We start from the raw sequence: 115,343 nt of genomic DNA, 5'->3' as shown, positions 1-115,343 counted from the left end.
CGCCGAACGGATCGAGGAGCCCGCTTCTTCCGAGGAGGGGAAGTCCGCCGAGCCAGCCACCTACAATACCGCCATGGACCGGCTGGTGGCGCGCGGACGCGCACTGTCGTTGCGTTTATGCCAGGGCATCGGCAGCGGACTGGTGCACATGCAGTAGCGCTGCGCTGGCCTGCTTTCCGACGCTTCATCTATGCGACACTCGCCGCCTCAACATCGAGGCCGTAGGGGGCGACGCGATGCAATTTCTAGCACTCGAGCATTTTGCGGGTCACGTCGGCGAGACGTTCACCGTGGCGCTGGAGCATGATGGAAATGCGCCATTCGCGCTGGTGGAGGCGCGGCCGCTGCCGGTACGCGAGTTCCAGGGTATGGTGCGCGCGCCGTTCTCGCTGTTGTTCCGTCACGAGGCGGCGATCGTATTCCCGCAGAAGATCTATCAGATGAAGCATGCGTCGATGGGCGAATTCGGCATTTTTCTGGTTCCGATCGCGCGGGACCAGAGCGGTTTCATCTACCAGGCGCTGTTCAACTGAGTTCAGCCGCTGCGATGAGCCAGCGCATGCGCAGATGGCTGCCGATGTCTTCCTCGACGGTGAATCCCATGCGCTCATAGAGCCGGCGCGCGCCGGCGTTGCGCTGTTCGACGTGCAGCATGACGCTTTGCAGACCATCGCGTAGCGCGGTTCGCTGCACCAGCCGCAGTAGTGACGAACCATGGCCGCGTCCGCGTACAGCGTCGAGCAGCGCGATGTCGATCACGTTGGCTTCGACAGCGTTGCGATACAGGTACAGACGGCCAATGGGGCTCCCTGCATCCTCGATCACCAGATAATCCGCCGGCTGGTAGCGCGTGGTGTAGTGCTGGTGCTGCAGTGTGAACTGGCTGTCCAGAAAGGCCTGACGCACGGCGTCCGGCCAGGGTATCGCGGCGAGTTCGGTAGCGCGGACGTCGGCGTAGAGTCGACGGAAGAATGGTAGGTCTTCGTTTCGCGCGTCGCGCCAGCTCAAACCTGGCGGAAGGTCTTTCCCTTCTGCGGGCAGCCAGGCTGCCCGCAGAAGGGGAAAGGTCAATGCTTCAACGGTACTCACGGACGCTGAGGGAAGGTACCCGACAGAGAGATGCAGAAATTCAGCGTGAGGTACGGCTGCTGGTTCTCGTGCGGCAGAGAGTTGCCCGTGATGCCGATGGTCTGGACCGGAAAGGTCGTGTTCGTCGTGGTAGTGGTGGCAAGTATCGTCACCGACTCTGGTGTGATGATGGCGTCGCCGCTAGCCGGAATGCCGCTGCGATTAGCCGTGGTCGGCTGGTTGTAGATACGGGCTCCGTGGGTGTGCGCCGGCATCTGGTTGAGCAGCAGGGTGATGTTGTCAGAGCCGAAGGTTTCGCCCACCGTGCGCGTCGTCACCCCAGGCCCCGCGCCTTGGCCGCAGGCGGCATTGCCGGTGTAGTTTGGCAGCTGGAAATTGGATGTGCCGTTGCCGCCGAACTGGGTGCCCAGCAGCGAGAACAGCGCCGTGTTCTGCTGGATCGGCATCAACTGTCCTTGGCACATGGCCCAGTTGTAGGGCGCGAAGTTGAAGCCGTAGATCTGGATCTCGCCAATGAAGGGATCGCTCATGGTGTTAGTCCTCGTAATCGATCGATGACCGTCAACCCTGCGACGGGTAGACGCCGGCCCACGCGATGCAGAAGCGCGCGACCAGCGAGGGCATGGTGTTGTCGTGAGGCAGGTTGCCCCCGGTGGAACTGACAGCCGACGGCGCCAGGTTGCCGCTGGCGATCCCGGTGGTGCTGTTCGTGTACAGCGTGTCCCCGCTGACCGAGCCTAATTGGAGATTGGCGGCCGGACTGGGCGAGCTTGCTGCCGAATCCGCGGCGTAGAAGGAGTGGGTGTGGGCTGGCAGCTGATTGGTGATTAGCGTGACCTGCTCTGCACCATCCATTTGCCCCAGCACGTAGGTTCCCAGACCCGGTCCCCTGCCCTGATGGATCGGCACGCGGCCGCACAGATTGGGCAGGCCAAACGTGTTCACGCCGTCACCACCATAGGTGGTGCCAATCAGGTTGAACAGCACGTCGTAATCGGAAATGGAAAGCAGGCGACCATCGCAGTCGAACCAACCGTTCGGCGCGAAGTTGTAGGGAAACAGACGGATTTCGCCAACATAAGGTTGCGTCATGGCAGGAGCTCCGGTCAGCTGCGCGAGGGAAAGACGCCATTGAGCGCGATGCAGAAATTCAGCACCGTGTATGGCTGCAGGTTCGGGTGCGGCAAGGTCTGTCCCGCGTTGTCGAGCACGTTGAGTGGAATCTGCGTGCCGCCGGAGCTGCCGTAAACCTTTTGCGCGCCGGTCGTGCCCAGCAGGACGTTGCCAGCAGGAATACGCGTGTTGCCCGCATCCGTGGTCGCGCTGAAAGTGTGGTTATGCCCGGGAATCTGCGAGGTCTGCAACGTGACATTCTCGACACCACCGGTCTGGGCGATATCCGTGCCGTTGTTGGATCCCACCGGTGTGCGGCTCTGCAGGTTGGGCAATTGGAAATTCGTCGTACCGTTGCCGCCGTAGTACGTGCCCAGCAGCGCGAACAGCGCCTGATACTGGTTGATGGGCATCAACTGGCCGTTGCAAAAAGCGAAGCCTTTTGGCGCGAAATTGAACGCCACGGGCATCACCTGCCCGAGAAAGGGTTGCGACATAAGTTTTCCCCCTGGTTGTGCCGGCGAAAAGAGCCCCTTGCCGGATCGCGTAACTCTGGCTCACCTTCTGGCATCTTGACAAGTCACCCATACGGCGGATCAATGGTGCGTTGATCGCTTCGCGGGAAGCGATCACGTGAAGGAAAGGTGGAGGACCGCTGGCGCAAGAAGTTGCAAGCCAGTGGAGGGGGCCGGCACCGCGACTGCTCACTACGAGTTACGGCAGCTTTCACACATGCGCCGCTAGGCGCCGTCCGTTGGGAAGCGGACACAGGGGACAATCATGTGGCATACGGAGTCGAAGCATCGCGACGCGATGCGCCATGGGCTCGGCCGTAGCGTATTCGGCCGTTGGATAGTGTTCTTGTTGCTAAGCGGCATGCTGGCAATGCCGGGCCTGTCGCGCGCAGTCTGTACGGCCTATACGCCGCCCAATGCCTCCGCCGGATCGCCCATGGCTTCCGGCGCCACGATCAGCATGAATGTCACGGCGTGCAGCTCCGGCTTCGGCATAGGCAATATCACGACGACAGCCCAGCATGGCACGGCGAGCGTGACTAACCACGCGAGCGCGGATATCAGTTACAGCAACAGTGGTGACGGCGCGACGACGGATACGTTCCAGTACGACGATGGCTCGGGCACCAATTTCGTTACCGTGACGGTGCACATCGCCCCGGCGACTTCGCCGATCGTCATTACACCGTCGAGCATGCCTGCGGGCACCGTGGCCATTGCGTATCCCTCAACCACGCTGAGCGCATCCGGCGGCACATCGCCCTACACATTCACCGTCTCCAGTGGCACTCCACCTCCCGGCCTGACGCTGAGCGGCAACACCATCTCCGGTACGCCCACTACGCAGGGCACTTATTCGTTCTCGATCACGGCGACCGACAGCGCCGGCACCCCGGTCACCGGCACGGCGAGCTACTCGATCACCATCGGGGCGCCGAACATCAACATCACGAATACGCCCACGAACGCGGTCATCGGCTCGCCCTACAGTTTCACGCTGGCCGCATCCGGTGGCACAGCGCCATACACCTATACGCTCGACGGCGGCACCACGCTTCCGAACGGTCTGGTGCTGGCGAGCAACGGCACGATCACCGGCACCGCCACCGCAACGGGCACAACGAACTTCACCGTACGCGCCACAGACAGCAGCCTGCCGACCCACTTCTTCTCGGCCAACAACTTGTCCATCACCGTGGTGAACCTGCCACCCCCGGTCGTCAGCCCGGTAGGCGCCACGGTCGCCTACGGCAGCACCAACAACCCGATCACTCTCAACATCACCGGCGGCGCGCCGGCCTCGGTTGCCGTCGGTACCCAGGCAACGCACGGCACGGCCACCGCCAGCGGCACGTCGATTATCTACACGCCCACAGCGGGCTATGCCGGTCCGGACAGCTTCACGTATACCGCCACCAACAGCGGCGGTACGTCGGCGCCAGCCACGGCGACGATCACCGTGTCGCCGCCAACCATCAGCTACACGCCGTCCAGTCCGGCGGCAGGCACTGTCGGCGTGGCGTATAGCCAGTCGGTCGCCGGTGCCAGTGGCGGCGCGGCGCCGTACACCTACGCTGTCGTTTCCGGCAGCCTGCCTGCGGGCGTCACGTTGGCCAGCAACGGCACGTTGTCAGGTACGCCTACGGCGAGCGGCACCTTCAACTTCACCGTGAAGGCCACCGATAGCAGCACCGGCACCGGTCCGTTCAACGCCACCAGTGGCACGCTGACGCTGACCATCAACGCGCCGACCATCACTTACGCGCCGGCCAATCCGTCGGCGGCCACGGTGGGCATCGCCTACAGCCAGTCAGTGGGGAGTGCCAGCGGTGGCACGGCGCCCTATACCTACGCCATCGCATCCGGCAGCCTGCCCACGGGTATCACGCTGGCGAGCAATGGCACGTTGTCGGGCACGCCGACAGCGGGCGGCACGTTCAATTTCACGGTGAAGGCCACCGACAGCAGTACCGGCACCGGTCCGTTCAATGCCACCAGCGGCACGCTGACGCTGACCGTCAACGCACCGACCATCTCGCTTGCGCCGACGTCGTTGACGAACCCGAGCGTGGGTGTGTCGTACTCACAGAGCGTAGCGGCCTCCGGTGGTACCGGCCCTTATACCTACGCCATCACCGCTGGCGCGCTGCCGGCTGGTTTGAGCATGAGCGGCACCGGCGCGTTTTCCGGTACGCCCACCAGCGCCGGCACGTACAACTTCACCGTCACGGCGACCGACAGCAGCAGCGGCGCCGGCCCCTATACGGGTAGCCGCGCCTACAGCATCGCTGTGGGCGCGCCGGCACTGACCATCACGCCTTCGTCGGGCACGACCTTCAACGGCTCAGTGGGTAACGTAGTAAACCTCACGTTCGCGGCGGGTAATGGCACGTCGCCGTACAGCTACTCACTGACGGTCAACTCCGGCACGCTGCCCACCGGCGTGAGTTTCAACAGCAACGGCACGCTCAGCGGCACACCAACGACGGCCGGCACGGTCAACTTCAGTGTAACGGCGACGGACAGTACGACCGGTACCGGCGCGCCGTTCTCCATCACGGGCACCTACACGCTCACCGTGGCCGCTCCTACCATCACGGTGTCGCCGGCCACGTTGGCGGCGCCTACCGTTGGCACTGCTTACAGCCAGACAGTCACTGCGTCCGAAGGCATGCCGACCACGTTCACCTACGCGGTAACCGCCGGTGCGTTGCCGGCGGGTCTGTCGCTGAGCGGATCCTCGGGCGTACTCAGCGGCACGCCGACGGCGGCAGGAACCTTCAACTTCACCGTCACGGCGACCGACAGCGGCAGTTTCACCGGCAGCCGCGCCTACAGCGTCACCGTGAACGCCGGTACGGTGGTGCTCAGCCCGGGCACGCTGAGCAACGCGACGGCGGAAGTGGCCTATACCCATACCTTCACCGCGAGCGGCGGCACGTCGCCCTACAGCTACTCGTTGACCGCTGGTGCGTTGCCTCCGGGCCTGGCGCTGTCGTCCGCGGGCGTGCTGTCCGGTACGCCGACGGCGGCGGGCACTTTCAACTTCACGCTGAAGGCCACCGACAGCAGCACCGGCACCGGCGCGCCATTCTCGGCTACCCAGCCCTTCACGCTGACCGTGGCGACGCCGACCATCACGGTCACGCCGACTACGCTGCCGGCCGGTAGCGGCGGTGCCCCCTACAGCCAAGCGCTGAGCGCGAGCGGCGGCAACGGCAGCTACACCTTTAGCCTCGCTGCGGGGGCACTGCCACCAGGCATTGCATTGACCAGCGCTGGTGGCCTGTCCGGCACGCCGACGGCGGCGGGCACTTTCAACTTCACCGTCACGGCGACCGATGGCCTTGGCTTCACTGGCAGCCAGGCGTACACGTTCACGGTGAACGCGCCGTCCATTGCCGTTTCGCCGGCCACACTACCGGCAGGTACTGGCGGCGTTGCCTACAGCCAGACGCTGAGCGCGAGCGGCGGTAGCGGCGGGTACACCTACAGCCTCACCTCGGGTGCGCTGCCGCCGGGTATCGCGTTGAGCAGTACCGGCAGTCTGTCCGGCACGCCGACGACGGCCGGTAGCTTCAGCGTCACCGTAAAAGTGACCGACGGTTTCGGCTTCACCGGCAACCAGGCATACACGTTCACCGTGAATGCGCCGACGATCACCATCACGCCGGCCGCACTGGCGGGTGGCCAGGTCAGTGTTGCCTACAGCCAGACGCTGAGTGCGAGCGGCGGCAGCGGCGGCTACACCTACAGCCTCACATCGGGTGCGCTGCCGCCGGGTATCGCGTTGAGCAGCACGGGTGCGCTGTCAGGCACGCCGACCACGGCTGGCAACTACAACTTCACCGTCAAGGCGACCGATGGCCTCAGCTTCAGCGGCAGTCACTCTTACACACTGGGCATTAATCAGCCTGCGCCGATCGCGGTGAACGATACCGCCACAACCGTGGCCAACGCACCGGTCACCATCGCCGTCACCGCCAACGACACCGGTCCCATCACCAGCATCGCCATCGCGCAGGCACCCGCGCATGGAAGTACGAGCGTGAGCGGACTCAACGTGATCTACACGCCGTCCTCCAACTTCTACGGCAACGACAGCTTCACCTATACCGCGACCGGCCCGGGCGGTACCTCCGCGCCGGCAACGGTGAGCGTTACGGTGACGCCGCTGGCGGTACCGGTGGCAGCGGCACAAGCGGTCACGGTGCTGGCCGGCAAGTCGGTGACTGTGCATGCGACGGCGGGTGCCACTGGCGCGCCGTTCACGGCGGCGGCGATCACTACGCCGCCTGCCTCGGGCACGGCGACGGTGAGCAGCACCGACATCGTGTACACGGCGCCGATCGACGCATCGGGTGCGATGAGTCTGGACTACACGCTGTCCAATCCGTTCGGTACCTCGCAGCCCGCGCACGTCACCATCACGGTGAACCCGGTGCCGTTGCCTGCGGCGCTGAGTGCGAACGTGGTGGCCGGACGCACGGTGCAGGTCGATCTCACCAGCGCGGCTCGTGGCGGCCCGTTCACCGCCGCCACGCTGGTCGCGGTCTCGCCGTCCACCGCGGGCAACGCTGTGATCCACAGCTCGGGATCGGGCTACTCGCTCAACTTCACCGCGAGCGGTACGTACAACGGCCAGGCGCAGGTCAGCTACACGTTGAGCAACGCTTACGCCACATCGGCCACTGCCACGGTAACGATCACCGTGACCGGCCGCAGCGATCCGTCGAAAGATGCCGAAGTGCTGGGCATCCTGCAGGCGCAGGCCGATTCGGCGCGGCGCTTGGCGGTCGGTCAGATCAACAACTTCCAGCGTCGCCTGGAGATGCTGCACACCGGTGCCGGCGGTGGCGGCTTCAGTAATGGCATCAGCTTCAATTCGGCCAGTGCGCGGCAGAACCGCGATCCACTGGCAGGCCTGCACGGACGCGACGACGACTGGAGCAAGCGTTTCCTGGTCCAGCCGGACGAGCCATCGCCGGGCCAGGGCCAGCGCGACGGATCGGCGGGAGGGCAGCCGGGTACGTGGTCGGTGTGGACCGGCGGCGCGGTGAACTTCGGCAAGACGCAGCCGGGTAGCAGCGACAACGGCATCGACTTCACCACGTCCGGTATCAGCGTGGGTGCGGATCGCGCCTTCGGTGACAAGTTCGCGCTCGGTGCGGGCGTGGGTTACGGCCACGATACTTCCGACATCGGACGCCACAACAGTCGCAGCACCGTCGACAGTTACAGCGCGGCCGTGTACGGCAGCTACCGTCCGGTACCGCTGGTGTATGTGGATGCGCTGGTCGGCTACCAGAGTCTGTCGTTCGATGCGCGCCGCTACGTCACCGACAACGGCAATACGGTGAACGGCAGCCGCGATGGCAAGCAGCTGTTCGCCTCGCTATCGGTCGGCTACGAACACCGCACGGAAGACGGCATGTTGATGTCGCCGTACGGCCGCTTCGACTTCGCCCGCGCCAGCCTGGACGCCTACACCGAGCATGGCGACAACGTTTATGCACTGCGCTACGAGCGGCAGACGGTAAAGACCAGCACCGGCGTGCTCGGCCTGCGCGCGCAATGGACCGCCAAGCGCGACTACGGGGTATGGATGCCGCAGCTGCGCGTGGAATTCCGCCACGACTTCCAGGGCGCGAGCGTAGCGGCGATGCGCTACGCGGATCTGCTGGGCGGCCCGCTGTACGAGGCGATACTGCCGAGCCAGAACCGCAACCACACACTGGTCGGCGCGGGCGTGATGCTGCAGACCCTGCATGGGTTGTCGCTGCGGGTGGAGTACCAGAACCTGCTGGACAACGGCACGAAGGACAACCAGTCGATCCAGCTCGGCATAGAGAAGAAGTTCGATCCGTAGTCGTTCGCTACCGTGGGGCGCATCAGGCGCCCCGCGGTTGGCGGGCGGGCTGAAAGGCCCATGTTGCGGCGCGGCCTATCGATAGCTTTGCTATCGTTTGAATATGCGTGCGCTGTGCGATTCGTGCGCTGGCGCTGAAGCACACTACGGCGCATGACGATCGAGCTGCCCGTAGCCCATGCGTAGCAAACTGTTCGTGCCCGGCGCACGGCCGGAGCTGTTCGCGAAGGCATTGGCGGGTGACGCCGATGCCCTGTCGTTCGATCTCGAAGATGCGGTGCCCCTGCACCTGAAAGGTGCCGCCCGCACGGCGATAGCCAGCTTTCTCGCCACGGAGGCCGCGCTGCAATCACCCAAGGTGATGATCGTGCGCACCAACGCACCGTCCACGCCGTACTTCGCCGACGATGTGAACGAGGTAATAAGCGAAGGCGTGGCGCTGCTCAATCTGCCCAAAGTGGAATCAGCGGCGGAAGTACGCGCGGCGGTGGATGTGATTGCACTGGCCGAAGCGACGCACGGCTTACAGCGGCGCACGCGCCTTTTGGTGAATATCGAAACCCCGCGCGCCCTGGCGCATGCCGCCGCTATTGCCGGCGCGCATCCGCGCGTGGCGGGTTTGCAGCTGGGGCTGGCCGACATGTTCGAACCGCATGGCATCGACCGTCGCGACCGCGCCAATCTGCATGCCATTCTGTTCGCAGTGCGTATGGCGGCAGCGCAGGCCGATGTGTTCGCGCTCGATGGTGCCTATGCGGACATTGCCGATGAAGAAGGCTTTCGCGATGAGGCGGCGATGGCGCGCCGGCTGGGTTATCTCGGCAAGAGCTGTGTGCATCCCAGGCAGGTGGCGCTGGCCAACGCGGCTTTCGCGGTGTCGGAATATGAGCTCGCTGCCGCGCAGCGTATCGTCGAGGCTGCGCAGGCACCGGCCAATCAGGGTCGCGGTGCCTTCATGGTCGATGGCAAGATGATCGACTTGCCGTTCCTGAAACGCGCGCAGGCATTGCTTGCGGCGGCGCACAAGTCGTGACGCCGCCGCAGCGTTCCGTACAGGAGCGAGTTCCGCTACAGCATCGAGAGGTTTGGCCGCGCGTGTTTCGCCTGTATCTGTTCTGCCTCGCCTGGCTTGCGCTTCCTCTGCATGCCGAGAGCCTTACTCCGTTGCGCAGCGTGAGCCTGCCGCCGCTGGAAAGCGCGCAGCCGGTGGCGGGGCTGGCGGTGATCGATGGGCAGACCGTGGCGGTCGCGCCAGGCCACGCGTGGCGGCTGGATAACGCAGGCAAGGTATGGGCCGCACTGGCCTGGCCTACGGCAGTGCCGGCAGAAAACGTCGCTGTGATCCAGGACGGCACGCGCGCCTATCTGCTGTGGTCCATCGAAGGGCATAGCGCATTGGCGGAACTGCACCTGCGCGACGATCGCCTCGATGCGAACACGCTGCCGCCGTTACCCGAACCCATCTCCGATGCACGCGGCGCCATTTCCACCGATGCGCTGTTCGTCGCCGGCATGGCCGCCGACGGCAAGCCGCGCGCTTGGCAGGCGAATCCCGCCGACCCGCGCGCGAGCTGGAAGGCAGTGCCGGCATGGCCCGGCAACGCACCGGCTCGGACCTTGGTTGCCCGCAGTCAGGACCTGTTCGTCTCGGTTGAAGCGAATGGCGCGGAACATTTGCTGCGCTGGTCCGCGGCCAAGGGTTGGAGCGAGGCAGGCGCGGTGCCCGGTGAGATCGTGCCCGGCAGTGGTCGCGCGTTGGGGCAGGCGCATCTGCTCTATCTGGTGCGCAGCGCCGAAGGCGTGCGGCCGATGACGTATCACAGCATCACCGGCTCTTGGGCGGTGCTGCCCGGTACCAGCATCGCCGGTAACGCGCTGATGGCCGCATGGCCGGATGGCCTGCTGTGGGCGCAGCCCGATGGCACGCACTACACGGTGAGCGCGGCGCAGCTGCAAACCGGCAAGCTATTGCTGAAGTGGCTGGACTGGATCGTGATCCTGGTCTACCTGGCCGGCATGTTCGGCATCGGCCTGTACTTCTATATCCGCGAGAAGCGCAACTCCACCGCGAACTTCTTCGTCGGTGGCCGCAGCATTCCGTTCTGGGCCGCGGGCGTCAGTCTGTACGCGGCCAATACCAGCTCGATCAGCTTCATCGCGATTCCGGCCAAGGCATTCGAGAGCAACTGGCAGTACCTCACCAACAATCTGATTGCAGTGCTCGGCCTAGCCTTTGTCGCAGTATGGATCGTGCCGCTGCTGCGCCGGCTCGATCTGATGTCGGTGTTCTCGTATCTGGAAACACGCTTCCACCCGGCGATCCGCATGCTGGCGAGCGCGCTGTGCATCGTCACCCAGATCGGCAGCCGCATGAGCGTGATCCTGTTTCTGCCCGCGCTGGCCATCGCCACCATCACCGGCATCAGCGTGACCGTGAGCGTGGTGCTGATGGGCGTGTTCACCATCATCTACACCGCCATGGGCGGCATGAAGGCGGTGATCTGGACCGACTTCGTGCAGGTAATCGTGAAGATGGGCGGCGCGCTGTTCGTGATCGGCTTCATCGTGTGGCATCTGCATGGCGGCCTCGGCGAGTTCATGCATACCGCCACCGTCAACCACAAGATGCACCTGCTTGATTTCAGCTTCGATATGACCAAGGCCACGGTATGGGGCTTTGTGTTCCTGGTGCTGTTCGATGTGGTGCTGACCTTTCCCAAGGATCAGGTGCTGATGCAGCGCACACTGTCCACCGAATCCGACAAGGAGGCCGGCCGCTCGATCTGGATGTTCGCGGCGATCATGATTCCCGGCGGCTTTGTGTTCTATCTGATCGGCACCGCGCTGTTCGTGTTCTACAAAGCGAACCCAGAGCGCATGAATCCCTTGCTGCCGATCGATGCGACGTTCCCGCTGTTTATCGCGGCGGAGCTGCCGATGGGGGTCACGGGATTGATCATCGCCGGCATCTTCGCGGCGGCGATGGCGACGCTGTCCGGCATCATGAACAGTGTGGCCACGCTGATCTCGGTGGACTTCTACGAGAAGCTGGCGAAGCACTCGTCGCCCAAGAAGAGCGTGTTGATGGCGGAGATCATGACGGTGGTGGTGGGGCTGGTAGGAATTTGCACCGCGCTGCTGCTATCGCGCTTCGATATTCATTCGTTGTTTGATGTGTCGATTGAGTTGGCGGGGTTGCTGGGTGGCGGGTTTGCCGGGGCGTATACGTTGGGGATGTTTACGCGGCGGGCGAATTCGCCGGGGGTGGCGATCGGGATTGGGTCCAGCATTGTGTTGACGTTGATTGCGTGGTCGTTTCATTTGGTGCATCCATATTTTTATCTGGCGATTTCGATTTTGCTCTGCATTGTTATTGGGTATTTGGCTAGTTTGTTGTTTCCGGCGCCTACACGGTCGCTGGAGGGGCTCACTATCTATTCGAGATCTCCGTCGAAGTGAGCTGCTCTCCCTCTCCCCTCGGGAGAGGGTCGGGGTGAGGGTTCGGTCTTAAGCCAATCCCTCCTACTTCGTCATTCCGGCGTAGGCCGGAGGCGCTTCACAACAGCGAAGCTGGTCATCCAGTGCCTTATCGCTCGGTTTTCGCGTCTGCGTGCTCTGGCTCGCCTGCCGCGGGCTTTCGAACCGTTGCCGCGGTCCGGGTCACTTTCTCTTTGCTGGCCCAAAGAGAAAGTAACCAAAGAGAAATGGCCTGAGAGCAGGCGGTGGGCTCTGTAGCTGCTCCTTTTTCAGTGTCAGACGTCGGGAAAGGTTTTCCCTTGGCCTGATCGTCTATCCGTCTCGAAGCGCCACATCTCCCTCTCCCCTCCGGGGAGAGGGTTGGGGTGAGGGGCGGGTGCTCGAGATCGCGCTGCTATGAAGCGCCTCTAGGAGCGCACCCTGTGCGCGACCCGCTTCGAATACGACGCACACATACTCGCTCCTCAGCCTTCCGGCCCTTGACGCACCATCCACCCCTCTCCCATGTTGCTCTAGCCGTCTAACCGAGTGAGCTGTCGTGGAAACCCAATTCCTGAATACCTTTGTCACCGTGGTCGATCAGGGGTCGATGGCGGCCGCTGCGCGGGTGTTGAATGTGACACCGGCGGCGGTGGCGCAGCAGTTGCGGACGCTGGAGCGGGAGTTGGGGGCGACGTTGATTGCGCGGGTGGGGCGCACGGTGAGTGTGACGGAGCAAGGGTCGCGGATTCTGGAGCGGGCGCGGGAGATGCTGCGGGCGGTGGCGGATTTGCGCAGTGTCGCTAACGACAGTGCGGTGTCGGGGGAGTTGCGGCTGGGGGCGTGTCCGACGGCGCTGGCGGGGATGTTGCCGGATGTGCTGGCGCGGATGGTGGATGCGTTTCCGCAGATCAATGTATTTATCAAACCGGGGTATTCGGTGGATCTGTACCGCGCGGTGGAGGCGGGGGATCTGGATGCGGCGGTGGTGTTGCAGGCGCCGTTCCCGCTGCCGAAGACCTGTGAGTGGTTGTTGCTGCGCGAGGAGCCGCTGATTGTGCTGGCGCCGAAGAGCATGGCGGGACGCGATCCGCATGAGTTGCTGGCGACGCAGCCGCTGATCCGCTACGACCGCAATCAGTGGGGCGGGCGGCAGGCGGACGATTATCTGCGTGCGAACGGTATCGTTCCGCGCGAGCGCTTCGAACTCAATGCGCTCAATGCGATCGCGGTGATGGTGGATCGCGGGCTGGGCGTGTCGCTGGTGCCGGATTGGGCGCAGCCGTGGCCGGAGGGTTTGCAGCTCACGCGGATTCCGCTGCCGCAACCCGCGGTGCCGCGTTGCATTGGCATTGTGTGGTCGCGGTCGAGTGTGCGTGTGCGCCTGGTCACCGTGTTGCTGCAGGAGAGCAAGAAGGCGATGCAGGCGAAGTCGCGCTGACGCGATGCTGCAACGCCGCACACTTTTGCTTCCTTCGTAAGCAACAAAAACTAGCCTCTGAACATAGTCCGCATCGGTTCTATGCCGAGAGCGAAGCGCATAGGCTCGCTCACACATTAGGGCCGTCGGGACGCCGGGGGAGGCGTCGCCAGTCCAAGACGCCGCATACCGTCCCTGGTGCATCGCATGCGATGCACGGTCCAGTCGGGCGCTGGACCGAAGCGATCAGCAGAACAATGAGAAGCGACATGATCAAACCACTTTCCGCAGCGATCAGCAGCATCCTGCTGCTCTCCGTGATCGGCAGCCACGCGCAGGCGCAGGACGCCACGCCTGCCAGCAACACCGATACCAGCAAGGACGCGAAGAAGACGGATAAGGAAAAGAGCGCCGTCAATCTGCAACAGGTGATCGTTACCGGCACGCGCAGCCCGAAGTCGGTGGATGAGATTCCGGGTGCGATCACGGTGGTGTCGAAGGAGGAAATCCAGCACACCCTGTTGGTGACCGAAGACGCGACGGCAGTGCTGGCACGTTCGGTGCCGGGCTATGCAGAATCCTCGCAAGCCATGAGCAACACCGGCGAAACGCTGCGCGGCCGCATTCCGCTGCGCCTGTTCGACGGTGTGCCGCAGGGTTCGCCGCTGCGCGAAGGTACGCGCAACGGCACCTTCACCGACATGGGCATCGTCGGCCGCGTGGAGGTGATCAACGGTCCCTCCGCGTCGGAAGGCATCGGTGCGGCGGGCGGCATCATCAACTACATCTCCAAGGTGCCGACCAAGGAGGGCAACGAAACCACGCTGACCACGCGCTACCAGACCCAGGGTTACAGCGACAGCGGCAGCTGGAAGGTCGGTGCCACTTTTGCGCGTAAACAGGACAACTACGACGTGCTGCTGGCGGGCTCGTATATCGACCGCGGCATCACCTACGACGGCAACGGCCGTCGCATCGGCTTGAACACCAGCGGCTCGCTGTCCGATTCCACATCGAAGAACGTGTTCGTCAAGGCCGGCGTCAATTTCGGCGAGAACAACGAGCAGCGCCTGCAGTTCTCCTTTAGCAAGTTCCGCATCGAGGGCAAGGGCGAGTACATCCAGGTGCTCGGCTGCCGCGGACCAACCGATAATCCGCCGTGCGCCGTGCCGCGCACCAACACGTCGGAGAAGGGCCACATCTTTGGTTCGAAGGATGCCTTCAACGACTTCAAGCAGTACAACCTGCAGTACACCAATGAGAAGTTCTTCGGCGGCTTTCTGGACATCAATGCCTATAAGGCGGACCAGGCCATGCGCTACTTGCCGGAGAACACCGAGGACAAGCAGGATCCGCTGATCGCACCGCTGAATACCTTGTTCGACCAGTCGGAAATCCTGGCGCACAAGAAAGGTATTCGCACCTCGTGGACGCGCCCGGACATCTTCAACATCACGGGCCTGGAACTGCATACCGGCATCGACATCGCCAAGGATCAGGCCCAGCAGCGACTGGCGCTGACCAACCGCCTGTGGGTGCCGCCGATGAACTACAAGAGCGTGGCGCCTTACGCGCAGCTCTCATGGGATATCGGTCCAATCACCGTGAGCGGCGGCTATCGCAGAGAAGACGACAAGCTCGACGTCAACAGCTACACCACCACCTACTACCGCAACCGCGTGTTCGTGCAGGGTGGCAGCTTGAACTACAAGGAAGGGCTGAAGAATCTCGGCGCGATCTGGCGCGTCAATGACGAGTGGTCGGTGTTCACCTCGTACAGCGAGGGCTTCACCCTGCCCAACATCGGTATTCCGTTGCGCAACATCAATGTGCCGGGGCAGTCGGTATCGCGCATCCGCGATCTCAACGCGATTATCTTCAAGAACTACGAAGCCGGCTTCAATTGGCGCGGCGAGAGCGGCGCGTTCGGTGCGACGCACTATGTTTCCAAATCGCCGTTCGGTTCGTCGCTGGCGATCGATCCGCACACCAGCGACTTCATCCTGTCGCGTGCCCCGGTGCGCATCGAAGGTACCGAGGTGACCGGTGAGTGGCGCTTCAATCCAGCGTGGAAGGTCACCGGCCTGTACTCGCACATCACCGGCAAGACCTCGTTCTGGTCGGCCGACCCGGCCGGCCGTTACGGCTCGGGCGGCTTGAACAAGCCGCTGGGCGTGCTCGACATCAACCCGGACAAACTGGCCGGCGCGCTCACCTGGAAATTCCTGCCGCAGGCCGATGCCACGCTGGGCTTCACCTCGCTGTTCGGCCGCCATGTGTCCGGTAGCGATACGCGCGCCTACGACGGTGCCACGTTCAGCTACAGCGAGCAGACCCACGGCTACACCTTGTGGGACCTGGGCGTGAACTACGACTTGCAGCGCTACGGCAAGCTCTCGCTCGGCGTGGAGAACCTGACCGACAAGCAGTACATCCTCAGCTGGTCGCAGCTCGCGGGTTACCAAAACTACTGGGCCGGCCGTGGCCGCGTGACCTCGCTGACCTACACCATCACCTTCTGATCATCCGCTTTTGAACTGGCGCGCTGTACCGGCGGCCGTGACACCGGAGTCGCGGCCGCCCGCAGGAAAACTTTGATGAGCGAAGTCCGCAGAAAGGCGCATTGGGCCATGACATGGGCGGCCTTGCTACTATGCGCCGCCCTTCCATGCGCCGCCACGGCGGCGTTGCCGGAAATCAGTCCCGCCTCGCAGAGCATCTCGGCCGAACGCCTGCAGCAGCTGCACGACTACATGCGGAAATCGACAGACGCCAACGGCTATCTCGGCGGTGTCACCCTGCTGATGCGCAACGGCAAGGTCGTCGATTGGCAGGCCTACGGCTATAGCGACCTCGCGCGCCGCGTGCCAATGCGCAAGGACGCCATCTTCCGCATCTACTCCATGACTAAGACCATCACCTCGGTGGCGGTGATGATGCTGGTGGAGGACGGCAAGCTGTCGTTGGACGATCCGTTGTCGCGCCACTTGCCCGGCTTTGCGGCACCACAGGTGCTGACCGGTGGCACGGCCGATGAGCCCAAGTTTCGTGAAGCTACCAACGTGCCGACCCTGCATGCATTACTGACCCACACCGCGGGCTATCCGGCCGGCCTGAAGGGTGACGAGCAGGCGGTGAAGCTGATGGAGCGCGTCGATCCGCACGGCGCATCCGATCTGCGCGACTTCGCGGCGCGCATGAGCCGCGTGCCGCTGGCCGCCGATCCGGATACGCGTTTCGGCTACGACGGTGCGTCGCTGGAATTGCTGGCGCGCGTGGTGGAGGTCGCTTCCGGACAATCCTTCGAGAGCTTCCTGCAGCAACGCATCTTCACGCCTCTGCATATGCGCGACACCGGCTTCAGTGTGCCAACCGCGGAGCGCGGGCACGTGGCGGATCTCACGGTGATGGGCAAGGACGGCAAGCTGGCGCTCGCGCCCACGGAAAGCGCACACCATCCCGGCGTGCCGCTCAACGCCTACACCAGTGGCGCCGGTGGGCTGTATTCCACAGCCAGCGATTACGCGCGCTTCGCGCAGATGCTGCTCGACGGCGGCACGCTGGATGGCCAGACCTTGCTAAGCCGCAAGACTGTCGAGCTGATGATGCGAAACCACCTCACCATGCTGTATCCGCCCGTGACGCAATTCAGCGACGCGGAAGGCTTCGGTATCGGCGGCTATGTGGTGCTGGACCCGGTCCAACGCGGCCAGCTCGGTTCGGTGGGGCAATACGGCTGGAGCGGTGCGGCGTCGACCACGTACACCATCGATCCGAAGCAACATCTGGTGGCGATCCTGTTGTTGCAGCATCTGCCGCGCGAGGATGGCGGCAGGGATCTGCCGCGCCTCAGCCGCCCCTTCTACAACCTTGTGTATCAGGCCTTGCAACCATGACGGTGGAATCCAGGGGCAGCGTGCTGGTGGCTGGCTCGGCCAATCTCGATTTCGTGGTGCGCGCGGCGCATGTACCTGCGCCTGGCGAAACCGTGCTGGGGCGTGATTTCGATACCTTTCCTGGTGGCAAGGGCGCGAACCAGGCGGTAGCCTGCGCGCGCGCCGGCGGTGCGGCCACACGCATGTTGCTGGCGCTCGGCAACGATGCTTTCGCCGCACCGCTTGAAGCCTCCTTGCGCAATGCCGGTGTGGCGCTCGACATCGTGCGCACGGAACAAGCTACCGGCGTGGCCTTTGTCTGCCTCTCCGACAGCGCGGAAAACGCAATTACCGTCGCACCGGGCGCCAACAGCGCGTTGCGACCGGAGCATCTGTCTTCGCTGGTTGGCGTCACGCATCTGCTGCTGCAACTGGAAACGCCGCTGCCCAGCGTGGAAGCCTGGGCCTGCGCAGCGCGTGCCGCGCGTGTCGCTGTGGTGCTCAATGCGGCGCCTGCGCAAGCACTGCCCGCCAGCTTGCTGGCGCACTGCGATCTGCTGATCGTCAATGAAGGCGAACTCGCCGCGCTGACCGGCATCGCGGGCGATGTCTCCGCCGCGCTGGATGCGCTCGACGTCCCTCGCGTGGTGGTGACGCTCGGCGCGCGCGGCTGCTGCGCCCGCATCGACGGGCAGCGGCTGTTGCAGCCCGCGTTCGCCGTACCGGCACTGGATACCACCGGCGCCGGTGACACCTTCTGCGGCACCCTGGTGGCTGCGCTAAGCCGCGGCCTGCCGTTCGCGTCGGCCCTGCGCCGCGCCAGCGCCGCATCTGCGCTAGCCTGCACCCGGCTGGGTGCGCAGACCGGCGTGCCCGGCTATGACGAGGTGGAGCGACTGCTCGCCGAACGCGCGGACGCATCCACCCGAGAGCTCGCCGTCTATGGCGGCTTCGCCTGATTCCGATGTTTCAAGAGTCCAACGCATGATCCAGCGCAACGATCCGCCCGACGACGAGCAGGCCAGCAACGACCAGGCTGACAACCTCGGGCCGCCGGTGAAGACCGAGTACAAGTTCTCCCACGTCACCACCGGTCGCTACCTGCCTACGCCGGGCAAGGCACCGGGCTGGCCGTTCGCCGAAATCGGCCACTGGAAGATGGACGTGGACGGCACTTTCGACGACTGGATCGCCGAGCTGATCGACTGGCGCCGCGAACACCTCACTCGCATCGGCTACGACGACGCCAACTATCGGCGGCCCGAGTTGCAATGGGCGCAGCGCAACTTTGTGCACGCGCAGATGATGGTGGAGGACCGCTACTTCTACGACCCGCAGGCGGGTCGCTACACCGTGGACCGTTATCTGGACGATCTGGAACAACGCTACGGTGGCATCGACAGCGTGCTGCTGTGGTACGTGTACCCGAACATCGGCATCGACGACCGCAACCAGTTCGATCTCGCCCGCGACCTGCCCGGCGGTATCGAGGGTCTGCGAGGCGCGGTGGCGGATTTCCATCGCCGCGGCGTGCGCGTGTTCCTGCCCACCATGCCGTGGGACAACGGCACGCGCGAACAGGGCCAGAGCGACTGGCAGGCCATCGCCGAACTGGTCAAGGCGGTGGGTGCGGACGGCATCAACGGCGATACCTACAACGGCGTGCCGCGCGCCTTCATCGACGCTTGCGATGCGCTGGGCAGTCCGGTGGTGTTGCAGCCCGAATCCACCATCAGCGCGGAAGAGGCACTGATCTGGAACGTGCAGAGCTGGGGCAAGAAAGCGCCGAACGAACCGGTGCCGCCCGTGGCGAAGTTCAAGTGGCTGGAGCCGCGCCACATGATCAACTACGAGAATCGCTGGGGCCGCGACCGCAACCACGATCTGCAATACATCTTCTTCAACGGCATCGGTTACAACGCCTGGGAAAACGTGTGGGGCATCTGGAACCAGCTCACCTCGCGCGACGCCGAAAGCCTGCGCCGCATCGCGTCGATCGAGCGCATGTTCGCGCCATGCATGGTCAGCCGCGACTGGCGTCCTTACTTGCACACCTTGCAGGCCGGCGTGTTCGCCAGCCGCTTCCCGCACGACGGCATCACGCTAGTGACCATGGTGAATCGCAACGAGTACGAGGTGACCGGGGAGCAGATCGCCTTGCCTCATGTGGAAGGCACGCGTTATTTCGATGTGTGGAACGGCACGGGGATCGAGCCTCGTTTGTCACTCGGGAAAGCACATTTCGATTTCACGATGGAAGGCAGTGGTTTCGGCGCCTTGCTTGCGCTGGCCCCCGGCGCGTTGTGTGATGGGCTGGATGCGTTCCTCACCCGCATGCGCGCCTTGGCGGCCACGCCGCTGCGCAGCCTGTCGCGTCAGTGGAAAGCGATTCCACAGCAATTAGTGGCGATTGCAGCCACCCAGCCAGCCATCAGCGCGCTGGAAGGCATGGTGACGATTCCGGCCGGTGATTTCGATTTCGTGGTCGGTGGCGCGGCGATCGAAGGCCAGACCTGGGAAGGCGTGGATGTGCAGTACCCGTGGGAGAGCAGCGCGCGCCGCAACCATCGCCATCACATGCGCATGGCCGCCTTTCATATCGACCGTACACCGGTCACCAATGCGCAGTACCTTCAATTTGTCGAAGCCAGCAGCTACCGTCCGCGCGACACGCACAACTATCTGCGCCATTGGCAGAACGGTGCGCCACCGAAGGGCTGGGACAACAAGCCGGTGACCTGGGTTGCGCTGGAAGACGCGCGCGCCTACGCGCAGTGGGCCGGCAAGCGCCTGCCGCGCGAATGGGAATGGCAGTACGCCGCGCAGGGAACCGATGGCAGGCGCTATCCCTGGGGCGATGCCTGGTGCGAGGACGCGGTGCCTGCAACGAACCGTGGCCGCCGCCTGTGCGCGCCGGATGATGTGGATGCACATCCGTCCGGTGCCAGCCCGTTCGGCGTGCTCGATCTGGTCGGCAATGTGTGGCAGTGGACCGACGAGTATCTCGACGAGCACACGCGCGCGGCGATCCTGCGCGGTGGCAGCGCGTATCAGCCGCAGACCTCGCATTGGTATTTCCCGCAGGCCTACCGATTGGACCAGCACGGCAAGCTGCTGCTGATGGCACCATGCAAGGACCGCTCCGGCAGCGTGGGCTTCCGTTGCGTAGTCGATGCGGATTGAGCGCATGAGCATCGCCAACGACACACCCGCTGCGTCCAAAGTGCGACTCGGCGGCCTGCTGGGCGAAGCGCTGGACGCGAACGCGCGCGGCCGTCTCTCGCATTTCATCGTCGACGAACACAGCCCCGCCATCGTGATCTTTGGGCCCGAGCAGCGCGCTACCAATGCGGAGGGCGACTGGTATGGCGAACACGCGGGCAAATGGCTGTACGCCGCGGCAAAAGCCGCTGCGCGCACGGCGGATGCGGATCTGCTTGCACGCCTGCGTCGTGTGGCGGATTTTCTGGTCAGCGTGCAAGAAGCCGATGGCTATCTCGGCACCTACGCACCCGAGCGCCGCTTCATGCGCAGGCAGCGGCCCAAACCGGTGAGCTGGAACGGCGAGCCCAGCGTGCGCACCTGGGATATCTGGAACCACGCCTATCTGGTGCTCGGCTTGTTGGAAGTGCATCGGCATTTTCCCGAGCCGCGTTATCTCGACGCGGCCCGTCGCATCGGCGATCTGTGCTGGCACACGCTGATCGATGAAGGCATCGACATCACCGAGCTCGGCAATCACCACGGCATGTCCGCCACTGTGTTGATGGACCCGATGGCAGAGCTGCATCTCGCCACCGGCGAACAGCGCTACCTGGATCTCGCATTGCACGTCCTAGGGCAGGCTGATCGCAATCCCGCGCTTGCGCTGCTGCAACGCGTGGAGGCGGGTGCCGATGCGTCGGAGATCGCTACAGGCAAGGCCTATCAGCTCGCCTGGAATCTGGTTGGTCTCGCCAAGCTCTATCGCATCACGGGTGACGCCACCTACCGACGCGTGCTGGACCGCATGTGGCACAGCATCCGCGATCATCATCTGACGCTGGGCGGCGGCCCGTGGGGTGGCGTGGCGCATCGCTCGCGCGAAGTGTTCAATCCGGCCGGCGTGTTCAGTCCCTACGGTTATGTGGAAACCTGTTCCAGCCTGGCGTGGATCCAACTCAACCGCGAACTGCTGGCCATCAGTGGTGAAGCGAAGTACGCCGAGGAGATTGAACGCACCGCCTATAACGACCTGCTCGGTGCGCAGGCGCCGAACGGCGAGGACTGGTGCTACTACGTGTTTCCCAACGGGCGCCGTGTGCACACGACCTATTGGCGTTGCTGCAAGTCGAGCGGCGCCATGGCGCTGGAGGAACTGCCCGGCGTCGCCTACGCGCGCACGGAGGATGGCATCGCGGTGCATCTGTATGGCGCGGGTGCGGCGGAGTTGGTGTTGCCGGTGGCGGGCAAGGTGGTGGTGGAACAGCGCACGGCGTATCCGTTCGAGGGTGAGGTGCGCCTGAAGCTCGCGGTTGAACACGAGGCGCGCTTCGCCGTGCGTTTGCGTGTGCCGTCGTGGGCTGCTGGTGCTGTCATCGAGGTAGATGGCGATGTTGTGGAGGCGGCGCCCGGCGCTTATGCGGTGATCGAGCGGGCGTGGCGCGATGGTGACGAGGTGGTGCTGCGCTTGCCGATGGCGATCCGTACGCATCGTGCGATGAATCGCAATGTGCAGGAGTCGCGGGCGCCGGATGGCGAGGCGGTGCGGCAGCAGGTGTTGCGCTTTGATTATCTGGCGGTGACACGGGGGCCGTTGGTGTACGCCACTGGGTTGATTGATGGGTTCAAGGTGGAGGAGACGGTGCGGGTGCCGGATGGGCCGGAGTCTGAGTGGTTGGAGAGTGTGTCGGGGGATGTGCCGAGGGTTGTGTTGAGGTTGGGGTATCGGGAGCCGTTGGTGTTTGAGCCTTATTTTTGCGCTGGGGGGCGGGTGGATGGGGTGTGGCGATTGACGTGGATGTCGCTGGCGCCTGATGACGCTTCGGCTCCCTTCTGAGAGAGGGTTGGGGTGAGGATTCTGCCCTTGCGACATTCCCCCCTACTTCGTCATTCCGGCGAAGGCCGGAGGCGCTTCACAACAGCGAAGCTGGTCATCCAGTGGCGTTGTCGCTCGGTTTTGGCGTCTGCGTGCTCTGGCTCGCCTGCCGCGGGCTTCCGAACCGCTGCCGCGGCTCGGGTCACTTTCTCTTTGCTGGCCCAAAGAGAAAGTAACCAAAGAGAAATGGCCTGAGAGCAGGCGGTGCGCTCTGTAGCTACGCATCTTCCAGTGTCAGGCGTCGCGATGGTTTTCTCCGCCGTGGGGCATTGCTGCTTTGCTCCCTCTCCCCTCCGTGGAGAGGGTTGGGTGCTCGCGATGACGCAAGGGTTTGTGTCGGGTGAACATATGAAGTCCGGCTGTTTCTTTACGGGGTCTCGGCGCAAAGTTGTCTAGGCTTTGGGTTTTGGAGTTCTGCGGAAGCACGGCGTATGGAAAGCATTCCACCTGATGCGGCGGTTTCGCCGGTTTCGCGGGGGCCGCTGGATGGCATCCGTGTGCTTGATTTAAGTGCCTATATCGCGGGGCCTTATGGGTGCACCTTGCTCGCGGATCAGGGTGCGGATGTGGTCAAGATCGAGCCGCCGGGCGGGGATAATCTGCGACAGTATCCGTCGACCTTGCCTAGCGAGAGCCGAGCGTTTCTCGGGGTGAATCGCAGTAAGCGCGGGATGGTGCTGGATCTGAAGAACGCCAACGATCACGCGACGCTGCTCAAGCTGGTGCGTGAAGCGGATGTGTTGGTGCATAACTTCCGCCCGAATGTGCCGAAGCGGCTGGGGATCGATTTCGAATCGCTGAGCGTGATCAATCCGCGGTTGATTTATTGCGCGGTGACGGGTTATGGCGAGAGCGGGCCGATGAAGGACAAGGCCGGCTATGACCAGGTGCTGCAGACCATGACCGGCATGTGCGCGCTGCAAGGCAAGCGCGGTGGTCCACCGGAAATCATCTACGGCTCGGTGGTGGATTACTACACCGCGGCCCTGCTCGCGGCGGGTGTGTCGTCTGCGCTCTTCGAGCGTGAGCGCAGCGGGTTGGGGCAGTTTGTGGGAGTGTCGTTGTTGCGCAGCGCGCTAACCATGCAGTCAGCGCGGTTGATCTGGGCGGATGGCGAATCGCTGGATATCGGGCGCGATATGCGCTCCGGCGGCGTCACCGGTATCCATCCGACATCAGACGGCTACATCTATATCTCCGCCAACACGCCGCATTTCTGGCGCGCGTTATGCGAGAAGACCGGTTTGCAGGCGCTGGCCGCCAATGAGCGCTATGACAGCGTGCGCAAGCGCGCTGAGCATGCGGCGGAGATTCTGCCGAAGCTCCACGACGCGCTCGCCGCGCACAGTGCGATGGCATGGGAAAGCCTGTTCGGTGACGAGGTGCCTTGCGCCGCCGCGCGCCGTATCGAGGATATGTTCGAGCATCCGCAAGTGGTGGCCGAAGGCATCGTCGGCACGCTGGAGCATCCCACTGTGGGCCAATATCACGGCGTGGCGCAGTCTATTAAATTCGGCCGGACGCCGGGGCCGAAGCCGTTTGCGGCGCCGATGCTGGGGCAGCATACGGATGCCGTGAAGGCCGAAGTGGTCAGCGCTGGAAAAGAGCACGGCAAGACGCGTGGATAAATGGCCATACCCGGTCGCCGGGAGCGAGCGTCAGCACATCCATGCGGGTATTGATACTTCGCGGGCTTATTTCTTGCCGTAGTGAAAGCGAGCCTGAGCGATCTGGATCACCGTGATCTTCCCGGGCTTCGCTTGCCCCTTGCCTGGCTTATCCATGTCGAACAATCGGTAGACCAGGCGATGCTCGATGGTGATGCGGCGTGACCACCATCCTGCCCAATTGGCTTTGAGCGGCTCTGGCTTGCCCAAGCCAGCCCACGGATTCCGCCGGATATCTGTAATCAGGTCATTGATGGCTTCGACCTTCTTGGGATCGTTGGCCTGCCAGTAGAGGTAGTCTTCCCAGCCTTGGCCCATCCACCAAAGGTCATCCCTTTCCTTTTGGATCGCCATTTACGCGCCTTTCTTCCCGCGCGGCTTGGCGGTTGCCTTCTTGGGTGGGCGAGGAACCTTGTAACTATCCACGCGGCTCTTGCTCTCCTGCACCATCATCACTTTGCGTGGACCGTTTTTCTTGGCGGTCTTCACGGTGGGCATGCTTGCGTTGCCCTTCGGCCCCAGTATTCGCGCACCAGCCGGAAGCGATGCTTCGGCTTCCGCCATAGCGGTATGTAGGCGCTCCGCGTTGGCAGGGTTGCCAAACAGATACAGGGTTTCCTGGATGGAGTTGTAGTCGCTCACGGACATCACCACGGCATCCTCGGCGTCACGACGCTTGATGAGGGTGATGGCGTGATCCGATGCAACGTTGTCGAGCACCTCTTTGAGGTTGCCCCGGGCATCGCTGAAATTGATGGTGCGCATGGCCTGCTTTCCTACTTGTACGTGTTTTTGTACAAGTGAAGTGTAATCCATGCCTCAGGCCTCCAACAAGCAAGCCCTCATGAGGAGCCGTCCAGCGAACTCCAGAAGCCTGTGAACAGGCTTCTGGAACCGTTTCCGATTCGCTCAGCGCCCGATTTCACGCAGTCGCTTACCCGCCATCAACTTGCTCTCGATCTGTTCGAGGGTGACGCCCTTGGTCTCCGGCACCAGCCAGAAGGTCAGCACGATAAACACCAGGTTGAGGCCGGCGTAGAGCCAGAAGGTGGCGGCGTTACCGATGCCGTGTAGCAGGCTGAGGAAGGTGGCGCCGACGATCATGTTGGCGATCCAGTTGGTGAAGGTGGAGCAGCCGATGCCGAAGTCGCGGCCTTTCAGCGGCTGCACTTCCGAGCACAGCGTCCACACAAGCGGGCCGGCGGACATGGCGAAGCCGACGATGAAGACCAGCAGCATGCCGACGGTGAACAACTGCTCGACGTGCGAGGTGATGCCCAGGTGCATCATCGCGCCGACAACGCCCAGGCCCAGCGCCATCACCACGAAACCGATGTACAGGATCGGCTTGCGGCCCAGGCGATCGACCAGGCCGATAGCGATAAAGGTGGCCAGCACATTGGTAAGGCCCACGATAGCGGTAAACCACAGCTGCGCGTGGGGGTCATAGCCCATGTTCTCGAAGATGCGCGGCGCGTAGTACATCACCACGTTCATGCCGGTGAACTGCTGCATCAGCTGCAGCAGCACGCCAAGGCCGACCGAGCGGCGGAAGTTCGCGTTCTCCAGGAACAAGTGCCAGCCGCGCTGCGGCGTCTTCAGTTGTTCGGCGATGTCGGTCATTTCGCGATGCGCCACGCTTTCATCGCCGCGCAGGCGGATCAGCACGTCGTGCGCGTCGCGCTGGCGGCCGCGCATCATCAACCAGCGCGGGCTGTCGGGCAGAAAGAACACGCCGAATAGGAACAGCGCGCCGGGAATCGCGATCACGCCAAGCATCCAGCGCCAGTTGCCGGTGTAGCTGAAGGCGGTGTCGGAAAGGAAGGCGACCAGGATGCCAATGGTGATCATCAGCTGGTACAGCGAGATCATTGCGCCGCGAATATGTTCCGGCGCCACTTCGGCCAGATACAGCGGGGCGGTGAACGTGGCGATGCCGATGGCCAGGCCCAGAATCAGGCGCGCGGCAATCAGTGCTTCCGGCGACCAGGCCCAGCCGCACAGCAGCGAGCCGGTGACGAACAATACGGCGCCAAGAATCAGCGAGCGCTTGCGGCCGAGTGCGGCTGACATCCAGCTGGCACCGAGCGCGCCCAGCGCCGCGCCCAGCATCATGCTGCTCACGATCCACTCGATCATGTGATCGGAGATCTGAAATTCCTTCTGGATAAATTGGCTGGCGCCGGAAATCACGCCGATATCCAGACCGAACATCAGGCCGGCGAGCGCGGCGAGGATGCAGGTGAATACAGCAGTAGCACGCGAGGCCGCCGCTGGAACCGGTGCGGCGGAGGATGAAGCGGCAGTCGTCGGAGTAACAGTATTCATGGATGGATTCCTGCGTTCGCTGGAGACGGATCGGCCATGTGGCCTTCCGTGTTCGACTATCCGTGGTGAGGCGGTGAACCGGTGAAGCGCGGTTCGCGCAGGCCCGCCACGGGGGCGGCCAGGGCGAACAGCGCGCCGGCATGAGGGTCGTCGGCAAGTTGGGTCGCGGTAAGGCCGTCACGTGCGCTGGTGACGTAGAGCGTTTTCAAATCGGGTCCACCGAACGCCGGACGCGTCGGCTGGCGCGCCGGCAGATCGAGCACCAGGTCTTCCGTTCCGTCGGGTAGGTAACGCACTACGCGGTGCATACCCCATTGCGCATTCCATAGCGCACCCTCCGCATCGACCGCCGAGCCATCGGGCTCACCTGCGATCCCATCGAGATCGACGAACACGCGCGGCGCACCGAGCCGGTCGCCGTAGTCGCAGCAGAGAATCTTGCGGGTCAGCGAATCGCAGAAATACATGCGATCGCCGGCCGGACTGAAAGCGATGCTGTTGCTGATGGCCACGCTGGGCAGCGGTAGTTTCTCCAGCCGCAGGTCGGTATGCAGCCGATAGAAACCCCCGACGGGTTGCTTCGCACCCGCGGCAGGTTCGTGCAGCGTGCCAAACACGAAGCGGCCCTGGCGATCGCAGGCACCGTCGTTGGCGCGCGTGGACAAGCCGTGCTCGATGGCGTGCAGCGGAATCAGCAGTTGTTGTTCGAGATGGAAGAACGCGAGCTGCGACGCCAGCGCGAGCAGCAGCCATCCCTCGGCCTCGCACAACGCGAACGATGCCAGCCGTTCGGGCATGCGCCAATGCGTGATATGGCCATCGGCCGGATGCAGCCTCCACAGCGTGCTGCCAGCAATATCGGTCCAGTAAACGGCCTGTTCGCGCTCTTCCCACAGCACGCCCTCGCCGAGGATGTGCGGATGCGCATGGGCAACGCGAACCGCGAGACTCATACCCAGCCACCATCAACGATAAAATCCTGCCCCGTGCACATGCGGCTGTCGTCTGCGGCAAGGAACAGGGCGGCGCGCGCCAGATCCGCTGCGTCGAGATAGCCGGGCATGCACTGCATGCGTTTGATCGAGGCCTCGCCTTCGGCATCCAGCCACAGTCGCCGCTGCTTTTCGGTGATCACCCAGCCCGGCACCAGGCAATTGATGCGGATGCGATGAGCGCCAAGTTCGCGCGCCATGCCGTTGACGAAACCGTGGATGCCCGCCTTCGCCATGGCGTACAGCGGATAGCCGGCATTCTTCTGCATCCAGCCGACGGAGCCCAGGCAGATGATCGAGCCGCCGCCGAGCGAACGCATATCGGGGATCACCGCCTTGGTGGCGAAAACCTGGTGACGCAGGTTCACCGCTATGTTTTGTTCGAACAGCGCTTCATCGGCATCGGCTAGCGAGTGGCGCACATCGTTGGCCGCGTTATTGACCAGCACCGAGAACGGACCGGTCGCTTCGCGCAGCGTTTTGATCGTGGCCTGCAAAGCATCGAGGTCGGTGATGTCGCAATGCTGGTACACCGGTGCATGCGCGACGCCGCCAAGCTGCGCCATCAAGGCATGCGCGGAAGCATCGTCGCGGTCCATAAAGCCGACCCGCGCGCCCTGCTTCGCGAAATGTTCGACGAAGGACGCGCCGATGCCGCTGGCGCCACCGGTGATCAGCACATTGCGGCCGGCAAGGCTGGGATAGCTGGCAAAGGCCGTCATCGCCTCACCACTCCGCCACGCTGCCGTCGGCATGGCGCCAGAGCGGATTGCGCCAGCGATGGCCAACGGCGGCGCGTTCGGCGACGTACGCTTCGTTGACCTCTACGCCAAGACCCGGGCCGCCCGGGATTGTCACGTAACCGTCCTTATAGGCAAACACGCTGCGGTCGGTGACGTAGTCGAGCAGATCGTTGGCGGCGTTGTAGTGGATACCGAGGCTTTGCTCCTGGATGAACGCGTTGTGGCAGATCGCATCCAGCTGCAGGTTCGCGGCCAGTGCAATCGGTCCCAGCGGGCAATGCAGCGCCAGCGCCACGTCATAGGCTTCGGCCATCGCCGCGATCTTGCGCGTTTCAGTAATGCCGCCAGAGTGCGAGGGATCGGGCTGAATGATGTCGACGCCGCCGGTCTGCAGCAGGCGCTTGAAGTCGTAGCGCGAGTACATGCGCTCGCCGAGCGCGATGGGTGCGGGCGAAATGGCTGCCAGTTCCGGAATCGCTTCGAGATGCTCGGACAGCACCGGCTCCTCGATAAACATCAGCTTGTACGGCGCCAGTTCGCGCATCAGCACCTTGGCCATTGGCTTGTGCACGCGGCCGTGGAAATCCACGCCAAGGCCGATATGCGGGCCAACTGCATCACGCACTGCCTGCACGTTTTCCAGCACGCGCTCGACCTTGTCGTAGGAGTCGACGAAGTGCATCTCCTCCGTGCCATTCATCTTGACCGCGGTGAAGCCGCGCGCCACAGCGTCGCGCGCGGCCTTGGCGGTATCCGCCGGACGGTCGCCGCCGATCCACGAGTACACGCGGATGCGATCGCGCACCGGGCCGCCGAACAGCACGTGCGTGGGCACGCCCAAATGCTTGCCCTTGATGTCCCACAGCGCCTGGTCGATGCCGGCGATGGCACTCATCAGGATCGGGCCACCGCGATAAAAACCGCCGCGGTACATCACGCTCCACAAATCCTCGATGGGACTCGGGTCCTTGCCGATCAGGTAGTCGGACAGCTCGTCGACCGCCGCCGCCACCGTCTGCGCGCGTCCTTCGACGACGGGTTCGCCCCAGCCGACGATGCCGCTGTCGGTCTCGATGCGCACGAAACACCAGCGCGGCGGTACCAGAAAGGTTTTGATACTTGTGATCTTCATGCACTCGTCCCTAGATGTGCGAGTTCTTGCCAAGAGGTTGCGAAAGCGAGTGCACGCGTAGCCGTTTCGGCCGCGCTTCGCCCTGGCGCAAAGAGCGCCGAGCCGATGCCGAAGCCGCGCGCGCCGGCAGCGATATACGGGCGCATGTTGTCCGGCGTAATGCCGCCGACCGGGAGCAGCGCGAGATCCGGTGGCAACACCGCGCGCCAGGCTTTGACCACGGCCGGCGGAATGGCTTCGGCGGGGAAAATCTTCAGCGCGTCCGCACCTGCATGCAGTGCGGCGAAAGCTTCGGTGGGTGTGGACACGCCCGGGACGCAGTACAAGCCGGCGCGCTTGGCTTCGGCGATCACCGCGGTGTCCGCATGCGGCATCACGATCAGTCGGCCGCCAGCCTCGGCGACCTCGTGCACCTTCGCGGTCGATAACACTGTGCCCGCGCCGACCAGACAGCGATCGCCAAAGGCATCGGCCAGTAGGCGGATGCTTTCCAGCGGCCGCGGCGAATTCAGCGGCACTTCGAGTACGCGGAAGCCGGCGTCGACAATCGCGGTGCCGATCTCCAGCGCCTGATCGGGATGCAGGCCGCGCAGGATGGCGACCAGCGGAAGGGGTTGCAGCCACTGATTCATGGCGTGGGAACTCTTGTGGATGCGTGATCAATCAGGCCGGCCGCCGCGGCGACCCGCCACAAGCCTTGCGCGGTAATGTTCTCCGGTGCTTGACGTAGACGCAGGCCGAACACGCCTGCGGCATCGGCATAGCGTTGGCACAGTGCCATCGAACCCACCATCTGCACCGGCAAGGCCGCATCGGCCCAGCCGGCGGCGATGGCGGCGCGCAATTCGTCGCCAATCAGCAGACCGGAAAGATAGGAAGGCACGGCGTCGGAGGTCAGCGCACCGTCGAGCATCAATGCGCGTGCTGAGAACAGGATGGAAAGAGCGCCCGCAGCGCCGCTGTCGCGCGCGGCACGGACGCCTTGCTGGAAAGCGGCATCGTCATGCGCGGCATCCGCCGGTGCCCCGCCCAGAATGGAGTGGCGGCTCAACAAGCCGTACAGCTCGCCGGTCATCATGGTGGCGAAACCGGTAACGACGCTTTCGGTGATGCGCACCCACTTGCTATGCGTGCCGGGCAGCAACAAGGTGCCGCTCCACGGAACATCGGTGTGCTGCGCCAGCACGCCAAGGATTTGAGTCTCTTCGCCGCGCATCACGTCCGGCCGTTCGGGATCGCGCAGGCCGGAGACCAGATGCAGCGTGCGTCCATCAGGCAGGGACAACAAGGTCAACGCATGCGCCAGCCGGGATACATCGGCTGGCGTGTCTATATAAGGCGTCTCGCACCAGCCGTTGCGGCTTCCGACCATGCCGCAAGCGATCACCGGCGCCTCAGGCCAACTGGCGGTGGCTTCCTCGAAAGCCTGGGTGAAACCGCCCGATGGCAGTTGGCGGATACCGTACGACAAGGCCCGGCTTTCGAGCACGGTGCCCGCGTCGCCATAGCGATAGGCGCGCAGATGCGTGGTGCCCCAGTCCAGGCCGATAAGGCCAGGGCGACGCTGATGAAGTATCGCGTTCGTCATGATGCCAGGAAGGCTCGCAGGCTGTGTCGTGTGGCGCAGGGAAGACTGGCCGTCTTGGCAAGCCACGCGGCGCAGCCTGCGAGCCTTCCTGGCATCACCCCATCATTTGAATTTTCATGCGTTGGGGCCAGCCCTGTCTGTCCGCATGCCTTCGGTCCGCCGTCTCGACAGACGGCCAGTCTGCCTTCGCCGACGATCCTGCGGCCTGCGAACAGACAGGGCTGGTGACGATCGCGATACTTCATCAGCGTCGCCCTAGTCACGCACTCGCCTTCTTGCGTGCGCGGCCGCGGTTACGCTGCAGGTTGGCCTGGGAGTCCGCGATCATCGCCAGCATCGCCTTGCGCGCCACTTCCGGTTGTTTACGGCGAATCGCTTCCAGCACCTTCTGATGGTGCGGCAGCGAATACTTGAAGTTGCTCACGGTGCGCGCGGACAGCACAAAGAAGGTGCCCAGCGCGGTCTCGACCACGGAGAACAGCGACGACAGCAATTCGTTGCCGGTCGCCTGCAGCACCGCATCGTGGAATTGCAGATCGGCTTCGGCCCAGGCATCGAGCGTCTGTGCCGCATCCATCGCTTTGAATGCGGTTTCGATGTCCGCCAGTTGCTCCGCCGTGCGACGGCGCGCAGCGGCTGCCGCGGCCGCCGGCTCGATGATTTCGCGCATCTCTACCAGCTTGTCGACGAAATCGTCGGTGGGCATCGAGGCGCAGCGCCACGCCAGCACGTCGGCGTCGAGCTGGTTCCAGAAGCGTTCTTCCAGCACGCGCGCGCCTACGCCGGCGCGCGATTCGATCAGGCCTTTGGCGGACAGCACCTTCAAGGCTTCGCGCAGCGCTGTGCGGCTGACCAGCAAGCTTTCGGCCAGCGTCTCTTCGCGCGGCAGCACATCGCCCGGCTGTACCTTGCCGCTCACGATGCGCAGGCCGAGCTCGTGCATCACGTGGCCATAAAGGTTGCGAACGGCGTTCGGCTTCCTCATGAAGTCTGCTTCCTCTGGTGCTGCCGGCGGAGACTGATGCATCGGGGCGCCCGATCTGCGGCGCCGAGGCATTTGTCATACAAAAGGACTATAAGCACTTTCTCTTGATCCTGCCAAGCCTCGCCAGCAGCAGTTTTTTTACTGCTCGCGAGGCTTTCGTTTTCGTGGTGCCCGAAAGCTCCGTTGTCGCGTCGCGACATGTCGCGGACTCTAGTGAGCTTGTCCGACAGTCGCATTTACGAAAATTCTCAGAAACCATCACATTTCTTGCCAACCATGACCTTTCCGTCGGACCGTGACGCACCGCACCACAAAAAATCCTTCCCGGTCCGTCACTTGCAAGTTCATCATACAATATGTTTGCATGACCTTTATCTCGTCAGCGTGACGAAGGGGTAAGAAGCTCATGACACGGGTAGGTCTCTGGGGAGTAGCACTTGGCATGGCGGTTATTTCCATGACGACGGGCGCAGCCGAAGCGCGACGCGAAACCTTTGGAACGTTGGCCGACGGCACCAAAGTCGACGCCGTGACGTTGAGCAATAGCCACGGCATGAGCGCGCGCATCATCGCGCTTGGTGCCAGCTTGCAGTCGCTGATGGCGCCGGACCGCCACGGCAAGTTCGCCAACATCACGCTGGGCTACGCCAAGCTGGACAGCTATGTGCAGAAGCCGCAGTACTTCGGCGCCACGGTAGGCCGCTACGCCAATCGCATCGCCAAGGGACATTTCGTGCTGGACGGCCACGGCTACGACGTGCCGATCAACGACAAGCCCAACTCGCTGCACGGTGGCACGCGCGGCTTCGACAAAGTGGTGTGGGCCATCGGCGACGTGAAGCACGACGCCGGCAAGGCCAGCGTCAGCCTGAGCTATGTCAGCCCCGACGGCGACATGGGCTATCCCGGCAAACTCACGATAACCGCGACCTATACGCTCGACGACAGCAATCGCCTGAGCATCGAATACCGCGCCACCACCGACAAGCCGACCATCGTCAACCTGAGCAACCACGCCTACTGGAATCTGGCAGGTGAAGGCTCGGGCAGCGTGATGGAGCAGCGCCTCACCATTTCCGCGGATGCCTATCTGCCAGTAAGTGATTCGCTGATTCCCACCGGCGAGATCCGCAACGTTGCGGGCACGGTGTTCGATTTCAGAAAGGCCAAGCCGATTGGCGCCGATGTTCGCCACGGCGACGAACCGCAGTTGCTGTTCGGTCATGGCTACGACCACAACTGGGTGATCAGCCGCAGCGCCGCGAGCACGCCGCGCATGGTCGCCAAAGTGGAAGACCCGGTATCCGGCCGCGTGCTGACCTTGTCGTCGACGCAGCCGGGCCTGCAGTTCTACTCGGGCAATTTCCTGGACGGCACCACCGTCGGCACCGGCGGCCGCGTGTATCGCCAGGGCGATGCGTTTGCGCTCGAGCCACAGCTTTATCCGGACACGCCGAATCAACCGGCGTTTGGATCGGCGCGGCTGGCGCCAGGGCAGGAATATCGCAACCTGATCGTCTACGAGTTCACCACGCAGAAGCTCTAAGCCGGGCTCTACACGCTTGCACGTCCATGACGGGCGGCCCCACGGGTCGCCCAAGGGAGCGCTTTGCCCGACGCCGGGCCCGCTCAGGTCAATCAAAGGCGACACGCAAGGTCGCCCGTGTCACCGATGGGAGAGGTCATGAAGTACGTATTACTGGCGACGGCACTGAGTCTGGCTGCCACATTCCACGCACCGGCCGCAACCGCGCAGGATGCCGCGCGCTGGCCGGCCGGCAAGGCCAAGACCTGGTACGCGCAGCAACGCTGGCTGGCCGGCAGCAATTACTTGCCGGCGAACGCGATCAACCAGCTGGAAATGTGGCAAAGCGACACCTTCGATGCCGAGCGCATCGATCGCGAACTGGGTTGGGCGCAGCAGCTGGGCATGAACACCATGCGTGTATTCCTGCACGACATGCTGTGGCAGCAGGATGCGGAAGGTTTCAAGCAGCGCATCGACCGCTTCCTCGCTATCGCTGACAAGCATGGCATCAAGCCGATCTTTGTGCTGTTCGACTCGTGCTGGGATCCGGAGCCCAAACTCGGCCCGCAACACCCGCCGATTCCCGGCGTGCACAACTCCGGCTGGGTGCAGAACCCCGGCGTGGCACTGGCCGATCCCACCCAGTACCCGCGGCTCGAGCGCTACGTGAAAGACATCGTCGGCCATTTCGCCAACGACAAGCGCGTGCTGGCCTGGGATGTGTGGAACGAACCGGACAACCCCGGCGGCGGCAACTACGACGCGCGCGAACCCAAGGGCAAGATCGAACTGGTCGCCAAGTTGCTGCCGCAGGTCTTCAGCTGGGCACGTAGCGCTTCACCCACGCAGCCGCTGACCAGTGGCCTGTGGCATGACGACGACTGGTCCGCGCCGGCCAAGCTCAACGCGGTGGAACGCACGCAGATCGAGCAGTCGGACGTGATCAGCTTCCACAGCTACGACTGGCCGGAGGCGTTCGCCAAACGCGTGGAGCAGCTGCGCGGCTACGGACGTCCGCTGATCTGCACCGAATACATGGCGCGCGGTGCCGGCTCCACCATCGACGGCGTGTTGCCGCTGGCCAAGAAGCTGGATGTGGGCATGGTGCAGTGGGGCTTCGTCGATGGCCGCTCGCAGACCATCTACCCGTGGGACTCCTGGCAGAAGCCGTACACCTTGCAGCCGCCGGTGTTGTGGTTCCACGACCTGCTGCATGGCGACGGCACACCGTACCGCCAGCGCGAGACCGACATCCTGCGTTCGCTCACCCACGCGCCGCGCGGCGTGGTGCCAGCCGACGCGCAACTGTTTCCAGTACCCGCCGCCGCGACGGCCCGCTGATCCGTATCTCTGAGGGGATATCCCATGAACCGCATTCACATCACTTTGCTCGCCGCGGCCATCGCCGCCGTGCTGACGCCCGTATACGCCGCCGATACGCCCGCCAAGACCACCGGCGCGGCTGCCGACCAGGCGGCGGCCGATCCGCAGGACGCGACGGCCACCCAAGACACCACCGCCAAGAAACCGGCCACCGGTAAAGAGGCCGCTACGCAGAACGTGGTGAACCTTTCCGGCGTCACCGTCACGCCAATGCGCCAGAGCCTGCAGAGCGCGCAGACGCTGAAGCAGGATGCGCGGATGGTGGTGGATTCCATCGTGGCCGAAGACATCGGCAAGCTGCCGGACAACAGTGTGGCCGACGCGATGCAGCGCATCACCGGCGTGCAGATCGCGCAGGGTTTCCAGGGCGAGACCAATTCGGTGGTGATCCGTGGCCTGCCGAATGTCATCACGACGTTGAACGGGCGTGAGATCTTCAGCGGCGTCGGTCGCGCTTTCGCTTTCCAGAATTTGCCGGCCACTGCGGTAAAGACCGTGCAGGTATACAAGACCAGTGAGGCCAGTCTGCCCGACGGCGGCATCGCCGGCATGGTCGACATGCAGCTGTTCCGTCCGTTCGACTTTACCGGTAGCAAGGTGGCGGCGACGCTCACCGGCACGCACAGCAAGTACGGCGGCCACACCGACCCGACCGGCAGCGTGCTGCTCAGCAATCGCTGGAACACCGACTACGGCGAGTTCGGCGCGCTGGTCAACGCTGGCTATTCGCGCGACCGCTATGACTACAACGCGGTGTGGGGCGATTTCCCGAAAGTGCTCACCGGTGCGTCGGGCACGCCGATCCGTACCGGCGACGGCAACCTGATCGCGGCGCCGAACGGCTGGGGCGCCGACTACAACATCGGCGACCGCAAGCGCGAAGAATTCAATTACGCGCTGCAGTGGAAGCCGAATGACAGCACCGAGGTCTATGTCGAAGGCCTGTATACCTGGGACTCCGACAAGTACAACCAGCCGTTCTATTTCACTTTCCCGGTGGGTTCGGTTGATCCGTCGTCGCTGTCGGTCAGCAATCACTGCTATGCCAACGGGTTGACGGGTTCGCCCTTCTACGGCCAGACCATCTGCGACGCCTCGCGCGGCACCTGGACCGGCAACACCTACGCTGCCACCAGTACGCAGGCGCACCAACAGTGGGGCCATGACATCCAGAACTCGATCGGTGCGAAATGGCACGGCGATCATCTGAACCTGTCGACCGACCTGTCGTTCAACTCGTCGTCGTTCCACGACCAGACGTTCATTGTGGATACCTTCCTCAAGGGGCCGATCACCACGGTGTGGAACGGCATCGGTGGCAATCAGCAGAACTGGGGCCTCGGTGGCAACCCGCAGCTCGATCCGGCCAACTACTACCTCAACGGCCTGTTCCAGACCTGGAACAACCAACGCGGCAAGCAGTTCGCGTGGCGTGGTGACGGCACCTATGATCTCAACGGCAGCTTCTTCCAGTACCTCGATTTCGGCCTGCGCTACTCCAGGCACACCGCCGAATACACCGGCAGCGTAGAAGTCTCCACTCCACCGCCGGGCGGCACGGGCGCGATCGCGCTCAATCCGAATCCGGCCAACCAGGTGATCGCGCGCTTCCCCAATGGCTACTTCTGCAGCCAGCCAACCACTTCGGCGATCCCGGTGTCGTGGCTGAGCGGTTGCTACAACTTCCTGGTCAACAACGCCGACGCGATCCGTCAATTGTATGGCCTGCCCACCGGGTTGGCGCCGGTGAATCCGGGGCGCTTCTATCACATCACCGAGAAGTCCTACGCCGGCTACCTGCAGGCCGGCTATGGCAACGAACTGTTCGGGTTGCCGTACGACGGCGTGATCGGTATGCGCGTGGAGCGGGTGAAGCGCAACCTCAATGCGTTCTCGTATGACGCCTCCACCAACATCTATTCACCGCTCAACGCCTCCACCAATGCGCCGGTGTATCTGCCCAACGTGAGCTTCAACCTGCATCTGCGCGACGACTTGCAGTTGCGCCTGATCGCGGCGAAGACGCTGACCTATCCGGGTTTCGGCCAGCTCAACCCCTCGCTGTCGCTCAACCCCGGCACCATCAACCGCGCCGGCGTCGCCAGCAGCGGCAATCCCAACCTCAAGCCGATCCGCTCCAACAACTACGACGCCTCGCTGGAGTGGTACTTCGCGCCGGGCAGTTATGTCAGCGGTGGCGTGTTCTATCGCGATATCAACGGCTACATCCAGAACTATGTCACCAACGTCACCATCGGCGGCCAACCGTTCCAGCTGAACTCGCCGCAGAGTGCCGGCTCCGGCCATCTCGACGGTGCGGAAGTGGCGTACCAGCAGTTCTTCGATTTCCTGCCCGGTGTGTGGAGTGGTCTGGGTGTGCAGCTCAACTACACCTATATCGAAGGCTCCACGCGTTCGCCGCAATTCATCGGCGGGCCGGTGGTGTCCTCGCCGCTGCAGAACGTGTCGAAGAACAACTACAACGCCGTGTTGATGTATGAGAAGTACGGCTGGTCGGCACGTCTCGCCTACAACTACCGAAGCCGCTTTATCGACGGCTTCAACCAGCCGACCGTGGCGGGTGTGAACGACGAGATCAAGCCGGCCAACCAAGTGGACTTCTCGCTGGGCTACGACGTGAATTCGTATCTCACCGTCGTACTCAACGCCACCAACATCTTCGGCGCGGATCTGCACCAGTACTGGGGCAGCGGCGACACGCGGCCGCGAGACATCCGTTATCAGGACCGCACGGTGGGCTTTGGCGTGCGCTTCAAGATGTGAGTTTCCTCCCCCGGCGACCGGCGGCGGTTGGTAAGCCGCCGGTACGCCGATTTTTTGATCGGTATTCGATCTACATGGGGTGTTGAAAGTGAAACGACTGCTTGTCTCGCTGGGTCTATCGCTGATCGCCATGTCCGCGGCGGCCCAGTACGAAGAACAGCCTGTGCTCGGAACGCGCATGACCGACGGCACCGGTTATCCCTCGGTGGTGCGCATCGAGCACAACGCGAGCGAACGCGGCCGGTTGTTGATGGCGTTCGAAAAGCACGGCATGGATGGCATTCCGTTATGGGAAAGCCGCGACGGTGGCGAGCACTGGCAATTCATGTCCAACGTGACGGATCAAGTGCATCGCAAGGATCCAAGCTGGCAACTGCGCTGGCAGCCGCATATCACCGAAACGCCACGCGCCAGCGGCGACCTTCCGGCGGGCACCTTGCTGTTATCGGCCAACGCGACCGGCAACGATGCGCAGCATCGCGTCAGCAGCGAAGACCTGCAGCTCTACGTCTCCAGGGACGGCGGCAAGAGCTGGACCTATCGCAGCTCCATCATCAAAGGTGGCGGGCGACCTGAGGACAAGGACAACAAGGGCGTGTGGGAATCCAACGTCCACATCCTCGACGACGGTCGCATGGTCGCCTACTACTCCACCGAACAGCACAAGGCGCAGGGCTACAACCAGGCGCTCGCGCATAAAGTTTCCACTGACGGTGGCAAGCACTGGAGCGAGGAAACGCTGGACGTTGCGATACCCGGCGGCGTGCAGCGTCCCGGCATGGCCATCGTGGAGCGCCTTGCCGACGGCCGCTATGCGATGACCTACGAAAACATCGACGGCCCCAACAACGGCCAGGTCTTTATCAAGTTCAGCCGCGACGGGCTGGATTGGGGCGATCCGCAAGACCATGGCGAACCGGTAATGACGATGTCGGGCGCGTGGCCTTCAGCCTGCCCGGTAGTGCGCTGGTTTCCGCTGGGCGGACCGGAGGGCGTCATCGTCGTATCGGCTCAGCGTGCCGGCGGTGGTGGCGATGCGGGCGGACGTTCGCTGTACTGGAACAATGCGTCGGGGCGTGGCCCCTGGTGGGAAATGCCGGCGCCCGTACAGAAGCGCACCGGGAATATCCATGCCGGCTGGACGCAGGCGTTGCTGTTGCAGGACGACGGCAAGCTGCTGCACGTCACCAGTTCGTCATCCGCCGACGCGCCGCGCGAGGAAGCGCGTAACGAGATTCTGTATCGCGCCGACACACCGCATTTCGATCGTTATGAGGCGGAAGACGCCGCGCGCACGAGTGCGGTGGCGATCGGTGACATGAAGGCTTCGAACGGGCGCAAGGCGCGGCTTGGTGCGGCGCCGGAGGGGCGTCTGCGCTTCGAGGTGCATGTCGCTGCTGCGGGTCGCTATCGCTTGCGTGTGCGCTACGCCGAAGTGGGTTTGCCGGGCATGCCAACGCTGGCAGTGAATGGCGCGGTCTTGGGCAAGTCGGCAACACACGATGAGCAGGACGGCTGGCGCATCGCTGAAGTGTCCGCGTCGCTGTTGCCGGGCTTCAACACCATTGATGTCGACGGTGGCGCGCATGCGCTGGATGTCGACTATTTGCAGGTTGCACGTGCCGACGGTACTTCAGATTCGCAGTGAAGCCCGTAGGCGCGACGTCCTTCCCCCTCCCCTGCTCGCAGGGGGGGAGACAAACTTCTAAACCCGTAACGCGAAGGAGGTTGGCATGAAACGCTCAAGCTTCTGGTCACACTGGCGAAACCGGCTGTTCCTGCTTGTACTGGCGATGGTTGGCTTCGGCATCGCACCGGTGCACGCGGCCACGGGAACCGTGCTACAGGGCAGCACGCTTTATCCACGCGTGGTCCGTCTTACTCACGGCCCCTCATCGGCCTATGGCCGGCTGATCGCAAGCACCAACGGCATCATTTTCCAAAGCACCGACAACGGCGCGAGTTGGAGTCTGCTGAGCAACGTGCCCACCATCACCGGCAGCTCGGAGCGCTGTTGCGCCACGCTGTACGAACTGCCGCAGCAGGTCGGTTCGCTGGCAGCCGGTACGTTGATTTCCGCGGCGTCGTATTTCTCCAACGGCACGCCGGCTATCGAGGTCTATATCAGCACCAACCAGGGTGCGAGCTGGAGTTACCACAGCACGCCGGCTCTTGGTGGCGACAACAGCCATGGCTTGTGGGAGCCGGAGTTCTCGGTAGCCAACGATGGCGCACTGGTGATGTTCTGGTCCGACGAAACGGATAGCTGTTGCAGCCAGAAGCTCGTGCAGATCCGCAGCTACAACGGCCAGACCTGGCAAGACAAGACGGACACGATCAGAAGCACGATCCAGGGCGACCGCCCCGGCATGATTACTGTCAGCAAGCTGCCCAATGGTCACTTCTTCATGAGCAATGAGCTCTGCGGGCCGGCAGCCTGTACCGTGTTCTCGCGTAGCTCGACCGACGGCTGGAATTACGGCGATCCCACCAATATGGGCACCAAGGTACAGACGGCGAGCGGCCAGTATCTGGAGCACGCGCCGTTGAATCGCTGGAGTCCGTCGGTGTTGTCCAGCAATGGTGCGATCCTGCTGGTGGGCCAGGTGATGTACGAATCCAACGGCAGCGTGTCGGCGTCGAACGGCAAAGTGCTGTTCGTCAACACCAATGTCGATGGCACCGGCAACTGGTACACCATCAATGCACCGGTGCAGGTGCCGACCGCGTACGACAACTATTGCCCCAACTACTCCTCTGCGCTGCTGCCGGCCACGGATGGATCGAGCATTCTCGAACTGGCTTCTGACTACCTCAACGGCGGCTGCATCACCTACTTCGCCAGCGAAGCATGGAACCGGCTGCCGGCCGACAACGCCACCTACATCTTCCAGAGCGTGCAGGCACCGGCGTTGTGTCTGGACAACACCGGATGGTCCACCGCCAACAACACCAGCGCCGAACTGTGGGACTGCAACAACGCGCCGGTGCAGAACTGGACCGTGCATGCCAAGGGCGGCGGCTGGTTCAGTATCCAGAATCAGCAGACGGGGTTGTGTGTGGACAACACAGGCGGCAGTACCACGCCCGGTAACAAGGTCACGCTATGGGGCTGCGCGAACAACACCAACCAGAACTGGATGTTCTTTGATCTTGGTAACGGCAGCTACAAAATGATGAACCAGGCATCGGAATCGCTGATGCTGGATGATCCTGCGGGTTCCACGACGCACGGCACGCAGTTGCAGATATGGACGGACAATGGTCTCGCTCCACAGCAGTGGATCCTGCATTGATCAGCGCCCGCCCGAAGCGCTTTAGCCCCTCTCCCATCGGGAGAGGGGTTGGGGTGAAGGTTCAGGGCTTGTGCAAGCCTTCATCGCAGTCACTCTGCCGAACCCTCATCCGCCTGCCGGCACCTTCTCTCCCACGGGAACTATCTACGGGTCGCCGAGGGGAGAAGGAGTTGGCTTTGGAGTTGATCCATCTATGAAAGTTTTTGCTGCATGGCTGTTGGTAATCGCTACTACCGCATTCGGCGCAACCGCCTCGCGCGCCGGCCAACCCCTACTCCCCTCTGGCCCCGACCCCTGGGTAACCCAGCGCGACGGAACCTACTACTACACGCACACGCTCGGCGACCGCATCGCGCTGTGGAAGACCACTGACATGCAACGCCTTGGTGAAGCGCCATCGGTGGTGGTGTGGCGCCCTCCGGCGCAAGGCGCCAACTCTGCGTCGGTGTGGGCGCCGGAGCTGCATTTCCTCGACGGCAAGTGGTACCTGTATTACACCGCCGCCGACAAGGCGCATAACGACGACACGCATCGGCATGTGTTTGTGCTGGAAAACGCGTCGCCGGATCCGACCACCGGCGAGTGGATCGACAAGGGCATGCTGAAGACTGCGCATACCGGCATCGACGGCACGGTGTTCGAGCATGGCGAACATCGCTACTTTGTCTATTCGGCCTACGTCGACGACCACAGCGATCTGATCATCGTGCCGATGACCAATCCATGGACGCTGGGAGAAAAGCAGGTCGATATCGCGGCGCCGACCTATACGTGGGAGATGCAGGGTGGCCGCAAGATTCTCGAAGCGCCGGAGTTTCTCGCGGGACCAGGCGGCAAGGTCTTCCTCACCTATTCCGCCAGCGCCTGCTGGTCGGATCACTACGCGCTGGGTTTGCTGACGGCCGACGGCAAGGCCGATCTGACCGATCCCGCATCCTGGAAAAAGTCACCCGGGCCGGTGTTTGCCAGCTCGCCACGAAACAGTATCTACGCGCCCGGCCACAACGGCTTCTTCAAAACCGCCGATGGCAGGGACTGGATCATCTATCACGCCAACGGCGGGCCGGACTGGAAATGCACGCCGCGCCGTGCACCGCGCATCCAGCCGTTCCATTGGGACGCCAAAGGGATGCCGGTGTTCGGTGAGCCCGGTGGTGAATCGAGGTAACTCCCTGCCATGCAGGCGGGAGGAGACATGCAGCAGCTTTACGTGTGCGCCTTTTTGCGCGCCCGGCTGCGATGCTGCTGCAGGTTCGACTGGGAGTCCGCGATCATCGCCAGCATGGCTTTGCGCGCGACTTCCGGCTGCTTGCGGCGAATCGCTTCCAGTACTTTCTGGTGATGCGGCAGCGAATACTTGAAGTTGCTCGCGGTGCGCGCGGAAAGCACGAAGAACGTGCCGAGCGCGCTCTCCACCACCGAGAACAGCGATGTCATCAGTTCGTTGCCGGTGGCTTGCAGTACGGCATCGTGGAATTGCAGATCCGCTTCGGCCCAGGCATCGAGTGTCTGTGCCGCGTCCATCGCCTTATAGGCTGTTTCGATATCCGCCAGTTGTTCCGCCGTGCGACGACGCGCGGCGGATGCCGCGGCAGCGGGTTCGATGATCTCGCGCATCTCCACCAGCTTGTCGACGAAATCGTCGGTGGGCATCGAGGCGCAACGCCAGGTCAGCACATCGGCATCGAGCTGGTTCCAGAAGCGCTGCTCCAGTACACGCGCGCCTACGCCGGCGCGTGACTCGATCAGCCCCTTGGCGGAAAGCACTTTCATGGCTTCGCGCAACGCCGTACGGCTGACTTGCATGCTTTCGGCGAGCGTTTCCTCACGCGGCAGCACCTCGCCGGGCCGTACCTTGCCGCTGATAATGCGCTGACCGATTTCGTGCATCACGTGTCCGTAAAGATTGCGGACGGCGTTCGGCTTCCTCATGAAATGGCCTTCCTCGTGATGCTGCTTGCTGAGAGCGACACGCCCGGATGGTGCTTTCGTCGACACCGGGCATTTGTCATACAGTAAGCACTCTACTGTGAACTTGCCAGATGTCATGGACCGCAAAGTCTTGAAGCACAAAAACGCAGGATGACGAGCTTCGTTAGAACCTCGAAAAACCTCTCCTTACTCGTCATCCCGGCTTTCGCCGGGATGACGAGCTCGACAATTGGTTCGAGGTGTCCGGCATGGGCATCCATGCCTCTTTGCATTCAATCCCAGACTGAAGCCTTACTGCGCGGAGATGCGATACATGGCCGTCGCGTGCGGCTCCAGTCGTAGTTTGATCGAGCCGTCACCCTGCGCATCACGATGCTGCCAAAGGTCGCGCATGCGGTACTTGGTCGACGCCTGCAGACCAAGCTCCTTGGCGCTCACAGCAACGTCCTGTGCCGCATCGGCTTCGTTGAATACCGCAACGGCGCGGCTGCCATCCTTGAGCGGCTTGACGATTACATGGATACCCTTGGCATCGCTCACCTGCTTGCCCTGCACGCCGAGCGGGTCCTGATTCACCGCTATCACATCCTTGTTGAGCAGGATCTCCAGCGCGTCAGGCTTGATCTTGCGGATGTCGGTGCCGATCAGCAGCGGTGCGGCCATGATCGACCACAGACTGAAATGAGAGCGGTACTCCACATCGGTCATACCGCCGTTGCCGACTTCGAGCATGTCCGGATCGTTCCAGTGGCCGGGGCCGGCGTAGGCATCGAGCACCACGTTCTCTTTGAAGATCTTCAGCATTGAGGCGTAGTTGTCGCTGATGTCGCCGGTGGTGCGCCATGAGGATGCACCGACGGCGGGATCGGTGGCCCACAGCCAGGCTTTGTTCTCGCCCCATTCGCACAGGCTGTAGAAGATCGGCTTGCCGGTGGCGCGCAGGGCCTCGCCCATGGCGCGGTAGCGCTCCTTGGCGGGTTTCTTTTCGTTATTGCAGTTGTCGTACTTCAGGTAGTCCGCACCCACCGAAGCGAAGTACGCCGCGTCCTGTTTTTCGTGACCGAGCCCACCGGGAAAGCCGCGATTGGCCTGGTGCGGTTCGCAAGTGTTGGTGCCCGCGCTGGAATAAAGGCCGAAGGCGAAGCCGCGTTCGTGGACGTAGTCGGCCAGCGCCTTGATGCCGTGCGGGAAGCGCTTGAGGTTGGGTTGCAGGCTGCCGTTCTTGTCGCGCTTCCAGTCGGCCCAGCAGTCGTCGAGATTGATGTGGCGATAGCCTGCGTCGCGCAGTCCGGTGCTGATCAGCTTGTCGGCCACGCCGCGGATCATGTCGTCGTTGAATTCATCGCGGCAGTGCGTGGAGTTCCAGTTGTTGAAACCCATCTGCGGCGTATCGGCGTTGAACTCGACTTTCTTGGCCTCTTCCGCGCCGGCGGCAGTGGCGAATACACAGGCGGACAACATCGCCATGCGGAGCGGCGCTATACGGGCCATCGTTGACAGGGTGCCTTTCATCGAGTCTCTCCAAGCGGCTGCAATTCAAAAGGGTTGGGGGTGTGCGGGGGGCGCAGGTGTTGCTTCAGGGCGCCGCTTCCGACGGCGGCGCATCCAGGATGGGTTGTTTCACTGTCCGCAGAGTGGTGTGGTCCGTACCGAACATGTCGAACACGACGAGCTGGTTGCCCTGGTTCTTGAGCCAGGCGCCGGGTACGTACAAGGTGCGCTGCGGGCCGATCTTCCAGCTGCGCCCCAGCGGCCGCTTGTTCAACCAGACAAAGCCTTTATTGAGTCCGGCGGTGTCGAGGAAGGTATCCGCCGATGCATGCCCCGCTACCGGCGCGTTGAAGCTGCCCCGATAGAAGCACGGGCCGCGGCGGCACGGCTTGTTGCTGTAAGCAAAGCCGTCGATGTGTGCCAGCGGCAGCGAGTAGATCTTCCAGTCGTGCAGGGTTTCGCCGCGCAAGGCGACCTCGCCCAGAATGCCTTTGCGCTCCTTGAGCATTTCCGTACTGAAATTGATGCGGCCGGTGTTCTCGACAAGGATGTCCAGGGTGTCGCCCTTGGCGACCTTGATCGCCAGCGTGTCCTGCTTCAAGCGGCGGTCCAGCGTACCGGCCAATGTCTGGTTCACGTACACCGCGGCGTAGTCGTGCAGTCCGTGAATCACCAGATCGCCTGGTCGGTCGGCAGCGATGACTTTCCGATACAGGATGTAGCCGTAGGACTGATCGAGATCTTCCATGGCGCGCGGCTCGGGGGCGCTGACAGGAACGGGCAGGTTGTCCCAGAATGAGGCCGACTCGCCGAGCTTGATGCCATCGATCGCCTGCGTCCCCGGTGTCGCCGGTATGGCTGGTGGCTTGACCCCGGTGGCATCGGCGATCGCTTTGCGCATGGCGTAGTACTTCGGCGTCGGCCGGCCGCTTTCATTCAACGGCGCGTCGTAGTCGTAGCTGGTGACGTCGGGTTGATAGTTGTCCTTGTCCCAGTTGGCGCCGTTCATCCAGCCGAACGAGGTGCCGCCATGAAACATGTACAGGTTGACGGAGTAGCCGCGCTTGAGCATCCAGGATACTTCGCTGGCTTCGACTTTGGCGTCGCCGGTCTGATGGGGCGCTCCCCAATGATCGAACCAGCCAGCCCAGTACTCGCCCGCCATGTACGGCCCTTGCGGCTGTCGCTTTTCAAACTCGGCGAATTTCTTCTCGGCGTTGCCGGTGCCGAAATTGATTACCTGTAGCAGATCAGTCAAACCGTTCTTGCCGGGATCGGTGTTGTCCGAAGTAAATAGCAGCGACTTGTCGAAACCGCTCTGCATCAATAGCTGACGGATCTGGTCCAGATAGGCGTGGTCCTCACCGAAGCTGGCGTACTCGTTCTCCACCTGCACCGCGATGATGTTGCCGCCGTTGGCGAGCTGCAGCGGCGCGAGTTCCTGCCCGAGACGATGTAGCCAGCGTTGCGTCGGTTGCATAAAAGCGGGGTCGAGCGTGCGCAACTTGGCGGGCTTGTCCTTCAGCAGCCACGCGGGCAAGCCGCCGAGCTCCCATTCCGAGCACACATAGGGACCCGGACGGAGGATGACGTACAAGCCTTCCTTCTGCGCTTCGCGAATGAACTCGGCAACGTCGTTCTGGCCGGAGAAGTCATAGGTGCCGGGAGTAGCCTCGTGCGCGTTCCAGAACACATAGGTGGTGATGGTGTTGAGGCCCATCGCCTTGGCCATCTTCAGGCGCGCCGGCCAGTACTCGCGGGGGATGCGCAGGTAGTGCATGTCGCCGGAAATGATCCGGAACGGCTTGCCGTCGAGCATGAAGCTGCCGTGGTCGATGCGCATGGTGTGGGCGGCTGTGCTCACGGCCGGCGCATCGGCAAAGCTGGCGGTGCATGCCAGTGCGAGGGAAAGGCTGGCTGCTGCATGCAGCAGCCGTCGCGTCGTGGGGCGGGGAAATACAGAGCTCGCGCTACTCATGAATCGATGTCGTCCCGTCATTGGCCGTTCTGGTTGGCGTCGTGTCTCAGCTGCCATGGTTTTCTCCTCCCCCTGCTTGCAGGGGGAGGTTGGGAGGGGGTGAGCCCTTGCGAAAACCTTTCCCGATGCGCTTTCTCAAGTACTCACCCCTCCCCAGCCCTCCCCTGTGAACAGGGGAGGGAGTCAACGGCGCGCGCAGTCGAGATTCTTCAACGCTAATCAGGTTGGCCATTGGTTGCGATGCTTTACCACGAAGCCCGGACACCAGCGGAAAGCGTCCTGCCGTTGATTTCCGCATACGACGGCCGATTCGTGTAGACCTGGTACTTGGAGATCTTTTCGCGTGTCAGGTTGGTGGCGTCGAAGAACAACGACACGTTATCCATCAGCTTGTAGCTGGCGCTCATGTCCAGCTGGCCGTAGGCCTTGACCGTGGTGGGCTGGCTCTCGTCGCCGGAGATGGTTTCCAGATAGGCATCGCGCCAGTTGTAGGCCAGGCGGATCTGGAACGGACCCTTCTCGTAGTAACCGCTGACGTTGGCGGAATCGCCGATGCCCGGCACCGCGAATTTGCCGCCGCTACCGACGTCGTTCGACTTGGCGGAGGCGCTGCTGGAAACGTGGGTGTAGTTGGCGGAAGCGCCCAGACCGTCGAACGGTGCGGGCAGCCAGGTGAACTGATAGGTGGCGGCGGCTTCGAGGCCCTTGATGGTCGCCGAGTTCAGATTGATCGGCCGGGTCAGGTCAAAAGGAAAGCCGAGAATCGTGGTCTTGGTGGTGACCAGGGTGGTGAAGTTGCTCACCTTCTTCTCGAAACCGCCGATCGCCAGATAGCTGGTGTCCGACAGATACCATTCCAGCCCGAGGTCGTAGTTCTTCGACGTATAGGGTTTCAGCTCCGTATTGCCCTCGGTCACGCCCTGCGTCGCCGGTCGGAAGTTGTAGCTGGTGGCGGCGGAGAGATTGCTCAGGTCCGGGCGCGTGACGGTCTTGGAGATGGCGGCACGGAAGATGATGTCGTCGCGCAGGCTCCACTTGAAGTTGGCCGAAGGCAACCAGTTGGAATAACTGCCGGTCGCCGATATGGGTGCCAGCGAGCCATAGGTCGGAATGGAATTGCTGGTGTCGTTCGGGTTGATCGTGATGGCCGTCAACGGCACCGCATAAGCACGCGAGGTGGTGTCGGTCTGGCTATAGCGCAGGCCGACTTCCAGGGTCCACGGCTTGGCCATCAGGTTGCCCTGGAAATTGGCCTTGGCATACGCGGACTTGGTCCGTTCCTCGACCTGGCTGTAGCTGCTCGCATCCGGCCTGGCCGTGAACCCGCCGCCATTCGCGGCCAGCGCGGCAGCGAAGGCGGCCGGATTGGGCAGCTGGTTATAGGCGGCAGGGCTCGCCAGATAGGCCAGCATCTTGGGGACGTCGTAGGTGAGCCACTGGGTGGGGTAGCCCGGTGAGATGCCGTCGACCATCTTGCCCGCGTTATAGATGCGCGCGTTGATGGCGCTGCCGGGAATCGCGGCGACGTAACCGCAGTACTCACCGCAGAACAAGCTGTTCGGCGTACGCCAGGTCACCTCGGTCTTGGTGCGCTTCAAGCCTTCCACACCGAAATCGAGCTGGGCCAGCACGCCTTGGGTAAAGCTTTTGCCGAGATGCAGCTTGCTCTGCAGAATACGGTCACTGACATTCGGCGACTCGCCGCCGAGGTTGCAGCAATGCGCGCGCAGGTTTGTGGTGTCGGTGGTCGAGATGAGGTTGCTGTAGCTCGGCATCTGCGACGAGCCGTTGTTGGTCCACATCGGGTTCACACCAGTATTGCGCGTGCCGACCACAAAGAAGTAGCCATCGGCTGACGCCTTGTTCCAGGCGCGTGACACCGCCGTATCCCAGTCGATAACGGTGGAGTTGTTGATCTGGTAGGCGATGTTGAGGCCGGTCTGTTCGTTGTAGGCGTTACGGGGATTGCTCTCTTCGATGTAGTCGTTGGCCAGCACACCGGTGTTGCCGCGCGTATAACTCAATGCAGTGCCATTGCCGTCGGCAGTAAGCGCCTGCACGTCGCTGGTATTCATGTACGAGCCGAACGCGTGGAATTTCGAGTCGATCTTGTAGTTCGAGATCATCGTGTCGAGCTTGATGGTCAGGTTCTCGATCGGCTTCCAGTCGATGGCGCCGCTGATGCCGCGCCGGGTACGGGTTTGCACGAAGTCCGAGCCGGACAGCGTCTGCGGCAAGGCGATGTTGGTATAGGCCGGATTGATCTGGCTGTAGTTGAGGCCGGTGATCCAGCCCGAGGTGTTCATCGACTGCTCGCGGTGATCGCGCCGGTCGTACATGCCCGCGATCAACCAGCCGAAGGTGCCGTCCGCATTGGTATTGCTCAACAGCATCGATGCGCGCGGCGTGATGCCGCCGGTGGGGCTCGCCTTGAGGCTGTCGTTGACGCCGGCCAGGCTGGCCGACGCATGGAAGCCTTTCATGTCCAGCGGACGCGCAGTGATGATGTTGACGGTGCCGCCGATGCCGCCCTCGGCCACATCGGCCGACGCGGTTTTCCTCACTTCGGCGGTGCTGATCAGCTGCGAAGGCAGAATGTCGAAATTGAACGCGCGATCTGTTGCGTCCGTGGCCATGGTGCGGCCGTTGAGCAATACATTGACGAAGTCGGGACCAAAGCCGCGCACGGTGATGCGGCTGGATTCGCCGCCGGCGCGATCCACCGCAACGCCGGGTACACGCTGCAGAGCATCGGCGACATTAGGGTCGGGAAATTTGCCGGCTTCCTCCGCCGAGACGGCATCCACCACGCCGGTCGCGTCCTGCTTGATCGCCTGCGCGCGGCGGATGGAAGCTAGCTGGCCAGTGACGCTGACACCGTTCAACTGCACCACTTCCTTGCCATCTTTCTTTTCTTTGGCGGCATCGGCGGGCGGTGTTCCTTGCGCGGCTGCCGGTGCAGCCCCCGGGGCCGCCGCCGCATCCTGTGCGTAGGCGTTGTTGTAAGCGGCTGCGCAAGCAAAAACGGTGACTACAAACAACGCCTGCTGGATCGAGCCCGCGAGAATATGTCGTTGCATTCCACTCCCCTCTGGTTAGTCGGCTGCACGAAACTGGTCGTTTGGTTAGTTCAGTTGCGTCGCTGCGCGGCCAAAGTCATCCCTGCCCGCTATAGCGAGATTCATCGGCGCCGGAAGCGCCGTCAGTCATCAGATGCTTGTTTGTTGGATCGTGGCCGGAGCCAACTGACCTTGTCCCCTGCGGTCAGTTAATCATACAAATATGATGTAAGGACGAATCATTAGGGGGCCGAATCCACAGATCAAGCTGCGCCGCAACATCGGGGCAGCGCGAGAGAAGGCGCGCGGTGGTGGCTGCCTTGTCGCTGTGCTGATGACAGGGATGTTCGCGTGACGTTCTTTCGTTGCCTGGCAACCGTGATCGCGACGTTGTCGAAGCGATCAATTTGCGATGCGATCACGCGGACGTGCGATGAGCCTCGTGTCTGGCGATCAGGCCTTTATGGCCTCGATCACGGCGCGCAATCCTGCCGATACATGGCGACGGTTGGGGAAGTAGAGGAACAGGTTGTCGTCGGTTGCGCACCAGTCTTGCAGACAGCGTTGCAGGCGGCCGTCGTGCAGGTAAGGCGCAGCGCGCTCTTCCCACACATACGCAAGACCGAGACCGCGCGCCGCGCTGCTGGCCATCAGTTCCTGGCTGTCGACCGTGAGCGGGCCATCGACGTCCACCTGCATCGATTCGCCGTTGCGGACGAACTCCCAAGGCAGCAAGGCGCCGCTGGGAAAGGCGTAACGAATGCAGGTGTGCTCATGCAGTTCGTGCGGCGTGCGCGGCATCGGGTGCTCGCGAAAATAATCGGGCGCACCGACCACCGTGAAACGGAAGCTCGCGCGAACGCGCACGGCCACCATGTCCTGCGACAACCGCTCGCCGAAGCGGATGCCGGCGTCGAAACCTTCGGCGACGATATCCACCAAGCGGTCGGTGGCGACGACGTCGAGCCGCAAGCCGGGATTGCGCTGTAGTAGCGGTACCAGCACATCGTCCAGCAAGAAGGGCGCGATCGAGTTGGGCACATTGAGGCGCACCGTGCCGAACGGCGTATCGCGATAAGCGTTGAGCGCATCCATGGCGTCGCGCATATCGGCAAGCGCCGGCGCCATGCGCCCGGCCAGCATCGCGCCGGCTTCGGTCAGCGACACGCTGCGCGTGGTGCGATGGAACAGCCGCACGCCGACGCGGGCTTCGAGATGGCGGATCGCATGGCTCACCGCCGAGGCGGACGTACCCCGCTCCGCGGCGGCCTGGCGAAAGCTCAGATGCCTGGCGACGGCGGCGAAGGCCGCCAGTTCGGCGAGTTCAGTGGGGTCCATTACTGAATTCCAGTCAGTAGAGCATTGTCGATTACTGATCTTATCAGCGCAGTCGCGGAACTCTAGATTGGGCGGCAAGCAGGGCGCAGGCCCTTCCCCACCCCATCCCGGAGTTCCTATGAATACGCATGTTTCTTCCCCTCGGCCCGCCACCTTGGCGGGCCAAGTCGCCCTGGTCACTGGCGCTAGTTCGGGTATCGGCCGCGCCGCGGCCCTGGAGCTGGCGCGCCGTGGCGCCAAGGTGGTCGCCAGTGCGCGGCGCCAGGCCGAGATCGATGCGCTGGTGGCCGAGATCCGCCAGGAGGGTTTCGAAGCCACTGCGGTGGTGGCTGATGTCAATGACGAATCCAGCGTGGTCGATCTGATAGCCCGCGCGGTGGCGACGTATGGCCGTCTCGATATCGCGTTCAACAATGCCGGCACGGAAGGCGGCTTCACCCCGTTCGTGGAGCAGAGCAACGAGGTCTACGACGCGGTCTTCAATGCCAACGTGCGCGGTGTGTTCTGGTCGATGAAGTATCAGGCGAAGCAGATGCTGGCGCAGGGCGGCGGCGTGATCATCAACAATGCCTCGATGGGCGGCGTGATCGGCTTCGGCAACGCAGCGCTGTATATCGCCAGCAAGCATGCCGTACTCGGCCTCACCAAGACCGCGTCGATCGAATGGTTCAAGCAGGGCGTACGCGTCAACGCGATCTGCCCTGGCATCATCGATACCCCGTTCCAGGATCGCGTATGGCCCAGTGCCGAAGCCAAGCAGGCTTTCGCCAGCGGCACCGTGGCCGGCCGCGCCGGCACGCCGGAGGAAATGGCGAAGGTCGTGGCTTTTCTGGCCTCCGATGACGCGTCGTTCGTCTCCGGCCACGGCCTGCTTGCCGATGGCGGCTACTCGATTGCCTGAGTAGTGAATGATGACGGGAGCGCGCGCCGCTCCCGCCTGGCGCCGAACGAGTCAGCGCTGCTTGATCGGCAGATACTCGCCGCTGTTGCCGTAATGCTTACCTTTCGAATCGACGCTGGCGCACAGGTGGCCGTCGCAAAGCATCACGTCGGCGTTGCTATAGGCGCGCATCAGCTCAGCCGACTGCCGGTTATCGCGGATCACACCGGCGTAGTGCGCTGACAGCCAGATGGCGCCGGCAAGCAACAGCGCGAGGCAACCCGCCGTGACACCCAGCACCTTCCACATCAACAGTTGATGCGTGCGTTGCAACTCCTGTAGCTGCTGGGTCAGCGCGTGCGTGCCTTGTTTGATCTCGACGCTGGCGATGCGCAGGCGCTGCTGGTAGTCGTCGACGGGGTGCTGCAAGCCCTCTCTCACCCGGTCCAGCACCTGTAACGGCAAGGTCTGCAGTGAGCCGTCGGCGGATTGCTTGATCACCACCGGCAATTGCTGGGCAAGTCCGTGCAGCGACTGGGTCAGCGATTGCAGTTGCTGCTCGATGACACAGCAGCGCCGCTCGAACTGCGCCACCAGGGCGGTGGTTTTGCTGATCAATGGGGCTAAAGCCTCCGATTGCATCGTGTTTCTCCTTGGTCACCCGCCGCAGTCGGGCCGGTATGCATGTCCGTTCGACCGTAACAAGCACCCGCCGCATCGTCTGTAGGGGTTTACCCCAAGGTCTGAGACGCTACGGCGACATTCCCTCGTACGTTACCTCCCCGATCCAATTGCGCTTTTGCCGCGTCAATCGTTCCTGTTCGGTTTCGCCGTCGAAGTTCGCGGAGGTGTGACGCAGCAGCGACGGATCGACACCTTCAAACGTATTTACGTTGACCACGGCGTAGCGCTTGCCATCAATCTCGCTGGTGACGACAGGCACCACACCGCAAGTGGCGCAGATGTGGAAGCGCGCCACTTCGGTGCCGAAGGCATACATCGATACGCGAGACGGATCCTTGATGCTGATGCGCAGGGAGCCAGCAGGGTTGGCGGTCCACACGTTGCCGTGCCGCGTGCAGAAAGAGCAGCTGCAGGCGCGCGCGGGGATCTCGGTGGGCTCCGGGCTCCAGTCGAGCGCGAAGGTGATGTTGCGGCAGTGGCAGCTTCCTGTGATGTGCATACAACTCCCGAAAACGTGGGGTATGTAGGGGCTACGGCGCGCTGGTGAGCAAGCGCTCGCTCATGAAATCGATGAAGGCGCGCAGCTTCGGCAGCATATGCCGGCCGGAGGGCCACAGCAGGTAAAAAGTGCCGCAGGCGTTGACGTAATCGTCGAGCACGGTTTGCAGTGCACCGCTGGCGAGCGCGCTGCGCACAGCGTGTTCCGGCACGTAGGCAATGCCGCGTCCGCGCATGGCGAAACACACGCGTGTCTCGACGTCGTTGCACACCATCGAGACCGGCAGATTGTCGATGCCATCGTCGCCATCGGTAGGCAGCGGCCAGACTTCCAGCCGGCCGCTGCTGGGATAGCGGTAGTGCAGGCATTGATGCGCGGCGAGATCGGCGGGCCTACGCGGTGTGCCGGCGCGCGCGAGGTAATCCGGCGCGGCGACGATGCAACGGCGGAAGGTGCCGACGCGGCGCGCGCTAAGGCGCGAATCCGAAGGCTCAGCCACGCGCAGCACGGCGTCGAAGCCTTCGGCGATCACATCCACCATGCGGTCGTCAAAATCCAGATCGAGCTGCACGCTGGGGTAGGTGCGCATGAAGTCCGACAGCACCGGCAACACCAGGCTGCTCACCAGCGGCAGGCTGACCCGAAGCGTGCCGCGCGGCTCCCCGGCCTGTTGCGAAAGCTCGGTTTGCGCCAGCTCCATTTCGCTGAGGATGCGCCGGCTGCGCAGCAGAAACAGTTGGCCTTCCGCCGTCAGAGTGACGCTGCGCGTACTGCGATGAAACAACCGCACGCCGAGCGATTGTTCCAGCCGAGCGATGCTCTTGCCCACCGCTGAAGCCGAGATGCTGAGCAGCCGGCCGGCTTCCACAAAGCTGCGGGTTTCGGCCACCTGCACAAAGGTCTGGAGGCTGCTGAGGTTGTCCATGGGGGCTCGGTGAGTGTTGGGTTCCAGTGAAGCGCAACGTTCTCCTCCCCCTGCTCGCAGGGGGAGGTCGGGAGGGGGTGAGCTCTTGAGAAAACCTCTCCTGGGCGCTTTCTCAAGAGCTCACCCCTCCCCAGCCCTCCCCTGCGAGCAGGGGAGGGAGCTAACTACATTGCGGACACATGAGTCCGTAAAGTAACGAACTCTACCCGTCTTTTTCCTCGCTCGGCGACTGCCTAAGGTGGCGTATCCCGTCCTGAGGAACGCCCATGACCACCCTCGAAGCCGCCGTTGTACTGCGGCAACCCATTGAATCTCCGATGCAAGCCGCCGTGGACGCCGTGCTGGACCAGGCGTTGCGCGAGCAGCGCCTGGTGGGCGCCGTCGTGCTGGTCCAGCATCGAGGCCGCTTCGTTTATCGCAACGCGGCCGGCTGGGCCGACCGTGAAGCGCGCCGGCCGATGCGCGCGGACACGCTGTTCCGATTGGCCTCCGTCACCAAACCCATCGTGACGGCCGCGGCCATGGTGCTGGTCAGCCAGGGCCGATTGGATCTGGATGCACCGGTGACGCGCTGGCTGCCTGCGTTCCGGCCGGCACTTGCCGACGCCTCGGTGCCGACCATGACGCTGCGCCATCTGCTCAGCCACAGCGCGGGCCTCGGCTATCGCTTCCTCGACAGCGAAACCGATGGCCCACATGCGCGCGCTGGTGTATCGGATGGCATGGATGCCAGCAACCTGTCGCTTGCTGAAAACGTACGCCGCATTGCCACGGTGCCGTTGCACTATTCGCCGGGTGAAGGCTGGTGTTATTCGCTCGCCGTAGATGTGGTGGGTGCAGTACTGGAAGCGGCGTGCGGGCAACCGCTCGATGCGATCGTGCGCGATCTGGTGTGCGCCCCGCTGGGCATGAGCGACACCGCGTTCCATGCGGTTGATCCCGCGCGTCTTGCGGTGCCGTATGTCTCCGACACGCCAGCGCCGCATGCGTTGCGCGAAGGTGAAGTGGCCGCAGCGTTTCCCGACACCGCCGGCATCATCTACAACCCCGCGCGTGCGCTGGATCGAAGTGCATTTCCGTCGGGCGGAGCCGGCATGGTGGGTGTGGCCGACGATGTCATGACACTGTTGGAAGTGCTGCGTCGCGGCGGCGATCCATTGTTCGATGCAACCTGGGCAGGCGAGATGGGCCGCATCCAGACCGGCGATTACGGGCCGCCCGACGAGCCGGGCTGGGGTTTCGGCCTGGGCTTTTCGGTGCTGCGCGATCCGTCGTTGACCGCTACGCCCGAAGCGCCAGGCACCTGGCGCTGGGGCGGCGCGTACGGCCACAGCTGGTTTGTGGATGGCGCACTCGAGCTGAGCGTGGTGGCGTTTACCAACACCTTGTACGAAGGCATGTCCGGCCCGTTCGTGACTGAGCTGCGTGATGCCGTGTACGCCGGCCTCGCCAAGGAGATCGCGGCATGAGCGCGAACGAATGCGTGCTGGCGGATACCTCATCCACCGAAACATCGACACCTTTGCCGCTGTGGGGTCTGCTGGCCCTGGCCTGCGCCGGCTTTATCACCGTGCTCACCGAAGCGGTGCCGGCGGGTTTGTTGCCGGCGATCAGCGCGGACCTGGGCATAAGTCAGTCGCTGGCCGGTCAGTTGGTGACGGTGTATGCGCTCGGTTCCATTGGCGCGGCGATACCGCTGGTCAAACTCACGCGTACCTGGTCGCGGCGTCCTTTGTTGCTTACGGCGATCGCGGGCTTTGCGCTGGTGAATGGACTCACCGCATGGACGCATTCGTATCCACTGATGTTGCTGACCCGCGCGCTGGCCGGCGTCAGCGCGGGTCTGCTGTGGGCGCTGCTGGCCGGTTACGCGGGCCGCATCGTGGCGCCGCATCAGCAAGGCCGCGCGATGGCGGTGGCGATGGTGGGGATTCCGGTGGCGTTGTCGCTGGGCATACCGGCCGGCACTTGGCTGGGTCAGCTGCTGGGCTGGCGCTGGGTGTTCGGTTCGATGTCGTTGCTGAGTCTTGGTGTGGTGGCCTGGGCACGCGCCGCGTTGCCGCCATTGCCGGCGCAGACCGAACAGGCGCATGCCAGGTTGCGCGATGTGTTCGCCTTGCCGGGTTTGTCCTCGGTGCTGCTGGTGATGGTGTTGTTCGTGCTGGCGCACAACCTGCTCTACACCTATATCGCGCCGCTCGCTTCCCGCGCTGGCGCGGCGGATGTACTGGATCGCGTGCTACTGGTGTTTGGTGTGGCGTCGCTGGCGGGTATCTCGCTGGTGGGCAGTTTGATCGACCGCTGGATGCGTCCGCTGGCGTGGCTCACGGTGGTGTTGTTCGGCGTGGCGGCGCTGGTGTTGGTGGCGTGGCCGGGATCGATCACGGCGCTGTGTGTCGCCGCCGGTATCTGGGGTTTGGCTTTTGGCGGTTCACCGACCTTGTTTCAGACCGCGGTGGCACGCCGCTCTGGCCCGCAAGCCGATCTGGCGCAATCGCTGGTGGTGACCGGTTGGAATCTTTCCATTGCGGCCGGTGGCTTCTTTGGCGGCTGGATGCTGAAGGCTTCTGGTGAGATTGCGTTGCCGTGGGCTGCTGTGGCGCTGCTGGTGGCGGGGTTGTGGGTGGCGGTGCCGGCCAAGCGGGCGTGGGCGGAGTGAGCTGCTGGTCCGATCTGGGTTGAATCTCAGCTTTGCTCCTCCCCCTGCTTGCGACGCGAAGCTAGTCCCGTGGGACAGGGGGAGGTTGGGAGGGGGTGAGCTCTTGCGAAAACCTCTCCCCGTGCGCTTCCTCAAGTACTCACCCCTCCCCAGCCCTCCCCTGCTCGCAGGGGAGGGAGCAAAGAATGGATGTCGATCTGCCCGGATCCCATTCGTCACCTAAGGGAGACGACCTGTTTCGGCCACAGCGACCCACCATGACCCTCAAGCTCTACGCCCACCCCTTCTCCTCTTACAGCCAGAAGGCGTTGATCGCGCTGTACGAGAACGGCACGCCGTTCGAATGGCGCCTGCTGTCCGAAGAACACCCGGATGTCTTGCAGGAGTTCGCGGCGATGTGGCCGATCCAGCGCTTCCCCGTGCTGGTGGACGGCAACCGCACGGTGACCGAGGCCACCACCATCATCGAGTACCTCGGCCTGTACCACCCCGGCCCCGTGTCGCTGCTGCCCACCGAAGCGCGCGCCGCGCTGGAGGTGCGCAACATGGACCGCTTCTTCGACAACTACATTTCCACGCCGCAGCAGAAGATCGTGTTCAATGCCATTCGCCCCGAAGGCACGCACGATGATTACGGCGTGGCCGAAGCGCGGCGCATGCTGGATACCGCCTACGGCTGGCTCGACAAGGTGATGGCCAACCGCACCTGGGCGGCCGGCGACCAGTTCACCCTGGCCGACTGCGGCGCCGCGCCGTTTCTGTTCTACGCCGACTGGACCCATCGCATCGATGCATCATTGTTCCCGCATGTCATGGCCTACCGGAAACGCTTGCTGGCGCGGCCCTCCGTGGTGCGTGCTGTGAATGAGGCGCGGCCTTACCGGTCGTTTTTCCCGTTGGGCGCGCCCGATCGCGACTGAGCCTTCCCCCATGATTCTTTCCAGCTTAAGGAGACCGACGATGACCCACGCTCCGTCCCTTGTACCAGCCGCCGAACTCGCCCAGCGCAATCGCATGCGCATCCCCAACGAAAGCGCCGAGTACCGCCGTGCGCGTACCGCCTTGCTCGCCGAAGAGATCGAACTGCGGCGGCATATCGAGCGCGTGGCCGAACTGCGCCGCGCCTTGCCGCCGGGCGCCGAAGTCGCAAACACCTACCGCTTCCAGGGCGAGAACGGCGCGGTCGACCTCGCCGGCCTGTTCGGCGACAAACAGACGCTGGTGGTCTACAGCTATATGTTCGGCCCTCAACGCGAACGGCCATGCCCCATGTGCAGCTCCATGATCGCCGCGTGGAACGGCGAGGCGCAGGATGTGGAGCAGCGCGTGGCGCTCGCCATCGTCGCGCGTTCGCCCATCGAGAAACTCGTGGCGTTCAAGAACGAACGCGGCTGGCGCGATATCAAGCTGTATTCCGATATCGACGGCAGCTACAGCCGCGACTACCAGGCCATCGCCGACGACGGCAGCGAGATTCCGCAGCTACACGTATTCACGCGCCGCGACGGCACCATTCGCCACTTCTGGAGCGGCGAGATGGGCGAAGAAACCGCTGACCCCGGCCAGGACCCGCGCGGCGCACCGGACCCGATGCCGCTGTGGAACATCCTGGATATGACGCCCGAAGGCCGCGGGACAGATTGGTATCCGCGCTTGAACTACGACTGAGATGGCCGATGCGCGTTGCGTGCGTGAGGCACGCAACGCGCATCGGCAAGCGAGTGCGCGATCAGTGCAGCTCGGTGTAGCTCACCGGCAGCCAGCGATAGCCGGCGCCGTTCTTCTGGATATGGCCCAGGCCCGGGAAGGCCATATGCTCGCCTGCGATGAGGTAGCCGTTCTTGGCGGCATCCGCCAGCAGCTTCTCTCGCACGCCTTCCGCCGTGTGGCTATCGACGTCGAAATGGATGGTGACGGACGGTTGCGCAAGCTGCACCGCCTGCACGTGCATCACATCACCCCACACCACCATCTTCTGGCCTTTGCTCTCCACCACGTAGCCGGAGTGGCCCGGCGTATGGCCGTTCAACGCAATGGCGCGTACACCCGGAATGAGGTTGGTGTCGCCGTTGAACAGCTTGAAGCGATCGGCCTGGACATACGGCGTGAGCGATGCCACTGCGGCCTGGAAGTGTTCCTTCTCGTCGGCCGCAGCCTTGTCGAGGTTGGCCTTGCTCAGCCAGAAATCGGCGTCGCGTTTATCGGCGCGCACCACGGCGTTGGGAAACACGCGTTTGCCGTTGTCCGATAGGCCGCCGATATGGTCTGGGTGCATATGGGTGATGTAGATCTCATCTACCTGCTCCGGCCGGTAACCGCTGGCCTCTATGCGCTCCACCAGCTTGCCGAGATTGGCGCCAAAGAGATGGCCCGCGCCGGTATCGATCAGCACCAGCTTGTCACCGGTGTTGACGAGGAAGGCATTGAAGTTCATCTCGTAAGGCGGCGGCTGGAAAGCAGCTGCCAACGCCTGGCGGGTTTTCTCCGGCGTAGTGTTGGTCAGCAGTTTTTCGAAGGGCAGCGGCGTGGTGCCGTCGGAGAGCGCCGTCACCTCGAAATCGCCCAGCATCATGCGGTAGTAACCCGGCGCGTTCGTCTTGGCCATGGGCGCCGCGGCGTGGGCGGTATCGAAAGTGGCAACGCCTGCCGTCATGCCGAACGCTACGGCCATGGCCAACGCCGTGCGCGCAAAAGTATGTCTCGTGCTCATCGTTTTTGTTCCTTAGTTGTACGCGACAAGTGGCAACCAATACGATCTTGCGATTTCCCGATACAGCGGGATGCGACAACTTGTGGGGGTGAACGCGGTAAACCCAATGCCGGTAGGCGAGGGTTTGGTGGCTAATGTGATGTGTGCCCGCAGTGCGCCGGCTGTGTCACGAAGAGTGCATGGCCTCCAGGGCAAATGGCCTGCGTCACCGGTGCTCCCCACGCATTGATCGATGCGTTCTCATGTGCAAAATTTTTCCCGGTATGCGTCGAATTCTGGCACGCCCGTTCGTCATTATTAGGAAGGCCGGCCATCAGGCCGCCTGAAGCGGATCCAAGAGAGCAAGCACGTGCCAAGTGGCGCAAGGCCGTAGTGGTCTGCCATGCACCCGTCGAGGTGCGGGCGCTTCTTGACAGCTTGCCAGCCTCGCTACCGATGATTCTTGCCAGGAGAGCCTCACGATGACCATCACCATTACTGCCTTTGAACAGTCGCCCGATGGCGGCAAGGGGCTGGCGCGTGATACGCGCGTTCGCTGGGCGCTTGAAGAAGTGGGCCAACCCTACGAGGTTCGTCTTGTTTCATTCCGTGCAATGAAAGAACCCGCGCATCTGGGGCTTCATCCTTTCGGCCAGATTCCCACCTATGAGGAAGGCGACCTCACCCTGTTCGAAACCGGCTCGATCATCTTCCATCTCGCCGAGCACCACCCGGGTCTGTTGCCGGGCGACGCCAATGCCCGGGCGCGGGCAATCACCTGGATGTTTGCTTCGCTCAACACCGTGGAGCCGCCGATCCTCGAACTCGTCACCGTCAAGATTGTGGAGGGCGATAAGCCCTGGAGTAAGGAGCGCCTGCCTCTGGTACTGGATCGCATCCGCCATCGGCTAAACCAACTTTCTGCTCGCCTGGGCGATGCCGACTGGCTCGATGGCGCGTTCAGCGCGGGCGACCTGATGATGGTGTCGGTGCTGCTCAGGTTGAGACCGTCAGGCATTCTGGACGAATTTCCGAGCCTGGCCGCCTATGTCGCCCGCGGCGAAGCGCGGCCCGCCTACCAGCGGGCTTTCGCCGCGCAGTTGGCGATTAACGCCCAGCCACCCGCCGGCTGATGAAGTTCCTTTCTGGGTCGAAAGCGGGCAGCGCCCGCTGATCCTATGGGCCGGCGAGCCAATCAGCGGGAGTTGGTGACAGTGTTCATCCGGGTTCGGTGACGTGATCAGCGAACTCTGGTGCATGCGCTGAGTCGTTTCTCTGTTCTCAAGCCGCCGCAAACACGGATCGTCAGGCCGCCGCGGCGACGCCATCCTCACGCAATTGCCGCAAGGCGATACCCAGGGCGATCTGGTAGCTGGTGCCTAGATCGCCGTTGATGATGATGGTGGCGAGCGGTGCACTGTGCGAGCCGTCGCGGGTTTCCAGTGTGGCAACGGTATCGTCGTGCACTTCGATGTAGGGCGTAGCCAGTTTATCGAGCGCATCGCCCAGGCCGGCTTCCGGGTGCCCTTGCACTTCTTGCGTCAGCTCGCCCGGATCGAGCAGCATGAATTCCGTGCTTTGCGGCCGCACCGCGCGCACCCGGGCAACAAAGTCGCGCAGGCCGCCGCAGGGACACAGTTCCAGAGTGCGGCCCGCCGCGTGCGCCAGTTGCTGCAGATGATTCAGCAGTTCGCCGCTGATGGAGCGAGCGTTGGCGTGGGGACCCTGGATAATCATGATGCTCAAGACGGTGTGGCCGTGGCGCTAGACGAAGCGGATGCGGCATGGTGTGACCGGTAGGAGTAAAGACGCTACGCAGAGATGGCGGGTTTGCGTAAATTTTGCGCAATCTCTCGGGCGTTCCGCGGCAAATCGCGGAGTGTCATCGCCAGTTTCGGCACACTGTGCTCATACCGCCTCGATGTTTGAGGGCAACTACCGACTAGGTCGCGCGTCAGTCACATCAGAAGTGCCTTTCTTTAAGAGGCTATCTAATGCTTCGAGACTGTAGAGCCGAACGTCGGAAATGCGGTTCTCATTGCCGGGCGCGAAGTCGGTGTTGAAGGTGAGAATTGGTCCGTAGGCGACAGCAGTAAGCGATCCCAGTTCTGAAAAAGCCTTTTCGATCGTCAACCGGTAACCACGCCCGATATAGAAGGATGTTCCACCATCCGCTGGCGGCGAAGTCTGCAGGTCTGGTGACGCGTGAATTGGCTTCCGGCCAGCAGTGACCGCCTGAAAGTCATCCATCGCCTCAGTCAAGATCTTTCTATCTTTTTCAGGAAGTTTGGAGAGATCGATACCCACGAAACTTGGACATGGCTGCTCAGCGACATTCTGCGAAGAGCCGTAGGCAGATGCATTCGAGGCAGAGACGAGCAGCAAGATCACAGCAGCCGCAAAGCGCATGGATTTCCCCGTTGATGTAAGGCGAAAGACCGCCCGATCCTTCAAATCGGCTCCACTATGCGCCACCAGTCCGTCGCTCAAGTAAGTGAGTTCGCAAAGCGGCAAGCTCACTTAAGCACACCAGTGATTGCTGCGATCAAGATCAGAATGCCTGTGCACGCGACAAACAATCCTGCAGACAAAAGGCACTTTCGACGATAACGAACACCCTCGTCGGTAAGTAGTCGTGAGTCGAGCAGCACATTGGCGGGATTCCAGAGGGTATCGCGCCCCCAAAATTTGATGTCGGATCGAGCTCGCCGAATGGCTTTAATGCCGAAGAAAAGTGTTGCGAACCAAGCCACGGCGGCCACGCACCATGCTGCTACAAAGCAGAAAAGTACGGCGCCCGCAAGGATGTGATTCATATAGAAAGCTATCTCCGCCTTGGGTCTAAAGCGAGTACTCCCATTGTGCAGGACGATGCTGTCGAGAGCATCTTCTACTTTAACCGGCCACCAGTTGCGGCACACCGCCCTCATAACGCGATGCGCCGCGGGTGATCACAGGCCCCTAATCGTCAGCCAGTTTCCCTTGCTTCACTTGCTTCGCGTACTGCTTCAGAAAGTGAACCGCAACGAGCAAGCCGCCTCTGCATTCCAACGTCAGCGGATCATGCGTGGCTGTTGCTGCCGTAGGGTCTTCCTGCGTGGCAGGAAGTGCGTCGTCACGCGCGAGCACGCACGCCACCGCATCCACTGCGATAGCGATGCCGGTGAGCTTGATGGATCGGCGTTGTCGCGCCTCTCTACTCGCGCTTGAGTGTGTGCGTGCGCGGCGGGGCGAAGGGCTGGGTTGGTCGCCGGGGGGATCCGACAGGCGAGCGGGTGCCGTATGATCGGGCTTAGCCACAATCAACTCCTTAGCAGTTGGTTTGGTTAGCGGGTCGTGTGAGCTCCTACTCCCACGATCCGCGCTTCTTCACAGCATCGCTGCCATGGTCACCGACGTAGCCCTGTTAGAGACGGCGTCGGTGACTGGCCGAACGTAGCAAACGCATCGACGGATGTCTGTCAGGTTTCGCTGTCCACGCGTTGCGCCAAGTTGTGGGCACGTGCGTCGCTGCCGCTAACCCAACAACTCCTTTGAGTAGCCACCCAGCTGGCGAATCTCGACTTCAAGCGTCCATGCCTCGCCGTGCGCGAGCAGGAAGCGCTTCATCCACGCCACGGCCTCGTCCCGCGACGGCGCCTCCAGCATGAAATAGCCGCCCACCACTTCCTTGCTCTCGGTGAACGGGCCATCCGTCACTTTGATCTTGCCCTTGGTGGTGCGGATGCGCGCCGCCTCGGACGTCGGCAGCAAGCCGTCGGTTTCCACCAGCACGCCGGCGGCCTGCATCTCTTTGATCAGCTTGCCCATCTCGTTCATCAACCGCTCGTCGGGCTGCTGGCCGGAGTTTTCGTCGACTTTGATTAGGACCAGGTAGCGCATGGGGGTCTCCTTGGGTGATTGGGGGTGAGAGCCTAAGGGTGGCTTTCAGGAGGGCGACGAATGGCGCGGGGGTGGATCGACAGTGGGCGACCAGCGCGTCTGGGAGAACGAAGTCATCATTCCTTTGCAGGGTACGGAGACAATGGTGTCGGTCTCTGATCCATCGGGGACGTTCTGCGAAGTCGGCAATGTCGCGATCCCATCAAGGAGCGGGTATGAGCAGTCGAATCGTGTGGAGAGCCGGCTTGGTCTTGCTGGCGCTGGGTATAGGTCTGGGCAGCCGCCGGGCCGCAAATGCCTGTGATGTGCCTGCACCGTTGAAAACCATCGATCCACCGGGTTTCTACGATGATGCCGCCGGCTACGCGGAGGCAGTCAAGCCGATGCGCGGCTTCATCGCCAAACTCAACAAGACCGCGGATACAGGGCAATGGTCCTGCACGCTCGACCTGCTGGATGGTTGGGCCAAGGCGGACGCTCTGATGGGGCCTATCGCCGGCTACCAGGGCTACTACGAGCGATCATGGGCGGGGACGGACTTTGCGCTGGTGCTGCTGCGCATGCCGTCGGATGTCAGAGATGCCAACGCCAGCCGGCTGGCCGATATCAACACGTGGCTGACGCACATCGCCGTGGCCACGCGCGACGCGGATGCCATCAACCATCTGCACAACAACCTCGTCTATTGGGCCGGCCTGAACCTGGTCGCCATCGGCACCGTCGCCCATCAACCCGAGCTGATCGACGCCGGCCTCGCCCGTGCGCGCGAGGGCATTCACGACATCGGCCCCAACGGCGCGCTGGAGCGCGAGGTCAAACGCGGTGATCGCGCACTGCATTACCACACGTTTGCGCTGATCCCCCTCGTCTTCACCGCCGAACTCGCGCGGCGGCAACACATCGATCTCTATCAGGAAAACAACCACGCCATTGCGCGGCTGGCCAACCTGGTGACTGATGCCGTCATCGACCCCAACAGCTTCGCGAAGATCACGCCGATCAAGCAGCAGCTGTTCCCGTGGACGCTGCAGGATGAGCTTTCGTGGATGGAGCCGTATTACGCGCACACCAAGGATTCGCGGTTGCCGGCGCTGATGGCGCCGCGAAGGCCGTTTAGTGAGTGGATGCTTGGGGGTGATGTTACGGTGGCGTGGGGCGTGGCGTTGTCGGGGGGTGAAAGGAACTGATGAGCTAAGAAAGTAAGGAAGCGAGGGGATCAGAGTCCTCTCGTCCTTTGGGGTAAAAAAGGACTCTGTCGGGATGTTCAGCATTGTCATGGACATAAGGGAGTTCGTGCGCCTGTCCTGGGAGCGCAAGGAAGGCAGCAAGGCCAGAATCTCGAAAGCTATGGAAGCGCCGTTCGCGAAACCACAGGGGGCAACATGACATTGCAGTCGACGAAGCCGTACTTGATCGAAATTCTGAGCGACCAGGAGAACAAGGTCATCGCATTAACCGGCAAGTGGGGCACAGGGAAAAGCCATCTCTTGCAAGAAGTGAAAACGGCGTCGGAAGACGAAGCCATCAAAAAGGCGATCTGTGTATCCCTATTTGGCATCTCCGACATGAACCAGCTTTGCCTAAAGATCATTCAAAGCGCGATACCCACCATACAGTCGAGCCAAGCAACCTGGAACAAAGTAGCGGCCACGCTGAGTGGTTTGAGAAAGGTAGCCGTGGGGTTCAATAAAGGTTTTTCGGTGCTCGACGACCTTGCCCAACTTGCTCTTCCCGCGATCCTCAAAGACCGGGTTCTCGTCCTGGACGATATTGAGCGAAAGCACGAAAAGCTCTCCATCGATGAAATTCTCGGCTTCATCGACGAGTTCACCGAACTCTACGGGGCAAGAATCATCCTTATTTTGAACAGCGACCAGCTCTCCGACAAAGACATGTGGGAAAAGCTGCGCGAAAAAGTCATTGACCAAGAAGTTCGGCTCGACACCTCTTCCGCCGAGGCCTTTGATATTGCCTCGCGCCTTACGCCGACGCGATACGGAGGCGCAATCAAGCATGCCGTTGAAACGATCAAGCTCACCAATATACGAATCGTGCGAAAGGTCATCCGCGCCATTAACAGAATTCTCGGCACCCGTGACCAGCTACCCGAAGCCGTGCTTGGGCGCATGATCCCGTCCACCGTCCTACTGTCAGCCATTCACTACAAGGGCATTGAAGACGGCCCGCCCATCGAATTTGTATTGCAGGCCGGTTCATCGAAAGAATTGGTGGAGAGATCAAGAAAAATTGTCGCCCAGCCCGTTCAAGATGAGCACCAAGCAAAATGGAAGCTGCTCGTTCATCAGCTCGGCATCAATTCAAGCGATGAATACGAACTGCTTGTGGCCGACTATCTTGATACTGGACTACTTGATGAGGACGCAGTCGACTTGATCGTTAGTCGCTACGTCGCCGAGTCCGATGCGCTGAATATGCTTCGTCGCGTGCACCAGTTTCGCGAGCACGTGATTTGGCATCACAAGCTGTCCAATAACGACCTATTGGTTGAGGCTCGAACGCTGGCGAACGACGCAGATAGGATCGATCCCTACACGGTGACATCTCTGCACGAGCTTCTCTGCGAAATTCCCGGTGGAGACATCATTGGCGACATCATGGTAGAAAAATGGATCGCCGCATTTGCAAAGCGCTCCGACCACGGCTCGATAGATCGAGATTTCTTTCGCCGAAAACTGCATCCAAGAATTGAGGCGGAATTCGACGCATTGGCGGATGAAGTGGAGGCAAAGACCACTCTTTACGATGCTTGTGCGCACATCGCCAACCACCACTCCTGGGGAACTCGACAGGAGGTCGCCATGCGAGGATCCACGGTTCACGATCACGAAATGACGATCAAATCGCTAGAGGTCGAGGAGTTCAAGCTATTCATGTCGGCGATGATTGACATGTGCGTGAACTCAGCGACCTATATTAAGCATTTCGGAAGTGCCATGGACCGTTTTACTGAAGCCTGTCGAAATATTTGCTCAGACCCAAATTCGGGACGCCTCGCTCAGATCATCCGGTTGCTTTTTGACGATGCAAAGCTTGCATCCGCACTAACGTCATCGATTGAGAACACGGCGTGACGAATGCTAATCGGCAGCCCAACAGAGTCCAATGACTGCTCCAAAGCTGACGCACGGCAGCAGGCCGCTGCCCTACCAGTTCGGTAGGCACTCAAAAGGAAGAGTCCGAATGTTCAAGGCAAAAACGGTGTTCGTCGTGGGCGCTGGCGCCAGTGCGGAGCTTGGCTTGCCTATTGGAATACAGCTCAAAGAGCAGATATCCACCCTGCTCAACTTTCATTTTCAGAACGGCCAACGCGTTCAGGGCGGCGACGACCTTATCTATGAGGCTTGCTATATTTCTGCACGGGCTAAATCAACCCAGGTTGTAGATATCAACCCCTACATCAAAGCGGGCCGGACGATTCAGCGCGCCATGCCGGTCTCGATATCAATCGACAATTGCCTTGAACAACACAACGACGACGAAATCGTCGAGCTGATGGGGAAGCTTGCCATCGTTCGAGCGATCCTCAATGCTGAAAAGCAAAGCGCGCTCTATCTTGACCGTCGAACAAGGATCGAGGTGAGTCTCGCGAACCCGAAAATTCAGGCTTCATGGTACGTCGCCCTATTTAAGAAGCTCACAGAGAGTGTCCCAAGGGACAAGATAGACACGATTTTTAAAGACGTCTCTTTCGTCATATTTAACTATGACCGTTGTGTAGAGAGCTTCTTGCATACTGCATTGCAGGCTGCATATGGAATTGATGAGGCCCGTGCCGGGAAGGTGCTCGCCGCTGTGGAATTCATCCATCCATACGGCGCTGTTGGTGCACTCCCATGGCAATCCGAGAACATACGCAAGGTAGAGTACGGTGGCGAAGTAGACGCCGAGATGTTGCGCCGATTGGCAACTGGTATTCGGACCTACTCAGAGCAAGCGGAGTCCGGCGAAGTTCTGGAAAGACTGCATCGCTGTATGCAAGAGGCCGCGACGGCGGTCTACTTGGGCTTTGCTTTCCACCCACAAAATATGGCGATGCTTCACGTCCCAAAGGACGGGCGCGCGCAACGAGTGTTTGGGACAGCAATGGGCGCATCGAAAAGTGATCGCGAAATCATTTCGAGTGCCATCCGAAGTTCGTTAAATCCTGACCTACGAATACCAGCCGATCTCGGAGACTTTGCGTGCGCGCAATTGTTCCACGAGTACTCGCGAAGCATTGCACAGGCCTAGACGGTTGGATGAGATCATGGTGCGACCCGTTGATTCTGAGCCAACATCAACTCCGATGTCTTCGCGTGTCGTTTCTCATCAATGGAAGTCCCTTGACCGCGCATCAAGTCCTCCAAGTAGCCCACTGAGGTTCAACAGATGGTGTGCGATAAGGTGACTGATCCCACCCACCACCTGCCACTGCCCCTCGACGCCGACCGGTTGCGATTCGAGCAGTTCGCGCAGTTGCGCTGCTTTGCATCTAGGAGATTTACAGAATGCCACCACGCAACATGCTGCTAAGCGATATCCAACATGCCCTTCTTGACGGCGTGGAAGGGGAAACCATTTTTCATGGTCCTTACCTCAACCTACTCATGGAAGAAGAACATCGGAGACATAACGCCCTTCTCGCCAAGCTCGGCGCCGGAAAAGACGACAGGTCGCAGGCTATTGTCTCGGCGATGGTCTGTGAAGCGTATTTAGACCGAATGCTCGCTGTCGTTTTTCCGCGATATCACGATGACATTCTGGACGACTCGAAGCTATTCACATTCAGCATGAAGATTAGGATGTTGCAAGCGTTGTGCATCGTTCCAATATTTATCACGAAGGCCACGAATCTGCTTCGCGCGGCACGCAATGCGTTTGCGCACGATTTGGAGCTTGACCGCATTTCAGGCTTGCCAAAGAAACTGCAACAGCAGATGCGTACCTTGTACGAATCTCGCTGGCCGGGAAGTGGAGCAAGTGATTTTGATGAAGTGTTCTTCAATATTGTCGAGCTTGCGACCGCAAGCCTGATCGCTTACTACGTGTGCCTGCACGACTTCAATACCGCTGTTCGTGCGCCGTCCTTTGAAAAACGACTACGCCTTCGCAGTGAAAAGCGGGCGTCTGAAGCCACTCGCTTTATCCTAGAACACATTCGGACTCGTCCAATAAATCCAGAAGAGCCAAACACAGGAATCTTCGGTTAGTTGCCAGCACCGCAATGTCGACACGTCAAACCGTGCACTGCTATCACCGGCTTAGTATTGCTAACGAGTAACGGGGACCGAGTAACGGGGACGGAGGTAGTTAAGACACAGCCTCCATCCCGCTTCCTTGTCGTCACTACAACTTGAAATTCATACTCAACGTATAAGTCCGCCCATTCTTGTACGCGTTATACGGCTGACTCGGCGATCCGTTGTAGACGAAGTAAGTTTCGTCGAGCAGGTTGTTGCCGTCGAGTTGCACGCGCATGTGGTCGTTGATCTGGTAGCCGATGGAGGCGTCGAGCTGGCGGAAGCGGCCGGTGATCTGCTGGGACTCCAGCGTGCCGATCTGGGTGAAGTAGGGCGAGCGGCGGCTGTAGGTGACGCGCGCGCTCCACGGGCCTTGCTCGTAGTACGGGGTGAGCGTGAAGGCGTTCTTTGAGTTGTATGGCAGCGGGAAGTTGTTGCTGGTGCTGTCGTCGGAGTAGGTGTAGTTGGCGGCCAGGCCAAAGCCGTGGCCGAAGCTGGTCTGGTAGGTCAGCGATATGCCTTTGACCTTGGCTACGCCCGCGTTGGTGGGGGTCACCATCTGGTACACGGTGTTCTGCTGCTGGGTGAGGTTGTAGTAGGTGCGGTTGACGGTGGTGTACAGCACGTAGTCGCTGATGCGGCGGAAGAAAAGCTCGGCGGAGAGCAGGCTGTTTTCGGCGAAGTACCACTCGGCCGATGCGTCGAAGTTGGTGGCCTTGTATGGCTTGAGATTGACGTTGCCGGAGGAGCCGGTTTGTGTGCGGTCGTCCAGCGCTACGTAGGGCGTCATGTCCTGGTAGCGCGGGCGGGCCAGCGTTTTGGCGGCGGCGAAGCGCAGGGTGAGGTCGTCGCGCACGTCGTAGGCGATGTTGAACGACGGCAGCCACTTGCTATAGCGGTTCTTCTGATCCACCGGCTCGTACTGGTTGTTGGCGATGGTGTTGTAACCGGTGATGCCGTTGCGCGTGTGGATGTAGCGCGCGCCAATGTTGCCGCGGTAGTTCTCGCCGCCGAAGTCGCCCTGCAGATAGAAAGCGCGGTTTTGCTCGGAGATGGTGTAGGTGGCCTTGGGGTCCATCGGCGCGTCGGTGAACAGCGTGCTGACGTACTGCTTCAGGCCACCCTTGCTGATCTGCACCCAGCGCGACATGTTGCCCGCCGGGTCCAGGCCGTCGAGATAACCGCTGGGCGTCATGCCGCCTTGCAGGTTGGCCAGGGTCACGCCGCTGTTATCGAGCGTGGGAATGCTGGCGGCGTAGTTGGTCTGGCCGTTGAAATGGTTGCTGCTCTTGATGCCCACTTCCACCGTGTTCAGTGGCCCCAGCGTCAGGTCGTGGCTGAAGTCGGCCTGGAAGTAACGCTCGCGGTCGTAGCTGGGCGCGCGGCTGTAGCCGGCGCCGTGCGCGAACATCTGCGTGGGATCATTCGGGTCGGTGTTGAAGTTGATCTGCGGATGTTGGTTGGCAAGGTTCCAGTTGTAGCCGCCGTAACCGCGGAACTGCAGGCTGTAGATGCCCTGCGAGCCGCCGGAGGAATTGGTGTAGCCGATCTGGCTCGACGCGTTCCAGCCTTCACCGTGCCAGTCGGCGCGCAGTTGCAGGGCGCCGGTGTTGACCTTGGAGAAGCGTTCGTACCCGTCCAGGTAGGTGGGCGCGGTGGCGCCGTACGAACCGCCGGTGGCCACGCCGTTGTTGACGTTGACCGAGGTGGCCGCGGGCGCGCTGCCGGACCAGTCGCCGTAGCGGCTCTGGTTGTAGTTGTCGAACTTCTCGGTGACGTACAGGCCGGTGAAGTTGAGTTCGAATGCCTGGTTCGGTTTCCACTGGATGCCGGTGGCCACGCCGTCGCGCTTGCGGTGCTGCTGGAACAGCGCGGTGTTGATCGCGGTGGGATAAGTGAAGGTGGTGCCCGGTGGCACCACGTTTGGCGGGAACTGGTGATTGGGGTCGGTATCGCTCGGGTCGTTGGCGCGCTGGTAGCCGAAGATCTCCGTGCCTTCGCGGTGAATCACGCGATCGGAATGCATCAGCGAACCAAGCACACCGAAGGTGCCGGCGTCGTTCTTCCAGCTGTAGAGCAGCGAGGCGTTGGGTTTGGCCTTGTCGGCGCGGTCGTTGTAGCTATAGCTGACGGTGCCGGTGAGCGTATTGGCTTTCAGGTCCAGCGGCCGGCGCGTGTTGACGATGACGGTGCCGCCGATGCTGCCTTCGTCGATGCGCGCCTGCGGTGTCTTGTAGACCTCGGCGGTGCCGATGATTTCCGAGGTGAGCAGGCTGTAGTTGAAGGAGCGGCCGTCAGGGTGGTTCGGGTCGCTGGTCCAGTTAGTGGAAGCTACGGTCTGGCCGTTGAGCAGCAGGCGGTTCAACGCGGGATCGGTGCCGAGGATGCTGACCTTGTCGCCTTCGCCGAAGTTGCGGTCCACGCTGATGCCGGGCAAGTGCGAGAGCGATTCGGCGACGTTGGTGTCGGGAAACTTACCGACGTCTTCGGCCGAGATGGCATCCACGATGGAGTCGGCGTTGCGCTTGAGATCCAGCGACTTCTGCAGGCTGGCGCGAATGCCGCTGACGGTAACGGTGCTCAGCTGTTTGGCCTGGTCTTGATTGGCGTTCTGATCGGCGGCCGGCTTCTGTTCGGAGGATGGCTGCGCTGGCGCCTGGCTGTTGCCGGCGTCCTGCGCCATGGCTGTGCCGGCGCAGAACAGCGCGGCAAGAATGCTTATGGCGAGCGTGCTTCTGCGGTAATCCATGTTGGCGTTCCTCCCACCGTGGGTCGTTGCGGCGGCGCCGGGCTTGCACCCGATGCGCCACTCGTTTTTTAGGATGAGCGACACCGCACGGGCCGAAGCCCGCGTGCTGGTCGTTCCGTTTGTATTTGATTGAGCCCCTGATCCCGGGGCCGCTCTGCTTGCTCGTCACTTTGCCGTTGCGATGGCAAAGCGTTGGTCTGCGCTGGTGGCGCTTTCGCCTATTTCCGCAAACCGGGTGACGCGTGGATAAGGGCCACTCCCGTTCGCCCAGAGTGGGCGCAAGTCTTAGGACAGGGGGACAACGTTGTCAACGAAATTTTGTCTCGATCCAAATGGCTATTGTGGCCTTCTAAGCCTTTGACCCGGCTTTATTTAATGTCGCATCGCAATATTTTTCTGGGGCGACTTTGAATCGATCCAAGCCAGGCGCGAAAGTGTGCTTGTTGCGGCGCACAGGTGACTGGTTCTTAAAGGCTGGGAGGTTTGCCGTTGTCCATCGTTATCAATGAAGGACAGAACGGGCGGAAAAGTTGGCTGCCGTTGGCGAGTGATTACGCAATGCGGAGTGGCCTGATCGGTGCCGAATTTCAATACGCGAGCTGTTGACTCCCTCCCCTGTTTACAGGGGAGGGTTGGGGAGGGGTGAGTACTTGAGAAAGCGTTTCGGAGAGGCTTTCGCAAGGGCTCACCGCCTCCCGGCCTCCCCCTGTCCCACGGGACTAGCTTCGCGTCGCGAGCAGGGGGAGGAGAAAGGCGCGCTTAGCTGAGATTCGACGTTAATCAGTCTGGTGGTGGATTGTGGGCAACCCATTTCGATGGCTATGCAACCAACCGAAGTTGATGGCCACGGGTCCCAACCATCACTCATAGCGGGAGGCGAGAGCAGTAACTCTGCTCTAAAGCCCCACCTCAATGCCTTACCCCATCCACATGCGCTCGCAACGCATCCACAAACACTTTCACCTTGAGCGCTCGCTGCGTCGAGGCGGGGAACACGGCATAGATGCCACCCTCGGGAAGCTTCCATTGCGGCAACACGCGAATTAGCCGGCCGGCCTCGATGTCCTGGCTTACGGTGAAATCGGTCATGACGCCAAAGCCGGCGCCGGCCAGCACGACCTGCTTTAGCGCGACCACCGAGTCGGCGGTAAACACGGGGTTGAACACGACCTCTTCGGATTCACTCTGTGGCCCGACGAAGGTCCACTGCACGGGCTTGCTGAGTACCGAGAATCCCGCCATCGGCCGCCCCGCCAGTTCACGCGGCGACGCCGGCAAGCCACCGGCGCGCAGCAGCGCCGGGCTGGCGACTAGCCACAAGGCAAAGCTGCCTAGTTTCACCGCTTGATGACTGGAGTCGGTCAGCCAGCCGAGACGGATGCCGACGTCGACACGCTCGGCGACCAGATCCAATACGTGGTCGGCGGTGATGAGTTCGATGCGCAGTGCGGGATGTGCCTGGGTCAATGCGGCGGCGACCGGTGCGACGACGGTGGCGGCGTAATCCATCGGCGCGGTGACGCGCAGGGTGCCGGTGACTTCGCCGCCGTGGCAGCGCGCGGATTCAATCGCCGCTTCGGCTTGTTCGATGATGGCGCGGCTTGCTTCATAGAAAGCCCTGCCGGCCTCGGTCAGGCTCAGGCTGCGCGTGGTGCGCACAATCAACGTGGCGCGAAGCTCCGTCTCCAGTTTTTGGATATGCGTGGTGACCAGCGCCTTGGCGACATTGAGCCGTCGCGCGGCGCCGGCCAAGGTTCCTGCTTCGACGACGGCGACGAACACGGCCAGCCGGTTGAGATTGATACCGCTGACTTCGCTCATGGGGTCGTTCGCTCGGAGTGAATGGTGTATTCGGCGTGGGGATCTTACGGGCACCGAGCATTCTCTCCATCATGCGCGCACCTCGACGCCAAAGAATTCGCCACGATGAACATCCCGCAGATCGCCCATCACTACGTCGATGTCGACGGTATCCGTGTTTTCTATCGGGAAGCCGGCCCCAAGGACGCACCGACCTTGTTGTTGCTGCACGGGTTTCCGTCCTCGTCGCACCAGTACCGCCGCCTGATGGAGGCACTGGGTGATCGCTATCACCTGATTGCGCCGGACTATCCCGGCTTTGGCCACAGCGATGCCCCGGTCCCTGCGACGCTGGGCGGGCCGTTTGCCTATAGCTTCGATGGCCTGGCCGATGTGATGGAGGGTTTCTGTCGCGCCATCGGCTTGAGTCGCTTCGTGGCTTATATGTTCGACTTCGGTGCGCCGGTGGGTTTTCGCCTGGCGATGCGGCATCCGGAATGGATCGAGGGTCTGGTGATCCAGAACGGCAACGCTTACACGGCGGGCCTCAGCCCGATTGCGCAGGAATTCACGGCGATGAAGCCGGGCGTGAAGGGTGCCGAGGAAGGCGTGCTCGGTCTGTTGACGCTGGAGATGACGCGGAGCCAGTACCTCACCGGCGCGGCGCATCCGGAGTTGATCGCGCCGGATGGCTGGACCATGGATCAGCACTTTCTCGACCTGCCCGGCCGCGCGCAGATCCAGATCGATCTTGCCTTGAACTATCACTCCAACGTTGCCCTGTATCCGTCATGGCAGGCGTGGCTGCGCGAGCACCGGCCGCCCACGCTGATCTTCTGGGGCTGTGGCGATCCGTTCTTTGTGGAGGCTGGCGCCAAGGCGTATCTGGACGACGTGCCGGATGCCGAACTGCATCTGCTGGATACCGGGCACTTCGCGCTGGAAGAATGTTTGCCCACGATCGCTCCGCTGATGGCGGACTTTGTCGAGCGCATCGGCAAGCATGACTAACTCATTGTCAGGACCAGAGCACGGTCCTGTTTCACCAACATCGGTAGCTTGCAGCCTTTTCCCCAGAGGATTTCACACGCATGAAAGTGGTTCTTACCTTGGTGGGTGGTCCGACCGCCCTGATCGAAGTCGCCGGCACGAGACTCCTGACTGATCCGACGTTCGATGAACCGCAAGCCTACGATGCGGGAACCATCACCTTGGTCAAACAGACGGGGCCGGCGACGGATCCGGCGTCGCTGCTGCCTATCGACGCGGTGCTGCTCAGCCATGACCACCATTGGGACAATCTCGACCGTTCGGGGCGCGCATTTCTTGCGCAGGCACCACGCGTGTTGACCACGCCTGCGGGCGCGTCCCGGCTTGGCGGCAGTGTTGAGGGAATGGCGACCTGGGAAAGCGTGACGGTTCATGGGCCTGACAAGGGCAGCGTGCGCGTGACGGCGACGCCTGCGCGGCATGGCCCGGTGGGCATCGAACCGATCAGCGGCGATGTCGTGGGTTTTGTGCTGACGCCCGACGATGACAGCGGCAGCATCTACGTATCGGGCGATACCGTTTGGTATGAAGGTGTCGCCGCGATCAAGGATAGGTTCGACATCCGGCTGGCGATTCTTTTCACTGGCGCAGCGCAACCGCGCGGCACGTTCCATATGACGATGGGCAGCAACGACGCCATCGAGTTTGCGCATGCGTTTCCGCAGGCGCACATCGTTGCGATTCACAACGAAGGCTGGGAGCATTTCAAGGAAAGCCAGGGCGAGCTCGCCCGCTCGTTTGCGACGGTAGGTCTTGCCAGCCGGCTGACGAGTCTTGAGCGGGGCGTTCCGGTTGCCTTTGAGATCTGATGAGGATGGCTATGTCCTTTCCTATTTGCGCTACGTGTGGAACGCAGTTCGCCGAATCCGTCAGCCCGCCGGCCGCTTGTCCGATCTGTGAGGATGAGCGGCAGTACGTTGGTTGGTCTGGCCAGATTTGGACCAACCATGAAGCGCTGAGCGCCAAGTACAAGCTTCACCTCGACGAAGAAGCGAGGCTGCTGACGATTGGCCTGGAGCCCGCTTTCGCCATCAATCAGCGGGCGCTTTATTTACCCACGGACGCAGGCAACATTTTGTGGGAGTGCCTGAGCCTGGTAACGCCGGAAGCCGTCGCCGCGATCAAGGCGCGCGGCGGGCTGGACTACATCGTGATCTCGCATCCGCATTTCTACGCCTCCATGGTGGAATGGAGTGAGGCTTTGGGTGGCGTGCCGATTCTGCTGCATGAAGCCGACAAAGCGTGGGTGCTGAGGCCGTCGCCGCATATCCGGTTCTGGAGTGGCGATGAGTACAAGCTTTCGGACACGGTGACGCTGATTCGCTGCGGCGGTCATTTTGACGGCAGCACCGCGCTTCACTGGAAACGCGGGCGCGAAGGTGGCGCGCTGTTTCCGGGCGACGCTCTGCAGGTGGTGATGGATCGCCGCCACGTCACCTTTATGTATAGCTACCCCAACTACATTCCGATGCGGCCGGGCGATGTCAGGCACATTCAGTCGCGCATGCAGGGCTACGAGTTCACTGATCTGTTCGGCTTCAGTGCGAGGCGGAACATCATTGGCGGCGCGCGTGAGGCCGTGGACCGTTCCTTCGATCGCTACTTCAAGGCTATTGCCGAGTAGCGATGGTGCGACGCGCGCTGAAGCGGATGCCGTTGGATCGCGTCAATCGACGGCGCGATCTGCCGGGCTATTCGCTACTCCCTGGCGCGATGGGATCAAGTACGCCATCAATGACTGCAGGTGTACCGCTGGGGGGAAGCTTGTCGTGGTACTGCTGCATATAGGCGGAAGCGCAGGCCCGTTGCAGGTTGTACCCCGCCTCCATCTTCATCCACGCGGGTGGCCACGCGGCGACGGCCTGGCAATGATCCTTCAGTATCGACGGATCGGCTTCCCGCCCTAGCATGCCGCGGTAGCGCAGCGTGATGAGCTGGGCCTGGATGGTTTCAGCGATCTCGTCGTAGAACGGCTGGTTGTAGACGTAGGCATTGAATTCGGTGCTGTTCAACGCGGCGGCGATGCGCGGGTCCACCGAGAGTGCGGCTGCTTTGCGCAGGTACGTCTCTGCCTGGGTTGGGTCGGAGGTCATCATCGTTCCCCCTTTGTACAAGTAGGCCCTCATCAGGATCGGCATCTGCGACGGTTGGGGATGGTCGCCCCACCACGCGATGACTTGCTCGACGCTGCGCTCAAAAGCGGCATGCTCGGCTTCCTTGCTGAGCTTTTCGGGCAAGTAGCAACCCAGGACACAGTGGGCGACCGTCGCGGGGTCGTTTGCCTGCAGCCGGCGCCAGGTATCCGCGCGACGCGATCTGTCGCGCTGGTTGTCGATGGCATTGGACGCTAGGCCAATGGGTACCGCAGGCACGATCAGCGCGGCATACATGGCATTGCAGCCGAACGAATGGCTGGTGGAAAGGATGTTGCAGTTGTTGGTGGCGCAGCCAGCGAGCAACAGACTCGATGCGATGGCCATGCGGCGCAGGCGTTTGGAAAATCCCTTTTGCATCGTCTGGCTCACGTCTCGCATTAGTCCGTTAGGGAGAGCGGAGGCGACCGACTGCTGGCGGAGGTCCGATCCGCCGGATCATGCCGGTCGCTTAGGTGCTGAAGTTTACGGCTTGCTCAGCGCTTGTCAGGGGTCACCTGGCCGCCACAACCCGCATAGCATCGCCGATAGTCGGCATCGCATGAAAGCGTGTTGGCGGAATTGCCGCAGTAGTTGGCGCTGGAGGAGTTGTTGCAGGTTCGGGCTTCCGCGTCCGATGAGGCGCGCTCGAGGCACTTCTTCAAGGTGATTGACCGATCCACCTCGCAAGAGCGCGCCCTGCGGTCCGCGGAATACTGCGCGTCGCCGACACAGGCCTGATGCCCAGTTTCACAGGTCATCACGCATTGGCGGCCGGTTTCAGTGGTGGGCGGAACGTATTGGTAAGTAGTGCAGGCGGCCTGCGCGAGGATCAGCCCCAGGCAGCCAAGCAGACGAAAACCCAACCCCTTATTGAACCGACGAAAGATGATCTTTGCCTGATTCCGCATGGGCGTAGCTCCGTGAGATGTTCAAGAACGATCGTTGGTTTTCGATGACATCGTCTTGTGCTTCTTCAGCAGGTGTCCTTTTGCAGCGGGCGCAAGTGTGCCGCATGCGCATGTGGTGATGAAGTGAGCGGCGGCACAGGCGCTTACTTTGGCGGCAAGGACCGGACGAATTCGAGCGCGGACTCCACTAGCTGGTGACGCAGTGGGTCGTCCCCATATGCCTCCGGCGCGGCTCTTACCCAGCCCTGCATGGGCCGGTCGCGCGAGATCATCGGGGCAATGCCTGGCAGGCGCAGCGCCCAGGCATCGTTGCCTTTGCCGAGCCGTACGAGCAGGCCATCATCGCGAGCGCCGCAAAGCAGGTTGCCGTGCAGCAGCCAGGCCCAGCCGCCGAACATGGCTTTCTGGGTGAGGCCAGGGACGTCGCTTAGCTCATCGCTCAGCAGTTCTTCCAGACCTTTATCGCGGGCCATGGCCGTGCTCCGATGGTTTGGCTCTCAATCATTTCGCGCGAGCGCAGATGCAGGGCTGAGCATTGATCATCTCAGCGCCCTTACCGTTTTGAACGGCTAGAAACACAGGCGCAGCGAATGGCTCACTTTGCTTAGGTGACGCATCCAACACATAGAGATATGTCACCTGACGCTTCCCTTACAGTGTGAACAAATCAGTCAGCGATTGCCTTGTCATAGGCGATCATCCATGAGATTCTTCAATCGTATGTTCTTACGTCGCTATCTCCACGTCATCGCCTTCGCACTCATGGGTTGCTTCAGCGCCATGATGGTGGTCGCGCATGCGGCGAGCGACATGCAGGTTTCCGGGATGAATGCGGCGTCGATGTCGCTTTGCGCCGATGAATTCGCCCAGACCGGCGATCCGTCACCCGCGGAATGCCACGTCGACGACAGCTCTCCTTGCATTGATGATTTGCTGGAGAGTGTGGCGTCGGTTTTCCCCCTGAGCGTGCGCAATGAGCGTGCTCAGACGCCTTTTCTCGTGCAGTGGCGCAACGCCACCATCACGCAGCTGTCGCCACCTCCCGACGCCTGAAGCCAGCGACTGACGAGCGTTGCTGTCTGTCGCTCGTTGCCTGACGCACCACGCGCCGCATACGCGGTCATGCCCCGATGTTTCATCGATTACGACGCGACTGATTGTTGCGCCGGGCGGGTGTCTGCGTCTTTGAACTAGATCGCGCATTGATTGTTGAACAACTTCTTGAGCATCCGGTTGCCACCGGTGCGCGGTTACCGCGCACGCGTTCGAAGCGATCGGCATGCCCAACCTGCGGAGGAAGTCGCCATGCCTTCTCCGATCCATCGATAAGGAATACACGTGAAAAAAAGATCGACACTACTGATGACCGCCACGGCGCTCGCGCTCACCAGCGGCCTGGCATGGGCCAATTCGAACACTGCCAACGATCACCGGGCGGTGGATTACCCCTCGCAGATCGGCCCCAACGGCGTCGCCACCCCTGCCGATCCCAAAGGCGCTGACATGCAAGCGGAAGCGCATCAGCGCAAGGCGATGGCGGATCGTCCGCTGGCGGCTGGCGCTTTGGTACAGGAGCCTGGCTATTACCGGGCCATCGGCAGCGACGGTAAACATGGCCGTTATGTCGTGCGGCTATCCAGCGGCGAAACCGCGCCGTCGCAAAAGCAGGTTGATCAGAAGGGACGTTACTTTTCGCCCGATCACTGGCGCTGGGAGGCCGACGCCAGCAGCGTGACGCGCGCCCTGGTGAGTACGCCGTGTCCCAAGAGCGGCCAATGGTTCGCCGAAGTGCCCATCGACGTGCAGAACTACAGCCACTTTCACGACGTGACCGTTACCTGCGAGAAGGGCGCCATGCTGCCGAATTTGAATATCGGCGATCCGTACGACGAAGCGCGCGTGCGCTGGGTGTGGATCGGCCCAGCGGGCCATCTGCAGCGCGCTTCGCGCTGAAGGAAACTTCGAAGAACCTCTTCTTGCTCGTCATCCCGGCTTTCGCCGGAATGACGAGCTTGAAAGTCAGTTATTCGAGAGTCCTTGAATGAGCAAAAGGGCGCGCCTATAACGGCGCGCCCTTTTTTCTATATCGACTTCGTGCTGTTCCGAACGCTTTACCGCTCTGACGAATGAAATGGGTGTCGCGTTGTCATAACGTCCACAAACAAACGCCGCCTCGTCTGGCGGCCGGCGAAGCACCGCTCTTCGCTTTCAGTTTGAGTTTGCAGGCCGGGCAGATCAGGTGACCGCCATTCGGTTGCAGCACCGATTTCGTACCCTGCTCGTAGCACTGAACACACAGGTCGTGGGCCGCGTCGGCGCGGTCATGAGTGCCCCTGAAACGATACACCAGCCCGCCCAGGGGCAACGCGTGCAAAACATATTGCTGACGGTCCAGCATGGCCCGCTTCATCTCGCTAACTTCCTGTTTCAGCGCGTCGCGCTCATCCAGCAGGCTGGTGTAGGCGATCTGCATGGACACCAACTGTTGCTGGATGTCCGCCATAACGCCGAAGAGATCGGTGGTCCGGTGCTGGATGCCATCCAGTGTCTGCGCCGACGCAATTTCCTTGGCGATGTCCGAACCGGTTTTGATGGCGCCGAGCGCCGAGGTAATTCTTGCAAGCATGGGTGTGTCCCGATACGGCAGCTCAGATCTTGTGTTTGGTGAGTACGCCATCGCGATAGGCGTAGACCTCGAAGTAGTGTTTGCCGATCGCGTGAACCTCTTCGAGCATCACGGTATCGGCGCCTTCACTCAGCAACAGGGCGTGCTGCTGTTTGTCCCGGGGCAGTTGTTCCAGCGAAACGACGCGTTCCACCTCGAAGCCTTCGCTGTACTTGAACTCCATCGAGAACGCGGCGTCGCGCCATTGCAGCGTGCCGTGCCATCCATTCCGCTTGGCTTCCGCCTGCATGGCGATGCCTTCCTGTCTGGCGAGTCCGTTCCCTGCATGGCCCAGCATGGCGATGCCGGAAAGCACCATCGCGCCATAGCCGATGCGTTTGAAGAGATGCTCGCTCAAGTAAGGCAGCACTTTGCGTATGGCCCCTGTGGCCAACAGTGCGGCCAGGCCGATCAGCAGGCCGTAGAGCACGGCTGCTTGCGTAAGCAGGCCAAACAAGGCGTAGAGCACCACCTTGATCGCGTGCAGGATGATTTCGTTGGCGGCACGCGTGGCGATCACCTGTTCCTTGGTCAGCCCGTGGCGCAGATAAAAGCGATTGAAGAGCAGCCCTACCGCACCGGTCAGCCCCGAAACGAATCCCGCAGCAGCACCGATCAGCATCAGCGTGCCCTTTGCCGATTTGCGATCTGCTGTAGCGCCAGCGCGATCGGGTTTGATCAGTAGCGGCAAGTTGGCCAACAGGAAGACTCCCATCGCCAGCTGCAGATAGAGCGGATTGGCATAGCTCAGCAACCACGCGCCCAGCCACACCGCGGGGATGGCCGCCGGAACGAACCAGCGCACCATGGTCCAGTCAATGCGCTTGAAGAACAGCGCAAGCCGCGAACTCGAACTGATTGCACTGCCGATCGATAACGCCGCCGGCACCTGGGGTGATGGCAGGGCCAACCCAAGCATGGGCATCAGCAGCAGACCGGCGCCACCGCCGCTCAATGCGCTGATGCCGAACGCCAGAAAGGCGAGTGCGAATATCCCAATAGCCGTGACTAACACCGGCTGGACTCCTTTGCGTCGAGGCGATATTCCATCTGGATGTCACGCAGCCCTCCCCTGCCGGTGCCCATGATCAGCACCGGTAGGAGAGCGCTCGGCTAACTCAGGCGGCCTTTCTGGCCGTACCTTCCACTCGGCGTTCCAGTTCGATCCAGTCGACCACCAGTTCGCAGCCGCGTGTGCCGGCATTGCGACTCCAATCGCGCAATAGCTCAAAGCTGGCCTGATCCACGTGATGCAGTTCGTCCATCACCAGATGCACGCGCGTGTTCGGCGGCACCTGTTCCAGCGTGCGTGCCATGGACGGCACCTTGAGGAAGGTGGCGATACCGGTCAGACGCAGCGAAGCCGAGCCGGGCTCTTCGTGTTGGCCCAGGTTGACCTTGAGGCGCGAAGACAACAACGCGAGCCGGAACAGCGACAAGGCAAAGCCCACCAGCACGCCAGCCAGCAGGTCGGTGGCAACGATGGCCAAGGTGGTTGCCACGTAGATAAACGCGGTGCCTTTGCCGTAAGCCGCGAAGTGCTTCACCTGCTTGAAGTTGATCATCTTCACGCCGGTGTAGACCAGGATGCCGGCCAGACAGGACACCGGCGTCATGCGCATCAGCCACGGCAACAGCATGGCGAACACCAGGATCCAGCCGCCGTGCAACACCGCCGCCATGCGTGTGGCGGAACCCGCCTGCACATTGGCTGCGCTGCGCACGATCACGCCGGTCATCGGCAATGCACCCACCATGCCGCACAGCAGATTGCCGACGCCTTGCGCGGTTAGTTCGCGGTCGTAGTGGGTGCGGGCGCCGTCATGCATGCGATCTACTGCAGCGGCCGACAACAGCGTTTCAGCGCTGGCGATGAAGGCGAATGTCAGCGCGGCCACCAGCAGTGACGGCTCAAGCAGTCGCCCCATATCGCTGAAACCCGGCAGCGAGATGGCCGACAACAGATTGCTCGGCACATCGACCTTGTTGACGCCAATGCCCTGGAACTGCACGAACGCGGTCACCGCGACCACGGCCAGCAGCGCGCCGGGAACGAAGCGCAGCTTCTGCGGCCGCAGTTTTTCCCAGCCGAGCATGATCGCGATGGTGGCTACGCCGACACCCAGCGCGGCCAGGCCCGTACCCCCGCCGGTGAATACGTCGGCGAGTGCACCCGGTAACGCGGTGAAGTTTTCCAGGCCACGCGCCAGCGGTGTGGCATCGAGCATTACATGCGCCTGCGAAGCCACGATCAGGATGCCGATGCCGGACAACATGCCGGCGACCACGGCCGGCGATGTCATGCGGAACCAGATGCCGACGCGGCACAGGCCGGCGGCAATCTGGATCAGGCCCGCCAGCAACACCACTGGGCCAAGTGCTCCGACGCCATGTTCGCGTACCAGCTCGAACACCAGCACCGCGAGTCCCGCGGCGGGCCCGCTGACCTGCAGTGGCGAGCCGGCGATCACGCCGACCACGATGCCGCCGATGATGCCGGTGATCAGGCCCGCCGCTGGCGGCATGCCCGAGGCGATGGCGATGCCCATGCATAAGGGCAACGCCACCAGGAACACCACAATCGAACCGAGCAAGTCACGCCCGAACAGGTTCGATGAGAAGTAAGCACGCATATCGTTCTCCTCAGAGCGTGGGCGTCATGGCCATGGCGAACCGCGCATGCGGTGTCGCCTCGGGCACGTCGCGGCTGGTGGGATCGAACGGCGTGAACTTCCCGGCTGCTGCGTCGAACATCCGCAGCTCGGCATGGACAATGTCGTAAATCCAGCCATGAATGCTCAGGCTGCCGTTGGCCATGGCCGCTGCCACAGCAGGCAGGGTGCGTAGATGTTCCAGCTGACCGACGACGTTTTCTTCGGTGAGGCGCTTCAAGACTTCGTTGCCTTGCAGGTCGGGGCAGTTCTCGGCCACCACGTACCTGGCCACGTCAGCGTGTTTCAGCCATGCCGCTACGGAAGGCATGTGCGCGATTTTTTCCGGAGCCTGTAGCGCCTTCATGGCGCCGCAATCCGAGTGGCCGCAGATGACAATGTGGCGTACCTGCAGCACTTTCACAGCGTACTCGATGGCTGCCACCACGCCACTGACGTGCTGGGCATACGGCGGCACGATGTTGCCGATGTTGCGATACACGAAGATGTCTCCGGGCACTACCGAAAAAATCATCTCCGGCATCACGCGCGAATCCGCGCAGGTAATGAACAGGGTGTGGGGGCTCTGCCCGGTCGCCAGCTTTTTGAACAGCTCACGTTGTTCCGGAAACACAGTGCGGCGAAAGTGCTCAAAGCCTTCAAGTAAACGTTCCATGATGGAATCTCCGATCCAATAGGGGGCGCGACGGCTCTTTTGGCCGCCTGGGGGTGTTCAGAGAGAAGCGGGCTCTGCGCGGGGACGCACAAGAGCTCAGGCAGGTGGGGGCTGCCTGGGGGCGCACGGGAAGTTCTCCATCATCAGCTCATTGCTGCGACGGAGGCGCATGCGGAAGATCAGACGTTGGGCGGTGGGGTAATCAGCCCGTTGAGGCCGTCGTGAAGCGTGGGGGCAGGGGCGCTGGCAATGGATGGCGCAGGCACGTTCCAGGTAAGCCAGATGGACGGTTCGACCAGGATGTCATCCAGGCACTGGTCGTCGACCACGCACTTACCGTCCTGCCCAGGGGCATCGTCGTGATCCAGGGGATCCAGCGTCGATGCCGTCGACGTCAGCGTCGACGAACCGGACAAGTCCAGCTTGTTCACGCTTTGCGTCATCGAGGCAAGCGTCAGCAGCGCACCAAAAAGGCATGCCAGCATGATGACGAGAGCTTTGGGAGCGCGGCGCAAGAACATACGCAAGAAGATACGCATTCTTGCGGTCATTGTGCAAGGCGCAAGTGTCGATTTATCCCTCCGAAGCTAAACACTTCCGTGCGTCGCGCTCATCTTCGGCAGCGGCTTTGATGCCCGGATCGATCGGGAAATAAAGGCAGTTTCTCGCGTTTTCATAAAGGCATGGGCCATGGCAATGCCGCTTCCCGTTCTGCTGGAGTGTCATAAAAACGACATTCACGGCGCCTAGGCTGGCCGCCATCGAGGCGTCGCAAATTCTTGCTGATCGCGCTCGACGCAGAGGCAAAAATACATCCGGGATGGCCTCTACCCCTTCGGTTTCGATCCATGCCATGGAGGCAACCCACGCGTCGTTGGCGCCCTGGTGGTGGCCGGCGGCTTCGTCCCCTCACGAGTTGGAACCACTGTGAAGAAAAAGACCCTTGCATCCATGCTCTGGACGATGGGCGCCGCGGCCTTGTCTGAGACCTCTCCCGCAGCGGCGCTCGATCTCTACGTCGACCGCAAGACGCAACAGATCTTTGCCGAGCCGGGCCCGGGTCGCGTACGACTCGGCAGCTTTGTCCAGGTCGACGAGCAAAGCGGCGAGTCGCAGACCGCGAAATCTCCCGTTGCCACGCCGGCTACCGGAACGGCCACGGTGACTGCCGCGCCAACGGCCCCGAGCACTCCCGCGGCAAAGCCCGCTGCGAAGAAGTGGTACGACCGTATCGCGCTGCGCGGCTATATGCAGATGCGCTACAACCAGGACGTAGGCGGCGATGCGGGCCTGCTGCGCGCGCCGGGCGACCGCTTCATCGGTGACAACCAGGGCTTCGGTATCCGGCGTGCGCGCGTCGTGTTGAGCGGCGACATCACCGATCAAGTCTCGTTCTATCTGCAGCCCGATTTCGGCAGCACGCCATCCGGATCGAGCACCTCGAACTTCGCCCAGTTGCGCGATGCCTATGCCGACATCTACTTCGACAAAGATCGCGAATATCGGGTGCGTGCCGGCCAGTCGAAAGTGCCCTACGGCTGGGAAAATCTGCAGTCCAGCCAGAACCGGATCGCGCCGGATCGCGCTGATGCACTCAATTCCGGTGTGCGCGACGAGCGCGATATGGGCCTGTTTTTCTACTACACACCCAGGCCGATCCAGGAGCGTTTCCAGTACCTAGTCAAATCCGGTCTGAAAGGTTCGGGCGATTACGGCATCGTCGGGTTGGGTTTCTACAACGGCCAGGGCGCCAATCGGGCGGAGCGCAACAACAGCCTGCACACCGTGCTGCACCTGACCTATCCCTTCAAGTTCGCCAACGGGCAATACCTGGAAGTGGGCGCTGACGCTTACACCGGCCGCTTCAAGGTCGCAGCACCCAGCAGCATTTCATTCAACGGACAGAACTTCACGCCCGTCGACACCGCGCCCAAGGACGGTTCACTCGACCAGCGCGTGGCGGTACACGTGATCTATTACCCGCAGCCTTTCGGCTTGCAGGCCGAGTGGACCACGGGACGTGGTCCGCAGCTCGACCTTGGCAAGCGCCAGATTGCGACACGCTCTCTGCGGGGTGGCTACGTGCAGGCCATGTACAAGATCGACCACGGCACGATCGGCACGCTGAAGCCCTACGTCAAATGGCAAACCTATCGGGGCGCGTCGAAGTTCGATACCAATGCCCCGCGCATGTTGGTCAACGAAACGGAAGTGGGTGTGGAATGGCAGCCGTCCTCCGCGGTGGAGCTTGCCGTGGCCTACGCCAACATGCGCCGCACCAACGTCAGCGAAGCACCCTATCGCCGGGTGATGGGCGACCTGCTGCGCCTGCAGTTGCAGGTCAATTACTGAGCCGCGTCGAACGTCCGCCGCATCGAGTTCTTGTAAAGGTCTCGGTGCGGCAGGCATAGTCGTCCGGTAGCACGTGATGCCGGGAGAGTGCATGCGGGTCCGTCTGGAAGATGTAGCGCGCGCGACGGGCGTGTCGCCCAAGACGGTTTCCCGCGTCTTGAACGAGGAGCCGTCGGTCAAGGAATCCACGCGCCAGCGCGTGCTTGCCGCGATGGAATCGATGAACTATCGCCCCAGCCCCGCCGCGCGCGGTTTGGCCGGGAGCCGTTCGTTCCTTGTCGCCATGCTGTACGACAACAACGACAATCCTGCGTCGACCTATCTCGCGGAAATCCAGGATGGTGTGCTCGATGTCTGCGATGCAAACCGCTACAGCATGATGGTGTGTCCGCTGCGTTTGCGCGGGAAAGACTTCATTCGCCGCCTCGACGCGCTGGTGGCGGAGCACCATATCGATGGCGTCATCATGACGCCGCCGCTCACGGATGACGCCCCGTTGCTACACCGACTCAAGGAGCATGGCGTACCGCATGCCAGCATCTCGCCGCAGCGTCGCGAGGGCTCGATCGGCGTATGCATGGATGAGCCGCAAGCGGCCAAAGCACTGGTGCAGCATTTGATCGAGCTGGGGCACCGGCGTATTGCCCACATCGTGGGTATCGCCAACCATGGTGCGAGTCGCTGGCGATTGCAGGGGTACAAAGAAGCGTTGACCGCGGCTGGCCTGCCCTACGATCCCGACTACGTGGTCCAGGGCGAATTCACCTTCGGGTCCGGGGTGATGGCGGCGCGCGAGTTGTTCGCACTGCCGCAGTTTCCTACCGCTATTTTCGCCGCCAACGACGACATGGCCGCCGGCGTGATGTGGGCGGCGTACGAACGCGGCTTGAAAGTGCCGCGCGATCTGTCGGTATGTGGATTCGACGACACGCCCATGGCGACCCAGCTGTGGCCGCCGCTGACCACGGTGCGGCAGCCCAGCCGCGAGATGGGTAAGCTCGCCGCGTTGCAGCTCATGGAATTGCTGCGAGGGCGCGGTACGGGACTGCTGGTGCAGGTTCCCTATTCGCTGCAGTTGCGCGAATCGACAGCGGCGCCGCCACAAGCGCAAGGCTAATCCGCCAACCGGGTCGTGCACGGCTTTGGAATGGCGACATCCCTGGCCCTGTCCGCCCTGTCGTGGGGGCGGTCAATTACCACCTGTTTATCAGCGGCTTGACGGCACGCGGTGTGCTGCGGCGCCAATTGACAGCGCTGTCATTTCTGTCAGGCTGCCCAGCCTGGCGGCTCCGAGGGGTACGCTAGTTTTCTATCTTGATAGGGAGAGAAGCGTGCTGGAGTCCATCCGTCGTTTGCGTGTTGTCCCGACTGTGCTGGCCATGGCCTTGACCTGTTTGCCATTCGGACCTGCCCTGGCTGCGGAATCTACGGCCGTGCATCCCGATCAATGGCCCAGCGCCAAATGGCCGCTGCCGCGAGATGCGGCGCTCGAGCAACGGGTCGCGTCGCTGATGGCGAAGATGACCGTCGAAGAGAAAGTCGGCCAGTTGATCCAGGCCGATATTCTCAGCGTGACGCCGGAGGACATACGCAAGTATCGGCTCGGCTCGATCCTGGCCGGAGGCAATTCCAAGCCGTCCGGTCTGCGCACTGTCAACGCACAACAATGGCAGGCGTTGGCCGATGCCTTTTATCGCGCCGCGATGGACACCAGTGGTGGCCACGTAGCGATTCCGCTGCTGTTCGGCATTGATGCCGTGCACGGGCACAACAACACCATCGGCGCCACGCTGTTCCCGCAGAACGCGGCGCTGGGTAATGCGCACGATCCGGAATTGATCCGAGAGATCGGCGCCGCTACCGCTGCCGAAGTGCGCGCCACCGGTATCAACTGGACCTTCGCGCCGACGCTGGCGGTGCCACAGGACGAGCGCTGGGGGCGCGCCTATGAAGGCTATTCGCAGGATCCGCAACTCGTCGCGTCATACGCGACGGCAATGATCGAGGGGCTGCAGGGTAAGGTGGGCACGCCGCAGTTTCTCGATAGCTCGCACGTGATCGCATCAGCCAAGCACTTTCTCGGCGACGGCGGCACCAAGGACGGCAAGGATCAAGGCGACACTGAAGTCAGCGAGGCCGTGCTGAGCAAACTGCACGCCGCAGGCTACACGCCGGCGATCGATGCCGGTGTGCAGACAGTGATGGCTTCGTACTCGAGTTGGAACGGCCAGAAGATGCACGGCAACAAAGCCCTGCTGACTGGAGTGCTCAAGCAGCGCATGGATTTCCAGGGCTTTGTGATCGGCGATTGGAATGGACACGGACAGGTGCCTGGCTGCCACAACGACGATTGCCCCATTGCGATCAATGCTGGTGTGGACATGCTGATGGCGCCGGATAGCTGGCGCGGCCTGTACGACCACACGCTGGCCGAGGTGAAGGCGGGCGCGATTCCGATGGCGCGTGTGGACGATGCGGTGGCACGCATCCTGCGCGTGAAGTTCCGCGCGGGCCTGTTTGAGGCCGGCATGCCGTCGGCCCAGCCGCTCGCCGCAAAGTCGGCCGAGGTGGTCGGCAGCCCCGCGCATCGCGCGATTGCGCGGCGTGCCGTGCGCGAATCGCTGGTGCTGTTGAAGAACAACGGCGGCGTACTGCCGCTCGATCCGCGCAAACGCATCCTGGTGGCCGGCGATGGTGCGGACAACATCTCGCGCCAGAGCGGTGGATGGACGCTCACCTGGCAGGGTGTGGGCCTGAAGAATGAAGATTTCCCCGGCGCGCAGTCGATCGGTGCCGGCATTGCCGAACAGGTGAGCGCGGCCGGTGGGCAGGTGGAAATCGCGGCTGATGGTCGCTATGGAAGCAAGCCCGATACGGCGGTGGTGGTGTTCGGCGAGGACCCCTATGCCGAGTTCCAGGGCGACTTGCCCAACCTGCTTTACCGGCCGGGCGATGAACATGACCTCGAGTTGATCCGCCGTTTGCGTGGCGATGGCATTCCGGTGGTGGCGGTATTCCTCAGCGGCCGTGCGCTATGGGTGAATCGCGAGATCAATGCGGCCGATGCCTTTGTCGCCGCGTGGTTGCCCGGCAGCGAAGGTGGCGGCGTGGCCGACGTGTTGCTGCGCACGCGCGATGGCCGTATCGCGCATGACTTTCACGGCAAGCTCGCTTACGCCTGGCCGCGCAGCGGCGTGCATGGGCAAGGCGCGCCACAGTTTCCGCTCGGCTACGGCCTGAGCTATGCGGATCGCGTTACGTTGCCTGCATTGTCTGAAGTCTCCGGCATCAGCGGAGAGCAGACTTCGGTGGGCAATTACTTCGAACGCGGCAAGGCCGTACACGACTATACCTTCAGTCTTGTGGGCGCCGATGGTGCTTCGGTGGCAGGCAACGTGTCGCCGATGACGACCGCTGACGGCAGCCTGCGCATGACGGCGCTCGACTACAGGGTACAAGAGGATTCGCGGCGCTTTAGCTGGAGCAAGGACGGGGCGGAGTTGGTGATTGCCGCGCGTGCACCGATCAATCTCGATCGCCAGACAAATGGTGACCTGCTGCTGGTGACGACGCTGCGTGTGGACGCGTTGTCGACATCGGGCGCCTGGATTGGCATGGGTTGCGGCAAGGGTTGCCAGGGACATGTTGTGCTGGGTACGCAGCTGGCCACGCTGACACCAGGGAAGTGGGTGCGCATCGGCGTGCCGCTCAAATGTTTCCATGCCGCTGGTGCCGATATGCACCGTATCGACCAGCCTTTTGTATGGGGTGCGGGCAAGGGTGCATCGCTGGCGATCTCTCGTGTCGCACTGGGTGCGGACGCGGACCAGGTCATCGACTGCGCCAAGTAATGCCGCCCCGGCGTTGCCGCCGGGGCGTATGTGGCTCGGTGGTCCGCAGATAGGCAGCCATTGCCTTGAAGCCCACTTGCTGTGCGTCATGGGCATAGCTGCAAGTGGCAATAAATATCATTTATATCAATAATTTAATGAGAAAGTGACGCGTGCTGCTGCGCGTCAAGCTTCTGCGGTAGGACAGTTCTATCATTGGTAATGACAGCGCTGTCATTTTCAGGATTAAGCAATCGCGTGCCGCCGGGGGATGGTGGCAAACACCTATAGACGATCTGGAGGGGAGGCTTCCATGAAGTTGCGCTATTCGGCTTTGTATATCGCCATGACACTCGTGCTTGCACCGGGCGCAGTGCTCGCGGCAGATCCGCAGGATGCTTCACCGCAGAATTCGTCGGCGCAGAACGCGCCCTCGCCGAGCCGAGCCTCGGCGGAAAAGAAGATCAAGCAACTCGACGCGATCGAAGTCAGCGCAACCAAGCGCGAAACGCCACTACAGAAGACGCCGGTCGCCGTCAGCGCCATCACCCCGGACACGCTCGACAAGGAGCGCGTGATGACGGTGCAGGATCTGTCCAAGTTGGTGCCGGGCCTGCAAGCGACTTCGCAGGGCGACCACGGCGTAGTTACGCTGACCATGCGCGGCATCGGCAACGACAGCGCGAAGACCGAGTATGCCGATCCCGAGGTGGCCACGTTTGTTGATGGCGTGTACGCGGCGCGCGCCGAAGCGGCAGCCGGGTTGCTGCTGGATATGGACAGTGTGGAAGCGCTACGTGGCCCCCAAGGCACGCTGTGGGGCCGCAACTCCACCGCGGGCGCGATCAGCTTCCAGACGGCCAAACCCGACATCAGCGCCGGCTTCTATGGCAATGCGCAGATCGAGGCCGGCAACTACAACCTGATGAGTGCGCGCGCGGCGGTGAATCTGCCGATCAGCAACACGTTTGCGATGCGCGTGGCGGTGGTGCATGTGCAGCACGACGGCTACGTCGACTATCAGAACCCCGCCAGCCAGCTGCCCGGCGTGGCTCAGCAGCGGGCGGCATACCTTGCATCAGGCGGCAACCCTGCGAAGTTCCGGCCGATCGATCCGAGCTTGTTCGTGCAGGGCGGTAACAAATACAACTCGCAAGACCAGTCGGCTGCACGCGTCAGTGCGCTGTGGCAGCCCAATGACACGTTGAAGTGGAACGTCTCGTACGAGTACTTCCTCGATCGCGGCACGCCCAACATGAGTCTGATGCAGACGCCGCGCCAAGGGCAGGAGTTCTGGTCCGCGCTGATCGACACGGCGCCGTACTTGCACCGCAACTCTGGCACCCTGCGCAGCCGCGTCGACTGGAACATCAACGACGGCATGCAGTTCAGCTACATCGCTGGCTACAACCGCTTCTCCGGCAAGAGTCAGTTCGATCAGGATTCTGGCGTGCAGGTGCCCACCAGCTTCGCCACCGGCGCTTCGTCGCAGAATGACCGCACCAACTTTTCCAACTACAAGAGCTATAGCCACGAGTTCGATTTGAAGTCGGTCGGGCAGCAGACTGTCGACTGGATCGTCGGTGCGTACTACGGTTACGAAGATAACAACATCCGCTTCGACATCCCGATCATGAACGGCACAATGGCGTCCGAATCGGTGTCGTGGCAGGGCTCGTTTATCCAGCCCAAGGAAACGGTGAAGTCGACGGCAGTGTTCGGCCAGGCAACCTGGCACATGTCCGATCATTGGCGCCTCACCGGAGGCCTGCGCTGGTCGGACGACGTGAAGAAGAACGTCGACGGCCGTGGCTGGGGTTGGGCTTATGACGCCACGGTGCCGCAGGTGCCGATCGCGCCGAGCACTTATCCAAGCCCGGCCACCGGCTTCAACATCTCAACCCGCAACGACGCGAGATACAGTGATAGCCGGCTGACTTGGCTCGCTCGCGTGGATACCGACATCGGCGAGCACGGCTTGCTGTATGGCAGCGTTTCCACTGGCTACAAATCTGGCGGCACACAGGACGCCGGCACGCTGTACAAGCCCGAGACACTGACCAACTACGAGATCGGCACCAAGTTCGTGTTCCTCGACGGTCGCCTGACCTGGAACACCGCGGCGTATTACGAGGACTTCAAGAACTTCCAGTTGTCCGCGCCGATCACTTATCCGGATGGCAACCGCGGCCTGGGCTTCAACAACGTGAAGGGCAGCACCAAGGTGGCGGGCCTGGAGTCGGAGTTGGCGTTTCAGCAGAAGGACGATCGCGCCAACCTGATCCTCTCGGTGATCCCGAAGAAGAAGCTCGGCACGTTGATTTACGCCGGCAGCAACGACTACCAGGGCCTGCCGCGGTGCGCACCGCAGTCGGGCATCTCCGCGTGCACGGACATCTCCGGCAACGACCTGCCGCACGCGCCCACGTTCTCACTCACGGCGATCTACGAGCACGATTTCCACCTGGGCAACGGCGGCCGCCTGACGCCGCGCTTCAGCGGCCAATATCAGAGCGATCAATGGCTGAGCACCTTCAACCTGGGCGATGGCGACAAGCAAAAAGCGTATTTCCGTGGCGACCTCGCCCTGCGCTACACCGAGCCGCAGGATCGCTGGTGGGCTAGTGCGTACGTGCAGAACGTCACCGATGGTCGCGTGCGCACCAGTGCGGGACGTTTCGCGATGCCTGACGGTAGCTTCCAGTACGTTTCCCAGTATCTGGCGCCGCGCACGTTTGGTGTGCAGCTCGGGGTGTGGTTCTGAGCGGAGGACTCGATGGATGGTGGGCCCACCATCCATCTACTTAGAAGCGTAATACCTTGTGGCACAAGGATAGTGCCGGCGCTAAAGCTTCAGATGTACCACCAAATGTACCACCCGCGGATTGATGCTTAGGCTCAATGCCTATGCCCTAGCTGGTATGGCGAGCGTCGATGATGTCTCGTGCCAACGCCCTGAGTAGCGCAGCGAATTCTCCGTGGTTTATGGCCTTATTTTTGGCCTTTCGCAGGTGCAGGCGGAGCTGCCGGTCTTGGCGCAGGAGCCGGAGCCTTCGCCTGTGGCGCACGCGGCATCTGAGCGCTCGGCGCGCCGCGCCAATTGCCACTGGGTTGGACCCTGCTCATCAGGGCCGAAGGCATGCCGTCAGTGGCAAAAACGGTTGGCGTCTTCTTTTGGGTCATGGCGTAGTTCCTTGGTACATCGTTAGGTGATGTGAGCCGTGTAAGTGGGATACAGATCTGGTCACTTGTTCGATGGCGTCGGTGCCGGTGCCGGCGAGGGGGCGGGCGCGGGTGCCTGTGCAGGTGGTGCAGGAGGCATTGCGGCGCTTTGCTGCCCTTTGTGCATCGTCTGCATGGTTGCGGATTGCATGCCTTCGTTCAGCAGCCCATTGTTGGGATTGCCGGGTGTCGTTGTTTTATCGGACATGGCGGTGTTCTCCTTATCGTGAACATTGATCCAGACGAAAGCGATAGTGAAGCTGCAGGCTGCAAAGAAGGCTAAGCCAGCCGCAAGATTGAGCCATTTGAGGGTCTTCGCCGCGGCCCCCTGCTTGTTGTGATAGTTGTTGTCGCGTTCGATGAAATACTTATGGGCAAATTCGGTGCTTTGCCGGTTTGCTTCCGAAGCAATTGGAAAGGACAGCAGCATTAATAGCATCGAGGTTGCGAACAGCACCCAAGATGTCTTGATGGTCCAAAGGTCGTGTGCCGTAGCTAGTGGCACCAGTTCTTTGATGAACGTGATGGAGAGAGCAAGCGCGCCGGTGGAGTACGCGAGAATGGTGTTGTCGTACTTGTCGCTGTTGGCACGCTCGCGCGTTTGCTGTTCGGTCCAATAAGAATCGTACATTGCACGTCGACGCAGTGTTTCGTCATCGGGCGGGTTTGCGGGGCCAGCACCGCCACCAGTGTCGTCACTCATCTGCCTATCCCTAGATTCTTCCCCTCGGACATTGTGCCAATTTTTCCAGCAGCGTAATTGGCGCAAAACCTCAGACGTGAATGTCGCGATCTACGATCAGGCCAGCGCTGCCTGATCCGTAGACTGAGGCACTTCGGCACCGAACGCCTCTGACGCCAAGGTAAGACCGGCACCCACCCGCTATCTGAATTACATATTTCGACGCGATCCTAGTCCCCGATCAACTGCAATACGAGGCAATTACTGCGCAAGCAGCTTTCATGGTCGGCAGGAGGGGGCGTGGCGCCCCTAAGGCGGATTCCGCGCGGCAAACCCACACGAAGCTGACGGCACATCGGGACTCTTGAAAATCCTCGAAGGCGCCTCCAGAAACACGGAACCACATCAAGCTAGAGCGGTGTGGGCGCTCATTACGATGTCAATCGACGTCCGGGACTCCCGGCCGCCGAGCCACATTGATCCGAGCAGCTGAGCAGCAACGAGTTGGGCAGTGATGTCCACGCGAGCGATCCTCAGTGAGCAGTTTAATACCAGTGTGATTACACCAGCGGTGACAGGGCGATGCCCCGTCGAGGGTCCCTAGGGATTCCGGAAGCTGAGGGGGCTAGTATGGGTAGCCGCGGCCCTCTCCCTCAGCTAACTATGAGCAACGATCCGCTTCGCGCCAGGTCCTATCTTCATTTGGACGAGCCACCCCGCCGAAGCGTCATCGCAGCGGCTGTCGCCGACCCTATTCAAGTTGCCAAGTGGCAGTTCTTGCCCATGATCACTCGGGTCCAGGTGACTCGTAAGATCAAACGCCAGGGCAAAGTGTTCATACGAAAAGAGAAGAAGCGTCCCATTAGCTACGCCTCCCATCGTGATGCAGCGCTGTATGCGTTCTATGCCGCCGCGCTTACCAGGCAATACGAGCATCGCTTAGGGTTACTAGGCCTTAGCGATGTCGTCACGGCGTTTCGAACTGGAGATGGGCGCTGCAACATCCACTTCGCCCGCGAAGCTTTTGAATGGATTAACTTGATACGCCCTTGCGTAGCACTCGCCTACGATATCAGCGGTTTTTTCGACAATCTTGACCACCGGATCCTGCGGGACAGGTGGGCCGACATCCTCGATGAACGTTCGCTACCGGCGGATCACTACGCGTTGTTTCGATCGCTTACGCGTTATACGTGGATCTGGCAGGTCACGCTTTATGCAATGTTTGGAATCAGTCCGTATGCCCCCAAGGCGTCCGGGCGCACACGCATATGCAGTGCCTTGGAATTTCGAAACAAGATCGTTCGCGGAAACCACCTCAACAAGCACTTGCTCGACAAGGGCATTCCTCAAGGCACCCCTATCAGCGCGGTGCTGTCCAACATCTACATGCTCGACTTCGATCGCGTGCTCAACGAGAAAATCAAAGCATGGGGCGGCCTCTATCGCCGCTATTGTGATGACGTGTTATGCATCGTGCCGCCGCAGCACGCAGTCGCCGCAAAGGATTACATAGAAGAGCTTGTCGCTTCGATCAAGCTGGAAGTGCAGCCTGACAAGCTTGAAGAGTGTTACTTCGGTCCCTCGGGGACAGTGACGAAACCAGCCTTGCAGTACCTTGGACTCATCTTCGATGGGCGAAAAGTTCGACTTCGAAATGGTGGCGTCGCGAAGTTCTATAGTCGTATGCGCCAAGGTGTTCGTCAGGCACACCGTGCCCGCACGAAGGAAGCACGCATGAAAGGTGTTCCTGTTACATCGGTCCCAATCAAACGAGGAAAGCTCAATCGGTCCTACCTATATGTAGGACCGAGGAACTTTGTGACCTACGCAACCCGCGCCGCTCGCCTTACCCAGAGCGAGGCGATAGACAAACAGATCTCACGCCGCACGCGCGCTATTGATGAAGCCATCGAACGAGCCAGCGAGGAAGATTAGTTCATAAGCAAGCGAGAAATGCACTGGTAGCCTGGAGCTTCGCTGCCCGATAACGGATAGGTGACCCCATGGATGTTGGGCAATTTCATTGGGCGATCCAATGACATCCTGGCCGTCTACCTTGGAAGAAGTTCAGGCGTCGCTGGGCCATCCGTTGATGAGCGGGCGCCGAGGGCCTCAATGGCCCTTCTTTCGGACCGCGCGCTCACCCGGAAACCTCAGCTGGGCCAGCCTGCTCGTGAACCCCGAATCGGCCATGCCCAGCACGTCCTCCCAGAGCGCTAGGTGCATTTGTGTGCGAGGAGTATTCCACGATCGGTCATAGACCTTTGGCGTTAGATCCCCCGACATCACACGATCCAGGCGTTCACCGGTCCGCTTGACCATCAGGTTGCTCGCCTGGGTGGCGCTGGTCGGGTACTTGGTTTTATTGTCCGCGGCGGACATGGCGCCCATGTAGATGAGACTGTACGCCTCAGCCACGGACACGCGCTCGACCAAGAGCGCCAAGAGTTGTTGAAAACGATCATCGCGATCGGGCTTAGGCCAGTAGCGAGCCGCCGCTTGCTCGTCTAGATACGCCGCAATTTCCTCGCGCGCGAAGTCGACGGCCAGCAAACGCGCGGCGCCCGCCCAGTGCTTTGGCCATAGTCCGCCGTGTGGGATGGCGCGCATCTCGTCCGCCAGGGACAAGGCGTGGGGATTGATATGCCAATCAATCTCAGGAAAATCCCACGCGTACGAGCCACTTTCCTTTCGCTGGATGCTGGCAGAATCTGTCGTCTGGCCAGGTGAAATCAATCCATGCTGCATTAGCCCGAAGAAACCGTGCCGATGCTGCATCAGACGCGCGAACGGAATGCTGCCCTTGCTTACCCGGGGAAGGAACAGTTGATCGCCCGCCGGGGGTGCCGTCCTCAAGAGCGCCACGAGCGTTATCGCGTCTAGCAGCGACAAGTTCTTCAGCGTGGCCGATCGATCGCCAAATTGGGCATAGCCACGCATCGCCTCGGTGAGGGTCTCCGTCAGCCGCGATCGCTTGCTGAGGCAACGCCGACGTGCGGCTTCGAATGCCTCATCGACCTTAGTGTAACGCTCCCGGTCATCGACAGCGGCTTTGAAGGTGGCAACCCGTTGCCTCACCTGGTCCAGCTGACCGGACATGCTCTCGTGATCGCACATCAGGAGCGCATTGGTGATGGCGACGACGGTGTTGGGTTCCTGGTCCAAGAGGTCGAAGTACGCACGGAAGGCTTCCGAACGAAGATTCACCGTCTGGGCCGACCATCCGAGGAAAAACAGGGGATCCGTGCGGTCGTCATCGATGCAGATGCTGGCCAGCATGTCGTATAGGATCCGCGCCATCTTCTTGTCGACCAGGTACGACACGATCTCCGCCGCCTCGAGAGCATTGAAAGCGTGAGGACCCGGACTGGATGCCTTCAAGGCCTTGGCGATGCCGGCGAAGAACAGGTCACGCTGGTGGGCGTGAGCGTATAGGTGGCTCGGAAGATCGGTGGGATCCGGAGTATTGCCGTCGGCGGCATTGATAGCGATCCAGGCGCTCATCCAGCGACAACCAAGCTCGCCCCAGTCGGCGTCAGGCAGTTCGCCCCGCACGCGAACATCAAGGGCTTCTACATGTGGGTGATGCTGTGTGAGTTGTGCTGCGTTGCCGAGAATGCGGCCCAGAGCGGCCCAGTCGTGCTCCACGTTGTCGCCTTCACCGGTGGCATCATCCATGACTTCGCAGGCGATGAGATAGCGAAACCACCCTGCATGCATGGGATCGCCCAGGCGCTCCAGTTTCCCGGCAAACGCCGTCATGGTGAGGTCGAAGTGGACGATCTCGAAACCGGACCAGTTCTCGCCCCCCATGCGGCCATGGAGTTCGGCGGCGGTAAACCAGGGCAGCTGATTCTCCGCGAAGAGCGCATCAAGGAACGCAGCGGCGGCCTCGTCGGCGGCGGCACGCTGATCTGCTTTCAGGGCGGCCAGGCAAGCGATTAGCGCCGACGCCATCCGCTCATCATGACTCGTACAAAGCGCGCCGGCGTCGCCCGCATCCGCGATCGCCTCGGCATAGCTTTCGGCCTGAAGGTGCATCTGGGCGCGCTGCGCGAGAAGGACGCCTAGGGTGTCTCTGGTACCGTTCTGCCGTCGCTGGCAATCGATGGCTTCGGTCAGCGAGCTCAGCGCTTCCTCTGGCCGCTGGAGCTGCCGGTAGCGCCAATGGATCGTCCAAAGCAGCCGTGGGGTGACTCCGACGTCGATCGAGAATCTGAGTAGGGGTTGGATGGACTCGGCTGGGTCCACCTGCGCGCTCTGCCGTATGCAGTCGGCATCGAGGAGCAGCAGCTCGGACCTTGGATACAGATGCGCGCCGCGAATGATCTGGTCACCGATGCTGGCCCGGCCCCCGTCGCCTTTCCAGTGGTAGCGGTTCCGCGCAGCGACAACAAACGCGAAGTGGGGTGGCACATCAAAATTGAGCACCGACTCAAGGACGCGAATGCCCTCCTCGGGCTCCGCGTCATATCCTTCTCGCCCTCCCCAACTCGAGACCGAGGCAAACAGGGTCTGGGCGTAGATAGCCTTACCGATGGGCGACAGGTCGTCTTCGATGGGGCGGAATATATGCCTCGCTGCAAGATGGTCCCCGGTGTCTTCAAGCGATGCACCCAGTTTCTCTTGAATGCGCGCGCCGTTGTCTTCTAGCGCGCGATACGCCGCCGCCGCGGCTCGGTATTCCCTTTGCATATAGAGCCGGTCCGCTGCAGCCTCCGGCGAGGTCGCTGGCGGTGGCTCGATGGTGTCGATCAGTTCCTGAAGAGACAGTGACATCGGCGGTGTAGGTCGGTGGCATCCAGGATGACCATTGTGGGGAGCAGCCAGGGGAATCGATAGTGGCAACGCATGCCACGATGGATCCGGGGAAGCGCAGTGAGATGGACGGAGGGTGGCCGTCGCACGCGAATCTCAGGCGGAGCGACACCCGCAAGACAGACTTGACCTACCTGCCAGATGCTTCTTTGTTGGCCACACGTTCGAGGGTCTGTGTGGCTTGGCGGACCAGGCGGAGTGCCTGCTGGATGGCCGGGTTGCTTCCCGATTGAAGCTGTGCCGAGATGCACACAAGGCAGACATTGAGCACCGCGGTTGGTATGCCCAGCTGCTCGCTTTCGTACCTCGACAACGACGACCGATTGATGCCCAGCCGCCGCGCAAACGCGGCCTGGGTCTCTTGCCCCCGGGCGGCAATGAGGAGTTCGCGCTGGGATGAGGGAAACGAGATCAACGTCATGTTGCGACTATCGCACATCATTGCTATAACAGCACAGGCGAAGTTTCACCGGTGCTCCGGTTACCATTCGGGATTGGAGGACGTCGTATGGCGCGAGCCGATCAACTCATAGCTCTATTGCGTGCCTACGCCGGCGAGCAGGATGCGCAGTTCACCGCCGTCGCGCTGCAGATGGCGGCCGGCGAAGCCCAGAAGGGCCATACCCGCCTGGCAGCCGAACTGAAGGCGCTCATCGAGGCCGCTCAAGTGCGCCAGGTGAGCCGGCCTGCCGTGCGCCCAGTGCCGCTGGCTCAGCCCAAGGGCGAGCTGGCTGAGCTACTGACGGTCCAATACCCCCGTCACCATCTGACTGAAATGGTGGTCTCGGCGGAGGTCGCGCTGAAGCTGGAGCGCGTGCTTCGCGAACAGCGCTATCACGAGCGATTGAGTGGCCACGGTCTGGTACCGCGCCGCAAGCTGCTGCTGGTCGGCCCCCCGGGCACCGGAAAGACGCTGACGGCCAGTGTGTTGGCGGCTGAGCTTCGCCTTCCTCTGTTCGTTGCCCGCTTCGATAGCCTTATCACCAAGTTCATGGGTGAGAGTGCGTCGAAGCTGCGCCTGGTGTTCGAATCCTTGAAGGCGACGCGTGGCGTCTACCTCTTCGACGAATTCGATTCGCTAGGCCTGCAACGTGGCAGCCAGCACGACGTCGCCGAGATGCGGCGCACGTTGAACATGTTCCTGCAGCTCATCGAGCAGGACGCCTCGGAAAGCCTGATCGTCGCCGCGACAAATCACGGAGAATCCCTGGATACGGCGCTCTTCCGGCGCTTCGACGACGTCATCCGCTATGAAGCGCCTGATGTTTCGCAGATCGAGCGGTTACTGCGTAACAGCTTGGCGCTCTTCGACGGGCCGACCTTGGACTACACGAGGTTGGTGGCCGCGGCGAATGGCTTGTCGCACTCGGATATCGTGCGCGCCTGCCAGGACGCGATGAAGGATGCCGTCCTCGAGAACCAGACGGGTGTCAGCCAGGAAAGTGTCCTGCAGCATCTCGATGAACGTTCTGCTAGCCTCCGCCACATGAAGTTCAGCTAAGGACAGGCTGACATCGTCTGTCCAGGGAAGGGGGCAGTCTGTGGCAGAACCGCTCAAACATCTGGATGCGTCGGCCTATGTTGAGGCTCGACCGTTCAAATCGACCCTTATGGTCCAGCGGCCGCCGGCGCCAGCCCGCGAGCGACGCACGCATGGGCAGCGCCTTCTCCAGCAGCTCCAACAACTGCATCGCGCGGAAGCTGATTTCAAAAGGCGACGGGAAGCGCTGAACCTTCCGGCCGCCGTCGGCCTGACCGTCGCGGTGGAGCTTCGTCCGAAAGGCTTTCTTGATTACAAGGCCATGGATTGGAAGCGCGACGGCATCGAGGTGCTGAACGTCACTTCGCATGACGACTTTGATCTCATTGTCGTGCATATCCCCGACGGGCGACTGGGGGCCTTCGAGAAGCGCATCCGCGAGTACATCAGTGAGGACACCAAGTACGGCAAGCCCAAACACGCAGCCCTAGTCAATGTGATCGAGAGCTTCCGCCAGGCGGCCTTCGATGAGTTATGGACGGATCCGATCAATCCGCCGCCGGCGCAGGTCGAGCAATGGTTCCAGCTGTGGTTGCGCGTCAAAGCCGGTGATCCGGCGGCCACACAACGCTCCTTCGCTCAGGTGGCTGAGCGGTTGGGTATCATCGTTGAAACCGGCTACGTGCCGTTTCCCGGGCGCATTGTCGTCGCCGCACGCACGACCCGCGCCGCGCTCGAACAGGCCATTGAGCTGTTGGATGTCATGGCGGAGATTCGCTCCGTCCAACCCACGGCCGAATTCTTCCTCTCTGACTTGAATCCGGTCGATCAAGTGCAGTGGGTGCGCGATCTCACCGGGCGCCTGGAGGCCAACGGATCGGCGGAGGCGGCCTATGTGACGCTGTTGGATACGGGCGTCGCGCAAGCTCACCCCCTCATTCAATCCAGCCTCGATGCCGCGGATCTGCATGCGCTGGTGCCCACGTGGAATGGCGCTGATGCCGATGGCCACGGCACGCAGATGGCCGGCATTGTGCTGCATGGCAACCTGACCCATCCTCTGGCTTCCACGGAGGCCCATGCGGTCCCGCACCGTCTGGAGTCGGTCAACATCTATCCTCCCCAGGGACAGCATCCCTATCACCTGTATGGCTGGGTGACCCAGCAGGCGGTCGGCGTCGTCGAGGGTGTTGCGCTCGATCGCCGGCGCACGTTCGCGATGATGTCCACCTGTACGGAAGCCTCCACCGGCCTACCGTCCGAGTGGTCGGCGACCATCGATCGCCTGGCGGCGGGTGGTCGTGGGACGCTGGAGCCCGACAACGACGAACCGCGGCAGCGACGCCTATTTGTGCTGTCGGGCGGCAATATCCCGTGGCCCAAATGGGACGGCTATCCCCACATTAACCATGTGGAAAGCATCGAAAGCCCTGGCCAGGCATGGAATGCCCTCACTGTCGGCGCCTACACGGACCTGACCTTCATCGACCACGCGAAATGGCCAGGGCTTCAAGGCATTGCACCCATGGGGGCGCTTTCCCCCTGCTCGACCACGACGATGCTCTGGCAGCGTTCCTGGCCATTCAAGCCGGATGTGGTGGCCGAGGGCGGCAACGGCTCGCTTGATCAGGGACAGCCCCTGGTCGGTCCGGAAAGCCTGCGGCTGCTGACCACACATCGCGACATGGCTCGGGCGCTCCTCAGCGAAACCGGAGACACCAGCGCCGCCGCCGCGGAGGTATCGCGACTGTGCGCGCATTTGAGCACGCGCTACCCGGACTACTGGCCGGAAACCCTTCGTGCCCTCGTGGTGCACGGTGCGCGGTACACGCCGGCGATGAGCGCGCAACTCCCTTTGAATCGGGCTCGTGACGACAAGGAAGCACTCCTTCGTCAGTTTGGGTACGGCGCTGTCAATGGCTATAACACGCTCAACTCCGACACGTGGAGGCCGACGCTGGTCCTTCAGGAAAGCTTGACGCCGTATCGACTCGATAGGTCGGACATCAAACTCAACCAGCTCAACATGCACACCTTGCCGTGGCCCTCTGACGCACTGGCGGCGTTGGGCGAGGCACTCGTTGAGATGCGCATCACTCTGTCCTACTTCATCGACCCCAATCCGAGCCAGCGTGGTTGGCAGAGCAAGTTCCGTTATCAGTCGCACGGACTCCGATTCGCGGTGAAAGGCGCGACGGAAACAGCGGAGATCTTCGGGCAGCGCATCAACAAGATCGAGCGCGAGGACGCCGAAGCCGCAGATGGATTGCACCGACAACCCATGAACGACCCGGACACCGAGGGGTGGCTATTTGGGAGTCAGCTGAGGGCACGCGGATCCATTCAATCCGATGTGTGGCGTGGAACGGCCGCACAGCTCGCAGCCAAGTCGCACTTGGCGGTGTTTCCCGTGGGTGGGTGGTGGAAGGATTGGAGGGACGCTTGTCAGAGCACAAACGCAGTCCGCTACGCTCTCATCGTTTCCCTCGAGGTCAATCAGGAGCTTGAAGTAGATCTGTATACGCCTATTCAGGCAGCGATTGCGACTCCGATCGAGACGACCATCCCGAGATGACGCCCCGGGCGCCGGTGGCATCAGGCTTAGATATTCGCCATGCGATTGACCAACGAAGGAGTCGCCATGTCCCCAGCAACTCGCGTGAAAGCTACTCGCACGAAGACCTCCAGCTGATTTCTGAGGCGTTGCACGGTTGGTCTTCCTGGTTGCGTGTGCACTAGAGTAATCCGGTAATGGCCCCCAGCGCCGATCGGGATCGCTTTTAAGCCGCAGACTGGCTTCGAACCATCGGCCGGATATCCGCGTCAACTTCATCCGCCTGCAACTGATCGAGATAGTCGGACCACGCCTGAAGCATGTCCTTACGACCCTTGAGATATCGCGCCTGATTGTAGATATCGCGGACTGTATCCTTGTCCTTGTGCGCAAGCTGTCGCTCCACCCAATCGCCTTCCCAGCCCGCCTCGTTAAGCAGCGTGCTAGCCATGTGCCGATAACCATGTGTGACGATCTCGCCCTTGAAACCAAGTCGTGCAATCGCAGCGTTAAGAGTGTTCTCTGACATGGGGCGGCCGCGGTGCACCGCATTCGGAAACACATGCTGGCTATGGCCAGTAATCGGCCGCAGCTCTCTGAGAATTGCAACGACCTGCCGCGATAGAGGGATGATCAGTGGCGGCGCAATAGCTTTTTGCTTTTTACGTCCTTTCAACTTCGCGCCCGGCACAGCCCATTGACCTCGCTCTAGATCCATTTCCGTCCACTCAGCAAAGCGAAGGTCACCAGGGCGGCAGAAGACGCGCGGACTAATCTGCAGCGCAGCGCGCACGATGTACGTCCCTGTGTAGCCGGCAATCGCTCGCAACAGTTCACCAATGCGGGCTGGCTCCGTGATGGTGGGAAAGCGTCCAGAGATCAGCTCAGGCAGCGTGTCTTTCAGATCCGCTGCCGGATCTCGATCTGCGCGCTCGGTGGGAATGGCGTACCGGAAAATTTGGCTCAGATGCCGGCGGATCCGGTGCGCCGTATCGAGAGTGCCGCGCGCGACGACGCGCTGCAGGACAGCGAAGATTTCCGGCGCGGCGATTTCCTTCAGTGGGCGATCGCCGAGCCAGGGAAACACGTCGTTTTCTAGCCGCAGTACGACCTTCTCGGTATAGCTATCAGCCCAGCCGATCCGCTTGACCTCGATCCACTCGCGCGCGACAGCCCCGAGGGTATTTTCGGCCGCAACAGCCCGAGTCAGCTTTTCGGCCCGTCTCTGCGCCACAGGGTCAACACCGTTGGCCAGGTGGCGGCGCTTGTCGTCAGCGGCCTCGCGCGCTTGAGCCAACGTCATGGGGGGATAAACGCCGAGGCCAAGCATCTTGGGCTTGCCGGCGGGATCGCGGTATCGCAGGCGCCAATACTTTGATCCGTTCGGCTCCACTTGTAGGTTCAGCCCCTTGCCGTCAGGCAAGCGATACATCTTCTCGCGCGGCTCCGCATTACGAACCGCAAGCACAGTCAACTTCGACACGCTGTCTCTCTCCGTGAGGCCGCCTTCCGGTGCGCTGTGAGTACTTCCCTCGAAGCGCTGCCCGGAGGCCGCTTTGTACTCACAAATATACTCACAACATGCGTGCGCTTTGCTGCGATCAAGCGAGTCTACGTGAGACCACAGATCGACGAAAACCGCGCCAGAATGCGCCCTGCGGGGCGTTTCCGAGATCGCGTGAGATCGTATGAGAAGAGAGAATGGTGGCTAGAGGCGGGATCGAACCGCCGACCTCAGCATTATGAGTGCCGCGCTCTAACCATCTGAGCTACCTAGCCACGGTAAGGTCGTCGCTGCCAGGCGGGATGTGCCTGGGCGAGGGCCGGGCAGTTTAGTTGCGACGCCCCTTCGGTTCAAGTCTTGGCTTGCCGCCTGTTCGCGCGCTGTGGTTGAATCGTTCGCGGGAACAAGGTGTTGCTGGTTTCAGGCACGCACCGGCAGGCCCGAGGAGAAGACATGATCGACGTCGATGGCTACCGTCCGAATGTGGGCATCGTGCTGCTGAACGCAGACGGCCGCCTATTTTGGGCGCGCCGCGTCAATCGCGACGGCTGGCAATTTCCCCAGGGCGGCATGCGCAGCGACGAGACGCCGCTGGAGGCCATGTACCGCGAACTGGAGGAGGAAACCGGCCTCGCCGCATGCGACGTCGAGGTGATCGGCGCTACCCGCGGCTGGCTGCGCTACAAGCTGCCCAGTCGTTATATCCGCCACCATCAGCGCCCGACCTGCATCGGCCAGAAGCAGGTGTGGTTCCTGCTCAAGCTGGTCGGCGGTGAGGATGCGCTGCGTCTCGACGCCAGCGAGAAGCCCGAATTCGATATCTGGCGCTGGGTGGATTTCTGGTACCCGGCCAATCACGTGGTGAACTTCAAGCGGCAGGTCTACGAGCGGGCGCTGCGCCAGTTCGCCCCGCTGGTGGAAACCCTGCTCAGCGTGCAGCTCGGCAATCTGCCGCAGCCCGACGAGGCGGGCCCTGGCCCAGGCCCGCGCGGGGGGCGCGAGGCTGCCTGAACGCCTTTTGCGGCACTTAAGCCTAATTGTTGACAATCATTCGCATTTGCGTTCCCATATGCCGCATGTATATCTGCATGTGCAACGCCGTCACTGATCACGACATTCGCCGCGCCGCGGCCGATGGCGTGCATAGCTTTGCCGAGTTGCAGGCTCGCACCGGCTGCTCCGACTGCTGTGGTTGCTGCGAACAGGAAGCACGCGCCACGCTCGGCAAGGCAGTAGAGCAGGTACTGCTGCAGCTCCCCGTCGTCACGGCCTGAGCGCACTCCTTCCGTTATCTTTTTTCTTCACGTCCACTGCCCGGGCGCGCGTTCGCATGAGCGAACCATTTCCATTTGCGTTCCGTCATCCCCGCGCCTAAATCCGTATAGTTACCGGCTGTTAGCTATCGGGAGAAAGGACCATGAAGGGCGACGCCAAGGTCATCGAGTTCCTCAACAAGGTGCTCTACAACGAGCTCACCGCGATCAACCAGTATTTCCTGCATTACCGCATGTTCAAGGACTGGGGTTACGGCGAACTCGCCGAGCACGAGTACAAGGAATCGATCGAGGAAATGAAGCATGCCGATCACCTGATCGAGCGCATCCTGTTCCTTGAAGGCCTGCCCAACCTGCAGCATCTGGGCAAGCTGCGCATTGGCGAGAATGTGCTGGAATGCCTGCAGGGCGACCTGGACCTGGAAATGGCCGCGGTGAAGGACCTGCGCGAAGGCATCGCTTACAGCGAAGGCATTGCCGACTATGTCAGCCGCGACATGTTCAAAACCATCCTGCACGATGAGGAAGAACATATCGACTGGCTGGAAACCCAGCTCAGCCTGGTCAAGGACATCGGTGCCGAACGCTATCTGCAGAGCAAGATGTCGAGCTGAGCGGTAACCGTTTCGCAATAATCCAGGTAATCCTCCGAAACTGCCGCGCGCCCTGCTGAAGCGTGCGGCGGTTCCTTGACGGTCTCGACGCGGCACGGCTATACCGTGGGTTTTCCCGGGAGGCCCCGCATGGCTTCACGCCCACCACCGCGCTTTGTCGTGCGCTCGCACGACGCAACCGGCCAGCGCCGCCTGTGGCTATGGCTCGGATTGGCGTGGCTGGGCAGCCTGTTGCTCACGGGGCTGGTCACCGGCCTGCTGGTACGACACGCCACTCCTGCCGCCTCGGAACATCGCCAGCTCACAACGCTGTCCGAACAGAATGACGATCTCAAGCAGCAAGTCTCCAACCTGCAGCGCTCCGCCCAGGTCACTGAGATCGCCACTAAGGCCCTGCGCGGCACACTGGCCGAGCGCGAGGAAGAGATCAGCGGCCTGCGCGCGGACCTGGGCTTTTATGCGCGCCTGGTCGGCGGCGATGCCCAGCGCGAAGGGCTCAAGGTGCAGGAAGTCAAAGTGCAGCCGGTGGCCGGCACGCACGGCTGGAACCTCACGCTCAGCCTGACCCAGAACGCCAGACGCGGCGAGGAAGTCGCCGGCAAGGTGCAGGTCAGCGTGGAAGGCCTGCGCGCCGACAAAGTGGTGCAGCTCGACTGGCCTGCACTCGGCGCCACCGTGCAGAAGGATGGCCTGCCGTTCCGCTTCAAGTACTTCCAACAACTCAATGCCACCATCGTGCTGCCCGCCGATGTGCGACCCACCCGCGTGCATATCACGGTGCAACCTGCGGGCGACGAGGCCGTGAGCCGCACGGTGGCCTGGAACGATGCCCTCACCGGCAATATCACCACGATACAAGGGGACCACGATGCTCAGCCGTAAGCGCAATGAACGCGCCAGCACCAGCCACGACACCAGCCTGATCGCCCGCGGCACCGTGATCCACGGCGACCTGCGCTTCAGCGGCGCACTGCATCTCGACGGCCGCATCGAAGGCGCCGTGCTGGGTGAAGGCCCGGATGCGGTGTTTACCCTGAGCGAGCATGGTCATGTACAGGGTGAGATTCGTGTGCCGCACGCCATCATCAACGGCCCGGTGCAGGGCAATGTGCAGGTCAGCGAGCGCCTGGAACTGGCGCCGCAGGCGCGCATCGTGGGCGACGTCAGCTACAGCACGCTGGAGATGTCGGCCGGTGCGCAGGTGAACGGCCGCATGGCGCACCAGACCGGCGAACCGGTCCGCGGCGAACTGCCGGCGCCGTCACTGAACGAGGCGGAGGCCGTGCCGGCCTGAGAACGCGGTATCCTTGTCGGCGTGCCTCAACGGCCCCATCTGAACCCCCATGGATACTGTCGTCCCCTTTCCTACCGTTCCCGATTACCGCAGCGCTGGCGCCCCGCTGGTGTTCACCGAGGCCGCCGCGCGCAAGGTGCACGAGCTGATTCTGGAAGAGGGCAATCCCTCCCTGAAGCTGCGGGTGTACATCAGCGGTGGCGGCTGCTCCGGCTTCCAGTACGGTTTCACCTTCGACGAAGCTCAGGCCGAAGATGACTTGGCGCTGGAGCGCGAAGGCGTCACCTTGCTGGTCGACCCGCTCTCGCTGCAGTACCTGACGGGTGCGGAGATTGACTACGCGGAGAGCCTCAGCGGTTCGCAATTTGTCATCCGCAACCCCAACGCCAAGACCACCTGCGGCTGCGGTTCCTCCTTCTCGACCTGAGCACACCATGGGCATGGACAGCACGCCTCTTCCGCGCCCCAATACTTTCGCCGGTCTGAGCCTGATCCTGGATCGCGTGGCCGAGCGCCGCGACGAAACCGCCTGGGTCAACGCGCAAGCCGCTTCGGCGGATGCGCGCTACATCCTGCTCGACGCTCTGGGCGAAACCTACCTGCAGCACGATCGCGAAACACTGCGCTGGCTCGATGCCCGCGAACGCGAGGATCTGCTCGGCGACCTCAAGGCCAGCCTGCTCGGTTTCGCCGATGAGCGCCCGCATTTCATGTTGTCGGTGGACGATAGCGACCGCGCCGCTGCGCTGGAGACTCAGCTCGGTGCCCGTCGTGCCGGCTTGCGCGATGCCGGTCTGCACCTGCCCGCCGACGAAGCCGGCCTGTTTGCCTACGCCAAGGGGCTGGCACATTGGCAGCGCGAAACGCAGTTCTGCGCCCGCTGCGGGGCACCGCTGGTATTGGTCGCCGCCGGCCATCGTGCCCAATGCACCAACACCGGATGCGGACGCCTGCATTTCCCGCGCACCGATGCCGCCATCATCGTATTGGTGGAACACGAAGGTGCCTGCCTGCTTGGACGTCAGGCTGGGTGGCCGGAAGGCCGTTATTCCACCCTGGCCGGCTTCGTTGAACCTGGCGAAGCACTCGAAGACGCGGTGCGACGCGAAGTCGCCGAAGAGTCAGGCGTCGTGGTCGGCGATGTGCATTACCACTCCTCGCAACCCTGGCCTTTGCCCGCCTCGCTGATGGTCGGCTTCTTCGCCAAGGCCATCTCCCCGGCGATCCGCCTGCGTGACGACGAGCTGGAAGACGCGCGCTGGTTTACCCCGCAGCAGATCGTCGACGGACTGGCCGACGGCAGCTTCCTGCCTTCGCCGCCGCTGTCGGTGTCGTATCGCCTGCTGTCGCACTGGCTGCATCTGCGCGCCGGCCTGGATCTCGACACGCTGAGCAAAGAAGCGCGGCAGGCGCGCAAGACCACCGCCCAGCGCTGAGTCCAAACGCTTCGTCCAGTGGTGTTGGCCGCTGTTCGCGCAAAGGGTGCGCTCCTACAATGCGTGCATCGCTAGGGAGTCCGCATACATGGCCGTCAGCCTGCTCACCGCCCTTATCGCCCTCGGCCTGCTGCATCTGCAGCCCCAGCTCGCGCATTGGCGCGGCGATGGCGGCTTCCGGCGCTGGGTCGCGCAACTCGCCGATACCAGCGGCCCTGGGCGCGTGCTGGTCGCCTGGCTGGTACCCATCGTGTTGTGCCTGCTGGTGATCTGGCTGATCAGCCTGCCGCCGATGGCCGATCTGCTGCGGCTAATTTTTTCGCTAGTGGTTTTGCTCTACTGCTTCGGCCCGCACGCGTACGAGGCCGATCTCGAAGCCATCCTGAAAGCGCCCGACAGCTCCAGCCGCGAAGCGGCTGCACAAGCTCTTTCGGACGACGGCGAACCGGTGGCCTGGAATGCCGTCGCCGTGGGCGAGGCCGCAGCCTACGCTGCGCTGCATCGCCGCTTTGGCGTGCTGTTGTGGTTCTTCATTCTTGGTCCGGCTGGTGCACTGATGTACCGACTTGCGCAAACCTTGAACCACGATGGGTCACTGGGCCTCGACAGCAACGCGCGTTCATTCGCGCGCACGCTGGCTCATGGCCTGGATTGGCTGCCAGCCCAGCTGATGGTGCTGACCCTGGCCCTGGTCGGCCACTGGGACGCGGTGATCGGTGCATGGCGCCAGTGGCATCAACAGGCCGTCCCCGGCAGTTGGCTCCGCGAAGGCCCCGGTTTCCTGGGCGCCGCCGCGCGCGCGGATATCCAGGTCGATATCGAGGCCGGCGACGGTTACGTCGAAGAACGCAGCGACGTCCTGGCCGAATTGCGCCGTCTGCGCAGCGCGCTGGTGCGGGCCTTGCTGGGCTGGCTCAGCGTGGTCGCGGTGATCGTGCTGGCCGGCTGGATGGGCTGAGCCGGCCCGACCGCACTACGCAAGATCGCCGCGCAGCTCGCGCACGCGCGACTCCAACGTCGCCACTCGCGCATCGGTCGCGGCGATCGGCTCATCCACCACCAACTCCACCCGCGCCCTGAAACGGCGCGGCAGCCGCGCGCGACGCAACATGGTGTCGCGCCGGCTCCATACGCTGCCCCATAGGCCGCGCAAGGCCATCGGCACCACCGGCACCGGGCGGCGTTCGAGAATTCGCGCCACACCCGGACGGAAGGGCGCGATTTCGCCATCCTTGGTCAGCCCGCCCTCGGGGAAAATGCAGACCACCTCGCCATCGGCAAGCGCGGCATCCACCTCGTCATAGGCGCGCTGCAGCACTTCGGGGTCTTCCTTCTGCCCAGCGATCGGAATCGCTTTAGCCGTACGGAACACAAAGTTGAGCAGCGGAATATTGAAGATCTTGTAGTACATAACGAATCGCGCCGGACGGCGCAAATTCGCCATCAGCAGCAGCGGGTCCATGAAACTCACGTGGTTGCATACCAGTAGCGCCGGACCTTCCTCCGGGATGTTCTGCGTACCGTCCACGCGTACCCGGTACAGCGTATTCACCAGTACCCAGGTGATGAAACGCATCAGGAACTCGGGCACCAGGGTGAAGATGTAGACCGCGACGACCACATTGAGCAGCGCGGTGATCAGGAAGATCTGCGAGGGATGCAGGCCCAGCGAGTTCAAGCCAAGACCGAGGCCCGAGGCCAGGCAAATAAACAAGGCATTGATAATGTTGTTGCCGGCGATCACTCGCGACAACTGTTCACGCGGCGTGCGACTTTGCACAAAGGCAAATAACGGCACCACAAAGAAGCCGGAGAACACGCCGATAAGCGTCAGGTCCATCACGAGTCGCCAGCTGCCGGACGCCTGCAGGAAAGCCATCCAGTCGAGTCCGTGCGCTGCCGCCATGCCGGTGCGTGCGAAGTAAAGATCTACACCGAATACAGTGAGACCAAAGGCGCCGAGGGGCACCAGGCCCACCTCAACGCGCCGGCCCGACATGCGCTCGCACAACAACGATCCCAGGCCGGTTCCGAGCGAAAACAGCGTCAGCACCAGAATGTATACCGAGCTGTCGCCGCCGAGATGGATGCGTGTGTAGTTCGGTAACTGCGTGATCAGCATGGTGCCGAAGAACCAGAACCACGAAATACCCAGCACCGCATTGAACACCGCCTTGTTAGCGCGGGTCAGCTTCAGGACTCTTACGGTTTCCGAATACGGATTCCAGCTGAAACGTAGTTCCGGGGCAGTGGCCGGTGCCGGCGGAATCTGCCGGCAGGCCAGATAACCCAACAGAGCCACCATGATGGTGGTCACTGATGCCGCCATCGGCCCGAAGCCCGAAATACGCATCAATGAGCTGCCGACGATCATGCCGATCAGCATGGCCAGCTGCGTACCCATCTCCACGAGGCCGTTGCCACCCACCAGCTCCTGCGGCTTGAGCGCCTGCGGCAGGATGGCGTACTTGATCGGGCCGAACACGGTGGAATGCACCCCCATCAGGAACAGCACCACCAGTAGCAGATTGACGTGGTGTGTATAGAAACCGATCGCCGCCAAAACCATCGCACTGATCTCGAACAGCTTTACGAAGCGAATGATGCGTGTCTTCTCGTACTTCTCCGCCAGCTGTCCGGCCGTGGCCGAGAACAGGAAATACGGCAGGATGAACAGCGCCGGCGCTAGACTGGAATACAGCGCCACCGCGTGATCATCCAAGCCCATCTGGAAGGCCACCAGGACCAGCAACGCATTGCGAAACGCATTGTCATTGAATGCACCCAGCGCCTGGGTCCAGAAAAACGGCGCAAAGCGGCGACTGCCTAGCAGGGCGAACTGGCTCATGCATGTCCTTGGCGAAAAGCGTGGCGGCTAGCGTAGCTTGAACGCTTCCTGGCCGTCCCCTGTCTTCCCGAAGCCACTTCGCGTGGCGGATCAAATGTGGCACAACTAAAGACCGGGTTCCTGCCATTGGAGCAGATCATGGACCGTCCCATCGAAGGCGGCTGTTTGTGCGGCGCTGTCCGTTATCGCACCAGCGGTGCGCCGCTCGCGCGGACTCTTTGCCATTGCAGAAGCTGCCGCCGCGCCAGCGGCGCGGCTGCCGTCGCCTGGGTGGTTTTCCGTACGGATGACTTCGCTTTTGTGGAGGGAGCACCCGCCGAGTTTTCGTCATCTCCCGGCGTAGTCCGCGGCTTCTGTTCCCAATGCGGCACACCGCTGACTTACCGGCGTGCCACCAAGGGGGACACCATCGATGTCACCACGGCGACACTCGACGCCGCGAACGATTTCGCGCCGACCAAGGAAATCTGGGTCGAGCACAAGCTGGCATGGGCATGCCTCAATGACACCCTTCCTCACTACGCGGGAAGCAGCACGGGGGCATCGCCGTTGCCTTCAGGAGACACCCCATGAAAGTCATCGGCCTGATCGGCGGCATGAGCTGGGAATCCACCGTGCCGTACTACCGGCAGATCAACGAAACGGTTCGTGAGCATCTGGGCGGCCTGCACTCGGCAAAGATCGTGCTCTACAGCGTCGATTTCCACGAAGTGGAACGGTTGCAACACAGCGGCAACTGGGAGGCCGCGGGCAGCATGCTCGCCCAGGCTGCGCGATCGCTCGAATCCGCCGGCGCCGATTTCCTGGTCCTGTGCACCAACACCATGCATAAGGTCGCTGCCGCCATCGAGTCCGCGGTGCGTATTCCTTTGTTCCATATTGCAGACCCCACCGCTGAAGTCATCAAACAGGCGGGCCTGACCACCATCGGTCTGCTCGGTACCCGCTTCACCATGGAACAGGGGTTCTACAAGGACCGTTTGCGTGAGCGGCACGGGCTGCACGTTCTGGTGCCCGAAGCCGAGGATCGCGACATCATCCATCGCGTGATCTACAAGGAGCTTTGCCTCGGCAAGGTGCTCGATGCGTCGCGCGACGAATACCGCCGCATCATCGCGAAGCTGGCCGAACAAGGTGCGGAAGGCATCATTCTCGGCTGTACCGAGATATCGCTGCTGATCGGCTCGCAGGATGCGACGCTGCCCCTGTTCGACACCACCGGCATCCACGCCCGCAAGGCAGCCGAACTGGCCCTGTCATCCCGGGAGTCATCGTGACCACGCCGCGGAACATCGACGAATACATTGCAGGGTTCACGCCCGACGTGCAGGCGATCCTTGAACAGGTAAGGGCAACGATCCACCGTGCCGCGCCCAATGCGCAGGAAACCATCAGCTACCGCATTCCTGCGTTCACCCTGCACGGCACCCTGGTGTACTTCGCGGCCTTCAAGAAGCACATCGGGCTCTATCCGCCGGTGCATGGCGACGCCAGGCTCGAGCAAGCCGTGTCAGCCTATGCGGGCGAGAAGGGGAATCTGAAATTCCCCTTCGATCAACCGATCCCTTACCGACTGATCGAACGCATCGTGAAACTGCGCGCGAAGCAGAACCTGGCGAAAGCAGCGGCAAAAAAGCCATCTGCCCGATAGGGGCGCCGCGTTATGTCCTGTGCAATGCCCGGTGCGCGATATCGCGCCGGCAGAAGGCGCCGTCAAAACGGATCTTCGCCACCGCGCCATAGGCATGCTCGCGTGCGGCGGCAATGTCCTTGCCCAGCGCACACACCGTGAGCACGCGCCCGCCGGCCGTAACGGCATGACCTTGCGCGTCCAGCTTGGTGCCGGCGTGGAATACCTTCACGTCAGCACCGAAGTCCGCATCGAGACCGCTGATCACGTCGCCGTTCTTCACCTTACCCGGATAGCCGCCAGCCGCGACCACCACACCAATCGATGGACGCGGATCCCAGTGAATGGATGTGTGATGCAGCTCGCCGTCGAGTGCGGCTTCGATCAGTTCGACCAGGTCCGACTTCAGGCGCAGCATGATCGGCTGCGTTTCGGGGTCACCGAAGCGCACATTGAACTCGATGACCTTGGGTGCGCCGTACTTGTCGATCATCAGGCCGGCGTAGAGAAAGCCGATGAAGGGCGCGCCCTCAGCGGCCATGCCATGCAGGGTCGGCTCGATCACTTCCTTGAGGATGCGCTTCTCCACTTCGGACGTGACCACCGGCGCTGGCGAATACGCACCCATGCCACCGGTGTTGGGACCAAGATCACCCTCGTCGCGGCGCTTGTGGTCCTGGCTGCTGGCCATCGGCAAGGCATGGTTGCCGTCGCTCATGACGATATAGCTGGCTTCCTCGCCATCGAGGAATTCCTCGATCACCACGCGGGCGGAGGCGTCACCGAAGCTGTGCGCACCGAGCATGTCGTGCAGCGCCTGCTCGGCGTCGGCCAGCGTCAGCGCCACCACCACGCCCTTGCCGGCCGCGAGGCCGTCGGCCTTGATCACGATCGGCGCACCGTGCTTCTGCACATAGGCCAGTGCCGGATTGAGCTGGGTGAACACCGCGTAGCGCGCGGTGGGAATGTTATGGCGGAGCAGGAAATCCTTGGCGAAAGCCTTGGAGCCTTCAAGCTGCGCGGCAATGGCACGCGGCCCGAAGATGCGCAGGCCGGCGGCGCGGAATTTGTCGACCACACCGGCCACCAGCGGCACTTCGGGGCCGACCACGGTGAGCGCGATCTTCTCATCGCGGGCGAGCTTGAGCAGGCCTTCCAGATCGTTCACAGCGACATCGGCGTTGCGCACGCCGCGCTCGTGCGCGGTACCGGCATTGCCCGGCGCCACGATCACTTCGCTGACCCGCGGCGACTGCTTGAGCTTCCACGCCAGCGCGTGCTCGCGCCCGCCGTTGCCGATGACCAGAACCTTCATGCCTTGCTCCGCTGCTGAGGAACGCCCCGCCGGGCGTAGCTCGCTATTGTACCGGCTGCTTGCCTGCTCACGGCCAGATTTGCGCCCGCCCGTCGCGCGAATGGCCGCCTATGCTCCCGATTCCCGAACCGGGGCATGCCCAAGGAGAGACTCATGAAGCGCTTCGTCTGGCTGTACTCGTTGTTGTTCGTGCTGATCGGCCTTGGCCGGCCGGCGCAAGCGGCAGTGTGGCAGGAGCACCCGGAATGGCGTGCCCTGTTCACCAAGGCTGGTGTGCCGCCGGGCACCATGCTGGTGTACGACGAGAAGGCCGACGCCTGGCACGTGCTGGATGCACAGCGCGCCCGCCATGGCTACCTGCCGGCCTCCACCTTCAAGCTGTTCAACGCGCTGGTAGCGCTGGAAACCGGCGCGGTGAAGGACGAGTACGAGGTGATCCGCTGGGACGGCAAGACACGCGGTCCCGCTGACTCGCCCATCGCGGAATGGAATCGTGACAACAGTCTTGCCAGCGGTATGCGCTATTCGACGTTGTGGTTTTATCAGGAAGTTGCCCGCCGGGCGGGTGAGCAACGCATGCAAGCGTGGATCGACAAGGTCGGTTACGGCAATCGCGATATCAACGGGGGCATTGACCATTTTTGGCTCGGCGGCAAACTGCGTATCTCTGCCGAACAGCAGGTGGACTTCCTGCGTCGGCTTGCCGACAACAAACTGCCGTTCTCCTCGAGCGCGCAGGAAGCCGTACGCCGCATCAGCATCACCGAGTCACAGCCGGGCTATGAGCTGCATGCCAAAACGGGCTTTGGCAACGACGCCGCGCAAAATGCGGCGCATGACGGACTAGGCTGGTATGTAGGCTGGATCGAACGCGACGGACGCCGCTGGTTCTTTGCTTTGAACGTCGACATGCCCCGCTTCAGCGATGCACCCAAGCGAGTGGCGCTGGCGAAGCAATTGCTGACGCAGCTTGGGGCATTGCCGCCCGCCGACTGAGAATCACTGTAGGAGCCCACCTGTGGGCGACAAACCGGCAGAACTGCCGGTTTGCACGGCGTAAGCCGTCCGTAAGGTGAGGGCCATGGTTGGCCCGAGTGAAACAGCCTTCCACATCGGCCCCGCTGGCGCGAGGCTTTCGCCCGCAGGATGGGCTCCTACGCGCGCTGGCCGAGCAGCTCCAGCAGCGCAGCGCGCGGCAGCTTGCCCGTTTCATTACGGGGCAAAGCATCAACCAGGCGCAGTGGGCGCGGCAGGAACACCGGCTCGATGGAATGGCGCAGGGCTTCGAGAATGGTGTGTTCGTCCAGCCCCGGTGCAACGGCCAGGGCAGCGATGCGTTTCACGCCGATCACATCGCCGTCCAGCTGGAACACCACACCATCCTGCACGCCCGGGATGGCCAGCAGGCGGCGAGTAAGGTCGCCGACCGACGCACGCTTGCCGGCGATTTCCAGCAAGTCCGCGTGCCGGCCGCACAAACGGAAACGACGCCCCTCATCCTGCAGGCTGACAATGTCAGCCAGGGTGATCGGCGTCTCCAACTGCGGCGCTTCAACCGCAGTGCCATCCGGCTGCGGATGTAGATGCACGCCTTCGTAGAGCGCCCACGGCTCGTCATCCGCCGCGCGGCGGGAGGCGATCACGCAGGTTTCGGTGGAGCCGAAGACTTCAAGCATCGGCGCACCGAAGCGTTCTTCGGCGGTGCGCGCCAGCTCGGGCGGCATCGGCGCGGTGGCCGACATCATCGCAGCGATCGG

Annotated in this window: 95 protein-coding genes and 1 tRNA gene (2 of these 96 cut by a window edge); 52 read left to right on the top strand and 44 right to left on the bottom strand. The window is 62.2% G+C overall.

Translation table 11 applies throughout. From position 1 onward, the window contains the following. Positions 1-157: the 3' portion of a hypothetical protein gene (locus BM338_RS05450; protein WP_090449780.1), read on the top strand. The gene continues 71 nt to the left of window position 1, outside the view; 157 of the gene's 228 nt are visible here — the last part of the coding sequence; the start codon falls outside the window, past its left edge; the stop codon is at positions 155-157. A 79-nt stretch (positions 158-236) separates the two neighbouring features. Continuing rightward, positions 237-533, top strand: coding sequence for a DUF6916 family protein (locus tag BM338_RS05445; RefSeq protein WP_090449779.1), 297 nt, complete (start codon positions 237-239; stop codon positions 531-533). On the opposite strand, the gene BM338_RS05440 is transcribed toward BM338_RS05445, so the two are convergent. The 4 genes from BM338_RS05440 to BM338_RS05425 form a co-directional block, all read right to left on the bottom strand. Beyond that, positions 526-1,008 (bottom strand): GNAT family N-acetyltransferase, encoded by a 483-nt coding sequence (locus BM338_RS05440; protein WP_090449778.1) that lies wholly within the window; start codon positions 1,006-1,008, stop codon positions 526-528. The two genes, BM338_RS05445 and BM338_RS05440, sit on opposite strands and share 8 nt — an antisense overlap. A 77-nt stretch (positions 1,009-1,085) precedes the next feature. After that, a complete protein-coding gene (locus tag BM338_RS05435; protein ID WP_090449777.1) occupies positions 1,086-1,619 on the bottom strand; it encodes a phage tail protein in 534 nt (177 codons plus the stop codon). A 31-nt stretch (positions 1,620-1,650) separates the two neighbouring features. Further along, a complete protein-coding gene (locus BM338_RS05430; RefSeq protein WP_090449776.1) occupies positions 1,651-2,181 on the bottom strand; it encodes a phage tail protein in 531 nt (176 codons plus the stop codon). Positions 2,182-2,195: 14 nt separating this feature from the next. Continuing rightward, a complete protein-coding gene (locus BM338_RS05425) occupies positions 2,196-2,699 on the bottom strand; it encodes a phage tail protein (RefSeq protein WP_090449775.1) in 504 nt (167 codons plus the stop codon). Positions 2,700-2,982: 283 nt separating this feature from the next. Here BM338_RS05425 and BM338_RS05420 point away from each other — a divergent pair, with 283 nt between their 5' ends. The 10 genes from BM338_RS05420 to BM338_RS05375 all read left to right on the top strand — a co-directional run bounded on the left by BM338_RS05420 (position 2,983) and on the right by BM338_RS05375 (position 24,042). After that, positions 2,983-8,586, top strand: a complete 5,604-nt coding sequence (locus tag BM338_RS05420) for a putative Ig domain-containing protein (protein WP_090449774.1) — start codon at positions 2,983-2,985, stop codon at positions 8,584-8,586. 178 nt (positions 8,587-8,764) lie between these two features. After that, positions 8,765-9,619, top strand: coding sequence for an HpcH/HpaI aldolase/citrate lyase family protein (locus BM338_RS05415; protein WP_090449773.1), 855 nt, complete (start codon positions 8,765-8,767; stop codon positions 9,617-9,619). Between the two features lie 62 nt (positions 9,620-9,681). After that, positions 9,682-12,045 carry a sodium:solute symporter gene (locus BM338_RS05410; protein WP_090449772.1) on the top strand — a complete coding sequence of 788 codons (2,364 nt, stop codon included), beginning with the start codon at positions 9,682-9,684 and terminating at the stop codon, positions 12,043-12,045. Between the two features lie 556 nt (positions 12,046-12,601). Continuing rightward, positions 12,602-13,483: a LysR family transcriptional regulator gene (locus BM338_RS05405; RefSeq protein WP_090449771.1), complete on the top strand. Its 882-nt coding sequence runs from the start codon at positions 12,602-12,604 to the stop codon at positions 13,481-13,483. A 248-nt stretch (positions 13,484-13,731) separates the two neighbouring features. After that, positions 13,732-15,984, top strand: a complete 2,253-nt coding sequence (locus tag BM338_RS05400; RefSeq protein ID WP_090449770.1) for a TonB-dependent receptor — start codon at positions 13,732-13,734, stop codon at positions 15,982-15,984. A 75-nt stretch (positions 15,985-16,059) separates the two neighbouring features. Continuing rightward, positions 16,060-17,358, top strand: coding sequence for a serine hydrolase domain-containing protein (locus BM338_RS05395; protein ID WP_090449769.1), 1,299 nt, complete (start codon positions 16,060-16,062; stop codon positions 17,356-17,358). Continuing rightward, positions 17,355-18,296, top strand: coding sequence for a ribokinase (locus tag BM338_RS05390; RefSeq protein WP_090449768.1), 942 nt, complete (start codon positions 17,355-17,357; stop codon positions 18,294-18,296). The genes BM338_RS05395 and BM338_RS05390 overlap by 4 nt, the downstream gene beginning before the upstream one ends. A 25-nt stretch (positions 18,297-18,321) precedes the next feature. Continuing rightward, positions 18,322-20,520 (top strand): formylglycine-generating enzyme family protein, encoded by a 2,199-nt coding sequence (locus BM338_RS05385; RefSeq protein WP_090449767.1) that lies wholly within the window; start codon positions 18,322-18,324, stop codon positions 20,518-20,520. Between the two features lie 4 nt (positions 20,521-20,524). Continuing rightward, positions 20,525-22,375 carry a glycoside hydrolase family 127 protein gene (locus BM338_RS05380; RefSeq protein WP_255367191.1) on the top strand — a complete coding sequence of 617 codons (1,851 nt, stop codon included), beginning with the start codon at positions 20,525-20,527 and terminating at the stop codon, positions 22,373-22,375. A 470-nt stretch (positions 22,376-22,845) separates the two neighbouring features. After that, positions 22,846-24,042 carry a CaiB/BaiF CoA transferase family protein gene (locus BM338_RS05375; protein ID WP_090449766.1) on the top strand — a complete coding sequence of 399 codons (1,197 nt, stop codon included), beginning with the start codon at positions 22,846-22,848 and terminating at the stop codon, positions 24,040-24,042. Positions 24,043-24,108: 66 nt separating this feature from the next. Here BM338_RS05375 and BM338_RS05370 read toward each other — a convergent pair whose 3' ends face one another. The 9 genes from BM338_RS05370 to BM338_RS05330 all read right to left on the bottom strand — a co-directional run bounded on the left by BM338_RS05370 (position 24,109) and on the right by BM338_RS05330 (position 31,849). Next, a complete protein-coding gene (locus BM338_RS05370; protein WP_090450124.1) occupies positions 24,109-24,399 on the bottom strand; it encodes a Txe/YoeB family addiction module toxin in 291 nt (96 codons plus the stop codon). Between the two features lie 36 nt (positions 24,400-24,435). Then, positions 24,436-24,846 carry a type II toxin-antitoxin system Phd/YefM family antitoxin gene (locus tag BM338_RS05365; RefSeq protein ID WP_090449765.1) on the bottom strand — a complete coding sequence of 137 codons (411 nt, stop codon included), beginning with the start codon at positions 24,844-24,846 and terminating at the stop codon, positions 24,436-24,438. Between the two features lie 144 nt (positions 24,847-24,990). Then, entirely contained in the window at positions 24,991-26,409 is a 1,419-nt protein-coding gene (locus BM338_RS05360; protein ID WP_090449764.1) for a sugar porter family MFS transporter, read from the bottom strand. Positions 26,410-26,465: 56 nt separating this feature from the next. Next, positions 26,466-27,362 carry an SMP-30/gluconolactonase/LRE family protein gene (locus BM338_RS05355; protein WP_090449763.1) on the bottom strand — a complete coding sequence of 299 codons (897 nt, stop codon included), beginning with the start codon at positions 27,360-27,362 and terminating at the stop codon, positions 26,466-26,468. Then, a complete protein-coding gene (locus tag BM338_RS05350) occupies positions 27,359-28,123 on the bottom strand; it encodes an SDR family NAD(P)-dependent oxidoreductase (RefSeq protein ID WP_090449762.1) in 765 nt (254 codons plus the stop codon). Before BM338_RS05350 ends, BM338_RS05355 begins: the two co-directional genes overlap by 4 nt. A gap of 4 nt (positions 28,124-28,127) precedes the next feature. Further along, on the bottom strand, positions 28,128-29,276 hold the full coding sequence (dgoD, locus tag BM338_RS05345; RefSeq protein WP_090449761.1) for a galactonate dehydratase: 1,149 nt from the start codon (positions 29,274-29,276) through the stop codon (positions 28,128-28,130). After that, complete coding sequence (locus BM338_RS05340; protein WP_090449760.1) at positions 29,273-29,908, bottom strand: 2-dehydro-3-deoxy-6-phosphogalactonate aldolase; 636 nt, start codon at positions 29,906-29,908, stop codon at positions 29,273-29,275. Before BM338_RS05340 ends, dgoD begins: the two co-directional genes overlap by 4 nt. Beyond that, positions 29,905-30,864 (bottom strand): 2-dehydro-3-deoxygalactonokinase, encoded by a 960-nt coding sequence (locus BM338_RS05335; protein ID WP_090449759.1) that lies wholly within the window; start codon positions 30,862-30,864, stop codon positions 29,905-29,907. The genes BM338_RS05340 and BM338_RS05335 overlap by 4 nt, the downstream gene beginning before the upstream one ends. Positions 30,865-31,123: 259 nt before the next feature. After that, positions 31,124-31,849, bottom strand: coding sequence for a FadR/GntR family transcriptional regulator (locus tag BM338_RS05330; RefSeq protein WP_090449758.1), 726 nt, complete (start codon positions 31,847-31,849; stop codon positions 31,124-31,126). Between the two features lie 442 nt (positions 31,850-32,291). Here BM338_RS05330 and BM338_RS05325 point away from each other — a divergent pair, with 442 nt between their 5' ends. The 6 genes from BM338_RS05325 (at position 32,292) to BM338_RS05300 (ending at position 42,008) form a co-directional block, all read left to right on the top strand. Next, positions 32,292-33,395: an aldose epimerase family protein gene (locus BM338_RS05325; RefSeq protein WP_255367190.1), complete on the top strand. Its 1,104-nt coding sequence runs from the start codon at positions 32,292-32,294 to the stop codon at positions 33,393-33,395. 138 nt (positions 33,396-33,533) lie between these two features. Continuing rightward, positions 33,534-34,718, top strand: a complete 1,185-nt coding sequence (locus tag BM338_RS05320) for an endo-1,4-beta-xylanase (protein ID WP_090449756.1) — start codon at positions 33,534-33,536, stop codon at positions 34,716-34,718. A 24-nt stretch (positions 34,719-34,742) separates the two neighbouring features. Beyond that, on the top strand, positions 34,743-37,544 hold the full coding sequence (locus BM338_RS05315) for a TonB-dependent receptor (protein WP_090449755.1): 2,802 nt from the start codon (positions 34,743-34,745) through the stop codon (positions 37,542-37,544). Between the two features lie 88 nt (positions 37,545-37,632). Then, a complete protein-coding gene (locus BM338_RS05310) occupies positions 37,633-39,192 on the top strand; it encodes an exo-alpha-sialidase (RefSeq protein ID WP_255367189.1) in 1,560 nt (519 codons plus the stop codon). Between the two features lie 85 nt (positions 39,193-39,277). After that, entirely contained in the window at positions 39,278-40,840 is a 1,563-nt protein-coding gene (locus BM338_RS05305) for an RICIN domain-containing protein (protein WP_090449754.1), read from the top strand. Positions 40,841-41,033: 193 nt separating this feature from the next. Continuing rightward, positions 41,034-42,008: a glycoside hydrolase family 43 protein gene (locus tag BM338_RS05300; protein ID WP_090449753.1), complete on the top strand. Its 975-nt coding sequence runs from the start codon at positions 41,034-41,036 to the stop codon at positions 42,006-42,008. Between the two features lie 38 nt (positions 42,009-42,046). Here BM338_RS05300 and BM338_RS05295 read toward each other — a convergent pair whose 3' ends face one another. The 5 genes from BM338_RS05295 to BM338_RS05275 form a co-directional block, all read right to left on the bottom strand. Beyond that, positions 42,047-42,772: a FadR/GntR family transcriptional regulator gene (locus BM338_RS05295; protein ID WP_090449752.1), complete on the bottom strand. Its 726-nt coding sequence runs from the start codon at positions 42,770-42,772 to the stop codon at positions 42,047-42,049. Between the two features lie 291 nt (positions 42,773-43,063). Then, positions 43,064-44,284 carry an alpha-galactosidase gene (locus BM338_RS05290; RefSeq protein ID WP_255367188.1) on the bottom strand — a complete coding sequence of 407 codons (1,221 nt, stop codon included), beginning with the start codon at positions 44,282-44,284 and terminating at the stop codon, positions 43,064-43,066. A gap of 64 nt (positions 44,285-44,348) precedes the next feature. Beyond that, positions 44,349-46,241, bottom strand: a complete 1,893-nt coding sequence (locus BM338_RS05285) for a glycoside hydrolase family 35 protein (RefSeq protein WP_090449751.1) — start codon at positions 46,239-46,241, stop codon at positions 44,349-44,351. Between the two features lie 245 nt (positions 46,242-46,486). Then, positions 46,487-49,321 carry a TonB-dependent receptor gene (locus tag BM338_RS05280; protein WP_090449750.1) on the bottom strand — a complete coding sequence of 945 codons (2,835 nt, stop codon included), beginning with the start codon at positions 49,319-49,321 and terminating at the stop codon, positions 46,487-46,489. Positions 49,322-49,753: 432 nt separating this feature from the next. Then, on the bottom strand, positions 49,754-50,638 hold the full coding sequence (locus tag BM338_RS05275) for a LysR family transcriptional regulator (protein ID WP_090449749.1): 885 nt from the start codon (positions 50,636-50,638) through the stop codon (positions 49,754-49,756). Between the two features lie 118 nt (positions 50,639-50,756). On the opposite strand from BM338_RS05275, the gene BM338_RS05270 reads away from it, so the two are divergent. Beyond that, positions 50,757-51,539 carry an SDR family NAD(P)-dependent oxidoreductase gene (locus BM338_RS05270; RefSeq protein WP_090449748.1) on the top strand — a complete coding sequence of 261 codons (783 nt, stop codon included), beginning with the start codon at positions 50,757-50,759 and terminating at the stop codon, positions 51,537-51,539. A gap of 51 nt (positions 51,540-51,590) precedes the next feature. Here the strand turns inward: BM338_RS05270 and BM338_RS05265 are convergent, their stop codons facing one another. The 3 genes from BM338_RS05265 to BM338_RS05255 form a co-directional block, all read right to left on the bottom strand. Continuing rightward, a complete protein-coding gene (locus BM338_RS05265) occupies positions 51,591-52,160 on the bottom strand; it encodes a hypothetical protein (protein ID WP_090449747.1) in 570 nt (189 codons plus the stop codon). Between the two features lie 109 nt (positions 52,161-52,269). Next, positions 52,270-52,701 carry a GFA family protein gene (locus tag BM338_RS05260; RefSeq protein WP_090449746.1) on the bottom strand — a complete coding sequence of 144 codons (432 nt, stop codon included), beginning with the start codon at positions 52,699-52,701 and terminating at the stop codon, positions 52,270-52,272. Positions 52,702-52,732: 31 nt separating this feature from the next. Continuing rightward, positions 52,733-53,626: a LysR family transcriptional regulator gene (locus BM338_RS05255; protein WP_090449745.1), complete on the bottom strand. Its 894-nt coding sequence runs from the start codon at positions 53,624-53,626 to the stop codon at positions 52,733-52,735. A gap of 266 nt (positions 53,627-53,892) precedes the next feature. Here BM338_RS05255 and BM338_RS05250 point away from each other — a divergent pair, with 266 nt between their 5' ends. The 4 genes from BM338_RS05250 (at position 53,893) to BM338_RS05235 (ending at position 57,953) form a co-directional block, all read left to right on the top strand. Next, positions 53,893-55,095 carry a serine hydrolase domain-containing protein gene (locus BM338_RS05250; RefSeq protein ID WP_090449744.1) on the top strand — a complete coding sequence of 401 codons (1,203 nt, stop codon included), beginning with the start codon at positions 53,893-53,895 and terminating at the stop codon, positions 55,093-55,095. Further along, the gene (locus BM338_RS05245; protein WP_090449743.1) at positions 55,092-56,285 is read left to right on the top strand and encodes an MFS transporter; all 1,194 of its coding nucleotides are present in this window, start codon (positions 55,092-55,094) and stop codon (positions 56,283-56,285) included. The genes BM338_RS05250 and BM338_RS05245 overlap by 4 nt, the downstream gene beginning before the upstream one ends. A 257-nt stretch (positions 56,286-56,542) precedes the next feature. Then, complete coding sequence (locus BM338_RS05240; RefSeq protein WP_090449742.1) at positions 56,543-57,205, top strand: glutathione S-transferase family protein; 663 nt, start codon at positions 56,543-56,545, stop codon at positions 57,203-57,205. A gap of 40 nt (positions 57,206-57,245) precedes the next feature. Next, on the top strand, positions 57,246-57,953 hold the full coding sequence (locus BM338_RS05235; RefSeq protein WP_090449741.1) for a DUF899 family protein: 708 nt from the start codon (positions 57,246-57,248) through the stop codon (positions 57,951-57,953). A gap of 61 nt (positions 57,954-58,014) precedes the next feature. On the opposite strand, the gene BM338_RS05230 is transcribed toward BM338_RS05235, so the two are convergent. Beyond that, positions 58,015-58,995, bottom strand: a complete 981-nt coding sequence (locus tag BM338_RS05230) for an MBL fold metallo-hydrolase (protein WP_090449740.1) — start codon at positions 58,993-58,995, stop codon at positions 58,015-58,017. A 461-nt stretch (positions 58,996-59,456) separates the two neighbouring features. Here BM338_RS05230 and BM338_RS05225 point away from each other — a divergent pair, with 461 nt between their 5' ends. Further along, positions 59,457-60,107: a glutathione S-transferase family protein gene (locus BM338_RS05225; RefSeq protein WP_090449739.1), complete on the top strand. Its 651-nt coding sequence runs from the start codon at positions 59,457-59,459 to the stop codon at positions 60,105-60,107. 172 nt (positions 60,108-60,279) lie between these two features. On the opposite strand, the gene BM338_RS05220 is transcribed toward BM338_RS05225, so the two are convergent. The 4 genes from BM338_RS05220 to BM338_RS05205 all read right to left on the bottom strand — a co-directional run bounded on the left by BM338_RS05220 (position 60,280) and on the right by BM338_RS05205 (position 62,856). Beyond that, positions 60,280-60,711: a type II 3-dehydroquinate dehydratase gene (locus tag BM338_RS05220; protein ID WP_090449738.1), complete on the bottom strand. Its 432-nt coding sequence runs from the start codon at positions 60,709-60,711 to the stop codon at positions 60,280-60,282. 198 nt (positions 60,712-60,909) lie between these two features. Continuing rightward, positions 60,910-61,494: a hypothetical protein gene (locus tag BM338_RS05215; protein ID WP_218156296.1), complete on the bottom strand. Its 585-nt coding sequence runs from the start codon at positions 61,492-61,494 to the stop codon at positions 60,910-60,912. Continuing rightward, complete coding sequence (locus BM338_RS05210; protein ID WP_143109253.1) at positions 61,491-61,790, bottom strand: hypothetical protein; 300 nt, start codon at positions 61,788-61,790, stop codon at positions 61,491-61,493. The genes BM338_RS05215 and BM338_RS05210 overlap by 4 nt, the downstream gene beginning before the upstream one ends. Before the next feature lie 700 nt (positions 61,791-62,490). Next, entirely contained in the window at positions 62,491-62,856 is a 366-nt protein-coding gene (locus BM338_RS05205; protein WP_090449735.1) for a YciI family protein, read from the bottom strand. A gap of 215 nt (positions 62,857-63,071) precedes the next feature. On the opposite strand from BM338_RS05205, the gene BM338_RS05200 reads away from it, so the two are divergent. From BM338_RS05200 to BM338_RS05185, 4 genes are all read left to right on the top strand, one after another. Beyond that, positions 63,072-64,043: an alginate lyase family protein gene (locus BM338_RS05200; RefSeq protein WP_090449734.1), complete on the top strand. Its 972-nt coding sequence runs from the start codon at positions 63,072-63,074 to the stop codon at positions 64,041-64,043. A 222-nt stretch (positions 64,044-64,265) separates the two neighbouring features. Beyond that, positions 64,266-65,948: a P-loop NTPase fold protein gene (locus BM338_RS05195; RefSeq protein WP_177229230.1), complete on the top strand. Its 1,683-nt coding sequence runs from the start codon at positions 64,266-64,268 to the stop codon at positions 65,946-65,948. A gap of 109 nt (positions 65,949-66,057) precedes the next feature. After that, complete coding sequence (locus BM338_RS05190; RefSeq protein ID WP_090449732.1) at positions 66,058-67,107, top strand: hypothetical protein; 1,050 nt, start codon at positions 66,058-66,060, stop codon at positions 67,105-67,107. Between the two features lie 257 nt (positions 67,108-67,364). Further along, positions 67,365-68,066 (top strand): hypothetical protein, encoded by a 702-nt coding sequence (locus BM338_RS05185; RefSeq protein WP_143109252.1) that lies wholly within the window; start codon positions 67,365-67,367, stop codon positions 68,064-68,066. A 136-nt stretch (positions 68,067-68,202) separates the two neighbouring features. Here the strand turns inward: BM338_RS05185 and BM338_RS05180 are convergent, their stop codons facing one another. Beyond that, positions 68,203-70,845 carry a TonB-dependent receptor gene (locus BM338_RS05180; protein ID WP_090449730.1) on the bottom strand — a complete coding sequence of 881 codons (2,643 nt, stop codon included), beginning with the start codon at positions 70,843-70,845 and terminating at the stop codon, positions 68,203-68,205. A gap of 909 nt (positions 70,846-71,754) precedes the next feature. Beyond that, positions 71,755-72,666 (bottom strand): LysR family transcriptional regulator, encoded by a 912-nt coding sequence (locus tag BM338_RS05175; RefSeq protein ID WP_090449729.1) that lies wholly within the window; start codon positions 72,664-72,666, stop codon positions 71,755-71,757. 105 nt (positions 72,667-72,771) lie between these two features. Here BM338_RS05175 and BM338_RS05170 point away from each other — a divergent pair, with 105 nt between their 5' ends. The 3 genes from BM338_RS05170 (at position 72,772) to BM338_RS05160 (ending at position 75,319) form a co-directional block, all read left to right on the top strand. After that, positions 72,772-73,656 carry an alpha/beta fold hydrolase gene (locus tag BM338_RS05170; RefSeq protein ID WP_090449728.1) on the top strand — a complete coding sequence of 295 codons (885 nt, stop codon included), beginning with the start codon at positions 72,772-72,774 and terminating at the stop codon, positions 73,654-73,656. An 80-nt stretch (positions 73,657-73,736) separates the two neighbouring features. Beyond that, positions 73,737-74,504, top strand: a complete 768-nt coding sequence (locus tag BM338_RS05165; protein ID WP_090449727.1) for an MBL fold metallo-hydrolase — start codon at positions 73,737-73,739, stop codon at positions 74,502-74,504. Positions 74,505-74,515: 11 nt separating this feature from the next. After that, entirely contained in the window at positions 74,516-75,319 is an 804-nt protein-coding gene (locus BM338_RS05160) for an MBL fold metallo-hydrolase (RefSeq protein WP_090449726.1), read from the top strand. A gap of 67 nt (positions 75,320-75,386) precedes the next feature. Here BM338_RS05160 and BM338_RS05155 read toward each other — a convergent pair whose 3' ends face one another. The 3 genes from BM338_RS05155 to BM338_RS05145 form a co-directional block, all read right to left on the bottom strand. Further along, positions 75,387-76,208, bottom strand: a complete 822-nt coding sequence (locus BM338_RS05155; protein WP_090449725.1) for a hypothetical protein — start codon at positions 76,206-76,208, stop codon at positions 75,387-75,389. Positions 76,209-76,324: 116 nt separating this feature from the next. Further along, on the bottom strand, positions 76,325-76,738 hold the full coding sequence (locus BM338_RS05150) for a hypothetical protein (protein ID WP_090449724.1): 414 nt from the start codon (positions 76,736-76,738) through the stop codon (positions 76,325-76,327). A 143-nt stretch (positions 76,739-76,881) separates the two neighbouring features. After that, positions 76,882-77,211 carry a TfoX/Sxy family protein gene (locus BM338_RS05145; protein ID WP_090449723.1) on the bottom strand — a complete coding sequence of 110 codons (330 nt, stop codon included), beginning with the start codon at positions 77,209-77,211 and terminating at the stop codon, positions 76,882-76,884. A gap of 229 nt (positions 77,212-77,440) precedes the next feature. On the opposite strand from BM338_RS05145, the gene BM338_RS05140 reads away from it, so the two are divergent. Next, positions 77,441-77,791, top strand: a complete 351-nt coding sequence (locus tag BM338_RS05140; RefSeq protein WP_143109251.1) for a hypothetical protein — start codon at positions 77,441-77,443, stop codon at positions 77,789-77,791. Between the two features lie 285 nt (positions 77,792-78,076). Then, positions 78,077-78,691 carry a hypothetical protein gene (locus BM338_RS05135; RefSeq protein ID WP_143109250.1) on the top strand — a complete coding sequence of 205 codons (615 nt, stop codon included), beginning with the start codon at positions 78,077-78,079 and terminating at the stop codon, positions 78,689-78,691. A gap of 193 nt (positions 78,692-78,884) precedes the next feature. Here the strand turns inward: BM338_RS05135 and BM338_RS05130 are convergent, their stop codons facing one another. From BM338_RS05130 to BM338_RS21320, 6 genes are all read right to left on the bottom strand, one after another. After that, the gene (locus BM338_RS05130) at positions 78,885-79,364 is read right to left on the bottom strand and encodes a hypothetical protein (RefSeq protein ID WP_090449720.1); all 480 of its coding nucleotides are present in this window, start codon (positions 79,362-79,364) and stop codon (positions 78,885-78,887) included. Between the two features lie 22 nt (positions 79,365-79,386). Then, positions 79,387-80,418: a sulfite exporter TauE/SafE family protein gene (locus BM338_RS05125; RefSeq protein ID WP_090449719.1), complete on the bottom strand. Its 1,032-nt coding sequence runs from the start codon at positions 80,416-80,418 to the stop codon at positions 79,387-79,389. Positions 80,419-80,521: 103 nt separating this feature from the next. Continuing rightward, positions 80,522-82,036 (bottom strand): SulP family inorganic anion transporter, encoded by a 1,515-nt coding sequence (locus BM338_RS05120; protein ID WP_090449718.1) that lies wholly within the window; start codon positions 82,034-82,036, stop codon positions 80,522-80,524. A 10-nt stretch (positions 82,037-82,046) separates the two neighbouring features. Beyond that, on the bottom strand, positions 82,047-82,730 hold the full coding sequence (locus BM338_RS05115) for a carbonic anhydrase (RefSeq protein ID WP_090449717.1): 684 nt from the start codon (positions 82,728-82,730) through the stop codon (positions 82,047-82,049). Between the two features lie 179 nt (positions 82,731-82,909). After that, positions 82,910-83,269, bottom strand: a complete 360-nt coding sequence (locus BM338_RS05110; RefSeq protein WP_090449716.1) for a hypothetical protein — start codon at positions 83,267-83,269, stop codon at positions 82,910-82,912. A 34-nt stretch (positions 83,270-83,303) separates the two neighbouring features. Next, complete coding sequence (locus tag BM338_RS21320; protein WP_143109249.1) at positions 83,304-83,585, bottom strand: hypothetical protein; 282 nt, start codon at positions 83,583-83,585, stop codon at positions 83,304-83,306. A gap of 72 nt (positions 83,586-83,657) precedes the next feature. Between BM338_RS21320 and BM338_RS05105 the strand changes: the two genes are divergently transcribed. The 4 genes from BM338_RS05105 (at position 83,658) to BM338_RS05090 (ending at position 91,676) form a co-directional block, all read left to right on the top strand. Beyond that, positions 83,658-85,082 carry a porin gene (locus BM338_RS05105; RefSeq protein ID WP_090449715.1) on the top strand — a complete coding sequence of 475 codons (1,425 nt, stop codon included), beginning with the start codon at positions 83,658-83,660 and terminating at the stop codon, positions 85,080-85,082. A gap of 91 nt (positions 85,083-85,173) precedes the next feature. After that, complete coding sequence (locus BM338_RS05100) at positions 85,174-86,199, top strand: LacI family DNA-binding transcriptional regulator (RefSeq protein WP_090449714.1); 1,026 nt, start codon at positions 85,174-85,176, stop codon at positions 86,197-86,199. 262 nt (positions 86,200-86,461) lie between these two features. After that, entirely contained in the window at positions 86,462-88,933 is a 2,472-nt protein-coding gene (locus BM338_RS05095) for a glycoside hydrolase family 3 protein (protein ID WP_090450121.1), read from the top strand. Positions 88,934-89,225: 292 nt separating this feature from the next. After that, positions 89,226-91,676, top strand: a complete 2,451-nt coding sequence (locus BM338_RS05090) for a TonB-dependent receptor (protein ID WP_090449713.1) — start codon at positions 89,226-89,228, stop codon at positions 91,674-91,676. Between the two features lie 480 nt (positions 91,677-92,156). Here the strand turns inward: BM338_RS05090 and BM338_RS05085 are convergent, their stop codons facing one another. Then, on the bottom strand, positions 92,157-92,837 hold the full coding sequence (locus BM338_RS05085) for a hypothetical protein (protein ID WP_090449712.1): 681 nt from the start codon (positions 92,835-92,837) through the stop codon (positions 92,157-92,159). Between the two features lie 642 nt (positions 92,838-93,479). Between BM338_RS05085 and drt2 the strand changes: the two genes are divergently transcribed. Next, on the top strand, positions 93,480-94,754 hold the full coding sequence (gene drt2 / locus BM338_RS05080; protein WP_177229229.1) for an antiviral reverse transcriptase Drt2: 1,275 nt from the start codon (positions 93,480-93,482) through the stop codon (positions 94,752-94,754). A 177-nt stretch (positions 94,755-94,931) separates the two neighbouring features. Here drt2 and BM338_RS05075 read toward each other — a convergent pair whose 3' ends face one another. Beyond that, positions 94,932-97,598 (bottom strand): hypothetical protein, encoded by a 2,667-nt coding sequence (locus BM338_RS05075; protein WP_090449710.1) that lies wholly within the window; start codon positions 97,596-97,598, stop codon positions 94,932-94,934. Between the two features lie 547 nt (positions 97,599-98,145). Between BM338_RS05075 and BM338_RS05065 the strand changes: the two genes are divergently transcribed. Together BM338_RS05065 and BM338_RS05060 are read left to right on the top strand one after the other, a co-directional pair. After that, the gene (locus BM338_RS05065; protein ID WP_090449708.1) at positions 98,146-99,138 is read left to right on the top strand and encodes an AAA family ATPase; all 993 of its coding nucleotides are present in this window, start codon (positions 98,146-98,148) and stop codon (positions 99,136-99,138) included. Positions 99,139-99,178: 40 nt separating this feature from the next. Beyond that, a complete protein-coding gene (locus BM338_RS05060) occupies positions 99,179-101,692 on the top strand; it encodes a S8 family peptidase (protein WP_090449707.1) in 2,514 nt (837 codons plus the stop codon). 205 nt (positions 101,693-101,897) lie between these two features. Here the strand turns inward: BM338_RS05060 and BM338_RS05055 are convergent, their stop codons facing one another. Together BM338_RS05055 and BM338_RS05050 are read right to left on the bottom strand one after the other, a co-directional pair. Then, positions 101,898-103,154, bottom strand: coding sequence for a tyrosine-type recombinase/integrase (locus tag BM338_RS05055; protein WP_255367187.1), 1,257 nt, complete (start codon positions 103,152-103,154; stop codon positions 101,898-101,900). 219 nt (positions 103,155-103,373) lie between these two features. Next, a tRNA-Met gene (locus BM338_RS05050) sits at positions 103,374-103,450 on the bottom strand. Between the two features lie 178 nt (positions 103,451-103,628). On the opposite strand from BM338_RS05050, the gene BM338_RS05045 reads away from it, so the two are divergent. The 8 genes from BM338_RS05045 to ampE all read left to right on the top strand — a co-directional run bounded on the left by BM338_RS05045 (position 103,629) and on the right by ampE (position 108,751). Next, positions 103,629-104,186 carry an RNA pyrophosphohydrolase gene (locus BM338_RS05045; protein ID WP_090449706.1) on the top strand — a complete coding sequence of 186 codons (558 nt, stop codon included), beginning with the start codon at positions 103,629-103,631 and terminating at the stop codon, positions 104,184-104,186. A gap of 65 nt (positions 104,187-104,251) precedes the next feature. Then, the gene (locus BM338_RS05040; RefSeq protein ID WP_177229228.1) at positions 104,252-104,449 is read left to right on the top strand and encodes a (2Fe-2S)-binding protein; all 198 of its coding nucleotides are present in this window, start codon (positions 104,252-104,254) and stop codon (positions 104,447-104,449) included. A gap of 143 nt (positions 104,450-104,592) precedes the next feature. Continuing rightward, on the top strand, positions 104,593-105,063 hold the full coding sequence (gene bfr, locus BM338_RS05035; protein WP_090449705.1) for a bacterioferritin: 471 nt from the start codon (positions 104,593-104,595) through the stop codon (positions 105,061-105,063). Between the two features lie 129 nt (positions 105,064-105,192). Then, the gene (locus tag BM338_RS05030) at positions 105,193-105,945 is read left to right on the top strand and encodes a DUF6776 family protein (protein WP_090449704.1); all 753 of its coding nucleotides are present in this window, start codon (positions 105,193-105,195) and stop codon (positions 105,943-105,945) included. Further along, complete coding sequence (locus BM338_RS05025) at positions 105,932-106,357, top strand: bactofilin family protein (RefSeq protein ID WP_090449703.1); 426 nt, start codon at positions 105,932-105,934, stop codon at positions 106,355-106,357. Before BM338_RS05030 ends, BM338_RS05025 begins: the two co-directional genes overlap by 14 nt. A gap of 49 nt (positions 106,358-106,406) precedes the next feature. After that, entirely contained in the window at positions 106,407-106,784 is a 378-nt protein-coding gene (gene erpA, locus BM338_RS05020; protein WP_090449702.1) for an iron-sulfur cluster insertion protein ErpA, read from the top strand. 13 nt (positions 106,785-106,797) lie between these two features. Further along, positions 106,798-107,793, top strand: coding sequence for an NAD(+) diphosphatase (gene nudC, locus BM338_RS05015; protein ID WP_090450118.1), 996 nt, complete (start codon positions 106,798-106,800; stop codon positions 107,791-107,793). Positions 107,794-107,881: 88 nt separating this feature from the next. After that, positions 107,882-108,751 (top strand): regulatory signaling modulator protein AmpE, encoded by an 870-nt coding sequence (gene ampE, locus BM338_RS05010; RefSeq protein WP_090449701.1) that lies wholly within the window; start codon positions 107,882-107,884, stop codon positions 108,749-108,751. Between the two features lie 15 nt (positions 108,752-108,766). On the opposite strand, the gene BM338_RS05005 is transcribed toward ampE, so the two are convergent. Beyond that, positions 108,767-110,641 carry an MFS transporter gene (locus BM338_RS05005; RefSeq protein ID WP_090449700.1) on the bottom strand — a complete coding sequence of 625 codons (1,875 nt, stop codon included), beginning with the start codon at positions 110,639-110,641 and terminating at the stop codon, positions 108,767-108,769. 138 nt (positions 110,642-110,779) lie between these two features. On the opposite strand from BM338_RS05005, the gene BM338_RS05000 reads away from it, so the two are divergent. From BM338_RS05000 to BM338_RS04990, 3 genes are read left to right on the top strand one after another with little or no spacing between them, the layout of a single operon-like run. After that, entirely contained in the window at positions 110,780-111,214 is a 435-nt protein-coding gene (locus BM338_RS05000) for a GFA family protein (RefSeq protein WP_143109248.1), read from the top strand. Beyond that, positions 111,211-111,918 carry an aspartate/glutamate racemase family protein gene (locus BM338_RS04995; RefSeq protein ID WP_090449698.1) on the top strand — a complete coding sequence of 236 codons (708 nt, stop codon included), beginning with the start codon at positions 111,211-111,213 and terminating at the stop codon, positions 111,916-111,918. The genes BM338_RS05000 and BM338_RS04995 overlap by 4 nt, the downstream gene beginning before the upstream one ends. Then, entirely contained in the window at positions 111,915-112,292 is a 378-nt protein-coding gene (locus BM338_RS04990) for an iron chaperone (protein WP_090449697.1), read from the top strand. Before BM338_RS04995 ends, BM338_RS04990 begins: the two co-directional genes overlap by 4 nt. Positions 112,293-112,302: 10 nt before the next feature. On the opposite strand, the gene purD is transcribed toward BM338_RS04990, so the two are convergent. Continuing rightward, complete coding sequence (gene purD, locus BM338_RS04985) at positions 112,303-113,586, bottom strand: phosphoribosylamine--glycine ligase (protein WP_090449696.1); 1,284 nt, start codon at positions 113,584-113,586, stop codon at positions 112,303-112,305. Between the two features lie 153 nt (positions 113,587-113,739). On the opposite strand from purD, the gene blaOXA reads away from it, so the two are divergent. Further along, complete coding sequence (blaOXA, locus tag BM338_RS04980; RefSeq protein ID WP_177229227.1) at positions 113,740-114,582, top strand: class D beta-lactamase; 843 nt, start codon at positions 113,740-113,742, stop codon at positions 114,580-114,582. A gap of 158 nt (positions 114,583-114,740) precedes the next feature. Here blaOXA and BM338_RS04975 read toward each other — a convergent pair whose 3' ends face one another. After that, positions 114,741-115,343, bottom strand: partial view of an AMP-binding protein gene (locus BM338_RS04975; protein ID WP_090449694.1) — the end only. Its footprint extends 771 nt past the window's final position; the window shows 603 of its 1,374 coding nt (coding positions 772-1,374); its start codon lies off the right edge, out of view; the stop codon is at positions 114,741-114,743.

The sequence above is a fragment of the Dyella sp. OK004 genome (assembly GCF_900114495.1).
In the GTDB taxonomy this organism is placed as follows: domain Bacteria; phylum Pseudomonadota; class Gammaproteobacteria; order Xanthomonadales; family Rhodanobacteraceae; genus Dyella_D.
Note: the sequence above shows the minus strand (reverse complement) of the source record. Positions and strands in the feature narration are given on the sequence as shown.

Coding starts and splice junctions, on each gene's coding strand:
- BM338_RS05445 (WP_090449779.1), top strand. CDS start 237: ATGCAATTTCTAGCACTCGAGCATTTTGCGGGTCACGTCGGCGAGACG.
- BM338_RS05435 (WP_090449777.1), bottom strand. CDS start 1,619: ATGAGCGATCCCTTCATTGGCGAGATCCAGATCTACGGCTTCAACTTC.
- BM338_RS05430 (WP_090449776.1), bottom strand. CDS start 2,181: ATGACGCAACCTTATGTTGGCGAAATCCGTCTGTTTCCCTACAACTTC.
- BM338_RS05425 (WP_090449775.1), bottom strand. CDS start 2,699: ATGTCGCAACCCTTTCTCGGGCAGGTGATGCCCGTGGCGTTCAATTTC.
- BM338_RS05420 (WP_090449774.1), top strand. CDS start 2,983: ATGTGGCATACGGAGTCGAAGCATCGCGACGCGATGCGCCATGGGCTC.
- BM338_RS05415 (WP_090449773.1), top strand. CDS start 8,765: ATGCGTAGCAAACTGTTCGTGCCCGGCGCACGGCCGGAGCTGTTCGCG.
- BM338_RS05400 (WP_090449770.1), top strand. CDS start 13,732: ATGATCAAACCACTTTCCGCAGCGATCAGCAGCATCCTGCTGCTCTCC.
- BM338_RS05395 (WP_090449769.1), top strand. CDS start 16,060: ATGAGCGAAGTCCGCAGAAAGGCGCATTGGGCCATGACATGGGCGGCC.
- BM338_RS05390 (WP_090449768.1), top strand. CDS start 17,355: ATGACGGTGGAATCCAGGGGCAGCGTGCTGGTGGCTGGCTCGGCCAAT.
- BM338_RS05385 (WP_090449767.1), top strand. CDS start 18,322: ATGATCCAGCGCAACGATCCGCCCGACGACGAGCAGGCCAGCAACGAC.
- BM338_RS05380 (WP_255367191.1), top strand. CDS start 20,525: ATGAGCATCGCCAACGACACACCCGCTGCGTCCAAAGTGCGACTCGGC.
- BM338_RS05375 (WP_090449766.1), top strand. CDS start 22,846: ATGGAAAGCATTCCACCTGATGCGGCGGTTTCGCCGGTTTCGCGGGGG.
- BM338_RS05370 (WP_090450124.1), bottom strand. CDS start 24,399: ATGGGCCAAGGCTGGGAAGACTACCTCTACTGGCAGGCCAACGATCCC.
- BM338_RS05365 (WP_090449765.1), bottom strand. CDS start 24,846: ATGCGCACCATCAATTTCAGCGATGCCCGGGGCAACCTCAAAGAGGTG.
- BM338_RS05360 (WP_090449764.1), bottom strand. CDS start 26,409: ATGAATACTGTTACTCCGACGACTGCCGCTTCATCCTCCGCCGCACCG.
- BM338_RS05355 (WP_090449763.1), bottom strand. CDS start 27,362: ATGAGTCTCGCGGTTCGCGTTGCCCATGCGCATCCGCACATCCTCGGC.
- BM338_RS05350 (WP_090449762.1), bottom strand. CDS start 28,123: ATGACGGCCTTTGCCAGCTATCCCAGCCTTGCCGGCCGCAATGTGCTG.
- dgoD (WP_090449761.1), bottom strand. CDS start 29,276: ATGAAGATCACAAGTATCAAAACCTTTCTGGTACCGCCGCGCTGGTGT.
- BM338_RS05340 (WP_090449760.1), bottom strand. CDS start 29,908: ATGAATCAGTGGCTGCAACCCCTTCCGCTGGTCGCCATCCTGCGCGGC.
- BM338_RS05335 (WP_090449759.1), bottom strand. CDS start 30,864: ATGACGAACGCGATACTTCATCAGCGTCGCCCTGGCCTTATCGGCCTG.
- BM338_RS05330 (WP_090449758.1), bottom strand. CDS start 31,849: ATGAGGAAGCCGAACGCCGTTCGCAACCTTTATGGCCACGTGATGCAC.
- BM338_RS05325 (WP_255367190.1), top strand. CDS start 32,292: ATGGCGGTTATTTCCATGACGACGGGCGCAGCCGAAGCGCGACGCGAA.
- BM338_RS05320 (WP_090449756.1), top strand. CDS start 33,534: ATGAAGTACGTATTACTGGCGACGGCACTGAGTCTGGCTGCCACATTC.
- BM338_RS05315 (WP_090449755.1), top strand. CDS start 34,743: ATGAACCGCATTCACATCACTTTGCTCGCCGCGGCCATCGCCGCCGTG.
- BM338_RS05305 (WP_090449754.1), top strand. CDS start 39,278: ATGAAACGCTCAAGCTTCTGGTCACACTGGCGAAACCGGCTGTTCCTG.
- BM338_RS05300 (WP_090449753.1), top strand. CDS start 41,034: ATGAAAGTTTTTGCTGCATGGCTGTTGGTAATCGCTACTACCGCATTC.
- BM338_RS05295 (WP_090449752.1), bottom strand. CDS start 42,772: ATGAGGAAGCCGAACGCCGTCCGCAATCTTTACGGACACGTGATGCAC.
- BM338_RS05290 (WP_255367188.1), bottom strand. CDS start 44,284: ATGAAAGGCACCCTGTCAACGATGGCCCGTATAGCGCCGCTCCGCATG.
- BM338_RS05285 (WP_090449751.1), bottom strand. CDS start 46,241: ATGAGTAGCGCGAGCTCTGTATTTCCCCGCCCCACGACGCGACGGCTG.
- BM338_RS05280 (WP_090449750.1), bottom strand. CDS start 49,321: ATGCAACGACATATTCTCGCGGGCTCGATCCAGCAGGCGTTGTTTGTA.
- BM338_RS05275 (WP_090449749.1), bottom strand. CDS start 50,638: ATGGACCCCACTGAACTCGCCGAACTGGCGGCCTTCGCCGCCGTCGCC.
- BM338_RS05270 (WP_090449748.1), top strand. CDS start 50,757: ATGAATACGCATGTTTCTTCCCCTCGGCCCGCCACCTTGGCGGGCCAA.
- BM338_RS05265 (WP_090449747.1), bottom strand. CDS start 52,160: ATGCAATCGGAGGCTTTAGCCCCATTGATCAGCAAAACCACCGCCCTG.
- BM338_RS05260 (WP_090449746.1), bottom strand. CDS start 52,701: ATGCACATCACAGGAAGCTGCCACTGCCGCAACATCACCTTCGCGCTC.
- BM338_RS05255 (WP_090449745.1), bottom strand. CDS start 53,626: ATGGACAACCTCAGCAGCCTCCAGACCTTTGTGCAGGTGGCCGAAACC.
- BM338_RS05250 (WP_090449744.1), top strand. CDS start 53,893: ATGACCACCCTCGAAGCCGCCGTTGTACTGCGGCAACCCATTGAATCT.
- BM338_RS05245 (WP_090449743.1), top strand. CDS start 55,092: ATGAGCGCGAACGAATGCGTGCTGGCGGATACCTCATCCACCGAAACA.
- BM338_RS05240 (WP_090449742.1), top strand. CDS start 56,543: ATGACCCTCAAGCTCTACGCCCACCCCTTCTCCTCTTACAGCCAGAAG.
- BM338_RS05235 (WP_090449741.1), top strand. CDS start 57,246: ATGACCCACGCTCCGTCCCTTGTACCAGCCGCCGAACTCGCCCAGCGC.
- BM338_RS05230 (WP_090449740.1), bottom strand. CDS start 58,995: ATGAGCACGAGACATACTTTTGCGCGCACGGCGTTGGCCATGGCCGTA.
- BM338_RS05225 (WP_090449739.1), top strand. CDS start 59,457: ATGACCATCACCATTACTGCCTTTGAACAGTCGCCCGATGGCGGCAAG.
- BM338_RS05220 (WP_090449738.1), bottom strand. CDS start 60,711: ATGATTATCCAGGGTCCCCACGCCAACGCTCGCTCCATCAGCGGCGAA.
- BM338_RS05210 (WP_143109253.1), bottom strand. CDS start 61,790: ATGAATCACATCCTTGCGGGCGCCGTACTTTTCTGCTTTGTAGCAGCA.
- BM338_RS05205 (WP_090449735.1), bottom strand. CDS start 62,856: ATGCGCTACCTGGTCCTAATCAAAGTCGACGAAAACTCCGGCCAGCAG.
- BM338_RS05200 (WP_090449734.1), top strand. CDS start 63,072: ATGAGCAGTCGAATCGTGTGGAGAGCCGGCTTGGTCTTGCTGGCGCTG.
- BM338_RS05190 (WP_090449732.1), top strand. CDS start 66,058: ATGTTCAAGGCAAAAACGGTGTTCGTCGTGGGCGCTGGCGCCAGTGCG.
- BM338_RS05185 (WP_143109252.1), top strand. CDS start 67,365: ATGCCACCACGCAACATGCTGCTAAGCGATATCCAACATGCCCTTCTT.
- BM338_RS05180 (WP_090449730.1), bottom strand. CDS start 70,845: ATGGATTACCGCAGAAGCACGCTCGCCATAAGCATTCTTGCCGCGCTG.
- BM338_RS05175 (WP_090449729.1), bottom strand. CDS start 72,666: ATGAGCGAAGTCAGCGGTATCAATCTCAACCGGCTGGCCGTGTTCGTC.
- BM338_RS05170 (WP_090449728.1), top strand. CDS start 72,772: ATGAACATCCCGCAGATCGCCCATCACTACGTCGATGTCGACGGTATC.
- BM338_RS05165 (WP_090449727.1), top strand. CDS start 73,737: ATGAAAGTGGTTCTTACCTTGGTGGGTGGTCCGACCGCCCTGATCGAA.
- BM338_RS05160 (WP_090449726.1), top strand. CDS start 74,516: ATGTCCTTTCCTATTTGCGCTACGTGTGGAACGCAGTTCGCCGAATCC.
- BM338_RS05155 (WP_090449725.1), bottom strand. CDS start 76,208: ATGCAAAAGGGATTTTCCAAACGCCTGCGCCGCATGGCCATCGCATCG.
- BM338_RS05150 (WP_090449724.1), bottom strand. CDS start 76,738: ATGCGGAATCAGGCAAAGATCATCTTTCGTCGGTTCAATAAGGGGTTG.
- BM338_RS05145 (WP_090449723.1), bottom strand. CDS start 77,211: ATGGCCCGCGATAAAGGTCTGGAAGAACTGCTGAGCGATGAGCTAAGC.
- BM338_RS05140 (WP_143109251.1), top strand. CDS start 77,441: ATGAGATTCTTCAATCGTATGTTCTTACGTCGCTATCTCCACGTCATC.
- BM338_RS05130 (WP_090449720.1), bottom strand. CDS start 79,364: ATGCTTGCAAGAATTACCTCGGCGCTCGGCGCCATCAAAACCGGTTCG.
- BM338_RS05120 (WP_090449718.1), bottom strand. CDS start 82,036: ATGCGTGCTTACTTCTCATCGAACCTGTTCGGGCGTGACTTGCTCGGT.
- BM338_RS05115 (WP_090449717.1), bottom strand. CDS start 82,730: ATGGAACGTTTACTTGAAGGCTTTGAGCACTTTCGCCGCACTGTGTTT.
- BM338_RS05110 (WP_090449716.1), bottom strand. CDS start 83,269: ATGCGTATCTTCTTGCGTATGTTCTTGCGCCGCGCTCCCAAAGCTCTC.
- BM338_RS21320 (WP_143109249.1), bottom strand. CDS start 83,585: ATGGCATGGATCGAAACCGAAGGGGTAGAGGCCATCCCGGATGTATTT.
- BM338_RS05100 (WP_090449714.1), top strand. CDS start 85,174: ATGCGGGTCCGTCTGGAAGATGTAGCGCGCGCGACGGGCGTGTCGCCC.
- BM338_RS05095 (WP_090450121.1), top strand. CDS start 86,462: ATGGCCTTGACCTGTTTGCCATTCGGACCTGCCCTGGCTGCGGAATCT.
- BM338_RS05090 (WP_090449713.1), top strand. CDS start 89,226: ATGAAGTTGCGCTATTCGGCTTTGTATATCGCCATGACACTCGTGCTT.
- BM338_RS05085 (WP_090449712.1), bottom strand. CDS start 92,837: ATGAGTGACGACACTGGTGGCGGTGCTGGCCCCGCAAACCCGCCCGAT.
- drt2 (WP_177229229.1), top strand. CDS start 93,480: ATGAGCAACGATCCGCTTCGCGCCAGGTCCTATCTTCATTTGGACGAG.
- BM338_RS05075 (WP_090449710.1), bottom strand. CDS start 97,598: ATGTCACTGTCTCTTCAGGAACTGATCGACACCATCGAGCCACCGCCA.
- BM338_RS05065 (WP_090449708.1), top strand. CDS start 98,146: ATGGCGCGAGCCGATCAACTCATAGCTCTATTGCGTGCCTACGCCGGC.
- BM338_RS05045 (WP_090449706.1), top strand. CDS start 103,629: ATGATCGACGTCGATGGCTACCGTCCGAATGTGGGCATCGTGCTGCTG.
- BM338_RS05040 (WP_177229228.1), top strand. CDS start 104,252: ATGTATATCTGCATGTGCAACGCCGTCACTGATCACGACATTCGCCGC.
- bfr (WP_090449705.1), top strand. CDS start 104,593: ATGAAGGGCGACGCCAAGGTCATCGAGTTCCTCAACAAGGTGCTCTAC.
- BM338_RS05030 (WP_090449704.1), top strand. CDS start 105,193: ATGGCTTCACGCCCACCACCGCGCTTTGTCGTGCGCTCGCACGACGCA.
- BM338_RS05025 (WP_090449703.1), top strand. CDS start 105,932: ATGCTCAGCCGTAAGCGCAATGAACGCGCCAGCACCAGCCACGACACC.
- erpA (WP_090449702.1), top strand. CDS start 106,407: ATGGATACTGTCGTCCCCTTTCCTACCGTTCCCGATTACCGCAGCGCT.
- nudC (WP_090450118.1), top strand. CDS start 106,798: ATGGACAGCACGCCTCTTCCGCGCCCCAATACTTTCGCCGGTCTGAGC.
- ampE (WP_090449701.1), top strand. CDS start 107,882: ATGGCCGTCAGCCTGCTCACCGCCCTTATCGCCCTCGGCCTGCTGCAT.
- BM338_RS05005 (WP_090449700.1), bottom strand. CDS start 110,641: ATGAGCCAGTTCGCCCTGCTAGGCAGTCGCCGCTTTGCGCCGTTTTTC.
- BM338_RS05000 (WP_143109248.1), top strand. CDS start 110,780: ATGGACCGTCCCATCGAAGGCGGCTGTTTGTGCGGCGCTGTCCGTTAT.
- BM338_RS04995 (WP_090449698.1), top strand. CDS start 111,211: ATGAAAGTCATCGGCCTGATCGGCGGCATGAGCTGGGAATCCACCGTG.
- purD (WP_090449696.1), bottom strand. CDS start 113,586: ATGAAGGTTCTGGTCATCGGCAACGGCGGGCGCGAGCACGCGCTGGCG.
- blaOXA (WP_177229227.1), top strand. CDS start 113,740: ATGAAGCGCTTCGTCTGGCTGTACTCGTTGTTGTTCGTGCTGATCGGC.